We start from the raw sequence: 113,955 nt of genomic DNA, 5'->3' as shown, positions 1-113,955 counted from the left end.
CCACCGAGGCCATGGAGCTGTTCCTGCGCACCGGCGTGTCCCGCATGCCGGTGACCGACGACGACGCCGACGACGTGGTCGGGGTGCTGTACCTGAAGGATCTCGTGCAGTTCGCCTACCGCGACGAGAGCGCATGGCGCGGAGCGCCCGTACGCCCCATCGCCAGGCCCGCGGCGTTCGTGCCCGAGTCCATGCGCGCCGAGACGCTGCTGCAGCAGATGAAGCGGGATGCCGTGCACGTGTGCATCGTGATCGACGAGCACGGCGGCATCTCGGGTCTGGTGACGCTGGAGGATCTGATCGAGGAGCTGGTCGGAGAGATCGTCGACGAATACGACCGCGGCCCCGCCGAGGTCGTCGAACTCGGCGACGGGCGGTACCGGGTCAGCTCGCGGCTCTCGCTGGAGGATGTCGGCGACCTGTTCGGCCTGGAGCTGGACGACGAGGACGTCGATTCGATCGGCGGACTGCTGGGCAAGGCGCTCGGCCGGATCCCGCAGCCCGGCGCCGCGGCATCCGTCGACGGACTGGTGCTCACCGGCGGCGCCTCGCGCGGGCGGGGGAGAGGCATCGCGACGGTGTTCGTGGAGCGGGCGCCGGAGCAGAATGACGACGTGGATGGAGAGCATCGGGATGACTGAGACGCGAAGCGGGTTCGTGACGTTCGTGGGACGGCCGAACGTCGGCAAGTCCACGCTGACCAACGCGCTGGTGGGCGAGAAGATCGCCATCACCAGCGAGAAGCCGCAGACCACCAGGCGGGCCATCCGCGGCATCCTGAACCGCCCGGACGGGCAGCTCGTGATCGTCGACACCCCCGGCATCCACAAGCCCCGCACGCTGCTGGGCGTGCGCCTGAACGACCTCGTCGAGCAGGTGCTGGGCGATGTGGACGTGATCGGCTTCTGCGTCCCGGCCACCGAGAAGGTCGGCCCCGGCGACCGGCGGATCGCCGCGTCGCTGGACGGCTATCCGCGCGCGAAGAAGGTCGCCATCGTCACCAAGACGGATGCCGCCGACAAGGACGACATCGTCGAGCGGCTCATGGAGGTGGACTCGTTGCGCGAGGACTGGGCGGCGGTCATCCCGCTGTCCGCCCTGGGCCGCGAGCAGCTGGACGTGCTGGCCGATGAGATGCTGCAACTGATGCCCGTCGGCCCGCGACTGTACGAGGAGGGCGTCGTCACCGACGAGTCCGACGAGGACCGCATCGCCGAGATCATCCGCGAGGCGGCTCTGGAGGGCGTGCGCGACGAGCTGCCGCACTCCATCGCCGTCGTCGTCGACGACGTGGAGCCGCGCGAGGACAGCGACCTCACCGATGTGTATGCGTCGATCGTCGTCGAGCGCGACAGCCAGAAGGCCATCATCATCGGTCGGAAGGGCTCCCGCCTGCGGGACGTCGGAGCCCATGCCCGCAAGGGCATCGAGGAGCTGCTGGGCACCAGGGTGTTCCTGAAGCTGCACGTGCGCGTGGCCAAGGAGTGGCAGCGCGACCCCAAGCAGCTCGGCCGGCTGGGGTTCTGAGATGGCCGAGCACTGGATCGCGCCCGCGTGGGGATCGCCCGAGACCTGGCGGTTCGTCGAGTACGAGCCCGCAGCCCCCGCGCAGGGCGAGCTGACGATCCGCGTGCACGCCGCCGGTGTGAACCCCGCCGATGCCAAGCATGTCGCGGCCGCCCGTCCGGGCGTCGAGCTGCCCGAGCCGATCGGGTACGAGGTCTCCGGCGTCATCACCGCGATCGGCCCCGACACCGGGATCGTGACGGGACCGGCATCCGTGGGTGACGAGGTCATCGCGTTCCGCGTGCGCGGCGGATACGCCACGGAGATCACCGTCCCTGCACAGAAGGTGCTGCGCAAGCCTGCGACGCTCACGCATGCGCAGGCCGCGAACCTGCTGCTGGTCGGCACCACGGCATCCGCCATGCTGCACGCGGTCGACGCGAAGCCGGGGGAGACCGTGCTGCTGCACGCGGCCTCCGGCGCGGTCGGGGTGAGCGTGCTGCAGCAGGCGGCCGTGCTCGGCATCCGCGTCATCGGCACGGCGAGCCGTGCCCGCTTCGACGAGGTGCGCCGCTTCGGAGGCATCCCGGTGGAGTACGGCGACGGACTGGCGTCGCGCATCCGCGCGGCACTGGCGGATACCGGTGTCGAGAGGATCGGCGCGGCGCTGGATGCCGCTGGCACCGACGAGGCCGTGCAGTCCTCGCTGGAGTTCGTCAGGGACCGGCAGCGCATCGTGACGATCGTCGCGCCGACGGCGGCCACTGAGCACGGATTCCAGGCGAGCTCCGGTTCCCAGCCTGAGACGGCGCGGTACCGCGACGAGGTGCGCGAGCATCTGGTGGAGCTCGCCGAGCAGGGGCGGCTGACCGTGCCGATGGCCCGCGAATTCGCCCTGAGCGACGCTCCGGCGGCGCTCGAGCTGGTCGCATCCGGGCATCCGGGCGGAAAGATCGCGTTGATCCCCTGACCGGCATCCTCGTCATCGTGGTGAGCAGAGTGCCAAGTCGGGTGTTAGCATCGAGGCATGCGTCTGGGCGGTCTGCTTCTTCTTAGCTGCCGCGACGAGTCCTGATCTTCGGGCCTTCTCGTCGCGGCGCTCGTGTTTGGCCTGAGCACAATTCCCACGAAGAAGAAGCCCCATCATGAAGAATTCCCAGAAGCCCTCCTCGATGCCGGTCCACAAGTACCGGCCCTTCCACGAGCAGATCGTCGTCGACCTGCCCGACCGCACCTGGCCCTCCAAGCGCATCACGCAGGCGCCGCGCTGGTGCGCCGTCGACCTGCGCGACGGCAACCAGGCCCTCATCGACCCGATGTCGCCCGAGCGCAAGCGCGTGATGTTCGACCTGCTGGTGAGCATGGGCTACAAGGAGATCGAGGTGGGCTTCCCGTCCGCCAGCCAGACGGACTTCGACTTCGTGCGCCAGCTCATCGAAGAGGACCTCATCCCCGACGACGTGACCATCCAGGTGCTGACGCAGTGCCGCGAGCACCTGATCAAGCGCACGTACGAGGCCATCAGCGGCGCCAAGCAGGCAATCGTGCACTTCTACAACTCCACCAGCGTGCTGCAGCGCGAGGTCGTGTTCCGCTCCGACCGCGAGGGCGTCAAGCAGATCGCGCTGGAGGGCGCGCGGCTGTGCCGTCAGCTGGAGAAGGACGTCGCCGGTACCGAGATCTACTACGAGTACTCGCCCGAGAGCTACACGGGCACCGAACTGGACTATGCGGTCGAGGTCTGCAACGCCGTGCTCGAGGTGCTGGAGCCCACGCCCGACCGCAAGGTGATCATCAACCTGCCCGCCACGGTCGAGATGGCGACACCCAACGTGTACGCCGACTCGATCGAGTGGATGAACCGTCACCTGGCGCACCGCGAGAACGTCATCCTGTCGCTGCACCCGCACAACGACCGCGGCACGGCGGTCGCTGCGGCCGAGCTGGGCTACATGGCCGGTGCCGATCGCATCGAGGGATGCCTGTTCGGCAACGGCGAGCGCACCGGCAACGTCGACCTGGTGGCGCTGGGCATCAACATGTTCACGCAGGGCATCGATCCGCAGATCGACTTCAGTGACATCGACCACGTCAAGCGCACAGTCGAGTACTGCAACCAGCTACCGGTGCCCGAGCGCCACCCGTGGGTGGGCGATCTGGTGTTCACCGCGTTCAGCGGATCGCACCAGGACGCCATCAAGAAGGGCTTCGAGTCCATGGCCGAGACGGCCGCGGAGAAGGGCGTCACGGTCGACGAGATCGAGTGGGCCGTGCCGTACCTGCCTGTCGATCCGAAGGATCTGGGGCGTTCGTACGAGGCCGTCATCCGCGTGAACTCGCAGTCCGGCAAGGGCGGCGTCGCCTACCTGCTGAAGACCGACCACGCCCTCGACCTGCCCCGCAAGCTGCAGATCGAGTTCTCGGGTGTCGTGCAGGCGAAGACGGATGCCGAGGGCGGCGAGGTCACCAGCGACCAGATCTGGGAGATCTTCAACGACGAGTACCTGCCGGCCGACGACGACGTGGACAAGTGGGGCCGGTTCGAGCTGCTGGGCACGCAGACCCGCAGTGACATGTCCGGCGAGGTCTCGCTGGAGGTCGTGCTGCGCGACGGCGAGGAGCGCGAGGCGACCACTGCGCACGGCAACGGGCCGATCGCGGCGTTCATCGAGATCCTTCGCGGGCGCGGGTTCGACATCTCGCTGTACGACTACGTCGAGCACACCATGTCCAGCGGCGGCGACGCGCAGGCCGCGGCCTACATCGAGCTGCAGGTCGACGACCACCGGCTGTGGGGCGTCGGCATCGACGGCGACATCTCCACGGCATCGCTGAAGGCCATCGTCTCGTGCGTGAACCGCTCCATCCGCAGTCGCCAGGGGGAGCTCGTCACGGCTTGATGATCGGGATCATCCCCGTCTCGGTCGCCACCTTGCGGCGGTACAGGCGGCGCTGCTCGGGCAGTGAGACGTCGTAGAGCACGGCCAGGATGCGGATCACCGCCGTCACCACGATCCCGGTGACGGCGGCGACCGTGATGTTCAGGTCGAACAGGTGCATGACCACGGTGGCCGTGCAGCCGACTCCGGCGGCGACGGCGTACAGCGAGCCGACATGCATGATGGCGACCGGCAGGCCCATCAGCACGTCGCGCAGCACGCCGCCGCCGACGGCCGCGCAGACGCCGATGAACACGGCGGGCACCGGCGGGATGCCGAAGGCGATGGCCTTGCTGACGCCGAAGGACCCGAACATGCCGATCACGACGGCATCCAGCACCACGATGAACGTGTTGATGCGGTTGAAGACGCCTGCCAGCAGCATCCCGAACAGGGCGGCGCCGGCGGCCGTGATCAGGTACCAGTTGCTCTGCAGCGTGGCCGGCGGCTGGCCGATCATCAGGTCGCGGATGAGACCGCCGCCCATGCCGATCATGATGCCGATGATGGCGACCCCCAGCCAGTCCAGCCGGCGCTGGCCCTGGAAGCCCGAGGCGAACATGGCACCCTGGATGCCACCGAGTCCGACGCCCAGCAGGTCGGCCCACAGCGGGATGTTGAACAGCGGTTCGGTCACCCGTCCATTCTCTCGTGCGCAGGGGATAATCATTGAGTGCCCACCTACCGAGATGAAGCGGTGATCCTGCGCACCCACAAGCTGGGTGAGGCGGACCGCATCGTAACGATGCTCTCGCGGCGCAACGGCAAGATCCGCGCCGTGGCGAAGGGCGTGCGGCGCACCTCGTCGAAGTTCGGCTCGAGGCTCGAACCGTTCATGGTCGCCGACGTGCAGCTGTACCAGGGCCGCTCGCTGGACATCGTGCAGCAGGCCGAGTCGCTGGGAGCGTACGGTGCGGACATCGCCGTCGACTACGAGCGCTTCACCGCGGCCAGCGCCATGGTGGAGACCGCCGACCGGCTGAATGAGTCCGAGGCCACTGCCGACCAGTACCTGCTGCTGGTGGGCGGGCTGCGCTCGCTCTCGCGCGGGGAGCATGCCGCGCGCAGCATCATGGACTCGTACCTGCTGCGGGTGATGGCGCTGTCTGGCTGGGCACCGGCGCTGCAGGACTGCGCGCGCTGCGGCGCGCCGGGTCCGCACACGCATTTCGGCCCGCAGCTGGGCGGTGTGGTGTGCGACGACTGCGCTCCGGCGGGCAGCCCGCGGGTCTCGGCATCCACCCTCGCGCTGCTGCAGGCGCTGATGGGCGGTGACTGGGAGACGGTGGATGCTGCATCTCCTGGCGATCTGTCGTCGGCATCCGGTGCCGTGGCGGCCTACACGCAGTGGCATCTGGAGCGCGGCATCCGCTCTCTGGAGCATGTGACCAGCACCCCGAGAATTGGAGTCCGGTGACCCCGAAGCCGTACACGCACAAGGATGCGGTGCCGTTCCGTCCGCTGGACTGGACGGGCATCCAGCCGCCGGCTTTCCCCGCCGTGCCGAACCATGTCGCGATCGTGATGGACGGCAACGGCCGCTGGGCGAACCGACGAGGGCTCAGCCGCATCGAGGGGCACAAGGCCGGCGAGGAGGTGCTGCTGGATGTCGTCGCCGGCGCCATCCAAGCGGGAGTCAAGCACCTGTCGGTGTACGCGTTCTCGACGGAGAACTGGGCCCGCTCGCCCGAAGAGGTGCGGTTCCTGATGGGCTACAACCGCGACGTGCTGCACCGCCGACGCGACCAGCTCAACGAATGGGGCGTGCGGGTGCGGTGGGCTGGGCGCAAGCCGCGGCTGTGGGGATCGGTGATCAAGGAGCTGCAGTTCGCCGAGCAGCTGACCCGAGGCAACGACGTGCTGACGCTGACGATGTGCGTCAACTACGGCGGGCGCGTCGAGCTGGTGGACGCCATGCGGGAGCTGGCCGCCGAGGTGAAGGCCGGCCGGCTGAAGCCGAGCGCGATCACCGAGAAGCAGATCCGCAAGCATCTTTACGTGCAGGACATGCCGGATGTGGATCTGTTCCTGCGCAGCTCGGGGGAGCAGCGCACCTCGAATTTCCTGCTGTGGCAGTCGGCCTATGCCGAGATGGTGTTCCTGGACACACTGTGGCCGGACTTCTCGCGCGAGGAGCTGTGGCGGGCGATCGGCATCTATCTGTCGCGGGACCGTCGCTTCGGCGGGGCGGTGGACTCTCCCGACACATCCGCCGTCTAAGCGGGAGCGCCTGTCGCGCAGGCACCCGTCGGCCGTGTCCGAGAGGCTCGTGACGGTGCTCAGCAGCCGGCGGCGGTGGGGTCTTCGTTGCAGGTGTGGGCGACGAGGGCGGTGTGGGCTTCGTAGATGCGGATGTCCTGGCCGGGTCCGGGAATGGTGAGGGTTCCGGTGATGGGGTACCAGCCGGTGCCGAGGTCGATCTCGGCGGTGTAGACGGTGTCGGCGGATGCCGTGTAGGTGCCGCGGTCACGGTAGACGTGGCTGGTGTCGGTGGGGGTGAACTGGGGCAGGTGGAGCTGGTTCCAGGTGGTGCCGGGAGTGGTGGTGGCCTTGGTGGTGTCGTCGCCGTAGTGGAAGGTGAAGGATGCCGGGGTGAAGCGGACGGTGATGGGGTAGCCGAACAGTTCCCCGGTCCTGGTGTGCGCGGTGGCGTCGGTGGTGAAGTTGGTGGGCAGGCCCGCGACGCCGAGGTTGTCGGGCTCCCCGGTGATGGTCGCCGGGGCGGGGGCGAAGCTGGCGAGGTCGGTGATGGTGATCGGCTGGGTGGCGCGGGGGTCTTCGGGTGCGGGGTCGGCTGTGTCGGCGGGCTTCTCCGGTGCGGGGACGCAGCGTTGCATGAGGTTCCAGATCGTGTTGCAGTCCGTGAACTTCTCGGTGCGGGTGCGCGTGTCACGCGCGGGCGCATGCACGTCGACGACCGGGGCGGTGCCGGTGCCAGGATTCTTGGGCTTCTCCGCGGAATGTCGGGGTTGCTTTTCGGTACGGTCGCCGTGCTTCTGGGCGCCAGAAACATCAACAGCTGGACCGTTGACGTTGCTCGCGCAAGACATCGTGAGCACTGGGCATTCGGGTGCGGGCGGAGGTGTCCCGCCGCTCAGAAGGAAGACCATGATCAGTGAGAGCATTGCAACGTGCTCTCTGCAGTCGTGCTAGCAAGACGCAGGCCCGTCTCAGAGTCTGCCTCGACAAATTCTGCGCGAACGGACTGTACAGGAGATCGGTCGCTGGGTACCAATGAGTTGCCAGTCGAATCAATGACGTCGGTCTGGGAGACATCAGCACATATATGCACGGAGACCTTGCCCGTCTCCAGATCGGCTTTAATGGGCGCCGCGGTGATGATCACTGTGTTTCCTGTGAGCTGAACCTCCTCGGCCTGTAGTTCACTGAGCGACTTCTTCAGCGCTGAGGATGCTCTTCCTACCGTCCACCGGGTTGCCGGCTCCCATGTCTTCGGGTCGCTCGTGTCGACGTTGTTCAGTGCATCCGTGTACGCCCGATATGTCTCCTCCGCAGCCTTGAATGCCTCAGCGTCCGAGGAGAACAGCGCCGTCTTCGTCGGCGTGGGAGCCGGCTTCGGCTCTGGCGTGCACGCGGCCAGCATCCCGAGGGCGAGCAGTCCGGCGGACAGCGCGCCGAGCGCACGGACGGAGATGGCAGCGGAAGTCACCCGGCCACGCTAACCCGACTTCCGGACTCTCCGCAGAAGTTATCCACAAGCACGATTTCGGACGCACTGATCCCGCGAGCCTCAGAAGGGGCTGTCGTTCCTGCCGGTGGGTGTGTCCCAGATCGACAGTGCGGGATCGGCGCCGGATGGTGTGAACATGACGCGCGCGGGTGGTCGGTCGACATGCTCGTCTCCGTGAGGGCTGGTCCAGGTGATGGTCCAGTCGGGGTTCTGGCGTGCGGTCCACCGGTATTCGTCGGGGATGTCGGGGTGCTTGAGCGCATGGTGCGTCAGGCACAGATGCGCGAGGTTGTCGAGCGACGTCGTGCCGCCTTTGGCCCAGTCGTGGGTGTGGTCGGTCTGCGTGCGGTGGACGGGCATCCGGCATCCAGGGAAGCGGCAGTGCTGATCGCGGGCTTGGAGGTAGCGGGTCATGCCGGCTGTGGGCCGGTAGGTGTCGGTGCGGGTGACGAACCCGTCGGGGTCGACCCACAGGCGGTTCCAGACGGTCGCGATGCCCGCGAGGGCACGGGCGGTGTCTGGATGGAGGGTGCCTTCCCGGTCGAGCTGTGCGGGCCTATCGTTCAGGCCGGCGAGGGTGGTCGCGTCGATGGTGACGTTGATGTGCGCGGCGACCTGGTCGAGCCCGTCGCCGAAGACCGAGGAAGGATCGGTGGTCAGGAGCAGGTCGGTGAGCAGCTCGGCGCGAATCTGGTCGGTGCCGCGGGCGTCGTCGGGGATCTGGATGACCTCAGGTCCTGCCGCGAGGGCTCGGGCGACGAGATCGTCCCATGCATCCAGCGCCTGGGGCGTCTCGGCGGGGTCAGGCTGATCGCCGGCGACAGGTTCGGTGAAGGGGTCGACGGTGAAGACGTCACCATCGGCGGTGATGATCTCCACGGACCGGTCCACCTCCGCCAGGAAGTCCTCGTCCACCGGGAGTGTGGGGTGCCGGTCCTCGCCGTGCTGCTTCTGATGCCGTGCCATGGTCGTGAGACGGTCCATGATGGCCTCGGCCCGATGCGTGGGCAGCAGGGCCTGCAGCAGCGACAGCTCGTCGGTGACCACGTGGATCTTGACATACTGCTCCGCCACGGCATCCTGATGCCGCTCGGTCACCGTTCTGGGTGCGAGGACTGCGGCGAGTTCCCGCACGTGCGCGCGGGTGCGGGCCGGCGCTTCGGATTCGGCGAACTCGAGAGCCGCCGCCTCGTAGAGCCCCAGCAGGTGCGGTTCGATCTCTCCGGCGTCGATCGCTTCCTGAACGGGGGACGCTGCATCGATGATGTGCCGCGCATGCGCGGGCGTGATGCGGCCCGCCTCGAACGATTCCTGAACGGCCCGGAAGCAGTGCCGCAGCGCCTGCGCGTCGGCGAACGCGTGCTCCACCGAGCCTTTCGCCATCCGCCCCGCCGCCGTGAACTCCGCCACCATGGACCGCTCGATCGCGTTGCGGTGCATCGGCGACTCCGACACCGACGCGTCCATCAGCTCGAGCCGGTCGGCAAGAAGCGACGACGCTCGCGCCTCCAACCGGGCGATCTCACGCCGCGTCTGCACCCACTCCGCAAGCACCTCGGCCTCTCGAACGAGGCGGTGCTGCGCGGTAGTGGACATGAATCCAGTATAGAACAAATCTTCGAGAAATGGAAGAGTCTCGGCAAAAGATCCGGATGTCGTGCATTGACTCTTCGACAGGGGGGGGCAGGGATCCCGAATGCAGACTCCCTGGATTCAGCGCGTGCCCCACTGCCGCAGCCACCCCGCGGCCTCGCGGTACACGCCCGCCACCAGCACTCGCGACGGCGCGAAGGGCAGCGGATCGTCGGCGGAGAGCACGAGAGAACATTACCGGGACGGAATACTCCGGCCGTCGCGCCTGTTGCGTCAAGCGTGAGCGAACCCATCTCCATCGACATCTGGTCCGACATCGCGTGCCCGTGGTGCTACATCGGCAAGCGCAACCTCGAGACCGGGCTGGCAGCCACGGCGGACGACGAGGACGCCCCGCAGGTGAACATCACGTTCCACTCCTTCGAGCTCTCTCCCGATACGCCCGTCGATTTCGACGGCGACGAGCTGGACTTCCTCGCCGGCCACAAGGGCATGGCCCGTGAGCAGGTCGAGCAGATGCTCTCGCACGTCACCAATGTGGCCGCGGGAGCCGGACTGCAGTACCGCTTCGACCTGCTGCAGCACACCAACACCGTCAAGGCGCACGAGCTGCTGCACTTCGCCAAGGCCAAGGGCCTGCAGCACGAGATGGAGGAGCGGCTGATGGCCGCGTACTTCACCGAGGGCAAGCACGTGGGTCGCGTCGACGACCTCGTCGCCCTCGCTGAAGAAGTGGGGCTGGATGCCGGCGAGGCCCGCTCCGCGCTGGAGTCGGCCGAGTACCTGCCCGCCGTCCGCGCCGATCAGGAGCAGGCCCGCGCCTACGGCATCAACGGCGTGCCGTTCTTCGTGATCGACGGTCAGTACGGCGTGAGCGGCGCCCAGCCGCCCGCGGCGTTCGAGAACGTCATCCGCGACGTCTGGTCGCAGAAGAACGCCGTCACGGCAGAGTGATCCTGGTCGGCTGAGTGATCCCGACCCGCTGGCGCTCAGCGGGCGAGGGCATCCTCGATCGCCGCGACGACCTCAGGGGAGTCCGGCTTCTGCTTCGGGCGGAACCGCTGCACGGAGCCGTCCGCGCGCACCAGGAACTTCTCGAAGTTCCACTCCACCCGGCCGGCCTTGCCATCGGCATCCGTGGTCTCCTTGAGTGCTTTGTACAGGTCATGCGCATTGCGGCCGTTGACCTTGATCTTCTCGTTGATGGGGAAGGTGACGCCGTAGGTGGTGGAGCAGAACTCCAGGATCTGCTCCATCGATCCCGGTTCCTGGCCCATGAACTGATTGCACGGGAAGCCGATCACCGAGAACCCGCGGTCGCCGTACTCCCTCTGCAGCTGCTCGAGCTGCTCGTACTGAGGGGTGTTGCCGCAACGCGATGCCACATTCACGACGAGCATCACGTCGGAGCCGTAGTCGTCGAGCGTCTTCTGCGCGCCCGTCGCGTCGGTGAAGGGGATCTTCCTGAGCGCCTGATCAGTCATATCCACAGCCTAATTCCACTGAGCCCGGGAGGGGCCGCAGTCTGGGAGAATGGACGGGTCATGACTCTCGCCACTCCCACCAGCCCGCCCGCCCAGACCGCGCCCGCCCTGCGCATCGGTCCCATCGATCTCGACATCCCCGTCGTCCTCGCGCCCATGGCGGGCATCACCAACACGGCGTTCCGCCGACTGTGCCGGGAGTACGGCGCGGGGCTGTACGTCAGCGAGATGATCACGTCCCGCGCCCTCGTGGAGCGCAACGCCATCACCATGCGGCTCATCCAGCACCACCCCAGCGAGGACATCCGCTCCATCCAGCTCTACGGCGTCGACCCCGTGACCATCTCCGAGGCCGTGCGCATCATCGTCGCCGAGGACAAGGCCGATCACATCGATCTGAACTTCGGATGCCCGGTGCCCAAGGTGACCCGCAAGGGCGGCGGCGCCGCGCTGCCGTGGAAGACCTCGCTGTTCGCCGACATCGTCTCCCGAGCAGTGAAGGCCGCGGGAGACGTGCCGCTGACGGTCAAGATGCGCAAGGGCATCAACAAGGACCACCTCACCTTCCTCGACGCGGGCAGGGCGGCGGAGGATGCCGGGGCCGCGGCCGTCGCGCTGCATGCGCGCACGGCATCCGAGTACTACTCCGGGCACTCCGACTGGAGCGCCATCGGCGAGCTCAAGCAGGCGGTCACCAGCATCCCCGTGCTCGGCAACGGCGACATCTGGTCGGCCGACGATGCCGTGCGGATGATGGCCGAGACCGGCTGCGACGGCGTCGTGGTGGGTCGCGGATGCCTGGGCCGGCCGTGGCTGTTCGGCGAGCTCTCCGACGCACTCGCCCCTGGACTGGCGCCCCGACCCGAGGTCGACGCCACGCTGCAGTTCGTGGCGAACGCGTTCCGGCGCCACGCCGAGCTGCTGGTGGAGTTCTTCGAGGACGAGGACCGCGGATGCAAGGACGTGCGCAAGCACGTGGCCTGGTACTTCAAGGGATACCCCGTCGGGGGCGAGCTGCGCGGCGCCCTGGCTCGGGCTTCCTCGCTGGCCGAGATCGACGACCTGCTCGGCACGCTCGGCGACGCGCCGTACCCCGGTGCGGGGGCGGAGGGCCAGCGCGGGCGGGCGGGCACGCCCAAGCGCACGGTGCTGCCGGAGGGCTGGCTGGACTCCCGTGAGATCGGTGTCGGCGACGGCGACATGATGCGCGAGGCGGAGGTGGAGAACAGTGGCGGCTGATCCGGGCTACGACGCTCGCGATTCCGAGCGCTTCATCTCCGAGACCCACCGCTCCGAGCGCAACGACTTCTCCCGCGACCGCGCGCGCGTGCTGCACTCCGCCGCCCTGCGGCGGCTGGCGGCCAAGACGCAGGTGCTGAGCCCGGCATCCACCGCCGACTTCGCCCGCAACCGCCTCACGCACTCGCTCGAGGTCGCGCAGGTCGGACGCGAGCTGGCCACGGCCCTCGGCGTCTCGGAGGACGTGGTGGACACGGCCTGCCTGAGCCACGACCTCGGGCATCCGCCGTTCGGCCACAACGGCGAGCGCGCGCTCAACGACTGGGCATCCGACATCGGCGGCTTCGAGGGCAATGCGCAGTCGCTGCGCATCCTCACCCGCCTCGAGGCGAAGGTGCTCGACGAAGACGGCCATTCCGTGGGCCTGAACCTCACCCGTGCGAGCCTGGATGCGACCTGCAAGTACCCGTGGACAGTCGACAACCCGTTGCCCGACCCGGGCGGCCGACTGAAGTTCGGCGTGTACCCCGAGGACGAGCCGGTGTTCCGTTGGATGCGCGAGGGCGCACCCGGGCGGCTGCGGTGCATCGAGGCGGAGATCATGGATCTCTCCGACGACATCGGCTACTCCGTGCACGATTTCGAGGACGCCATCGTCAACGGCTACCTCGACGTGGCCCAGCTCTCCGACCCGATCGAGCACTACCCGCTGGTGGGGCGCATCCAGCAGTGGGTCGGCTACGACTACACCCGCGAGGAGCTCGCCGACGCGCTGTACCGGCTGACCCGTCAGCCGATGTGGCTGAAGACGTTCGACCGTTCCCGCCGCGACCTGGCGCGCCTGAAGAACCTCACCAGCGACCTGATCGGTCGCTTCGCCCGGGCATCCGTCGCCGCCACGCGCGAGGCCCACCCCGGTCCGCAGCTCGCCCGCTACGCCGGCCATGTGGTCGTGCCGCGAGTCGTGGAGACCGAGATCGCGGTGCTCAAGGGCATCATGGGCCAGGCCATCGTCACCATCGACGCCCGCAAGGGCGTGTACAAGGAGCAGCGCAAGGTGCTGACGCGCCTGGCTGACGCGCTGTGGTCGACGGATGCGCTGTGGTCGGCCGGTGCCGACGTGCTGGAGCCCGCATTCACTGCCGACTTCCTCGACGCCGGCACCGACGCCGAGCGCGCTCGCGTGGTCGTCGACCAGGTCGCGAGCCTCACCGATCAGACCGCCGTCGACTGGCACAACCGGCTGGTGGGCGAGATCGACCCCGCCGAGGTGGGCATCTGGAGCCCGCGCAGCGCCCGCACCGGAGTGCGCCACCGCCCCGCACCGCGGGTGGTCGTCGAAGGCGCCGTCTGATGCCCCGCATCCTGCAGGCCGACGTCGAAGAGGTGAAGTCGCGCACCAACATCGCCGACATCGTCGGCGAGCGCGTGGCGCTGAAGTCGGCCGGCGTCGGGTCGATGAAGGGGCTCTGCCCGTTCCACGACGAGAAGAGCCCCAGCTTCCACGTGCGCCCGCAGGTGGGCTTCTACCACTGCTTCGGATGCGGCGCGTCCGGCGACGTGTACTCGTTCCTGCGCGAGATGGATCACGTCAGCTTCACCGAGGCCGTCGAACGGCTCGCAGGACGGATCGGCTTCGCGCTGCACTACGAGGACGGTGGTGCCGCGCCGGAGACCAGCGGCCGCAGCCGGCTGTACGCGGCCAACACCGCCGCGGCGGAGTACTTCCGCGGCCAACTGCTGAGTCCCGAGGCAGAGAGCGCCCGCAAGTTCCTCGGCGAGCGCGGTTTCGATGCGGGTGCCGCTGCGCACTTCGGTGTCGGGTACGCGCCCAAGGGCTGGGAGAACCTGACGAAGGCGCTCACCGCGCAGGGCTTCACTCGCGAGGAGCTGACCAACGCCGGGCTCGTCTCGGCAGGCCAGCGCGGGGTGTACGACCGCTTCCGCGGCCGGGTCATCTGGCCCATCCGCGACGTCACGGGGCAGACCATCGGCTTCGGCGCCCGGCGGCTGTACGACGACGACAAGGGTCCGAAGTACCTCAACACCCCCGAGACGCCGCTGTACAAGAAGACGCAGGTGCTCTACGGGCTCGACCTCGCCAAACGCGACATCGCCCGCGGAGATCCGCGACGGGTGGTCGTGGTCGAGGGCTACACCGACGTGATGGCCTGCCATCTGGCGGGCGTCACCACCGCCATCGCCACCTGCGGCACGGCGTTCGGCGCCGAGCACATCAAGGTGCTGCGCCGCGTGATGGGCGATGACTCCGCGGCGGGCGAGGTGGTGTTCACCTTCGACGGCGACGAGCCGGGCCAGAAGGCCGCACTGCGCGCGTTCTCGGAGGACTCGCGCTTCACCGCGCAGACCTTCGTCGCCGTCGCGCCCGACAACCTCGACCCCTGCGACCTGCGCCTGCAGCGGGGGGATGCCGCCGTGCGCGGCCTCATGGACGCCAAGGTGCCCATGTTCGAGTTCGTCATCGATCGCAAGCTCGCAGGCTACGACCTGGCGACGGTCGAGGGGCAGGTCGGCGCGCTGCGCGCCGCCGCGCCGATCGTGGCCGTCATCCGCGACGAGCTGCTGCGTCCCGGCTACGAGCGCGTGCTCGCGCGCCGCCTGGGCATGGACCCGACGGCCGTGCACCACGAGGTGATGCGCGCGGCCCGGGGTGCGGCATCCGCTCCCGAGCATCATCGCGAGACCCGTCCGACGGCGGATGCCGGGGGAGGCGCGCCCGTGACCCGGGTGCGGCTCGCCGATCTGCCCCGCACGGCGGATGTCGCCCTCGAGCGCGACGCGCTGATGGGCGCGCTGCAGTACGGGCACCGCATCGACCAGCCGCTGCTGGATCGGGCCGTGTCGCAGCAGTTCCGGCATCCGGGGCTGGATGCGGTGCGCGAGTCCATTGCGGCGGTCGTCGACCGCACGAAGGTCGGCTGGGCGGCAGCCGCCGCGGATGCCGTGCGCGAGCCGTACCGGAGCCTGGCCGGCGAATTGCTGATGATGCCGTTCCCGGCGAAGGACGAGGAGCGCGCGGTGGTCTCCGCGACCGACCTCTGCCGTGGCCTGATCCTGCGCTCGATCGATCACGAGAAGAACGAGCTGCTGGGTGCCGTGCAGCGCGTGCCGGCGGACTCCGACGGCGGGCGCGCGCTGCGCATGCGCCTGCGGGATCTCGACCTGGAACGGCAGCGATTCCTCGAGTCGTGACGCGCTGACGTGCAGGGCAGGGCAGGATGGAAGCATGCCTGCCGCCAGCGATGTCGCCATCGAATGCTCCGACCTCGTCATCGACAGGATCGGGCACGGCGGTGTGACCAGGGCCGTGGACGGCGTCACGTTCACGCTGCGCCCCGGCGAGCTGATGTGCGTGGGCGGCGCCACGGGCTCGGGCAAATCCAGCCTCGTCACGGCGCTGGCCGGCTTCGCGGACTCGTCTCTGAAGGTCGCCGGCGGGCGCGCCCAGATCTGCGGCGTCGACGTGCGCCGACCGGGCCGGCGCAGGAGGATCCTGACCGCGCTCAGCGGCTACATCCCGCAGGCGGCGGGGGCGAACCTCCCTCCGCGCCTCACCGTCGGCGAGGTGATCGCCGAACCCGTCGTCGCGCGGTCGAAGAAGGTCAATGCCAAGAACCTGGCCGTGCGGGTCGCCTCACTGCTGGACGAACTCCACCTGCCGATCGGCGCGGCAGACAGATTCCCCTACGAATTGAGCGCGGGCATGCGCCAGCGTGTGGCCATCGCGCGGGCGTTCATGCTGGAGCCGCGGGTGCTCATCGCCGACGAGCCTCTCGCCAATCTCGACCTCGAGGTGCGTCCGGTGGTCTTCGACGCGATCACCCGCCGCCGGTCGGAGCAGTCCATGGCCGCGCTGCTGGTCACCAATGATGCGGCATTCATCCGCGAGCTCGACGCCGACACCCTGATCCTGCGCGGCGGTCACGTGGTCGCGCGCGGCGTCGGCCGCGACCTGCTGTGGTCGCCCAATTCCGAGGCGGATGCCGCACGCTGAGCGCGCCACGCCCGGGCGGTGGGCCGTGTTCGGGAGCGCCCGTCGAGTTTGCTAAGCTTGAGGAGTTGCCCGCGGAGCGGGGGACATGATCCTCGGTAGCTCAATTGGCAGAGCAGCCGGCTGTTAACCGGCAGGTTCTTGGTTCGAGTCCAAGCCGGGGAGCCACACAAGGCGCCTCCTCCCTAGAAAACACAGGGAGGGGGCGCCTTTTCACATGTCGGGCAGCACTCGGGATTCGGGGTTCACCCCCTATAAACCCCCAACTCACCCCTCTGAGGGGCCAAAATCGCACATCAGTGTGCAAAGGAGTACGCGTTGGTAAGGAGCAGCGCGTCAAGCCTCGTGGTGGCACTGCGCATAGAGTCACCATGGGAAAGAAGAAGGACAGCAAGAAGAAGGTCGCGTCCGTCGCTGACGTGATCGAACTCCCCACGCTGCTGACCAAGGAGCAGATCGCCGACTACTTCGGCGTGAGCCCGCGCACGGTCGAAGCATGGCGATTCAACAGGGTCGGGCCGCCGGCAGTGAAGGTCGGCAAGCACCTGCGCTGGACAGCCGGCACCATCCGCAAGTACGTCTTCGACCAGCTGGCTGACAGTGCCCAGGCCTCGTAAGCGTCCGGGGAGCTCGGCAGCGTCAACGTCCGACTCGTCGGCGGGGCCTACCGCGCTCGCGTCCGCGTCCGCGTCCGCGACGGCAAGGGCGATCCCCACGACCTCGAAGCGTGGGGCCCGACCGCCGAGGCTGCCGAAGAGCAGATACGCACGATGGCCAGCGAGGTATGGGCCGGCATCTTCGTCGCACTCACCAAGGTCTCCACCGTCGAGCAGCTCGCCGCCATCTGGTTGGCAGACGTCGACGCGCGGTTCAGCACGAAACCGCAGGATGAGGTGGCGGGGCGCCAATTTCACGGGTGCGCAGATCCGGGGACTGGCGGGGCTGTGCCCGCGTCCATCACTACCATCCATGATTGTGGCGGACCGATGAACCATGGCTGGCAGACAATGCCCGCACTCCGGGTCATCCCCGTGGGCGGTGAACAACGCGTTCCGCGAAACGCCGTCATCATCGCCTGGAGCAGGCATTGGAAGACGTGCCCTAGCTCACAAAAACACTCGAGGGTGCAGCTGCGGTTGGCTGCACCCTCGAGTCACTCATTCCGTGGTTACGCGACCTTAGAGGTCTTGAAATGCCATTCCTTCGCAGGCGCGTCATACGCGGCGGATGTTCCGGACTGAACCCACACGCAGTTGCTGTTCTCCACGTAGTGCGTCACCGTTCCGGCATATTTATTGCTGCCGATCTCGAGCCGTCCAATCTGGTAGGTGGATGGCACCGTCCAAGCCCCTGAACTGGATGACGTTCCCGAGTAGCTTGCGCCGATGGTTGCACCGACTTGTGCCTGCACTGTGGCCACGACTACTGAGGCGCTAACGCTAGAGGAGCCTGTGATACTCCCCGACACGGAGAATGTTGTCGACTTGCTGATCGTCAGCGTCACACCTGGCCCTCCGGTGACCGAGGAATTAGCCCCCGACGCGCGGGTGAACGTGATCGACTTGTTGTTCGCCGTGTTCTTCTGATTGCTCCCCGAACACAGGCTCAATGGACCTGCCTCGCTCGCGCTCGCGGGCGCGACGCCAAGCCCGAGTGCGAAGATCGCCACGAGCGCCACTGTTGCAGCCTTGACACTGTTCTTCATCTCAATCATTCCTTCCAATCCCCCCCCTAGTTGTTAGGGAAAGCCACCACAAAGTACTCAACGCCGTCTGGCAAGCCAAGGCGGACGCTCGCACGTGACGTGCCCTGAGGCACAGGAATCTCACCGACGCTTCGGAAACGCGGGCCGCAGGTGCCGGCGTAGAAGTTGTCAAGCGCATCCACGCGGAAGTCCGCTTCGGGCGCACAGGACACGTAGAAGGAAATCGACCGCGTACCAGCCGAGAGGGCAATATCAAAGTTGGCGGGCCCCGATCCGGTCTCGTGAATCAGCGGCTCACCATGATCGGCCAGATAGTCCACCGACTTCGGATCGTCGAGTGCTTCGAGAGGGTCCTGAAGAACTGACGGCGACGGGTCGTCTGTAGACGGCGTTGGCGCAGTCTGCGTGGGTGTTGCACTCGATGGGCTCGGGCTGGAATCCATGGTGGGCGAACATCCGCTGAGGATTCCGATACTGAGAACTACAGTTGCCGCAAGTCCAATCGCGTGCACGGTACGTGCCATTCCAACTCCCTCTCACCGATGCTCCGCGTCGGCTCTTCAACGAATTTCATTTGCACACTAGCCGGTCACCGACCCGTTTCGCTGTCCCCTTTTCTACCTACAGACACCGCCACTGTGATCACATATACTCAATATTTTGCGAAGACGCACGACCGTCGTGGACTCACCCTGCGGAGACTTGCAGGACGGATACTGAACCGTCCCAGGTTTGGTGCCGCATCCTTTTGAGTTGATTGGATGTCATCATGCCGAAGAAGATTGATTCCCAGGTTCGGGAGCGTGCCGTGCGGCTCGTGCTCAAGCACCGGGCCGAGTATCCCTCGAACGCGAAGGCCATCGCGGCCGTCGCCCGTCAGGAAGGCGTGGGTGCGGAGTCGCTGCGCCGGTGGGTGATCCAAGCCGAGATTGATGCCGGGGAGCGTGTCGGGCAGACCAGTGAAGAGCATGCGGAGATCCGCCGGCTCAAGGCCGAGAATCGGGAGTTGCGTGAGAACGTCGCGATCCTGAAAGCGGCGACGGCTTTCTTCGTGGGGGAGTTCGACCCCCGCAACCGTTGATCATGGGCTTCATCGATCAGCTGCGCGCTCGGCGGGCTTCGCCGTCGCGTCGATCGTGCGGGTCCTGCGTGAGCAGGGCGTGAAGATCGCGGCACGCACCTACCGGGCCTGGCGGGCGGGCCGCGTGTCCGCCCGAACCGTGACTGACGCACTCGTCGAAGGCGCCGTCCGTGACGCCGCCTGGTGGTCGAGGTCCTCCCCGATGGGACCACGCGCCGCAGGATGAGCCCGGAGGGTCTGTACGGGCGCAAGAAGATGACCGCGCTGATCCGCCGCACCGCCATCACCGACGCCTCGCGCGGGGCCGTGGACCGGGCGATGCGGGCCCTCGGCCTCGCCGGGATCACGCGGGCCAAGGCGATTCGCACCACGATCCCCGCCAAGGACGGGGTCCGTGCCGGGGACCTGCTGAACCGGGACTTCACCGCCCCACGCCCGGATCACACCTGGGTCACCGATTTCACCTACGTGCGGACGTGGGCGGGGTGGGTGTATGTCGCGTTCATCCTCGACGTGTTCTCCCAGAGGATCGTGGCCTGGCACGCGCAGACCAGCAAGCACGTCGACCTGGTCATGATCCCGCTGCGTATGGCGCTCTGGGAACGCGACCGGCAAGGCCACGCCGTCGGCCCGCGCCAGCTCATCCATCACTCGGATGCGGGAAGCCAGTACACGTCCATCGTGCTGACCGAGCACCTCGCGCTCGAGCAGATCGCGCCCTCGATCGGCTCCGTCGGCGACGCATACGATAACGCCCTGATGGAGACGATCAACGGCGTCTACAAGGCAGAGTGCGTCCGCACCACCGTGTTCCACGACGGCCCGTACAAGACGATCGCGGACGTCGAGTTCGCGACCGCCGGATGGGTCAACTGGTACAACCACCGCCGCCTCCACGGTAGCCTCGGAATGGTCAGCCCCGACGAATACGAGGCTGCCTACTACGCGGCACTCACACCAGAGCCGCTCCCCGCATAGAAGCGGCACAGAACCTGGGACGATTCACCGGATCAGAGGAATTTTCGAAGAGTCATCAGACGCCTAACCTAGGTTCGGCAGGTTCTTGGTTCGAGTCCAAGCCGGGGAGCCAACCCCCTCGAAGCCCCGTCCATGTGACGGGGCTTCGTCGTCGTGGGACTCGCGCCCCGACTCAGAGGAGCTCGGCGCGCAGCTGCTCGCCGGACTTGGGGGAGAGCAGCGCCGGGACGATGTCGAACGGCGTCTTCGCGCCGTGATCGCCGGCTGCCGCCAGGCGTGCCGCGGCGCGGGCGTAGGCCACCAGCACGCTGGCGGTGAACTCGGGGTTCGAGTCCAGCGCCAGACGGAACTCCACGGTCTGGTCGGTGCCGGCCGAAGTCGTGCCGCTGCGGATCACGAACCCGCCGTGCGGGGCGCCGGCGTGGTCGCGGGCCAGCTCCTCGGCCGTGATGAAGTGCACGGTCGTGTCGTAGGGCTCGAAGTAGTCCGGCATCGTCACGATGGCTGCGCGCACGGCATCCGCGTCGGCACCATCCTCGAGCACGACGAAGCACTCCCTGGTGTGCTTGTCGCGAGTGGTCAGCTCCGGCCGCTCGCCGGCGCGCACGCGCGCGATCGCATCCTCGGAGGGGATCGTGTACTGCACACCGCCGGCGACGCCGGGAACCCGCCGAATGGCATCCGAGTGCCCCTGGCTGAGCCCGCGGCCCCAGAAGGTGTACGTGGCGCCCTGCGGCAGGATCGCCTCGTCGTAGAGGCGCTGCAGCGAGAACAGGCCCGGGTCCCATCCGGTGGAGATGATGGCGGTCGTCCCCGCGGTCCTGGCTGCAGCATCCACCGCGGCGAAGTGCTCGGGGATGCGCGGGTGCGTGTCGAAGCTGTCCACGATGCTGAAGGATGCGGCCAACGCGGGGCTCTGCACGGGCAGGTCGGTCTTGGATCCGCCGCACAGGACCAGCACGTCTATGTCGTCGCGCAGGCCGGTGAGGTCGTCGAGGCGCCGCACCCTCGTCGACGCGGAGAGGGGAGTCACGGATGCCGGGTCGCGGCGCGTGAACACGCCTGCCAGGCTCAGATCGGGGTTCAGCGCGATCGCGCGCTCGACGCCGCGACCGAGGTTCCCGTATCCGACGATTCCGATGCGGATGCTCATCTCAACCCTCCAGATCGTCGACGCCGGGCATCCAGCTCGCGCCGCCCCGGCTCCAGCCGCGCTTGCGCGCGATCTTCTGCACGGTCCTCCCGTCACCGTCGCCCAGCCGGTCGACGTACAGGATGCCGTCGAGATGGTCGAACTCGTGCTGCATGATGCGCGCGCGCCAGCCGTCCACCTCGATGTGCACACGGTCGCCCTGAAGGTCGATGCCGGTGACCATCACTCGGTCGGACCGGCGCAGCGGGAACCGCTCGCCGGGGAAGGACAGGCATCCCTCGGACTCCTCGTCGGGGTCGGGACGCCCGGGCTCAGGGGGCGTCATCCACAGCACCGGGTTGATGATCTCGCCCCGCCACGGCTGATCGTCGTCGTCGACGTAGGTGTACACGTAGATGCGCAGCGGCACGCCCACCTGGGGTGCGGCGAGCCCGACCCCCGGCGCGGCATCCATCGTCTCGTACATGTCGGCGACGAGCGTGCGGATCTCGTCGGTGATCTCATCGACCTCGGACGCGGGGGAGTGCAGCACGGGATCGCCCATGATGCGGATCGGAAGAACAGCCACGTCACAACCCTACTGGGCGCCCTCTGCCGGATAGGGTGGGACGGTGCATCATGGGGCGGAGTTCGCAGCGGGGATGAGCGATCAGCTGATCGGCGTGTTCCAGAACCCGGCCCTGCTGCTGGGCATCCCGCTGGCACTGGCCGGAGCCGTCTTCATGTCGCTGGGCGCGCAGTACCAGCACCGCGGCGTGGAGAAGGTCGAGCGCATCAGCGGCACCGAGGGCAACGAGGGCCTGAGTGCCGCGCAGATCAAGGGCCTGCTGACGCGGCCGTCCTGGCTCATCGGCACGCTCATGCTGGGCATGGCCGTGATCTGCCAGCTCAGCGCCATGTCCATCGCACCGCTCATCGTCGTGCAGCCGCTCGGGGCGGTGGCGCTCGTGGTGACCACGCTGCTGAACGCGCGGGTCTCCGGGCACACGCCCACCCGGCGATCCCTCATCGCCATCGCCAGCTGCCTGGGCGGCATCTTCCTGTTCGTGGGCCTGGCGGCGTTCTACGCCGTGGAGCGTCCGATCGGCGACACCGACCTGTTCACGATCCTCGCGATCCTGCTGGTCGTGATCATCGTGCTGGGCGCCTGCTGGCTGATCCTGCGCCACCGCATGCGCGCGCTGTTCTACGTCACCGGCGCCGGCATCCTGTACGGCTTCGTGGCCACACTCGCGAAGGCCGTCATCAGCCGCATCCAGGCCGGCGACTTCGACTGGCTCACCGTCGTGTGCGTGATCGCCCTCATCGCCGCTGCCGCCGTCGGCGCCTACTTCGTGCAGACCGCGTACAGCTCCGGGCCGCCGGACCTCGTGATCGCCGGCCTCACCGTCATCGATCCGATCGTCGCCGTCATCATCGGCGCGCTGATCCTCGGCGAGGCGTCCGAGGCTCCGCTTGCCGTCGTCATCCTGTTCGTCGTGGCCGGGGCGGTCGCCGTGTTCGGCGTCTTCGGCCTCGCGAAGTACCATCCGCAGGTGCTCAGCGAGAGCCAGGAGCTCGGCATCGTGCGGGGAAGTCGTGGCGCGGATGCCGGTGAACCCGGACGAGCGGATGCCGGAGGGTCGGATGTCGGGGGGCCGGACGACGCTTCGACAGGCTCAGCGACCCAGGATTGAGTTCGACCGGCTCAGTAGTCGCGGTCGATGAGTTCGGGCGCCACTTCGGCGGCCGCGGCCTCGTCGACGAAGAACACCGTGCGACGGCGACCCTTCGCCCCGGCTGCGGGCACGCTCGCATAGCTGGCGCCGGCCAGTGCCAGGCCCAGCGCGGACGCCTTCTCCGCACCTGTCAGGACGAGCCAGACACGCTTGGCGGAGTTCAGCACGGGCCGGGTGAGCGTGATGCGCTCCGGCGGCGGCTTGGGCGAGTTGCGCACGGGCAGCGCCGCGGCATCCGTCACCGTCACCTCGGGACGATCGGGGAACAGCGACGCGATGTGCCCGTCCGGACCGACACCCAGGAAGCACACGGCGAACGACGGCCAGGCGCCGTGCGACGAGCTGAAGCGCGCCAGCTCCGCGGCGTAGGCCGCGGCGGCCTCGTCCAGCGACAGGCCGTCGGACGGTGCGGCGGCCTCGTGGATGTTCTCGGGCGGGATCGGGAGCGCGTCCAGCAGCGCCTTCCGGGACTGCAGGGAATTGCGATCGGGGTCGTCGCGCTCGACGAAGCGCTCGTCGCCCCACCAGAAGTGCACCAGCGACCAGTCGATCGTGCTGATGCGCTCGTCGGACGCGGCAGCGGCCAGCACGGCGCCGCCCATCGATCCGCCGGTCAGGCAGATGTGGGCGAGGCGTCCGTTGCGGGTGCGCGCGATGACGCGGGTGAGGAATCGATCGGCGACATGCGCGGCCAGCGCCGCGGGTGTCGGCTCGACGACGACCGTCTTGATCGATCCCTGCACCGTCGCCATGTCATGCTCCCTTGTCTGCCGGTCCGAGCCGTTCCCAACCCTCGGTGATGACCCGACCGTACAGCAGATCGGCGTCGAGGCGCCGCAGCTCCTCCGCGAGGCACTCGCGCAGGGTGCGCCGCGGCAGGTGCAGCTCGTGGTCGGGCTGGCCGGGCTGCGTCAGCACGGCGACGCTCGGTGTCGGACGCTCCAGCAGGATGTCGCCGCTCGGGCGGGTGAGGCGCACCGACTTGATGCCCTCCTGCCAGTGCTCGGGATCCTCGTACGACCAGCTCACAGGCACGTCCAAGGCCATGCGCAGCCACGCGGCCAGCAGCGCGGTGGATGGAGACGCGGCGGCGCCGCGCACCTCCACGGCCGTGACGTTCTCGTACGGCGGCTGGTCCAGCACGGCGGCCAGCTGCTCGCGCCAGTGCGTGAGGCGGGTCCAGGCCAGGTCCGTGTCGCCGGGGGCGTGCGTCTTGCCCAGGAGCGCCAGGCGGTCGCGCACGTCGGGCGAGGTGGCGGCGTCGGTGATGCGACGCTGCGCGATGCGGCCGAGCGGCGAGTGCGCGGCATCCGTCGGCGCCTCTTCGGGCCACCAGGCGACGACGGGCGCGTCCGGCAGCAGTAGCCCCGTGACCAGGCTCTCCGCGTTGCTGGCGGCGTCGCCGAAGGCGCGCAGCACGACCACCTCGCTGGCGCCCGCGTCACCGCCCACGCGGATCTGCGCGTCCAGGTGCGAGGAGCCCTCGCCGGTGATCAGCACGATCACGCGCATCGGGTGCTCGCGAGAGGCGTCGTTGGCGGCGTCGATGGCCTGCTCGGCCACGCCGTTGTGCGCGACGATCAGCAGTGTGAGCACGCGGCCGAGGGCCACGGCGCCGCCGTCCTCGCGCACCTTCACGAGCTGCTTGGCGACCTGACTGGTCGTGGTGTCGGGAAGATCGATGATCATGGGCGTCTCCAGACTCGTCCGTCGCGGGCCAGCAGGGCATCAGCTGATGCCGGGCCCCAGGATCCGGGTGCGTACTGCTCGAGGGGCGTGTGCAGCGACGCCCAGTACTTCTCCACCGGGTCGAGGATCTTCCAGGACTGCTCCACCTCCTCGTGCCGTGGGAACAGCGGCGGGTCGCCCAGCAGCACGTCCAGGATCAGTCGTTCATATGCCTCGGGGCTGGCCTCCGTGAAGGCGTGGCCGTAGCCGAAGTCCATCGTCACATCGCGCACGTTGGCTCCGCTGCCCGGCACCTTGGAGCCGAAGCGGATCGTCACGCCCTCATCGGGCTGCACGCGGATGACCAGAGCGTTCTGGCCGAGCTCGGTCTGCGCTCCGCCGAACAGGTGCTCGGGGGCCCGCTTGAACACGACCGCGATCTCGGTCACGCGGCGTCCCAGCCGCTTGCCGGTGCGCAGGTAGAACGGCACGCCCGCCCAGCGGCGCGTGGCGATCTCGAGCTTGATCGCGGCGTAGGTCTCGGTGGTGGAATCCGGCGCCATGCCGTCCTCCTCGAGGAACCCGTTGACCCGCTCGCCGCCCTGCCAGCCGCCCGCGTACTGCCCGCGCGCGGTGGCCTGGGAGAGGTCGGCGGGGAGGCGCACGGCCTCCAGCACCTTCTCCTTCTCAGCGCGCAGGTGGTCCGCCGACATGCTGATCGGCTCCTCCATCGCCGTCAGGGCCAGCAGCTGCAGCAGGTGGTTCTGGATGACGTCGCGCGCTGCGCCGATGCCGTCGTAGTAGCCGGCGCGGCCGCCCACGCCGATGTCCTCGGCCATGGTGATCTGCACGTGGTCGACGTAGTTGCGGTTCCACAGCGGCTCGTACAGCTCGTTGGCGAAGCGCAGCGCCAGGATGTTCTGCACCGTCTCCTTGCCGAGGTAGTGATCGATGCGGAAGATCGCGTCGGCGGGGAACGCGGCCTCCAGGGCCTTGTTCAGAGCGCGGGCGGTGTCGAGGTCGGAGCCGAACGGCTTCTCGATCACCACGCGGCGCCAGTGCGTGTGGTCCTCGTTCTGCTCGCCGACCAGGCCCGACTCGCGCAGCTGACGCGCCACGACCGGGAACATCTTCGGCGGGATCGACAGGTAATAGGCGTGGTTGCCCATGGTGCCGCGTTCGACGTCGAGCTTCTCGACGGTCTCGCGCAGGCGAGCGAAGGCCTCGGGGTCGTCGAAGGCGCCCTGCACGAACCGGATGCCCTGCAGCAGCTGCTGCCAGGTCTCCTCGCGGAACTCCGTGCGTGCGTGCTGCTTGACGGCGTCGTACACGACCTGCGCGAAGTCCTGGTCCTCCCAGTCGCGCCGGGCGAAGCCCACCAGCGCGAAGCCGGGCGGCAGCAGACCGCGATTGGCCAGGTCGTAGACGGCGGGCATGAGCTTCTTGCGCGACAGGTCGCCGGTCACGCCGAAGATCACCAGCGCGCTGGGGCCTGCGATGCGATTGAGGCGGCGATCATCGGGATCGCGGAGCGGGTTGTGTCCGCGAGAGATGGATGCGGTCATCGGTGGTGGATATCTCCAGATCTGGGAATCACTGTTGTGTGAAGAATCACTGTGTTGCGGTGAAGAGGGTGAGCACGTCGTCCACGGCATCCGTGACGGTGAACGAGACGACGGGGCGGCCGTGAGCGGCCAGGACAGCGGCGTCACCGGCGGCCTGCGCCTGGATCAGCTGGCCGAACGTGAAGGGGCGACCGGGGATCTCCAGATCCACGTCGGTGCGCTCGAGGATCTGCAGGAAGACGCCCTGCGCGGGACCGCCCTTGTGGTACTGGCCGGTCGAGTGCAGGAATCGCGGACCCCAGCCGAACGTGGTGGGCCGGCCGGAGTCGGCGGCGGCCAGCTCGCGCAGGCCGGGCAGCTGCTCGAGGTCCAGACGGTTCGCGTAGGCCTGGATGGACACGTACCCGTCGTCGGCCAGCGTCGCCCAGAGGGCGTCGAGGACGCCCGCGAGAGTCCCGGATGCCGCCAGCGCGGGGTCGCTGACGCGCACCTCGACGCCGTCCTGCACGAAGGTCGGTGCGGAGGGCTGCGGCGGGGTGTCCAGCAGCGCGCGCGAGGCGGCCTTCGCGGACTCGACGTCGGGCTGATCGAAGGGATTGATCCCCAGCAGACGGCCCGCGATGGCGGTGGCGTGCTCCCACAGCAGGAACAGCGACCCCAGGTCGCCGCTGACCAGGATGTCTCCGGGGTACCGGTCGCGCAGGTGGAAGGCGTCGGCGTAGTCGTCCACGAGTCGTACGACCTGCAGATCGGCAGGGCGCGACTCGAGTTCTGGCGAGACCGGCAGCATCACGACGGGCAGGATGCCGGTGCCGTTCTTCCCGGTGGACTCCGCCAGCAGCTGCTCGATCCAGCCGCCGAGACCCTCGACGCGGGTGCCGTCGGCCACGATCGCGAGCTTGTCGCGACGGGGCTCGGTCCCGGCGATCGCGGCGGCGAGCCGCAGCGCCGGGTTGTCGGGGTCGTCGATGGCGAACTCCAGCAGAGACGCTTCGGCCTCGCTGAGCAGCTGGGCGATATCGGCGCCGGCCAGCCCGGCAGGCACGAGGCCGAAGGCGGTGAGTGCCGAATAGCGCCCGCCCACGTTCGGATCAGCGCGGAACACGCGGTACCCGGCTGCGGTCGCGGAGGCGTCCAACGGGGAGTCCGGGTCGGTGACGACCACGATGTGTGCGGCGGGGTCGAGGCCGAGATCGGCGAACGCGGCCTCGAAGGCTCGGCGATGCGAGTCGGTCTCGACGGTCGTGCCCGACTTCGAGGAGACCACGAGCACGGTGCGCGCGAGATCCGCATCCAGGGCCGCCAGCACCTGCGCGGGTGCTGTCGAGTCCAGCACGGTCAGCTCGACGCCGGCGGTGGCGGTGATGACCTCCGGAGCCAGCGACGACCCGCCCATCCCGGACAGGACGACGCGGTCGATGCCACCCGCCCGCAGCTCGTCCCGCAGTGCGAGGATCTCGGCGACCAGCGGGTCCGAGGGGGAGACCGGAGTGACCCAGCCGAGCCGCACGGCGGCATCCGCTTCGGCCTCCGGTCCCCACAGCGTGGTGTCGCCTGCGGTGACACGTGACGCGACGAGGTCGGCGACGAGAGCGGGCATGACCCGCTCCACCGCGTCCCTCGCGGACTGCGTCACGTGCACCGAGACGGTCATCGCGCGGCTTCCAGCCCCTTGGTCACCATGTCCAGCAGGCCGTGCCAGGAGTCGATGAACTTGGCGACGCCCTCGTCCTCGAGCACCTGGGTGACATCGTCGAAGTCGATGCCGACGGCCTTCAGGTCGTCGAACACCTGGTGCGACTCGGCGTAGGTCGACGTGACGGTGTCGCCTGTGACCACACCGTGGTCGAAGGTGGCCTCCATGGTCTTCTCGGGCATGGTGTTCACCACGCCCGGGGCGACCAGACCGGTCACGTACAGCGTGTCGGGCAGCGCCGGGTCCTTGACGCCGGTGGACGCCCACAGCGGGCGCTGCAGGGTGGCGCCGGCGTCGAGGAGGGCCTTGGCGCGGTCGCCCGCGAAGGTCTTCTCGTACAGCTCGTACGCCAGGCGCGCGTTGGCCAGGCCCGCCTTGCTCTTCAGTGCCGCAGCCGCATCGGTGCCGATGGCGGCCAGACGCTTGTCGGTCTCGGTGTCGACGCGGGAGACGAAGAACGACGCCACCGAGTGGATCGTGGACAGGTCGATGCCGGCGGCCTTGGCCTTCTCCAGGCCGGACAGGTACGCGTCGATGACCTCGGCGTAGCGCTGCAGGCTGAAGATCAGCGTGACGTTGATGCTGATGCCTGCAGCGATGCCGGCCTCGATGGCGGCAAGGCCCGCCTTGGTCGCGGGGATCTTGACGAGCAGGTTGGGACGGTCGACGCGCTCCCACAGCTCCTTGGTCTGCGCGATGGTGCCCTCGGTGTCGTGGGCGAGATCGGGGGAGACCTCGATCGAGACGCGGCCGTCCACGTGGTCCGTCGCGTCGTAGACGGGGCGGAACACGTCCAGCGCGTCGCGGACGTCCTGCGTGGTGGCGGCGAAGACGGCATCCACGGCGGATGCCCCGGACTGCGCCAGCTCGTGCACCTGGGCGTCGTACGAGGTGTCGTCGGGGTTGGTCATCGAGTTGGCGAAGATCGTCGGGTTGGTGGTCACGCCGACGACATTGCGGGTCTCGATCAGCTCCTTCAGGTTGCCCGAGTGGATGCGGGTGCGGGACAGGTCGTCCAGCCAGATGCTGACGCCTGCGGCGGAGAGATCTTCGGTGGGGGTGCTCATGCGTTCTCCTTGATTGACTCGCGTGCCGCCTCGACAACGGCCTCGGCGGTGATGCCGAACTTCTGGAACAGAGTCTTGTAGTCGGCGGATGCGCCGAAGTGGTCGATGCCGACGGAGCGGCCGCGGTCGCCCACGATGCCGCGCCAGCTGAGCACCGAGCCCGCCTCGACGGAGACGCGGGCGGTGACGGATGCCGGCAGCACCGACTCGCGGTATGCCTCGTCCTGCTCGGCGAACCACTCCAGCGAAGGGGCGGACACCACGCGGGCGTTCACGCCCTCGGCGGCCAGCGTCTCGCGGGCGGCGACAGCCAGCTGCACCTCGGAGCCGGTGCCGATCAGGATGACGTCGGGCGTGCCGTTCGGGGCCTCCGCCAGCACGTACGCGCCCTTGGCGGTGTTCGTCGCAGAGGCGAACACGTCACCGGATGCCGCACCCTCGCCGCGGGCGAAGGTGGGGACGTTCTGGCGGGTGAGCGCCAGGCCGGTCGGGCCGCCGTGGCGGCGCAGGATCTCCAGCCATGCGGCGGCGGTCTCGTTGCCGTCGGCCGGGCGCACGATGGTGAAGTTCGGGATGGCGCGCAGCGTGGCGATCTGCTCGATCGGCTGGTGCGTGGGGCCGTCCTCGCCGAGGGCGATGGAATCGTGCGTCCACACGAAGATGCTGGGGATGTTCATCAGGGCGGCCAGGCGCACGGCGGGGCGCATGTAGTCGCTGAAGATGAGGAACGTGCCCCCGAACGCGCGGGTCCTGCCGTGCAGCGTGATGCCGTTGAGGATCGAGCCCATGGCGTGCTCGCGGATGCCGAAGTGCAGGACGCGGCCGTAGGGGCTGCCCTTCCACTCGTGCGTGGACCAGGTCTCCGGGATGAACGAGGGCGCCCCGGAGATGGTGGTGTTGTTCGAGCCGGCCAGGTCGGCGGAGCCGCCCCACAGTTCGGGCAGTTCGGCGGCGAGGGCGTTGATGACCTTGCCGGAGGCTGCACGGGTCGACGTCTCGGTGCCGCCCTCGAAGACGGGCAGCACCTTCTCGATGCCCTCCGGCAGGGCGCCGGCCTCCAGGCGGTCCAGCAGCGCCTTGCGCTCGGGGTTCGCCGCGGCCCAGGCGTCGTACGACTCCTGCCAGGCGGCGCGCGCCTCGGCGGCGCGAGCGCCCAGTTCGCGGGTGTGCTCGATGACGGCATCCTCCACGACGAAGGAGCGCTCGGGGTCGAAGCCGAGCACCTTCTTGGTGGCGGCCACCTCGTCGGCGCCCAGCGCACTGCCGTGCACGGACTCGGTGCCGGACTTGTTGGGGGCCGGCCAGCCGATGATGGTCTTCAGGATGATCAGCGTGGGCTTGGAGGTCTCGGCCTGGCCCTGCGAGATCGCGTCGTTCAGCTCGGCGACATCCTCGACGTAGTGGCCGGTGCGACGCCAGTCGACCTCGAGCACCTGCCAGCCGTATGCCTCGTAGCGGGCGCGGACGTCCTCCGTGAACGCCACATCGGTGTCGCCCTCGATGGAGATCTGGTTGGAGTCGTAGATCGCGATCAGGTTGCCCAGCTGCTGGTGGCCCGCCAGCGAGGACGCCTCGCTGGTGACACCCTCCTGCAGGTCGCCGTCACCGGCGATCACGTAGACGAAGTGGTCGAAGGGGCTGGTGCCGGCGGCGGCATCCGGGTCGAAGAGACCGCGCTCGTAACGCGCGGCGTAGGCGAAGCCGACGGCCGAGGCGAGGCCCTGGCCCAGTGGGCCGGTGGTGATCTCGATGCCCTTGGTGTGGTGGTACTCGGGGTGACCGGGCGTGAGCGAGCCCCAGGTGCGCAGCGCCTCGAGATCCTTCAGCTCCAGACCGAAGCCGCCCAGGTACAGCTCGATGTACTGGGTGAGGGAGGAGTGCCCGACCGAGAGGATGAAGCGGTCGCGGCCGAGCCAGTCGACGTCGGCGGGATCGTGGCGCATCACGCGCTGGTACAGCAGGTAGGCCACGGGTGCCAGGCTCATCGCCGTACCCGGGTGGCCGTTGCCGACCTTCTGCACGGCGTCAGCCGCGAGGACACGTGCCGTGTCCACCGCCCGACGGTCGATCTCATCCCATACAAGCTCTGCCACGGTCATACTCCTTCTGACACATTCGGAGGCGCCCGTATTCCTGCGCGTCCGCGTCGTCACGGAAGATGTATGCACAGCGCAATGGGCACGCGAGTGGTTTCAGCATACTCGTCACGATTCCCGCGCCGAGGGCGCATTTCGTCATGATCCGGCGCCTCGGCCGCGCGTCCTCCCGACACGCCGGACGCCATAAGATGGAAGGAGTGTCCCTGAACGCCCAGAAGGAGGGGATCGCGATCTCTTCGACATCGCAGACCGCCCGCGCAGACCACTCGCTCGGTCAGAAGATCCGCGGGTACTTCGTACTCACGAAGCCCCGCGTCATGGAGCTGCTGCTGGTCTCCACCGTGCCGGTCATGTTCCTCGCGGCGGAGGGCGTGCCCAACCTGTGGCTGGTGTTCGCCACGGTGCTCGGCGGTGCCATGAGCGCCGGCTCCGCGGCATCCTTCAACATGTATCTGGACCGTGACATCGACGTGCACATGAAGCGCACCTCGAACCGTCCGCTGGTCACCGGCGAGGTCTCGCCGCGCGGCGCGCTCGTGTTCTCGTGGGTGCTGGCCGTGGTGTCCACGGTCTGGCTGCTGGTGTTCACGAACTGGCTGGCGGCCACGCTGTCGGTCATCGCCATCTTCTTCTACGTGGTCATCTACACGATGATCCTCAAGCGCCGCACCGAGCAGAACATCATCTGGGGCGGCATCGCCGGCTGCTTCCCCGTGCTGATCGGCTGGACGGCCGTCACCGGCTCGCTGGCCCTGCCGCCGTTCGTGCTGTTCGTGCTGATCTTCCTGTGGACGCCGCCGCACTACTGGCCGCTGTCCATGCGGTACAAGCACGACTACGACGACGTGCACGTGCCCATGCTGGGCGTCACCCGTCCGGCATACCAGGTGGGCCTGCAGGTGATCCTCTACGCCTGGGCGACCGTCGCCTGCTCGCTGCTGCTCGTGCCGATCGGGCACATGGGCATCGTGTACACGGCATCCGCTCTGGTCTTCGGCGGCTGGTTCATCTACGAGTCGCACCGCCTGTACAACCGCGCGCTGCGCGGCTCGGAGCCGGCGCCCATGCGCGTGTTCCACGCCTCGATCACGTACCTGACGCTGATCTTCGTGGCCGTCGCGATCGACCCGCTGCTGCCGTTCTGATCGTCCGGCGCCTCAGCCCTCGACTGGCTGCTTGAGCCTCGTCACCAGCACGGTGTAGGCCGCGGCCGACAGCGAGGCCAGGATCATGTGGATGCCCACCGCGATGGCGGGCAGCCCGGTGCGCGCCTGGAGCACGCCCACGCCCACCTGCACGAGGATCGCGACGATCAGCACCAGCGTCCAGTTCCGCGGCGCGAGCTTGAGGATCCACGCCGACACCGCGAGCGTCAGCACGAGCACCGCGAGGATGTAGCCGGGCCAGGAGTGCACGTGCGCGAGGAACGTGGCGTCGAACCCGTGCCGCTTGATGTTCGCGTCGCCCGAGTGCGGGCCGGAGCCCGTGGTCAGCACGCCGAACAGGATCGTCAGGGCCAGGAAGAAGCCGGTGGCGTGCGTGAGACCGGTGAACCAGCCGGGCACGACGCTCGCGCGCGGCCCCGGCGCCGTGTTCAGCCGCACGATGTACAGCGCCGTGACGCACACCAGCAGCAGCGACACCGCGTAGTGGAAGCCCACGATGAACGGGTTCAGGTCGCTGATCACGGCGAACCCGCCGACCACGGCCTGCGCCATCACACCCACCAGCACCAGCCAGGCCAGCACGGCCAGGTCCCTGCGCTGCTCGGTCTGCCGGAGCGAGTCCACCATGCCCACGATCACGGCCAGCAGCAGCGCCGCCGACATCAGGGCCGCGGAGGCGACGATGCCCAGAGCGGATGCGGCGGCGTACACGCCGATGGCCAGCACGACGCCGCCCAGCGCGAACCACACCGCACGGATCACCAGGCGCCGTCCGCTGAGGGCGTGCAGCGTGAGCATCACCACGGCCAGGGCCATCAGGCCCACGACGCCGGTCATGGTGCGGTTGCCGAACTCGATCGCACCGTGGATGCCCTGGATCTCCAGGATCGGGACCAGCGACTCCGGCGTGCACAGCGGCCAGTCCGAGCATCCGAGTCCCGAGCCGGTCAGCCGCACGGCGCCGCCGGTGCCGATGATGAGGATCTCCGCGATGAACGACAGCCACGCGAACACCCGCAGCGGGCGTCCGATGACCACGTCGCGAAGCGCGTAGGGGTTGGCGGAATCGGTCAGGGCGGTGCTACCGGGCATGGGTCCTCCGGCACCGCTCTGCGGACGGTTGCGGCCCGTCCGCGAGGCGGAACCTGTAGAATCGGGATTGCTGTGATGGACGCGCGGATTCATGCGCCCACCACACACAGTTTAGGCGCGATGCGAGCGCCGAATGATGGGGCCCACCAGCGGCATCCGATCTCCGCAGACTCGACGGGGATCAGGTGTGTCGGGGCGGATGACACCGTTGCGGCCCGTTTGAGGAGAGTGTGTGATGTCGGATGTTCTGATCGACCGCCCGGAGCTGGATGGACTGGGGGTGTACGAATTCGGCTGGCACGATCCCGACGCCGCCGGAGCGAGCGCGAAACGCGGTCTCAACGAGAAGGTCGTCCGCGACATCTCGGCGCTGAAGGCCGAACCGGAGTGGATGCTGAAGAACAGGCTCAAGGGCCTGGCGCTGTTCGAGCGCAAGCCGATGCCGACCTGGGGCGCCGACCTCAGCGAGATCGACTTCGAGAACATCAAGTACTTCGTGCGCTCCACCGAGCAGCAGGTCACGTCGTGGGAGGACCTCCCCGATGAGATCAAGGAGACCTACGAGCGCATCGGCATCCCCGAGGCCGAGCGTCAGCGCCTGGTCGCCGGCGTCACCGCGCAGTACGAGTCCGAGGTCGTGTACCGGCAGATCCGCGCCGACCTCGAGGAGCAGGGTGTCATCTTCATGGACACCGACACCGCGCTGCGCGAGCACCCCGAGTTCTTCGAGGAGTACTACGGCACCGTGATCCCCGCCGGTGACAACAAGTTCGCTGCGCTGAACACGGCCGTGTGGTCGGGCGGCTCGTTCGTGTACGTCCCCAAGGGCGTGCACGTGGAGATCCCGCTGCAGGCGTACTTCCGCATCAACACCGAGAACATGGGCCAGTTCGAGCGGACCCTGATCATCGCCGACGAGGACAGCTACGTGCACTACATCGAGGGCTGCACGGCCCCCGTGTACAAGTCCGACTCGCTGCACTCGGCCGTCGTCGAGATCATCGTGAAGAAGAACGCCCGCGTTCGCTACACGACGATCCAGAACTGGTCGAACAACGTCTACAACCTCGTCACCAAGCGCGCCATCGCGCACGAGGGCGCGACGATGGAGTGGGTCGACGGCAACATCGGCTCCAAGGTCACCATGAAGTACCCGTCGATCTACCTGATGGGCGAGCACGCCAAGGGTGAGACCCTGTCGGTCGCCTTCGCGGGCCCCGGCCAGCACCAGGACGCGGGTGCCAAGATGGTGCACTTCGCGCCTCACACGCAGTCGTCGATCGTCTCCAAGTCGATCGCCCGCGGCGGTGGACGCTCCGGCTACCGCGGCGAGGTCCGCGTCGAGCCGACCGCGCACCACTCATCCAACTCCGTGGTCTGCGACGCCCTGCTGGTGGACACGCAGTCCCGATCCGACACGTACCCGTCGATCGACATCCGCGTCGACGACGTCAAGCTCGGCCATGAGGCGACGGTCTCGAAGGTCAGCGCGGAGCAGCTCTTCTACCTGCAGTCGCGCGGCATCGAGGAGACCGAGGCCATGGCCATGATCGTGCGCGGCTTCATCGAGCCGATCGCGCGCGAGCTGCCCATGGAGTACGCGATGGAATTGAACAAGCTCATCGAGATGGGCATGGAAGGCAGTGTCGGCTGAGATGACGGCCCCTACACAGGCGCCCGCTGAGGCGGCGCCGCGCACAAGCGCGCACATCGACCCCGCAGCTCAGGTGACCAAGGCCGGCTCCGTGCCGGTGCAGGTCCGCAACGAGCGGCCCCGTTCCTACGACCCCGCCGACTTCGGCGTGCCGACCGGGCGCGAGGTCAACTGGATGCACACCCCGATCGCTCAGCTGAAGCCGCTCTTCGAGCCGGCCGCGGCGAACGACGGCGTGTCGTACAGGATCAGCCACGAGCAGTACGTGCAGCCCGCCCTGGCGCGAGGCGCGGCTCCCCGCGGCGAGTTCTTCGTCCCCGAGGATCTCATCGCCGCCGTGGCGTGGCAGAACTCGACGGATGCCCTGCACCTGGTGATCCCGACCGAGGAGGTCGTCAGCGACCCGATCTTCGTCGAGATCACCGGCAACGGCGGCCGTGCCGACGCCCACATCGTGATCGAGGCGCTGCCGCACAGCTCCGCCACGATCGTGATGCGTCACTCCGGCACCGCGCAGTATGCGCAGAACGTCGAGACCATCGTCCGCGACGGCGCCAAGCTCACGCTGATCACCGTGCAGCAGTGGGCCGAGGACGCCATCCACGCCGCGTCCCACCAGGCGCGCGTGGACCGCGATGCCGAGCTCACGCACTTCATCGTCAGCTTCGGCGGAGCCGTCGTGCGGGTGAACCCGCACGTCGAGCTCGCGGGTACGGGTGCCACCGGCAAGCTGTACGGCCTGACCTTCGCCGACTCCGGTCAGCACCTGGAGAGCCAGGTGTTCCTGCACCACAAGGGCGAGCACACCGTCGGCGACGTGCTGTACAAGGGCGCCCTGCACGGCGCCAGTGCGCACAGCGTGTGGGTGGGCGACGTGCTCATCGGCCGCCACGCCACCGGCACCGACTCGTACGAGGCCAACCGCAACCTGGTCCTCACCGAGGGCGCGCGCGCCGATTCGACCCCGAACCTGGAGATCGAGACCGGCGACATCGTCGGCGCCGGTCACGCCAGCGCCACGGGCCGCTTCGACGACGAGCAGCTGTTCTACCTGCAGGCCCGCGGCATCACGGAGGCCGAGGCGCGCCGCCTGGTCGTGCTGGGCTTCCTCACCGAGATCGCACAGCGCATCCGCATCCCGGAGCTGCAGACCGAGCTGCTGGACGCCATCGACGCCGAGCTCGCCGGAGTGCAGGCATGACCGCGCATCGCGCCTGCGGCGCGAGCGAACTCGAGCAGGACACGCCGCTGCGCGTCGAGCTCGACGGCGTCGCGATCGCGATCGTCAAGGACTCCGCAGGCGACATCCACGCGATCGGCGACCGCTGCACGCATGGCGATGTCTCGCTGTCCGAGGGCTTCGTCGAGGGTGACACGCTGGAGTGCTGGGCTCACGGCTCGCGCTTCTCGCTCATCACCGGCCAGCCCCTCAACCTCCCCGCTTACGAGCCCGTCCCCGTCTACGTCGTGAACATCGACGGCGATGACGTGCTCATCGACCCCACTGTTCTTAAGGAAGTCTGAATGTCTGTTCTCGAGATCCGCGACCTGCACGTAACGGTCGAGACCGATCAGGGCACGACGCCGATCCTCAACGGCATCGACCTGACGATCAAGACCGGTGAGACGCACGCCATCATGGGCCCCAACGGCTCCGGCAAGTCCACCCTGGCCTACACGATCGCCGGCCACCCGAAGTACACCGTCACCGGCGGCACCATCACCCTCGACGGTGAGGACGTCCTGGCGATGACCGTCGACGAGCGCGCCCGCGCCGGCCTCTTCCTCGCCATGCAGTACCCGGTGGAGATCCCCGGCGTCACGGTGACGAACTTCCTGCGCACCGCGAAGACCGCGCTCGACGGCACCGCCCCCTCGATCCGTCAGTGGACCAAGGAGGTCAAGACCTCCATGACCAACCTGCGCATGGACCCGAAGTTCGCGCAGCGCAACGTCAACGAGGGCTTCTCCGGCGGCGAGAAGAAGCGCCACGAGATCCTCCAGCTCGAGGTGCTCAAGCCGAAGTTCGCCGTGCTCGACGAGACCGACTCCGGCCTCGATGTCGACGCACTGAAGATCGTCTCCGAGGGCGTCAACCGCGCCAAGGACGCCACCGGCCTGGGCCTGCTGCTCATCACCCACTACACCCGCATCCTGCGCTACATCCGTCCGCAGTTCGTGCACGTGGTGGTCAAGGGCCGCATCGCCGAGGAGGGCGGCGCCGAACTCGCCGACCGTCTCGAGGAAGAGGGCTACGACCGCTTCCTCGACCCCGCTGCACCTATCGAAGCGTAGGCTTGGACCATGGCTGCAACGCTGACCGACGAGAAGTACGACGAGGTCACCGAGGCTCTGAAGGACGTCATGGACCCGGAGCTCGGGATCAACGTCGTCGACCTCGGGCTGATCTACGATCTCGCCTGGGATGACGAGAACGACGCCCTGGTGATCCACATGACTCTCACCAGTGCCGGCTGCCCGCTGACCGACGTGCTCGAGGAGCAGACGGCGCAGGCGCTGGACTCCGTGGTGGACCGCTTCCGCATCAACTGGGTGTGGATGCCGCCGTGGGGTCCCGAGCGGATCACCGACGACGGGCGCGACATGATGCGCGCGCTCGGCTTCGCGATTTGATATGTCGCGGGTCACGGCCGCGAAGCGGACGTGACGCGTGGGCATATCAAGATTGAGCGAACACGCCGAAGGCGAGTGAGTCGAAATCCAGACAATGCTCCGAGGGGGTGCGGCCATGGGCCGCGCCCCTTCGACGTCCCCGCGATCGATAGGCTCGAACCCATGACCGTCACCCCGCTCCGCGCCCTCTCCCTCGATGAGCTCCGACAGCGCAGCAGCGAGAAGTGGCGGGAGTACCCGGAGGACGTGCTGCCGCTGTTCGTAGCGGAGACGGACTTCCCGCTGGCCCCGGCCATCACCACTGCTCTCGAGCGCGCGGTGCGGCTGGGGGATACGGGCTACGTGGCCTCCCGCACGCCGCTGCCCGAGGCGTACGCGAGCTTCGCGCAGCGCCGCTTCGGCTGGAGCGTCGATCCCGCGCGCATCCGCACCACCGCCGATGTCAGCATGGGCATCGTCGAGATCCTGCGCCGCGTCATCGCGCCGGGGGAGCGGGTGATCGTCAACCCGCCCATCTACCCGCCGTTCTTCGAGCTGGTCACCGAGGCCGGCGGCGTCGTCGAGCGCGTGCCGCTGCGAGACGATGGCTCGACCTGGCAGCTCGACCTCGACGGCATCGAGCAGGCTCTGGCCGGGGGCGCGCGTGCCGTGCTGCTGTGCAACCCGCACAATCCGACCGGCTCCGTGCACTCTGCAGACAGCCTGGACGCCTTGGCCCGCCTGGCCGGGCAGTACGGCGCCGCCGTCGTCTCCGACGAGATCCACGCACCGCTGGTGCAGCCGGATGCCGGATACACCCCGTTCCTGGCCAGTGGTGAGGCTGCGACGCGCATCGGCTACGCGGTCACCAGCGCCAGCAAGGCCTTCAACCTCGCGGGCCTGAAGTGCGCGCTGATGATCGCGGCATCCGACGCCACGACCGCGGTGCTGCGCTCCCTGCCCATCGAGGTGGTGTGGCGCACCGGCCAGTTCGGGATGCTGGCCTCGGTCGCCGCGTTCGCGGAGGAGAGTGACGAGTGGCTGGACTCCCTGCTGGCAGCGCTGGATGAGAACCGTCGCCTGCTGGCCGACCTGCTGGCGGAGCACCTGCCCGAGGCGCGCTACCGGATGCCGGATGCCGGCTACCTGGCCTGGGTCGACCTGACGGATCTCGGCTGGGGGCCGAACCCCGCCAAGCAGATCCTGCGCCAAGGGCGGGTCGCGCTGCACTTCGGTCCTGCATTCGGCGCCGAGGGTGCCGGATACGTCCGGATCAACATCGGCACGAGTCCCGAGATACTCACCGAGGCCGTCGAGCGCATCGCCCGCGCGCGCGTCGCTGTCGACGCGGCACAGGGGTGAGCGCCTCCGCAGCGCCGACGATCTGGGACCGCGAACGCCTGGGCATCACGATCGGCACCGTGGTGCTGATCTTCCTCGCCGCCATCGAGGCGCTGGCGGTGACGACGGTGATGCCGGTGGTGGCCGACGATCTGCACGGACAGGCGCTGTTCGCGGTCGCGTTCTCGGCGACGCTCGCGACCGGTGTGATCGGCATGGTGGCGGTCGGCGCATGGAGCGACCGCGCAGGCCCCCGAGCGCCGCTGTATACGGCCGTCGCCCTGTTCGCGATCGGCCTGATCGTCTCCGGGCTGGCGCCGGACATGCTCACCTTCATCGCCGGCCGCCTCATCCAGGGCCTCGGCGCCGGCGGGCAGACCGTCGCGCTGTACGTCGTGGTGGCTCGGATCTATCCTCCGCAGCTGCACGGTCGGATCTTCGCCGCGTACGCCGCCGCCTGGGTGGTGCCGTCGATGATCGGGCCGTTCCTGGCCGGCGCGGTCACCGAGTTCCTGCACTGGCGCTGGGCCTTCCTCGGCGTCGCGATCCTCACCGCCGCGGCCTTCGCCCTGGTCGCCGCACGACTGCGCGGCGTCTCCCTGCAGGCGGATGCCGCAGACGCGGCACCCGTCGAAAACACCGCCGCCGACTCGACTGCGGCACCGCGTCGTCGGATCGGCATCGTGACCCGGATGCTGCTGGCTGTCGTCGTGGCGGTGTGCGCGGTCGCCGTCGGCTTCGCCGCCGATCTGCCGGAGGGTCTCGGCGGGCGTGCGCTGGGCGGACCGCTGGCAGCGGTCGCCGTCGTGGTGATCGGGATCGCGCTGCTGCCGCTGCTGCCCACAGGCACGCTGCGCGCGGCCGCCGGGCTGCCCAGCGTCGTGCTGATGCGCGGCCTCGCGGCCGGTGCGTTCTTCGCCGCCGAGGCGTACATCCCCAAGCTGCTCATCGACAGGTTCGACTTCTCGCCGACCGTCGCCGGCCTGGCGCTCACGCTCTCCGCACTGGGGTGGTCGGGGGCATCCGCCGTGCAGGGACGCTACGGCGACGTACTGGGCTCAAGGCGCATCGTCTGGATCACCGCGGTGCTCATGGCCGTGGGGTTCAGCGCCGCACTGCTCGTGAGCATCATCGACGCCGACCCGTGGGTGGTGGTGATCGGCTGGGGTTTCGCGGGCGGGGGAATGGGACTGCTGTACCCGCGACTGACGGTGCTCACCCTGGCGTACTCGACCACGGCCGACGAGGGCTTCAACTCCTCGGCGCTGTCCATCGCCGACTCCACCGGGTCCGCCGTGCTCATCGCGCTGGCGGGACTCGGATTCGTGCTGCTGCCCATCGCGGGAGTGGGCTACATCACGGTGTACGTGCTGGCCCTCGGCATCCTGGCCCTGGCGCTGCTGCCCGGCCTCAGGATGGGCGACGGCGGGCGCTGAACTCGGCGAACCTTGTGAGTCGGGCGGGGTCATGACACGATGGAGCACATACCGGGCCGGCACTGGTTCGGGTGGGGGCAATGAAATGAATAAGAGATCACGCTGGTCTCTGTTTGTGTTGTGGCCGCAGTTCTGTCCATCACGTCACCGACCGTGGCGTCAGCTAATGACGAATTGGATGCTGCGGTCAGGTAACAGACGATCGCGGGGTACACAGAAGACGCCTTTGTTGCAGCGGCCGTCGCCCAAGGAGTCGACCAAGACAGGGCCCGGTCGGCTTGGGGAGATCTTCGGGCTATGTCCGCTATCCCAGTGGAATCCGGAGGTTATTCGGGCAGGTCCGACGGGCAGATTCGGTCTGCACTCGTGTACGATACCACGCTGAATACTGCACAAACTGCAGCGACGTACAGCGGGACATGCTACAAGTGGTGGAAGAACCCACTGGGCGCGGAGATCATGCGAGTTACTCTCAAGAAGTCCTGGAGCTACAACGGGACCACTCAGGTGAATCCGTCTGCACGATTTTACGGGACGGCTGGGTTTCCATACGTATTTGACGGCATCGTGAACTCGCAGGATTATTACTCGACTGCATACGAGAACGCTCATGGTAAACACACCAGCTACCGCCAGGGGAAATTCACGGATAACTTGACCGGAATCCAGGTCAACGCCTCAGTGACGTTTGTCTCGAAACTTGGTGGGAACTACGCCTGCTCTTTCGGCGGTGGAATCTAACGCGGACTCTCCCCGAGAGGCCCTAATCGAAGCGAGGTGGGAATCGTGCGTCATTTGCTCGGCGCGGTGATTTTGGTTGTGCTGGTATCGGTTGGCATCTATTATGCAGTCCTCGTTCCCCTGCTGGCCGCACATTTTCTGACCGTTCCCCTGGGAGTGGTGTTGCTGGTTGCGGCAGCGGTTCTGGCATGGGGACTGTTTCGAAAGAAGCCGCGCGTGCAGACGAACGACGAATCTTAGATGTGTCCGGTCCTGTGACCATGGCCCTCGGCATCCTGGCCCTGGCGCTGCTGCCCGGCCTCAGGATGGGCGACGGCGGGCGCTGAGCTCCGCGAACCCGTCGACACCCGCGGTGAACACCGCTTCGGCATCCGGAGTGGGATCGGCATCGTCGGGGGCGACCGCGCCGATGCTCTGCGCGTGCATGCGCTGCTGCAGCAGCATCGTGTGGCCGAGGATGAACTCGAACAGCGCATCCGCGGCGGGCTGATCCCCGCCGCCCAGCGCTGCCAGCAGGGCATCCTGCGCCCGCCGCGCGCCGAGGCGCAGCGCATAGGTGCTCAGCACGACCTCCGCACCGTCGCGGCAGGCCAGCAGGGCATCGCGGATGGACCGCGCGACCTCGGGCAGGGCAATCCGGGCATCCGGCTCCGGCACGGTGCGGAGGATGCTGTCGGCCACCGCCGCGAGCAGCTCCTGCTTGCTGGCGAAATGCCAGTACAGGGCGCTGGGCTGCACGTCGAGCTCAGTCGCCAGGCGGCGCATGGACAGGTCGGGCAGGCCGACCTCGTCGAGCAGGCGCAGAGCCGTGGTGACCACGCTGTGCCGATCGTGTCGAGCAGGAGGCATGGGACCAGTATAGTGAACATCGTTCAGGTGAACAGTGTTCAGGAAGCGTGACCCGTGTGCTTCCGGAAGGAGCTCTCATGACAGCATCCGCTCGCCCCCTCGGCGCGGATCTCGCCCGCATCGCCGTGTTCGCGGCGCTGATCGTCGTGCTCGGCACCGTCGTGGTGCCGGTGCCCGGCGGAGTGCCCATCACGGCGCAGACGCTTGGCGTCATGCTGGCCGGCCTCGTGCTGGGTGCGCGGCGGGCGCCGCTGGCGATCCTCGTGGTGCTGGCGCTGGCCGCCGCGGGCCTGCCGGTGCTGGCAGGCGGGCGCGGAGGGCTGGGGGTCTTCGTCGGCCCCTCGGTCGGGTACATGATCGGCTGGATCGCAGGGGTCGTCGTGATCGGCCTCATCGCGCACGGCGCGCGCTTCACCTGGTGGCGCGCCGGCATCGCCGCGCTGGTCGGCGGCATCCTCGTCGTCTACCTGTTCGGCATCCCGATCCAGGCACTGATCACCGGCGTGCCGCTGGGCCCGACGATCCTCTCCAGCCTGGTGTTCCTGCCCGGCGACCTGATCAAGGCGGTGGTCGCGGTGCTGCTGGCCGTCGCCCTGCGCCGGGCCTACCCGCGGGCGTTCCCCGCCGCGCGGCGCGTCGTCCATGCGGGCTGACCCCGACATCACCGATGCGGAGATCCGCTGCACCGGTGTCGGGTACGCGGTCGATGACGCCGTGCTGCTGCACGACGTCTCGCTCCGCCTGACGGCGGCGCGCACCGCGATCATCGGCGCCAACGGCTCGGGCAAGTCCACGTTCGCGCGGCTGCTCAACGGACTGCGGACATCCACGAACGGCAGTCTGCGCGTGCACGGTCTGGACCCGGTGCGGGACGCGGCGGCGCTGCGTCGGCATGTGGGCTTCGTGTTCACGAACCCCGAGGCGCAGATCCTGATGCCGACACCGGCCGAGGACCTCGCGCTGTCGCTGCCGCACGTGCCGCGCGCGGAGCGTGCCGCACGCGTGGCGGAGATCCTGGGGCGCTACGGCCTGGCCGAGCACGCCGACGTGCCGGCATCCGATCTGTCGGGTGGGCAGCGTCAGCTGCTGGCGATCGCCGCCGTGCTCGCAACGGAACCCGGCCTGGTCGTCGCCGACGAGCCCACCACGCTGCTGGACCTGCGCAACGCGCAGCGCGTCGGCGAACTGCTGCTGGGACTCGACGTGCCGGTGGTGCTGGTCACGCACGACCTGGAGCTCGCCGCGCGCTGCGACCAGGCGGTGTGGTTCGACGACGGCACCGTCCGCGCCGTGGGCGAGCCCGGTGAGATCATCGCGGACTACCGACGGAGCTGCGCATGATCTCGCTTTACCGGCCGGGGAACGGCATCCTGCATCGGATGCCGGCGGGATGGAAGCTGGCGCTGCTGGCGGTCGCCGCGCTGCTGCTGTCGCTGCTGCGGCTGGGCATCCCCGGCACGGTGGCGGTCCTGGTCGCGGTCTCGGTGCTGTATCCGGTCGCAACGCTGCCGCTGCGCGCCCTCGGCGAGGCGTGGTGGCGGCTGCGCTGGCTGATCCTCGTGCTGGGCGGGGCGCTGTGGCTGTTGACGTCGGCGACGGATGCCGTCGTCAGCACCGGGCGGGTGGTGGCGCTGCTGCTGCTCGCCGAGCTGGTCACCCGCACCACGCGGATGGGTGACCTGCTGGAGGTCTTCCGGCGCATCGTGCGGCCGCTGAGGCGGCTGGGGGCGGATCCGGATGCGGTGGCGCTCACGCTCTCGCTGACCATCGCCATGATCCCCGTGATCGCGGGCTTCGCCACTCAGGTGCGCGACGCGCAGCGGGCCCGCGGGGTGCGGCTGGGGCCCCGCGCGGTGCTGCCGCTGCTCGTGCTCACGATGAAGCACGCCGACGATGTGGGCGATGCACTGGCCGCGCGGGGACTGGCACGATGATCTCGATCGGCGGGATCGACGTGCGGGGAGCCGCGGTGGATGCGCAGGGCCGCTGCGTGCACTACCGCAGCGCCGTCGACCTCGTCGCGCTGCGCTTCCATTGCTGCGGAGACTGGTATCCCTGCTTCCGCTGCCACGACGAGGCCGTGGCGCACGAGCGCACGGTCTGGCCCGCCGAGGATGCGGACGCCGTCGTGGCGCTGTGCGGGGTGTGCGGGAGCGTCATGAGCAGGGCCGCGTATCAGGCGGTGTCGGCGTGCCCGTCGTGCGGCGCGGCCTTCAACCCGCGTTGCGAGCTGCATCACGATCTGTACTTCGGGTGACACCGCCCTGACAGTGACACCGAACTGACAGTGACACCGCCCTGACAGTGACTCCGCTCGGCGGACGGGACCCCGGTGCGGCCACGTATACTGGTCAGCTGGCCATTCGGCCGCTTTTCTCACCTTCGAAGAACGGATGCTGCTGTGCTCGCCGTGCACGACCTCGAGATCCGCGTGGGCGCCCGCGTGCTCATGTCGGATGTGTCCTTCCGCGTCGCCGACGGCGACAAGATCGGACTCGTCGGTCGCAACGGAGCCGGGAAGACCACCCTCACCAAGGTGCTGGCAGGGGATCTGCTGCCCTCCGAGGGCAAGGTCACCACCTCGGGCGAGCTGGGCTACCTGCCGCAGGACCCCCGCTCCGGCGATCCGGAGATGCTGGCACGCACGCGCATCCTCGACGCCCGCGGCCTCGGCTCCCTGCAGCTGGGCATGTCCCAGGCGTCGATGAACATGGCATCCGACGATCCGAAGATCGCCGAGCGCGCCATGCGCAAGTTCGCCAGCTTCACCGAGCGGTTCGAGAGCGCCGGCGGCTACGCGGCCGAGGCCGAAGCGGCATCCATCGCCAACAACCTCTCGCTGCCGGACCGCATCCTCGACCAGCCGCTGAAGACCCTCTCCGGTGGTCAGCGCCGGCGCATCGAGCTGGCGCGCATCCTGTTCTCGGATGCCGGGACCATGATCCTCGACGAGCCCACCAACCACCTCGACGCCGACAGCGTCGTGTGGCTGCGCGAGTTCCTGAAGGGCTACAAGGGCGGGCTGATCGTGATCAGCCACGATGTCGAGCTGGTCGGCGAGACCGTCAACCGGGTGTTCTACCTGGACGCCAACCGCCAGGTGATCGACATCTACAACATGAACTGGCGCAATTACCAGCGTCAGCGCGTGGCCGACGAGGAGCGCCGCAAGAAGGAGCGCGCCAACGCAGAGAAGAAGGCCACCCAGCTGCAGCTGCAGGCCGCGAAGTTCGGGGCGAAGGCCACCAAGGCCGCCGCCGCGCACCAGATGATCGCCCGCGCCGAGAAGCTGCTCAGCGGCCTGGAGGAGGTGCGCCAGGTCGACCGCGTCGCCAAGCTGCGCTTCCCGAAGCCCGCGCCCTGCGGGAAGACCCCGCTGATGGCATCCGGGCTGTCGAAGTCGTACGGCTCGCTGGAGATCTTCACCGACGTGGATCTGGCGATCGACCGCGGTTCGAAGGTGGTCGTGCTGGGGCTGAACGGCGCAGGCAAGACCACGCTGCTGCGCATCCTCGCCGGTGTCGACAGACCCGACACAGGCACGCTCGAGCCCGGCCACGGGCTGAAGATCGGCTACTACGCGCAGGAGCACGAGAACCTCGACGTCAAGCGGTCGGTGCTGCAGAACATGATGTCCGCAGCACCTGACATCACCGAGACCGAGGCCCGCAAGGTGCTGGGATCGTTCCTGTTCACCGGTGACGACGTGCTCAAGCCCGCAGGAGTCCTCTCCGGCGGTGAGAAGACGCGCCTGTCGCTGGCGACGCTGGTGGTCTCCTCGGCCAACATGCTGCTGCTGGACGAGCCCACCAACAACCTCGACCCGGCCTCCCGCGAGGAGATCCTCGGTGCGCTCGCGCACTACGAGGGCGCCGTGGTGCTGGTCTCGCACGACCCCGGAGCCGTGGAGTCGCTGAACCCCGAGCGAGTGCTGATCCTGCCCGACGGTGTCGAGGACATCTGGAACCACGAGTACCAGGAGCTCATCGAGCTGGCCTGATTCCCGTGCGGGAATCGCTATCGTGAGGGAGGGGCCTCGCGAAGGGCGGGGTGATGCGGCGAGAGAGGGCGCGCATGATTCCTTACGGTGAGCGCACACGTGTGCTCGTGGTGATCGGGACCAGACCCGAGGCCATCAAGATGATCCCGGTGATCCGGGCGCTGCAGGACTCGGGCACGTTCCGGCCCGTCGTGATCTCCACGGGTCAGCACACCGACCTCGTGGACGATCTCATCCGCCGGGTGGGCATGCGTGTGGACGCGAATCTGCACGCATCGGAGCCCGTCGACGGCGTGCGTCCGACGCTGAACGCGATGTTCGCGCGGGTGATGGTCGGTATCGACCGGGTGTGGTCGAGCGAGACGGTGCCCGCCGAGTACGTCGCAGACGGGCGCCGGGGCGTGGACGGTGCGGTCGCCTGTCTCGTGCACGGCGACACGAGCTCCGCGGCCGCGGCCGCCCTGGCATCCTTCAACCTGCAGATCCCCGTGGTGCATGTCGAGGCGGGGCTGCGCACCTCGAACCTGCTGTCCCCGTTCCCCGAGGAGGGGAACCGCCAGCTGATCTCCCGCATCGCCGCGCTGCATCTCGCCCCGACGACCGACAACAAGATGAACCTCGTGCGCGAGGGAGTCGACTACGACCGGATCGTCGTGACCGGCAACACCTCGATCGACATGCTGCACTGGGCCGCGGGCCAGGAGGGCGGGTTCGGCGCAGGGCTGGAGGGGCTCGAGGTCGATGCGGCCCACCCCCTGGTGCTCGTGACCGCGCACCGCCGGGAGAACTGGGGCGAGGGACTCGTCCGGATCGCCGCCGCCGTGCGAACGCTCTCGGAGCAGCACGCCGATGCGCGGTTCGTCGTGCCGATGCATCCGAACCCCGTCGCGCGGCAGCCCATGCTCGACGCTCTGGCGGATCGCGACAACGCCTTCCTCGTCGAGCCGCGCGAGTACGCCGACTTCGCCAGGCTGATGGCCGCGGCCAGGCTCATCATCACGGACTCCGGCGGCGTGCAGGAGGAGGCTCCCTCGCTCGGCACACCCGTGCTGGTGGCGAGGGACACCACGGAGCGAGGGGAGGGCGTGCAAGCGGGGACCCTCGTGCTCGTCGGCGCCGACACCGACCGCATCGTCGGCGAGGCGACGGTGCTCCTCGAGAACGATGCCGAGCACACCCGCAGGGCGTCCAGGGCGAATCCGTACGGCGACGGAAGAGCGTCCGAACGCATCGTGCAGGCGCTCGAGCACGTGCTGCGCGATGGTCCGCCGCCGCAGGAGCTGGACGGCACGGGCCTGCGCTCGGCCGTGCGCCGCAGGCTCGGACTGGTGGAGGACGTGATCGATGCCGGCGCCTGAGGAGGTCTTGTCAGCGGTGGGGCGGTGGCTCGGCGAGCTCGTCGACTTCATCGTGCACATCTACGACGGGCTTCCGCTCTGGGCGCTGCCGATCTTCATCATCGCCGCTGCACTGGTGATCTTCTCGACGGTCTCGCTCGTCATCCTCGGCATCCGTGCCGGCTCGCAGCTTCGGAAGGCCGCCCGCGCAGAATCCAGCGGCGGGGACCTCGCAGACGAGGACGACTACCTGTGGGTCTTCATGGTGCCCGCGCTCAACGAGGAGACGGTGATCGCCGACTCGGTGGGCCGGCTCTCCGAGGTGCGCGTCACGCACAAGCGCATCCTCGTGATCAACGACGGATCGGATGATCGCACGGGGGAGGTGCTTGCCGGCATCCGCGAACCCGATCTCACCGTGCTCACGCGCGTCGCACCGAACGCGAGGCAGGGCAAGTCCGAGGCGCTGAACGACGCGTGGCGGTACCTGCACCGGGTCGTGCTCGGAGAGGGGACGTACCGGGGATGGGACCCGCAGCGGGTCATCGTGACCATCGTCGACGCCGACGGGCGGCTGGATCCGATGGCGGGCCGGGCGGCGCGGTTCTTCGCCGACGGGCGCACGGGCGGGGTGCAGTCGCAGGTGCGCATCTACAACAGGGGCGGTCTGCTGACCATCGCGCAGGATCTCGAGTTCGGCGTCTTCGGCACGGTGTTCCAGCTGGGGCGCACGGGCTGGGGGACGGCGAACATGGGCGGCAACGGCCAGTTCAACCGTCTGGCGGCTCTCGACGAGATCGCCGTCGAGGATTCCGAGGGCAGGGTCGGCCCCTGGCGCGCGGGGCGTCTCACCGAGGACCAGGACATCGGGCTCCGGCTCATCCACGCCGGCTGGCGGGGCGCGCAGTCGTCGAACGTGATCATCGAGCAGCAGGGCCTGCACTCGCTGCGGGCGCTGTACCGTCAGCGCACGCGCTGGGCGCAGGGCGGCTGGCAGGTGCTCGACCTGCTCGGGCCGACGATGCGCAACCCGCACATCGGTGCGGTGGCGAAGTGCGATGAGCTCTGGTACCTGCTCACTCCGGTGGTGCAGGCGTGGGTCGGCCTGTCGGTCGTGCTGAGCCTCGTGTTCCTCGCGACGGGGATCTCCCGCCCGCCGATCACGGTGTTCATCGTCGTGCTCGCGTACGTGTTCTCCGCCCTGCCCGGCGTCATCGGCGTGCTGCTGGCGCGCAGGGGCACTGGGCTGTGGGGCTTCGTCGTCAGCATCGTGCTCGCGCATCTGTATCTTGTGTACTCGTGGCTCATCTACCCGGTCGTGTACCGTGCACTGCTCCGCCAGCTCACCGGCGCGAAGGGCTGGGCCAAGACGAAACGCGAGGCCATCGAGCCCGCGGACACTGAGGCGGCCGGCGGCTGATACGGGGTCAGTCCGCCTCGAACTTCGCGATCTCGACGAGCTTCTGCGCGTAGGCGCTGTCCGGGTCGTGTCGCAGGTCGAGCCAGACGTCCAGGAGCGCGACGGCGGCGGCCGGGGCGATCACGTTCTGGCCCATGCACAGGATCTGCGCGTCGTAGTTCTGCACCGAGCCTCGAACGGTCACCAGATCGTGCGCGGTCGCCGCGCGGATGCCGCGCACCTTGCTCGCTGCGATCGCGGTTCCGATGCCGGTGCCGCAGACCAGGATGCCGCGGTCGGCGCGCCCGTCGACGATCGCCTGCGCTGCGTTGAAGGACACCGCCGGATAGGTGGCATCCGGCGTGGACAGATCGATCACCTCGTCCACCCGCGCATCCGATTGCAGGTACGCCTTCATCGCGTCCTTGAGCTGTGCGCCGTTGCCCGGTGCTCCGATCACGATGCGCATGGCATCACCACCCGTCCTCGCCCTGATCTTAGCCCCGGGCTCGACGGCAAGTCCTCGCAGAGCTGCGTGATCATGACCCGTCGCCGCGGCGAGCGGTGATGAAGTCCGCCTTGCCGTCGATGTAGGCAAGGCGGTCCTCGGGATGCCGGGCGGCGAGGCCGCGCTTGAGCGCGCCGTAGGCGTCGCGATCGTCGGGATGCGCGCGCAGGTGGTCGCGGAATGCGCGGTAGCGGCGGATGCCCTCGGAGCCCTCCTCGACGACGTGCACGTTGACCAGGCGGATGCACGGCTCCAGCTCATAGCCGTACATCCGGTCAGGGCGGATCTCGTTGCCGTCGCCGCGCACCAGCATCCCGAGTCCGGTCAGCCAGCCGTCCAGCGAGGCGAGCTCCGTCCCAGGGCGCACGGTGATCCCGACATCGAGGATGGCCTTGGCATCCAGCCCAGCGACAGCGGTCGAGCCGATGTGCTCGACCGCGATGACGGTCGCCGGCGCGGTCGTCATCAGCACGTCGTGCACATCGGCGAACACCCTGGCCCAGGCATCCGACGCCGGCGCGAGCTCGACGATTCCGCGCCGCAGCCCCAGATCCGAGTCCGTGAACGCCTCGCGCAGGGCATCCGAGGGTGAAGGGGACGTCATCCCCCCACGCTACCGGGCTGTTCGCCCGTCGCTCAGCGGGAGGCGTCCTCGAGCAGGGCGTCCTCGATGTCGGCATCCCTGTCACGGCGACGGCGAGGGGGACGCGGCGCACGCTCGCCGGACTCCTCCTTGGCCTTGATGATCTCGGTGCGGATCACGTAGAAGATGAAGATGAAGCCCATCACGGCGAACAGGATCCACTGGATCGCGTACGACAGGTGCGGGCCCGGATCCTCGGTGGGCACGTCGAAGCCGCCCAGGGAGGTGTCGGGCGCCGGCGTCTCGGATGCCAGCAGCCCGTACGCGCCGGTGATCAGGTCGGGGTTCACCTGCGAGGCGATCAGCGGCAGGTTGATGGTCGGCACCTGACCCTGCGGTGCGCTGCGCCCCGATGCCGGCAGCGGCTCGCCAGGCTGGATCCGCGCCACCACGGTCACTTCGCCGGACGGGGGAGCGGCGACGGTCGAGGGGGAGCTGTCCTCGGCCGGCGGCACCCAGCCGCGGTCGATGAGGAGGACCCTGCCGTCGGTCGTCCGGAACGGGACGAGCACCTCGAAAGCGCTGGTCCCGCCGTGCGGTCGGTTGCGCGCCAGCACCTGCTGGTCGGCGAGGTACTGACCGCGCAGCTGGACCGGATGCCACTCGCGGGAGGCGTCCATCGTGCCGTCGGGCTTCACGGCCTCGTCGAGGGGGATGGGCTTCGCGTGGTAGTTGCGCTGCACCAGCGCGATCTCGGTGGCCTTCTGCTCGTTGCGGCTGAACTGCCAGTTCGACAGGAACGCGCAGGCGATCGCGAACACGATCGCGACCGCCAGATAGCCGGTCCAGCGCAGCAGGCGCTGCCTCACTTCGGGAGTCCTTCGTGCACCTCGACGGGGAACTCCCGATTGCGCAGATAGTCGCTGAGGAATCCGACGTGCTCGTCGCAGGCCAGCCAGATCTTGCGGCGGTCGGCGGTGTGGATGCGCGGATTGCGCCAGACGATGTAGTGGGTCGCGGCCTCTCGACATTCGGCGCGGGCGCACTCGAACGGCACGCTCATGATGCGCTCCCCTCGCCGGAGGCCGGATGTCCGGTCTCGTGGATCGTGATCACCTTCGGCTGCGCGGGCTTCTGCACCGGCTCGGCCGGTGCCGCTTCGATCTCGAATTCCGGCGACTCGACGTTCACCGGCGTGCTGTCGGCACCCGCGTTGGCGTCGACGACGGCGATGTACGGCAGGAGGATCGCCCCGGCTGCGAACACGAAGGTCCACCAGTGGATGGGATCGACCACAGCCATGAGGACGAAGCACACCGTGCGGATGCCCATCGTGATCGCGTAATGGCGCACTCGACGCTTCGCCTCGTCCGTCGGCGACTCCGGAAGCGAGGTGACTGAGGGCGCGTTTCGGGTGTGTCTCACGATGCTTCCAGCCTACGCCGTGCCGGGGATCGAGGATGCCTCGGCGCGGCCCGCCCGGCGTCGCGGACGCGCTGCTCCGAGCGTCGCAGTCGATAGGATGGCGTGCGTTCATCCCCACAGGCAGGAGCCCCTCATGAGCACCGACCGCGTCGTCCTCATCACCGGCGGAAACCGCGGCATCGGCCGCGCCATCGCCGAGCGGTTCGTCCGCGACGGCTATCGCGTCGCGGTCACCGCGCGCAGCGGCGAGGGCCCGGAGGGCACGCTCACGGTGCGCGCGGACGTGACCGATGCCGCCTCCGTCGACGCCGCGTTCACCGAGGTCGAGCAGAAGCTCGGCCCCGTCGAGGTCGTGGTCGCCAACGCCGGGATCACGAAGGACACGCTGCTCATGCGCATGAGCGAGGACGACTTCGACAGCGTCGTCTCCACCAACCTCGGCGGTTCGTTCCGCGTCGTCAAGCGCGCCTCGAAGGGCATGCTGCGCGCGCGCTTCGGGCGCGTGATCCTCATCTCCAGCGTGGTGGGCCTGTACGGCTCGGCGGGGCAGACCAACTACGCCGCCTCGAAGAGCGCGCTCGTGGGCTTCGCGCGTTCGCTCACGCGCGAACTGGGCGCCCGCAACATCACCGCGAACGTCGTGGCCCCGGGGTTCATCGAGACCGACATGACCGCGGAGCTGCCGGAGGAGACGCAGAAGCAGTACAAGGCCAGCATCCCCGCCGGCCGCTTCGCCACGCCCGACGAGGTCGCCGGAGCCGTCGTCTGGCTCGCCGGCGACGACGCCGCCTACATCTCGGGCGCGGTCATCCCCGTCGACGGCGGTCTGGGCATGGGGCACTGAGCCCCGTTCACCGTTTCAGCGCGGCGACGAGAGGGTGAGGATCAGGGCAGCAGCGGGATGACCGCCGACAGGTCCTGCGGGCCGATCACCAGCGATGCGGCTGCCCGCACGGCCGGCTTCGCGTTGAAGGCCAGTCCCAGGCCCGCCACCGCCATCATCTTCAGATCGTTGGCGCCGTCGCCGATCGCGATGGTCGAGGCGGGGCGGAGGCCGAGCTCCGCAGCCCATGCCCGCAGCGAGTCCGCCTTCGCCTGTGCGTCGACGATCTCGCCGTCCACCCGGCCGGTCAGCACGCCGTCGGCCACGTCAAGACGATTCGCGCGCCAGCGGTCGACGCCCAGCTGAGGCGCGACGTGGTCGAGGATCTCGTGGAAGCCGCCGGAGACGACCCCCACCACTCCACCCCGATCGTGCACCGCCGAGGTCAGCTCGCGCACGCCCGGAGTCGGCTCGATGCGCGTCAGGACGCGCGCGAAGGCATCCGTGCTCACCCCCGCGAGCTCCGCGACGCGCGAGCGCAGGCTGGTGGCGAAGTCCACCTCGCCGCGCATCGCGGCCTCGGTGGCGGCCTGCACCTCGGCACGGCGACCGGCCTCGTCGGCCAGGAGCTCGATCACCTCATTGCGGATGAGCGTGGAATCGGCATCGAGGACGACGAGGAAGCGCGCGGTGGTCACGAGATGAGCGTATCCGCCCTCGTGACGGTCGGATGACCGGGTGTCACCGGGCGATGCGGATGCCCTTCCCTACCACCGTGATGCCGGAATCGGTGACCGTGAAGCCGCGCTCCAGGTCACGCTCCCGGTCGACGCCGACCGTGGCGCCGTCCTCGAGGATGACGTTCTTGTCGAGCACGGTGCGATGCACCCTGGCGCCGAGACCGAGCTGCACGCCGTCCAGCAGCACGGAGTCCGTGATCGTGGATCCCCCCGAGGCGAGGGTGCCCACGCCCACCACACTGCGCTCCAGGTGCGTGCCGGAGAGCACGGAGCCGGCCGACACGATCGAGTCGATCGTATTGCCGATGCGGCCCACGGCATCGCGGACGAACTTCGCCGGCGGCGTGTTCACCGTCTGCGTGCGGATCGGCCACGCCGTGTTGTAGAGATTGAAGATCGGCAGGGTGGAGATCAGGTCCATGTGCGCGTCGAAGTACGAGTCGATCGTTCCCACGTCCCGCCAGTACGAGCGGTCGCGCGGCGACGAGCCGGGCACGTCGTTCTGCTTCATGTCGTAGTAGCCGGCCTCGCCCCGACCGACGAAGTACGGCACGATGTCGCCGCCCATGTCGTGGCCTGAGCTGGCGGACTCGCCATCGGCCTCGACGGCGGCGATCAGGGCATCCGTGTCGAAGACGTAGTTCCCCATCGACACCAGCACCTCACCCGGGGAGTCCGCCAGGCCGGCCGGGTCGCTGGGCTTCTCGAGGAACTCGCGGATGCGGCCGGTCTCGGGGTCGGCATCGATCACGCCGAACTGCGAGGCCAGCGCCAGCGGCTGACGGATGCCGGCGACCGTCGCCGACGCGCCGGAGGCGATGTGCGCATCCACCATCTGCTGGAAGTCCATCCGGTACACGTGGTCGGCACCGATCACGACGACGATGTCCGGCTTCTCGTCGTTGATGAGGTTCAGACTCTGCAGGATGGCGTCCGCCGAGCCCGAGAACCAGCGCTTGCCGAGCCGCTGCTGCGCCGGGACCGACGCCACGTAGGAGTCGAGCAGGCCGGACATCCGCCAGTTCTGCGATACATGCCGGTCGAGGCTGTGGGACTTGTACTGGGTGAGCACCACGACCTGGCGCAGGCCGGAGTTGATGAGGTTCGATATCGCGAAGTCGATGAGCCGGTACTGCCCGCCGAACGGCACGGCCGGTTTCGCCCTGTCCATCGTCAGGGGCATCAGTCGCTTGCCCTCGCCGCCGGCGAGGATGATCCCGAAAACCTTCTTAGGTGCCGACATGGCTCCACAATAGAGCGCGCGACGACGGATGTACTACCGTGCAGTCATGCGAGTCGACATCATCACCAAGGAGTACCCGCCGGAGATCTACGGGGGAGCCGGAGTGCACGTCGCGGAGCTGGTCTCGGCGCTGCGGCGGAGCATCGACGTGCAGGTCCGGGCCTTCGGCGCCGACCGCAGCGAGCCGGGCACGAGGGCCTATCGGGTGCCGGCCGAGCTCGCCTCCGCGAACGCCGCCGTGCAGACGATGGGCACGGATCTCGCCATGGTCGGCGATGTCGCGGGCGCCGACGTCGTGCACAGTCACACCTGGTACGCGAACTTCGCCGGGCACATCGCCTCGCAGCTGCACGGCATCCCGCATGTGCTCACCGCCCACAGCCTGGAGCCGCTGCGGCCGTGGAAGGCCGAGCAGCTCGGCGGCGGGTACGCCGTCTCCAGCGGGATCGAGAAGCTGGCGTACGAGAACGCCGCCGCCATCGTCGCGGTCAGTGCGGGGATGCGCGCGGACATCCTGCGCAGCTATCCGCAGGTGGACCCTGCCCGCGTGCGTGTGATCCACAACGGCATCGACGTCGACAGCTGGCATCCCACGTCGAACCCCGGGTTCCTGGCGAGCATCGGCATGGATCCGTCGCGCCCCTCGGTGGTGTTCGTGGGGAGGATCACGCGGCAGAAGGGCCTGCCGTACCTGCTGCGCGCCGCGCAGCTGCTGCCGCCCGAGGTGCAGCTGGTGCTGTGCGCGGGCGCACCGGACACCCCCGAGATCATGGCCGAGGTGCAGGGCCTGGTGAAGGTGCTGCAGCAGAGCAGGCAGGGCGTGATCTGGATCGAGCGGATGCTGCCGCGCGACGAGCTGTCGGCGATCCTCACCGCGGCGACGACGTTCGTCTGCCCGTCGGTCTACGAGCCCCTCGGAATCGTGAACCTCGAGGCCATGGCGTGCGGAGCCGCGGTCGTGGGAACCCGCACCGGCGGCATCCCGGAGGTGGTCGCCGACGGAGTGACCGGGCGGATCGTCCCGATCGACCAGCTGCAGGACGGCACGGGCACGCCCGTGGATCCGGAGCGATTCGTCTCCGACCTGGCCGCGACGCTGACCGAGGTCACCGGGGATCCCGCTCGTGCCGCGGAGTACGGTGCTGCCGGACGCGAGCGCGCCAGGACGAACTTCAGCTGGGGCGCGATCGCCGACACCACCCGCGCGCTCTACGAGGAGCTGACCGCCTGAGCCGATAGGCTGGACGTCATGTCGAGCGCCCTGGAATTCACCGATGTCGTCGTGCGCCGTGACGGCCGTGACATCGTCGATCACGTGACGTGGAACGTCTCAGAGGATCAGCGCTGGGTGGTGCTGGGGCCGAATGGCGCGGGCAAGACCACGCTGCTGCAGCTGGCCGACACGCTGCTGCACCCGACATCGGGCACCGTGACGATCCTCGGCGAGACCCTCGGGCGCACCGATGTCTTCGAGATCCGCCCGCGCATCGGCTTCGCCTCCACGGCGCTGGCCCGTCGCATCCCTCAGGACGAGACCGTGCTGAACACGGTCATGACCGCGGCGTACTCCGTGATGGGGCGCTGGAACGAGCAGTACGAGGGCGTCGACGAGCGTCGTGCACGCGAGGTTCTGGCGGAGTGGAGGCTCGACCACCTCTCCGACCGGCTGTTCGGCACCCTCAGCGACGGCGAGCAGAAGCGCGTCCAGATCGCGCGCGCGGTGATGACCGACCCTGAGCTGCTGCTGCTGGACGAGCCCACGGCGAGCCTGGACCTGGGATCGCGCGAGGAGCTGCTGCAGCTGCTCAGCGCCTATGCGGCGTCGCCCTACACCCCGGCCATGATCATGGTGACGCACCACGTCGAGGAGATCCCCGTCGGCTTCACGCACGTGATGCTGCTGCGCGCCGGCGGCATCGTCGCGGCCGGACCCATCGCCGAGACCCTCACCGCCGAGACGCTGTCCGAGGCGTTCGGCATGCCGATCGCGCTGACCTCCGAGGGCGGACGGTACGCGGCGCGCGCGGCGTGATCTGCTAGGATAGACCCTCGGTGCGCTCGCACCGCAGACTTCCCTCGCTCCTGGCAGAATCCAGGGCATCACGTAAGGAATCCCATGAAGACTGACATCCACCCCGACTACCAGGCCGTCGTGTTCCGCGACCTCGGCTCGGGAGAGACCTTCCTCACCCGCTCGACCGTCACCAGCGACAAGACGATCGAGCTGGACGGCGTGGAGTACCCCGTCATCGACGTCGAGATCTCCTCGGCCTCGCACCCGTTCTACACGGGCAAGCAGCGCATCATGGACTCGGCCGGTCGTGTCGAGAAGTTCAACCAGCGCTTCAAGAACTTCGGCGGCTCCTCCAAGTAAGCAGCCACAGCGAAGGCCCCGCTCCGGCGGGGCCTTCGTCGTGTCTCGGACGTGATCACACGTCGATGCGGATGCTGTCGCCGTCGATGGCCCACGGCGGATCGCCGGGCGCCGGGGCCGGCGCCGTTCGCCTGGTCGCCCGATCGCGCTCGAGGTGCGCCTCGTAGGCCTCGGGGGAGAAGACGGCGTCGAAGCCGTCGACCAGACCGGCCGCGGAGCTGTCGTACTTCGTCTCCACCTGACCGCTCGACATGCTCCAGCGGATGACGAGGATCACGGCCACGACGGGCAGCAGGAGCCATGCTCCCACCAGTGCCCAGCCGAGAATCTCGCCCATGAGCCCAGAGTAGGCCCCTCTCCGCGTTCCGGAGCGGAGGAGAGTTCGGGCATCACCCGCGGATGGGCCAGCTGCCGTCCAGAGTCTCCTGCGGATCCAGGCGGCCGACCTTGATGAAGTACTCGGTCAGGCTGGCGGCCTGATCGCGGGCCCAGCCGATCTGCTGTGTGTGCAGCTCGGCCGCGGTGCCGGGCAGCGCGAACTCCTTCGCCAGCGCCAGCGCGACGCGGCCGGCGGCGATGGCATCCGCCGACGCCTCGTGGGCATCGTCCAGCGGGACGGCATAGTGCTCGGCGACGACGCTCAGCGTCCGCTTGCCCCGGCGATACCGGTCGTAGGCCTTGTCGATCACCAGCGGGTCGATGACCGGCTGCGGATCGCTCAGCGCGGGGATGCCGTGACGCACAGCCTCGTGCGCCAGCAGCGAGAAGTCGTAGGAGGCGTTGTATGCCACGACCGGCATGCCCTGCGAGAACAGCATCCGCAATGCGCTGCTGACCTCGGCCACGACCTCGGCGGCGGGCCGTCCGTGCGCGCGGGCGTGCTCGGTGCTGATGCCGTGCACGGCGGCTGCGCCGTCGGGGATGGGGATGCCGGGATCCGCCAGCCAGTCGCGCGCCGCGATCTCGCGCCCGTGGCGGTCCAGCACGCCCACGTGCGCGGTCACGATGCGGTCGGTCGTGACGTCGACCCCCGTGGTCTCCAGATCGAACACGCCCACGCGGGTGAGCCAGGTCGGGAGCTGCGCTGCGGTGGTCATGCCCTCACCGTAGAGCAGGCATCGGACATCGGCCGGGACGGCCCGCCGGATGCCCCTACACTGTGCTGGTGACGTGGACGGTATGGCTCTCGCTGCTGGTGGCGTGCGTGGTGATCAGCTTCACGCCAGGAGCCGGTGCGATCAACACCATGACCAACGCGCTCGCACAGGGCTGGCGCCGTTCGCTGTGGGGCGTGCTCGGCCAGCAGGCGGCCCTCATCGTGCACGTGATCATCGTGGCGGCGGGCGTGGGCCTGATCGTCTCGCGGTCGCAGCTGCTGTTCGACAGCATCCGCTACGCCGGAGCGGCATACCTGGTGTACCTCGGCATCCGGCTGATCCTGGCGAAGCCCGAACCCGACACCACCGCCGCGGCGTCGCGCTCGCGAGAGGGAGCGTGGTCGATGCTCCGCCGCGGATTCTGGGTGAACATCCTGAACCCGAAGGCCATCGTGTTCTTCCTCGCCTTCGTGCCGCAGTTCATCCGCCTCGACCAGGAGCAGCTGCCGCAGTACCTGATGCTGATCTCGACCTCGGTGGCTGTGGACGTGCTGGTGATGTGGTTCTTCTTCGCGGCGGCGGCCAAGCAGTTCCGCCGGTTCACGCGAAGCACGCGCGGACAGCGCATCCTCAACGGCGTGTTCGGATCGCTGTTCATCGCCGTCGCCGGACTGCTGCTGCTCGTGCACTGACAGTCCGTCTGCACATCTCCGGAATCCGCCGACTTGTGCACAATCAGTGGGATTCCGCCCCTCGGCGTCGGTGGCCGGCGTGCACGCTGTACTCACCCGGGCTCGTCCCGGCTGACAAGGAGCACGACATGACCATCAGGAACGACACCGTCGTCATCGCCGGGAACATCGGCAACGATCCGAGCAGGGGAGTGACCCGCACGGGCAAGCCCGTCATCAACTTCCGCGTGGCATCCACGCCCGGCTACTTCGATCAGCGCACCGGCGCATGGGTCGAGGGGGACACCAGCTGGTACGCGATCTCGGCCTTCGGCAACATCGCCGACCACGCGAAGGCATCGCTGCGCTGCGGCGATCCCGTCATCGTGGTCGGACGGATGAAGGTGCGCGAGTGGGAGGCCAACGGCAGGAAGGGAGTCGACGTCGAGATCGACGCGGACGCCATCGGGCACGACCTCAACAAGGGCACCAGCGCGTTCGCCCGCCGGGCCAAGGCTGGCAGCGGGGAGCGCTCCGCTCCGGCTGCCGGGGCACCGGAGTCGACCGGGTCGGGGATGCCCGAAGGCGGCGGGATGCCCGACGAGGGCGGGATGCCCGACGAGCCCAGCGCTGCGGAGCGCGAGGCCTGGGACGCCGAGGGGATGACCGATCCCGACGCCGATCCGGCGTCGGCCGAGGCGGATCACGAGGACGAGCTCGCGTACACGTGAGCACCGGCCGCTGCCGCGGTGACGGATGCCCCTCGGGCGTGCGCCTAGACTTCTGAGCGTGCGTCGAAGGCCATCCGTCTCCGCCGGTCCGATCCGGTCGTCGAGCGTCCTCATCCTCGGCGCTGCGGTCGCGGCAGGCCTGATCTCCTGTTCCGCACCGTTGCCGGAGGACTCCCCGTCGGCGGCCCCATCCCCGTCGGCATCCGCCTCTGCGACTCCGACGGCCGCACCCGGCCCGATCCTCGTCCCGGAGGGGACGGCGTCCGACAACCTGCCGCTGTTCGCCGCGGTCACCGCGAAGGTGTGGGCGGGCCCCGACCGGGTGAGCGGACGCGCGTACGTGGACGCGCTGGTCGCAGCGGGCTTCGCCAAGGAACGTATGCAGGTGACCGCGGATCGCACCACGGTGGGGAATCCGGTCGAGAGTCTGCTGTTCTCCGTGGCCTGGGGCGACAAGGAGTGCTTGATCGGCCAGGTCGGTCCGTCGACGGGGAACCCCGTGACCGAGGTGATGCCGCAGCTCGCGGAAGGCCGCTGCCTGATCGGAGAGACCCGTCCCATCGACTGGTGAGCGCCCGTCCCGCTGAGCGCACGCGCGAAGACGGGTAGGCTGGTGTGTCGGCTCTCCGGAGCCGCACCCCTGCCCGCTGACTGAAGGAGACCCTCGTCGTGGCCGAATACATCTACTCCATGGTGCGAGCACGCAAGGCGGTGGGCGACAAGCTCATCCTCGATGACGTCACCATGGCGTTCCTGCCTGGCGCGAAGATCGGCATGGTGGGCCCCAACGGCGCCGGAAAGTCCACGATCCTGAAGATCATGGCGGGCCTGGACACGCCGTCCAACGGCGAGGCCAAGCTGACGCCGGGCTTCTCCGTCGGCATCCTCATGCAGGAGCCCGAACTGGACGAGTCCAAGACCGTGCTGGAGAACATCCAGGACGGCATCGCCGTGAAGGCGAAGGTCGATCGCTTCAACGAGATCTCCGCGCTGATGGCCGATCCGGATGCCGACTTCGACTCGCTGCTGGCCGAGATGGGCGTGCTGCAGGAGGAGATCGACGCCGCCGACGGCTGGGACCTGGACTCGCAGCTCGAGCAGGCCATGGACGCGTTGCGCACCCCGCCGGGGGATGCCGAGATCGCACCGCTGTCCGGTGGTGAGAAGCGCCGCGTGGCACTGGCCAAGCTGCTGCTGCAGAAGCCTGACCTGCTGCTGCTGGACGAGCCCACCAACCACCTGGACGCCGAGAGCGTGCTGTGGCTGGAGCAGCATCTGAAGGACTACAAGGGCGCCGTCATCGCCGTCACCCACGACCGCTACTTCCTCGACCATGTCGCCGAGTGGATCGCGGAGGTCGACCGCGGTCGCCTGCTGGGCTACGAGGGCAACTACTCCACCTACCTGCAGCAGAAGGCCGAGCGCCTGGACATCCAGGGCAAGAAGGACGCCAAGCTCGCCAAGCGGCTGAAGGACGAACTGGAGTGGGTGCGCTCCAGCGCCAAGGGCCGTCAGACGAAGTCCAAGGCGCGCCTGGCGCGCTACGAGGAGATGGCGGCGGAGGCCGAGCGCACCAGGAAGCTCGACTTCGAGGAGATCCAGATCCCCGCAGGCCCGCGCCTGGGCAACATCGTCATCGAGGCGAAGAAGCTGCAGAAGGGCTTCGGCGACCGCATGCTCATCGACGGGCTGAGCTTCAGCCTGCCGCCCAACGGGATCGTCGGCGTGATCGGCCCCAACGGCGTCGGAAAGACCACGCTGTTCAAGACCATCGTGGGCCTGGAGCCCCTGGACGGCGGGGATCTGAAGATCGGCGAGACCGTGAAGATCAGCTACGTCGACCAGACCCGCTCCAACATCGACCCGGACAAGACGCTGTGGGAGGTCGTCTCCGACGGCCTCGATTTCATCACCGTCGGGAAGATCGAGATCCCGTCGCGCGCCTACGTGTCGAAGTTCGGCTTCAAGGGGCCGGACCAGCAGAAGAAGGCCGGCGTGCTCTCCGGCGGTGAGCGCAACCGCCTGAACCTGGCTCTGACGCTCAAGGAGGGCGGCAACCTGCTGCTGCTCGACGAGCCGACCAACGACCTGGACGTCGAGACCCTCAGCTCGCTGGAGAACGCCCTGCTGGAGTTCCCCGGCTGCGCCGTGGTCATCACACACGACCGCTGGTTCCTCGACCGCATCGCCACGCACATCCTCGCCTACGAGGGCACCGACGAGAACCCGTCGCAGTGGCACTGGTTCGAGGGCAACTTCGAGTCGTACGAGAAGAACAAGATCGAGCGTCTGGGCCTCGAGGCGGCGCGCCCGCACCGCACCACCCACCGCAAGCTGACCCGCGACTAGGGCTTCAGACGATGACCCCCCGCGAACGCGTGCTGGATGACGGACGCCTGCACGTCCCCATCCAGCTGCGCTGGGGCGACCTCGACGCGTTCAACCACGTCAACAACACCTCGATGCTCAAGCTCCTCGAGGAGGCGCGCGTGCGCGCCTTCTGGAAGCCGGGGCCCGGCGAGGTCGCGCCTCCCACGGCCATCCTCGACTCGGGACTCGCGCACGGTCTGCTCACGCTGATCGCCCGGCAGGAGATCGAGTACCTCGCGCCCGTGCCGTACCAGCGGCATCCGCTGGACATCCAGATGTGGTTCGGCAAGCTCGGCGGCTCCAGCCTCGAGGTCTGCTACGAGGTGCGGGCGGATGCCGCGGCAGAGCAGCAGACGCTGTATGCGCGGGCGACCACGGTCATGGTGCTCGTGGATGCCGCATCCGGCCGCCCTGTCCGGCTCGCACCGGAGATGCGCGCGGCGTGGGAGCCCCTGCTCGGCGAGCCGCTGACCTACCGCAGGCACTGAGTCGCGCTGCTCACAGCTGCGGGACGCGGATCATGATCTCCTGCGCGACGGTCGCCATCAGGGACCCGTCCTGGCTGTAGATGCGGCCCTGGGAGAGCCCTCGCCCGCCGCGGGCGTTGGGGGACTGCTGCACGTACAGCATCCACTGGTCCACTCGGCCGAACCGGTGCCACCACATGGCGTGGTCCAGGCTGGCGACCTTCAGGCCGGGCGTCTGCCAGGTGATGCCGTGCCGGCGCAGGATCGACTCCTGGATGGTCATGTCGCTGAGGTAGGCCAGCGCGGCGCGATGCAGCCGCGGGTCGTCCGGCAGCGGGGCGCGCATGCGCATCCACACGGCCTGCTGTGGAACGCGTTCGCCCGCGACCTCGAGGAACAACGGGCCCGTCACGTGCCGGATGTCCGCGGGGCGGTCCGACAGCAGACGGCCTGTGATCGGATGCACGCGACCGATGAGCTCGTCGTCGGAGGGCAGCGACTCCGGATCCGGGATGCCGTCCGGGATCGGCTCCGCATGATCCAGACCGGGATCCTCGTCCTGGAACGAGGAGATCATCGAGAAGATGGGCACGCCGCCCTGGTAGGCCTGCACTCGGCGCGTGGAGAACGAGCGGCCGTCGTGGATGCGATCCACGGCGAAGGTGATGCCCTGCGTCGCGTCCCCGGGGCGCAGGAAGTAGCCGTGCATGGAGTGCACGATGCGCTCCTCGGGAAGCGTCCGCTCTGCGGCCACCAGCGACTGCGAGAGCACCTGGCCGCCGTACACGCGGCCGGTGGGCATCGAGTGCGACACTCCCGTGAAGATGTCCTCGGTGGTGCGCGCCTCGGACGCATCGAGATCGAGGACCTTCAGCAGGTTCGCGATGGTGCGGGCGGCATCGGTCGTGGCGGTCACGGCTCCAGTCTAGGAGCACGGATCCGGCAGCCCGAGCAAGCCAGGGGCGGTTGTACGGGGATAGCGTAGAAGTCGTGACCCGACCCCTCGTCCTCGCCGATGCCGAAACCGCCCGTGATGTGCTCACGTTCTCCGGGCGTGCGGGCCAAGCCGGCGCCGACGGCGTGCGGCTGCAGGCGGCGGAGGGGGTGCTGGTGCTCACCTCCGCGGCCCTCGCGCCGCAGGGCCTGTTCGACCAGACGCCGACCATCCTGGCGATGCGCATCGTGCGCGCCGATCCCGAGCTCAGCTGCGACGTGGTCGTCGACTCCCTGACGGAGAGTCTCAGCCCGGACTCGCTGGAGCTGCCCGACACCGGCCGCGCACCGGCCTGGGCCGGTGTCGCACCGCCTCGTGGCGGCTGGCAGCAGGTCGCGGAGCTGCCTGCGACGATCCTGTCCGAGCGCGCGCAGTGGGGGATCTCCGCTGTCGCGCACGGGAGCCCCGAGGGCTCGCGTGAGGAGGCCGTGCGGGCCCTGCGTGCGCGCATCTGGGGCGAGCCTGACGAGGACCTGCTGGGCCTGCCGCGCGGAGTGGCGTTCGCCGCGCAGGCGTTCGGCTTCATCGGGGGCCCCGAGCAGGTGCGCATCACCGAGGCCGGTCGGTGGACCAGACTCGCATTCCGTCGTGGGCATGTGCTGAGCCGGGGGCCGGCGGTGCGCGGGCTCACCGCGGTGCGGGAGACCGGGCACGCATCCGCCCATTAGCGGCTCAGCGGCCGGCCGCCCGCCCGGCCTGGCGGCCCGAGAACAGGCATCCGCCGAGGAACGTGCCCTCGAGTGCGCGGTAGCCGTGCACGCCGCCACCGCCGAATCCGCTGGCCTCGCCGGCCGCGTACAGCCCCGGGATCGGCTCGCCTGCGGCATCCAGCGCTCGTCCGTCGAGATCGGTCTGGATGCCGCCCAGCGACTTGCGCGTGAGCACGTGCAGCTTCACGGCGATCATGGGCCCCGCGGCCGGATCCTGCAGGCGGTGCGGGGGAGCGGTTCGGATGAGCTTGTCGCCGCGATAGGAGCGCATCGATCGCAGCATGGCGATCTGGGCGTCCTTGGTGAAGTCGTTGCCGATCTCGCGGTCACGGGCGATGACCTCGTCGCGGGCCCGATCGGCGTCCAGCGCCTCGCCGCCCGGCATCCGCTTCATCTGAACCAGCAGTGATTCCAGATCGTTCTCGACGATGAAGTCCGCGCCCTCGTCGAGGAACGACTGCACGGGGCCGGTGGGGCCCTTCGCGAGGCGCGACTTCAGCAGCAGTCTCACGTCCTTGCCGGTGAGGTCGGGGTTCTGCTCGCTGCCGGAGAGCGCGAACTCCTTCTCCACGATCTTCAGCGAGGTGATGAACCAGGAGTGGTCGTGGCCGGTCGTGCGCAGGTGCTCGAGCGTGCCCAGCGTGTCGAATCCGGGATACAGGGGCACGGGCAGCCTCTTGCCGGTGGCGTCCAGCCACAGCGACGACGGGCCGGGCAGGATGCGGATGCCGTGGTTCGGCCAGACCGGATCCCAGCCGGCGATCCCCTCGACGTAGTGCCACATGCGGTCGCCGTTGATCAGATGCGCTCCGGCGGCCGTGGAGACGGCCTGCATGGAGCCGTCGACGTAGGCGGGGACGCCGGTGAGCATCTCCGCGGGCGGGGTGCCCAGTCGTGCCGGCCACGCCGCACGCACCAGGTCGTGGTTGCCGCCGATGCCTCCGGAGGCGACGATCACGGCATCCGCCCTGATCTCGAAGTCACCGACGACGTCACGGGACGACGGCATTCCGCGGGGGGTGATCGAGTCCGCCAGCACGTCGCCGCGAGCACCGACCACGGCGCCGCCCTCGACGAGCAGTTCGGCGACGCGGTGCCGCGGCAGGATCGTCGCACGCCCCTCGGCCTCTGCCCGCTCCACGGCCTCGGCGAACGGTGCGACGATGCCCGGGCCGGTGCCCCACGTGATGTGGAACCGCGGCACGGAGTTGCCGGGGCCGATGGCGCCGTAGCCGCCGCGCTCGGCCCAGCCCACCACGGGGAAGAAGCCCACGCCGCGCTCGCGCAGCCAGCTGCGCTTCTCGCCTGCGGCGAACTCGAGGTACGCGCTCGCCCAGCGGCGCGGCCACTCGTCCTCTTCTCGGTCGAAGCCCGCGCTGCCGAACCAGTCCTGGGTGGCCAGCTCCAGCGAGTCGCGGATGCCCATCCGGCGCTGCTCGGGGGAGTCGATGAGGAACAGTCCGCCGAACGACCACCAGGCCTGCCCGCCCAGGTTCGTGCGTGGCTCCTGGTCGATGATCGTCACGCGCCTTCCGGCGTGCAGTGCCTCTCCGGCGGCGACGAGGCCGGACAGGCCCCATCCGATCACGAGCACATCTGTCTCGGTGGCGGGCATGGCGACTCCTTCGTCGGCGAGCGGTGGGGGATCAGGGTTCGGGCGTGGGCTCGAACGTGTTCACGAGCATGTGCGCGGCGCGCTCCAGGTAGTCCCAGAACGCCGCGTCGTGCATGGGGGAGAGCTGCACCTCGTCCAGCGCGGTGCGCATGTGCATGAGCCAGCGGTCGCGGGCATCCGGGTTCACGTGGAACGCCTTGTGCCGCAGCATGAGCCGCGGGTGGCCGCGCTTCTCCATGTACGTCGTCGGGCCGCCCCAGTACTGCTCGAGGAACATGGTCAGGCGGTTCGCCGCGGGACCGAGGTCGTCCTCGGGGTACATCGGCTTGAGCACCGGGTCGAGGGCGACCTCCTGGTAGAACACGTCCACCATGCGCTTGATGGTGTCGTGCCCGCCGATCTCCTCGTAGAAGCTCACTTCGCGCCGCCTTCCTGATCGCCGGACTTCTTGCGCCGCCAGATGCCGCGCTCCGCCACCGGCGGCACGCCCGCGACCGGGTTGGGGCGGGTCTTCGGTGGGTTGGCGCCGCGCACGCGGCGTGCGCCGTCGAGGCCGGAGAGGGTGACGGATGCCAGCTTCGGAACGGCCACGTCCTTCTCCGCCAGCGCGGCGCGCAACCGCGCCCGCAGCTCCTGGGCCACGTCGTCCATGGCGTTCGCGCGCGTCTTGATGACCACGCGCACCACGAGCGCGTCGCCGTCGATGGTCTCCAGACCCCACACCTCTGGGCGCTCGATGATGCGGGTGCGCCACTTCGGATCCTTGGTGAGGCCCTGGGCGGTCTCCAGCATGGTCTGCTCGACGAGCTCCAGGTCGGCATCCGGCGCGATGCCCAGATCGATGATGGCGCGCGCCCAGCCCTGCGACATGTTGCCGATGCGGGTGACCTCGCCGTTGCGCACGTACCAGAGGGTGCCGTTGACGTCGCGCACCTGCGTGATGCGCACACTGACGTACTCGACGACGCCGGATGCCAGGCCGAGGTCCACCACGTCGCCGATGCCGATCTGGTCCTCGGCGACGAGGAACAGTCCGTTCAGCACGTCCTTGACGATGTTCTGCGCGCCGAAGCCGAGCCCGGCACCGACAGCAGCGGTGAGCAGGGTCAGGGAGCCCAGAAGCGAGGGGCTCAACTGGTTCACCGTCAGCACGATCGCCACCACCACGAGGATGACGTTGACGATGTTCTGCAGGATCGTGCCCAGCGTCCGGGTGCGCTGCACGAGCCGCATGTCCGCCAGCGGTGAGCGCTCCAGGGCCTGGGTGTCATCGACCTTCGCCTTGGTCTTCGCGCTGTCGACGATGCGCTTGACGATGCGGCGGATGACCAGGCGCAGCACGAACGCGGCCACCACGCACGAGACGATGATCACCGCGACCCAGATCGCATTCATGCCGACTTCGCCCAGCACGCCGAGCACCTTGTCCCAGGTGGTGGGTGTCGGCGGATCCGTGGGCGCGGGAGTTGCGGCGAGAAGGACGTTCATCACCTCGATGTTACCGAGAAGGCCTCTCCGCACGCTGTGCGGAGAGGCCTTCTCGGGGAACGGTCTCAGTCCTCGGCGTCGCGGGACTGCGCGGCCAGCGCACGCTCGACATCGGCGAGGTTCTCGTACACGAGGCGGCGCAGCGCGGGTGCGGCATCCTGGTGCGAGGACAGCCACGTGCGGGTCGCGTCGCGCAGCGCGACGCTGGCGAGCGAGCGCGGGTACAGGCCCACGATCAGGTAGTCCGCGATCTGGTAGGTGCGGCCCTCCCAGATCGGCACGAGCATCTCGAAGTACTTCGAGATGAAGCCCTCCAGCACCGCCACACCCGAGGGGTGCACGAAGCCGGCCGCCGCGGAGCGGACGATGGTGTTCGGCAGGTCGGCGTTGTCGATCAGCGATGACCAGGCGGTCTGCTTGGCCTCGACGGTGGGCAGCGCAGCGCGGGCCTGGGCGGCGAACTCGGCGCCCTTGGACGTGTTGTCCGCCGTGAGCGCCGCGTCGATGGCGGCAGCATCCGTGGCGCCGGCCGCGGCGAGGCCGACCAGCAGCGACCAGGACAGGTCGGCGTCGATCTCCAGACCCGGCAGGGTCTCCTCGCCCGAGCGCAGCCTGCCGACGATTCCGGCCTGCTCGTCGGTGACCAGCGTGTTGGCGAAGGCGGTCACCAGCTGCAGCTGGCTGTCGCTGCCGGCCTCGGCCTGCTGGGCGAGCGTCCACAGCCCGTCGGCGACCTTCTCGCGGGCGGCGTCGCGCTTCTCGGGCGCGACATAGCTGGATGCCGCCAGCAGCAGCTGTGCGAGCGTGGTGCGCACGGTGGTGGACTCGGTCTCGCGGCCGATGTTGCCGAGGACCAGGTCGATGTAGTCGGATGCCGCGGTCTCGGCGTCGCGGGTCTGATCCCACGCGGCGCCCCAGACCAGCGAACGGGCCAGCGGGTCGCTGATGTCGGAGAGGTGCTCGATGGCGGTGGCCAGCGACTGCTCGTCCAGGCGGATCTTCGCGTAGGCGAGGTCCTTGTCATTCAGCAGCACCATGGCGGGACGCTTCAAGCCCTGCAGCTCGGGGATCTCGGTGCGGTCGCCGTCGATGTCGACCTCGACGTAGTGCGAGCGCACCAGCGCGCCGCCCTCGAGGTCGTAGAAGCCGATGCCCAGGCGATGCGGCCTGATGGTGGGGTAGTCGGCCGGCGCGGTCTGCGTCACCGCGAAGCGGGTGATGACGCCCGACGCGTCCTCGACGATGACCGGCGCCAGCGTGTTCACGCCTGCGGTCTCCAACCACTTCTTCGCCCAGCTGCTGAGCTCGCGGCCGCTGGTGGCCTCCAGCTCGGCCAGCAGGTCGGACAGCTCGGTGTTGCCCCAGGAGTGCTTCTGGAAGTACTGGCCCACACCGGCGAAGAACGCGTCGATTCCGACCCACGCGGCCAGCTGCTTGAGCACCGATCCGCCCTTGGCATAGGTGATGCCGTCGAAGTTGACCAGCACGTCCTGCAGGTCGTTGATCTCCGCGACGATGGGGTGCGTGGAGGGGAGCTGATCCTGGCGGTACGCCCAGGTCTTCTCCATGGCGTTGAACGTGGTCCAGGCCTCGGTCCACTCGGTGGCCTCGGCGGTGGCGATGGTGGACGCCCACTCGGCGAACGACTCGTTCAGCCACAGGTCGTTCCACCACTTCATGGTGACCAGGTCGCCGAACCACATGTGCGCGAGCTCGTGCAGGATCGTGACGACGCGACGCTCCTTGACGGCATCCGTCACCTTGCTGCGGAAGACGTACGTCTCGGTGAAGGTGACCGCGCCCGCGTTCTCCATGGCGCCGGCGTTGAACTCCGGCACGAACAGCTGGTCGTACTTCGCGAACGGGTAGGGCACCCCGAACTTCGACTCGTAGTACGCGAAGCCCTGGCGGGTCTTCTCGAAGATGTAGTCGGCGTCCAGGTGCTGCCACAGGCTCTTGCGGCCGTACACCCCCAGCGGGATCACACGGCCGGAGGCGCTGGTGAGCTCCGAGAAGGTGGACTCGTACGGGCCGGCGATGAGCGCGGTGATGTACGACGAGATGCGCGGGGTGGCCTCGAAGCCCCAGGTCGCGGTCTGCTGCGCGCCCGAGTCGGTGGACGCGTCGTGCACGATCGGCTCGGGCGTGGGGGAGTTCGAGACGACCTTCCATGCGGCGGGCGCGGTGACCGTGAACTGGAAGGTGGCCTTCAGGTCGGGCTGCTCGAACACGGCGAACATGCGCCGCGAGTCGGGCACCTCGAACTGGGAGTACAGGTACACCTCGCCGTCGACCGGGTCGACGAAGCGGTGCAGACCCTCTCCGGTGTTGGTGTACAGGCAGTCGGCGTCCACGATGAGCACGTTCTCGGCCTGCAGGCCGGTCAGCGCGATCCGCGAGTCCGCGAACACCTCGTCGGGGTCGATCTGCTCGCCATTGAGCGAGATCTCGCGCACGCTGCGGGCGATGAGATCGATGAAGGTGGAGCTGTCGGGCGTGGCGGTGAAGCGCACGACGCTGCGTGAACCGAACACCTCCGCGCCCTTGGTCAGATCGAGTGAGACCTGATACGACTGCGTGTCGATGACGGCACGGCGCTCCTGCGCTTCGCTACGAGTGAGGTTTTCTCCAGGCACAGCTTGTTTCTCCCAGTGGTGAGGGGATGTCGTCCTGCGGACGGCGCGTCTGGCGTCGTCGGCAACCATGACAGCCTACGCCAGACGCACGATTGCGCGAGGGGTCCCGCACCAGCGTCTCCGTGCTGGCTCATAGCCTGCGATGACAGGATGGAGTCGTGACAAGCAACGCACCGGATGCCGTCCTGCACGCCTCTCCCGCAGCATCCGGGGGTGATCCGTTCATCGAGCAGCCCGTCGCGTACGACGCGATCCTGCTCGCCGGATTCGGCGGGCCCGAGGGCCAGGACGAGGTCATCCCCTTCCTGCGCAACGTCACCCGCGGTCGTGGCATCCCCGATGAGCGGCTCGAGCTGGTCGCACACCACTACCGCGCGTTCGGGGGAGTGAGTCCCATCAACGGGCAGAACCGTGCGCTGAAGGCGGCGCTCGAGGCCGAGCTCGCCGCGCGCTCCATCGACCTGCCGGTGTACTGGGGCAACCGCAACTGGGCGCCCTACCTCGAGGACGCCGTCGCCGAGGCCGCCGCCAACGACGACACGACGCTGCTGGCGTTCGCCACCAGCGCCTACAGCTCCTTCTCCAGCTGCCGGCAGTACCGCGAGGACTTCTCCCGGGTGCTGGACGGCACGCCGTACGACGGCGTCGTGACCATCGACAAGATCCGCCCGTTCTACGACCACCCCGGCTTCGTGCAGGCGTTCATCGACGGCGTGCACGACGCCGTCGCGGGCTTCCTGGCCGATGGCGTGCAGGCGGAGTCCATCCAGGTGCTCTTCTCCACTCACTCGATTCCCGAGGCGGATGCTCTGCGCTCGGGCTCGCGCGATGTGGAGTGGGGCCCAGGCGGCGCGTACGCCGCGCAGCACGAGGCCGTCGCGGCATGGGTGATGGACCGCGTCGCGCAGCTGGAGCCCGCAGCGGCGTCCGTGCCGTGGGAGCTCGTCTTCCAGTCGCGCTCGGGCCCGGCATCTCAGCCGTGGCTGGAGCCGGACGTGTGCGACGTCATCGGCGAGCTGCCCTCCCGTGGCAGCCAGGCCGTGATCGTCGTGCCCGTCGGGTTCATGAGCGACCACATGGAGGTGCTCTGGGACCTGGACACCGAGGCGAAGGAGGCCGCGGAGCAGAACGGCCTGCGGTTCGTCCGCACGCCCACGCCCGGGGTGTCGCCCGCGTTCGTCGCGGGCATCGTCGACCTCATCCAGGAGCGTCTGGAGGGCCGGCCGAACGCGGACCGCACCCGGGTCGCCTCGGTCGGCGGATCCTTCGACGTGTGCCGTCCCGGATGCTGCGAGAACGTGCGCGCCGGGTTCAAGCGCGCCGCCGCCGGCGTCGCGCCCTGACCCGCTGAGTCGCTGAGCCCGTCGAACCGTCGTCGCCTGAATAAGATGGCCGGTATGCGCATCCACATCGCCACCGATCACGCCGGTCTCGACTTCTCCACCCGCCTGCAGGACCACCTGCGCGGCGCAGGGCACGAGGTGATCGACCACGGGCCGGTGGAGTACGACGCGCTGGACGACTACCCGGCGTTCTGCATCCGCGCCGCGCAGGGCGTGGTCGCCGATCAGCGCGCCGGCGTCGAGGCGCTCGGGATCGTCTTCGGCGGTTCGGGCAACGGCGAGCAGATCGCGGCGAACAAGGTCGCGGGCATCCGCGCGGCCCTGGTGTGGAACACGTCGACGGCCGAGCTCGCTCGTCAGCACAACGACGCCAACGTCATCTCGATCGGCGCGCGCCAGCATCCGTTCGAGGAGGTCGTGTCGCTCATCGACACGTTCATCGCCACACCGTTCTCGGACGAGGAGCGCCACGTGCGCCGGATCGGCCAGATCGCGGACTTCGAACGCGACGGCTCGCTGCTCCCGGACCCGCGGCAGGACGGTGTCGGCTCCGCCGACGGGCGCGCCTGACATGCCCGAGGGCCACTCCGTCCATCGCATCGCCCGGCAGTTCGATCGCAACTTCGTCGGACGCGCCGTGCACGCCTCCAGCCCGCAGGGCCGCTTCGCCGAGGGCGCATCAGTGCTGGAGGGCCGCGAGATGCTGCGGGCCATGGCGGTCGGCAAGCAGATGTTCCTGGAGTTCGAGGGCGACACGTGGCTGCGCGTGCACCTGGGGCTGTACGGCGCGTGGGACTTCGCCGGGGAGATCCTGGTCGACCCCACCATCGCCTCCGCCAACGGCCGGATGGGCCAGACCAACCAGCGCGGCACAGACCTGGATGCCGTGCCGGGGGAGGAGATCCTGGATGCCGCAGGCGAGAACTCGCTGACCTCCATCGGCGCCCCGCGCAGAGCGCGCGTGCACGTGCGCATGTCGGAGCAGACCAAGGGCCTCGCCGACGAGGGTGAGGAGTGGCCGCCCCCGGTCGTCGGACAGGTGCGCCTGCGGCTGCTGACGGACTCCACCTGCGCAGACCTGCGCGGTCCCACGGCGTGCGCGCTGCAGACGCCCGACGAGATGCTGGCCACCGTGGCGAAGCTCGGGCCCGATCCGCTGGTGGGCGATGTCGCCGAGGGCGAGGAGCGGTTCGTGCGCATCGTGCGCCGCAAGCCCACCGCCATCGCGCTGCTGCTGATGGATCAGGCCGTCGTCAGCGGCATCGGCAACGTGTACCGCGCCGAGATGCTGTTCCGAGCCCGCCTGAACCCGCACACGCCGGGCCGTGACGTGCCCGAGGATGTGGTGCGCGCGCTGTGGCGCGATTGGGTGACACTGCTGGACATCGGAGTCCAGACCGGGCAGATGATGACCATGGACGGGCTGAACGCCGAGCAGTACCGTGCGGCCATGGCGAGCCGCGACGACCGGCACTGGGTGTACCACCGCGCCGGCCTGCCATGCCGGGTGTGCGGCACCGAGATCGCGCTCGAGGAGCTGGGCTCGCGCAAGCTGTACTGGTGCCCGTTCTGCCAGCGATGAACGGCTGACACGCCGGGATCTTGGATTCTGTGAGCGCGCTGTGAATAGGATGGGCGAATCCGTCTGCAACGACGCGCGACAGGAGAAATCATGGATCTATCCGGCCTGCAGGCCGTTCTGGAGAACATCAGCTCGTGGATCTGGGGGCCGTGGGTCCTCATCCCGCTGCTGCTGGGAACCGGTCTCTACCTCACCATCCGGCTCGGCGGCATCCAGTTCCTCCGGCTCGGCGCCGCACTCCGGCTGGGACTGTTCACCCGCCGGGATCCCGGCTCCGACGGCGACATCTCGCAGTTCCAGGCGCTGACCACCGCGCTGGCCGCGACGGTCGGCACCGGCAACATCGTCGGCGTGGCAACGGCCATCGGCATCGGCGGACCCGGTGCGCTGTTCTGGATGTGGGTCACGGGTCTGCTGGGCATGGCATCCAAGTACTCCGAGGCGTTCCTGGGCGTGCGGTTCCGCACCACGGATGCCGCCGGTGAGAAATCCGGTGGTCCGCAGTACTACCTGGAGCGGGGCATCAAGAACCGTTTCGGCAAGTTCCTGGCCATCTTCTTCGCGATCTCCGCCGTCATCGCCTGCTTCGGCATCGGCAACATGACGCAGGGCAACTCGATCTCCGCCAACCTGGAGAACAGCTTCAACATCCCCACCTGGGTCACCGGCATCGCGCTGACGATCTTCGCGCTGCTGGTGCTGGTCGGCGGCATCAAGTCGATCGGCCGCGTGACCGCCGGGCTCGTGCCCGTGATGATCATCTTCTACGTGCTGGGCGCGATCTACATCCTCATCGCGAACATCGCCGGCGTCCCGGCCGCGTTCGCGCAGATCTTCACGGAGGCGTTCACCGGCACCAGCGCCGTCGGCGGTTTCGCCGGTTCGCTGATCATCGTGGCCGTGCAGATGGGTGTCGCCCGCGGCATCTTCTCCAACGAGTCCGGCATGGGGTCGGCTGCCATCGCCGCAGCGGCCGCGAAGACCAGCCACCCCGTGCGTCAGGGCCTGGTGTCGATGACGCAGACCTTCATCGACACGATCATCGTCGTCACCTGCACGGGCCTGGTGATCATCACCACCGGCACATGGAACAAGGTCGATCCGGAGACCGGCGAGCAGATCAGCGCCGCACTGATGACCGGCGAGGCGTTCTCGCACGGCCTGCCTGGTGAGTGGGGGCACTACATCGTCACCATCGGCCTGGTGCTGTTCGCCGGGTCCACGATTCTGGGCTGGTCGTACTACGGTGAGCGCAGTCTGGAGCGGCTGGTCGGCATCAAGGCGATCATGCCGTACCGCATCATCTTCTCGCTGGTGGTGTTCGTCGGCTGCACCACGCAGCTGGGCGTCGTGTGGGCGTTCTCCGACGTGATGAATGGACTCATGGCGCTGCCGAACCTCATCGGCCTGCTGGTGCTCTCGGGCCTGGTCGCACGAGAGACGAAGAAGTACCTCGACAACGACCCCAAGCTCACCTCGACCACCGACGAGGTCAATGCGTTCATGGCCGGGGACAAGGGCTTCGAGGACTGGAAGACGCAGGCCATTCCCGTCGTCGGTCTGAAGTAGGCCTGGATGCGCCGGGGGCCGGCCTCCGGCTGCCGCCGCAATACGATGAATCCATGCGCCAGAACCCCAGTTTCGCCATGACCGATCTCGCCGAGCTGCGCAGGGTGATCGCGCAGAACCCGTGGGCGACGCTGATCGCGACCGGCGATGACGGCTTGGTGGCGTCGCACTACCCGGTGCTGCTGGATCCCGACCGCGACGATCTCACCGTCGTGGGGCACGTCGGCAAGCCCGACGACGCGGTGCTGCACCTGGGCGAGCGCGAGCTGCTGATGATCTTCCAGGGGCCCAACGGGTACATCTCGCCCAGCTGGTACGGCGATGTGCGCGCAGTGCCCACCTGGAACTACACCGCCGTGCACCTCGCCGGCGTGCCGGAGATCGTCGACACGCAGGCCAACCTGACGATCCTCGACGACCTGGTCACGCACTTCGAGCGGCAGCTGCCGCAGCCGCGGATGATGTGGCAGGCGCCCAACACCGAGGAGTTCGTCCGAGCGCTGGAGATGGGCACGGTGGGCTTCCGGATGACGCCGACGCGGGTCTCCGCCAAGCGCAAGCTCAGCCAGAACAAGCCCGACTCGATCGTGGAGAGCGTGATCGCCGAGCTGGACGGCGACGGCGAGTACGCGCACCCCGCGCTGGCAGCGGAGATGCGGCGAGCGCACGAGACGCGTCTGGCGCACCGCGGATGACGTCCGACCTGCTGCTGCGGGCGGTGCGCGTCGCCGGTCCCGGCCGTGAGCTGCTGCCGACGGACGAGCCGGTGGACGTGCTCATCCGCGGCGGACTGATCGCCGACATCGCCCCCACCGGCAACCTGCGGGTGCCCGTCGAGGTCGTCGACGGCGACGGATGCCGGCTCGTGCCGGGGCTGTGGGACCACCACGTGCACACCGTGCAGTGGGCGCTGGACGTCCAGCGCGTGCAGCTCGGCGGCGCGGGCAGTGCCGCCGAGGCAGTGCGGATGCTGGCGGATGCCGTGCCCCTGCCGGATGGCCGCCTCGTCGGCGCGGGCTTCCGCGACGCGTTCTGGGCGGACCGGCCGACGCGCGCGCTGCTGGACGCGGCCACCGGTGAGGTGCCCACGTACCTGATCAACGCCGACGTGCACAGCACTTGGCTCAACTCCGCAGCGCTGCGCCGCGAAGGCTTCGACGGGGTGGACGACGACGGCGTGCTGCGCGAGGGGGACGCCTTCGAGATCTCCCGTCGGCTGAACGCCACCGACGACGCGACGGTCGACGCGGCCATCCGCTCCGCCGGTGCCCGTGCGGCCGCGCGCGGCATCACCGGACTCGTCGACTTCGACATGGCCTGGAACGCGCAGTCGTGGCGACGGCGGACGGATGCCGGCTTCGACAGCCACCGCGTGGAGTTCGCGTTCTACCCCGATCAGCTCGACCGCGCCATCGCCGAGGGGCTGCGCAGTGGCGACGAACTGCCCGGCACCGGGGGACTGGTGCACGTCGGACCGCTCAAGCTCATCAGCGACGGGTCGCTCGGCACCCGCACCGCCGCGTGCTCTCAGCCCTACCCGGATGGCACGGACGGCGTGCTCACCATCGCGCCCGACGAGCTTCGCGAACTGCTGACGCGGGCGACGGGCTCCGGTATCGACGTGGCCGTGCACGCCATCGGCGATCGGGCCGTGTCCTCCGCCCTGGACGCCTTCACGTACACGCAGGCGCGCGGCACCATCGAGCACGCGCAGCTGGTGCGGCACGCCGACCTGGCCCGCTTCGCGCGGCTGGGGATAGCCGCCAGCGTGCAGCCGCGGCACGCCGTGGACGACCGCGACCTGGTCGACGACCTGTGGCGGAACCAGCAGGCCATCGCCTACCCGCTGGAGTCACTGCTGGCATCCGGCGTTCCCGTGCGCTTCGGATCCGATGCGCCGGTGGCGCCGCTGGATCCGTGGATCACCATCTCGGCAGCGGTGTTCCGCACCGGCGACGACCGCGAGCCGTGGCGCCCTGAGGAGCGCGTGGCGATGGATGCCGCGCTGCGCGCCAGCAGCAGGCACGGTGACGGGGTGATCGCCCCCGGCGCCCCGGCCGACCTCGTGCTGTGCGGTGTCGACCCGCACTCCGCCGACCGTCATACCCTGGAGCGGATGCCCGTGGCGATGACGATCCTGGGCGGACGGATCACGCACCGCGCGTGACCGCCGTACAGCCGAGAGGCCCAGCAACCCGGTTCACCGGGGCGCTGAGCCTCTCGAGGAATCGTGCGCCGTCAGGCGGCGATGTGCGAGACGAGGAACCAGCGGTCCTTCTCGAGGCCGCGCTGGATCTCGATGGCCACGTCCTGGCTGGTGAGGTCGACGGCATCCAGTCCATCGACGGCGGCCTTGACATCGGCGATGATGGCGTCCAGATCGGAGATCACCGCGCGCACCAGCTCGTCGGACTGCGCGAAACCGGCGGGGACGGCCGTCGCTGCGATCTTCTCGGCGACGGTGCCGACGCGCGAGTCGATCGGCAGGCCCAGGGCGACGATGCGCTCCGCGGCGCTGTCGGCGAAGTCCGCCGCGTGCGCGACGATGGTGTCCAGCAGCTCGTGGACGCCCACGAAGTTGGCGCCGCGCACGTGCCAGTGCGCCTGCTTCCCATTGACGGTGAGCGCCTCAAGACCCAGGACGACGGGGGACAGGAACTGGGCGGCTGCCGCGGCGACGGTGGGGTCGACGGCGGTGGTGGTGACGGTCTGTGCCTTGCTCATGGAATCCTCCGGAAGCGTGTGAAACGGTCTTACTGTCCTCAACGCTACCCAGCGCTCAGCATTCCGCAACCAAGCCAAGGCAACGCTCACCTGGCCGATCCGACCGCGGTTTCCGCGGTAGTCTCGCCGTCATGAGCATCGCTGCGACAGCATCCGTGATCGTCCTGAAAGGGCGGGAGCCCGCGATCGACGATGACGCGTTCGTCGCCGACGGTGCGCGCATCGTCGGCGCCGTCGCGCTGGGACCGCGCTCGAGCGTCTGGTACAACGCGGTGCTCCGCGGCGACTCCGTGCCGATCGTCGTGGGCGCCGACTCCAACGTGCAGGACAACGCGTCGGTGCACGTCGACGCCGAGCACGGCGTGCAGATCGGCGAGCGCGTGTCCATCGGCCACAACGCCGTCGTGCACGGCTGCACCATCGGCGACGGCTCGCTGATCGGCATGGGAGCCGTGGTGCTCTCCGGCGCGGTCATCGGAAGCGGATGCCTGGTGGCCGGCGGCGCCGTGGTGCTGGGCGGCACCGTGGTGCCCGACGGTTCGCTGGTGGCCGGCGTCCCCGCGAAGGTGCGCCGCGCGCTCAGCGACGAGGAGAGAGCGGGACTCGTCCACAACGCCGAGATCTACCTCGGCCACATCGTCACGCACCGTGGCGGCCGGCCGGGAGCCGGTGCACGCGGATGACCTGGGCAGCCGTGGCGCTGGACCTGCTCGGCACGTTCTTCTTCGCGATCTCGGGCAGCATGCTCGCCGTGCAGCGCGGTTACGACATCGTGGGCTCGCTGCTGCTGGGTTCGCTCACGGGCCTCGGCGGCGGAGTGATCCGAGACCTGGTCATCGGCGTGCGTCCGGTGGCCTTCGAGGACCCGCTCAAGATCGTGCCCCCGATCGCGGCGGCGGCCCTGGTGTTCTTCCTCAGAAGCACCGTGCAGCGGCATTCGCGCCCGCTGCTCATGTTCGACGCGGCCGGCCTCGCCGTCTTCTGCACCACGGGCACGGTGACGGCGCTGCGGGCGGGGATGAACCCGATCGCGGCGATCCTGCTGGGAGTGACCACGGGCGTGGGCGGCGGCCTGCTGCGCGACGTCGTGGCCAATCGGGACCCCCAGCTGTTCACGCCGACCGACCTGTACGCGGTGCCGGCCTTCCTCGGTGCGATCCTCATCGCGGTGCTGTGGCTGCTGGGCTGGTACAACGCGGTCACGCTGTATGCGGCGGCGGCCGTCGTGTTCGTGTTCCGGATGCTGTCGCTGCGATTCCACTGGCACATCCCGCACGCCCAGGGTCGGTGGTCGCAGCCGACGCCATAGGCGTATCGTGGCGACCGTGCGCCCCTCCGGACGCAGAAGAGGGGGTCGCTCATGTCGGACTTCGCACGTCTTCTGTCGCAGTACGGCGCCATCCGCGCCGAGCAGGAGGAGCTCTACCGGGATCTGCATCAGCATCCCGAGCTGTCGCACCAGGAGACCCGCACGGCGGCGAAGGCCGCGGACCTGCTGGAGTCGTGGGGCTTCCGCGTGGAGCGCGGGGTCGGAGGCACGGGCGTCGTGGGCGTGCTCACCAGCGGCGAAGGGCCGACGGTGCTGATGCGGGCGGACATGGACGCGCTGCCGGTGCGGGAGGCGACCGGCGCACCGTACGCGAGCACGGCGGAGGCGACGGATGCCGACGGGGTGACGGTTCCCGTCACCCATGCGTGCGGCCATGATGTGCACGTCGCATGCCTGCTGGGCGCCGCCCAGCTGCTGGCATCCGATCTCGACGCGTGGCACGGTACGGCGATCGTGCTGTTCCAGCCGGCCGAGGAGACCGGCGATGGCGCCAGGGCGATGATGGAGGATGGACTGCTCGCACGCATCCCGAAGCCGGACGTGGCGCTGGCGCAGCATGTCCTTCCCGGGCTGGCAGGTCACGTGGGGACCCGGATCGGTGCGGTGCTCTCGGCGGCCGACAGCATCCGTGTCAGGGTCTTCGGTCGCGGCGGGCACGGATCGATGCCGCAGAACACCGTCGATCCCGTCGTGCTGGCGGCGATGATCGTCGTGCGCCTGCAGACGGTGATCGCGCGGGAGATCGCGCCGACCGAGCCCGCCGTCCTGACCGTCGGGTCGATCCGGGCCGGCTCGAAGAGCAACATCATCCCCGATGACGCCGTGCTCGAACTCAACATCCGCACGTACAGCGATGCCACACGGCAGCACACCCTGGACGCCGTGGACCGCATCGTGCGTGCGGAGTGCGCCGCTGGCGCGTCGCCCCGCGAACCCGAGATCGAGCTGTACGACAGCTTCCCGCTGACCTCCAACGACGAGGCGGTGACCTCGCGCGTCGCCGACGCGTTCGCGGCGCATTTCGGGGAGCGCGCGGGGCAGCTGGAGCTGCAGACGGCGAGCGAGGACTTCAGCGACATCCCGCGCAGCGCGGGGGTGCCGTACACGTACTGGCGGATCGCGGGTACGGATCCGGACTCGTGGGAGGCGGCTGTGAAGTCGGGGACCGTGACGTCCGACATCCCCGCGAATCACTCGCCGCTGTTCCTTCCGGTGATCCAGCCGACGCTGCAGACCGGGACGGAGGCGCTGCTCGTCGCGGCAGGGGCGTGGCTCGCCGCCTGATCGCACCGCTAGGCTGGTGCTCTACGGGGCGGTGGCCAAGCTGGTGAAGGCAGTGGGCTCATAACCCAACGATCGCGGGTTCAAGTCCCGCCCGCCCCACTTCGGATTCCGTGACCGACGTACCATCGAGTGTGATCGATCTCGTTCCCGGCATGCGCGTGGTGGTGCGCTATCTGATCCACTCCGGCCAGGCGACGGATGCCCTGGGCATGCTGCTGTCTGCCGACGAGCACACGCTGACCGTCGACGGCAAGCACGGTGTGGTCACCATCGATCGCACCGCGATCGTCGCCGCGAAGCAGGTGCCGCCGGCGCCCGTCCGCCGGGCGCCGCGGCAACAGCCGTGATCAGCGCACGCGCCGCCCGTGTGCGAGGTCGACGAGGTGCTCCAGCACGTCTCCCGCGCGCAGGCCGTTGTGCTCGTGCTCGCTGGTCACGTAGGGGCTGACGCCCGGCAGGAGAGCGGCGGTCTCGAGCGAGAACTCCAGCGGCACGTACACGTCGTTCACGTACACGGCGGCAGCGCCGCGAGCATCGGATGCCCGCAGCGCGTCGGCGTCGTAGATCCTCGGCCACTCGTGCTCGGCCAGCTTCAGCGTCACGTCGCGCCACGGCCGGAACGCCGGCACGGTCTCGGTCCACTCGCTGTGCACGTGCTCGCCGGTGAACAGCGAGGTGTCCTCGGCGAAGTCGGCCGGCTGCACCCGCTGGGCGGACCAGCGCGTGGCATGCCCGGAGGCGTAGCTGGACTCGTGGAACACGAAGTACAGCGGGTTGCGGCCGTCGAACGGCATGGCCGCGGCCAGGTCGTAGCGGAAGGCGTTGGAGCCAGGGTCCTGCTCCAGCAGCGACCACACGGTCGTCCAGCCGTCGTCGGTGCCCAGCGCCGAGCCGATGGAGCGCATGCGCGAGGGGGAGACGACCTCGCCGTCGGGCAGCACGATCGAGCCGGCGGCTGCCAGATCCACCAGGCGCCGCATGCGGTCGCGATGCTCGGGGAAGCGGCGGTAATAGCGCTCCGAGGCGCTGCGCATCTTGTCGTAGCACAGCGCGTACACCTCGTCGGGGGAGCGATCCACGGTGCTCAGCCCGCCGGTGAAGTACACGCGGTCCAGCGAGGCGGCATCCGTCGTCAGATAGGCCAGCGTCGTGAAGCCGCCGAACGACTGGCCCAGCACGTTCCAGGACTCGGCGCCCAGGTGCTGCCGCAGCGCCTCGGCATCCCGCACGATCGAGTCGGCTCGCAGGTGCATGAGGTGCTCGGCGACGGCATCCGCACCCTGCTCGAGGATCGCGTCGTTCACGGCTGTGGAGCGGCCCGTGCCGCGCTGGTCGAGCATGACCACGCGGTGCTCCTTGAGCGCCGCCTCCAGCCACCACGCCGGCGATGCCGGGCGCTGGAACGCCCGCGGTGCCTCATGCCCGGGGCCGCCCTGCAGGAACAGCAGGTACGGCAGATCCTCGCCTCCTTCGCGGCTCACCACGGCGGCGAACACGTCGATGGTGCGGGTGTCGGCGTCGTCGCCCCACACGAGGGGGAGCGTCAGCGTGTGCTCCTCGACGGTCAGGCCCTGCATGCGTCGGATCGTGGTCGTCGTGGTCATCACATCACATTCCCGATGTAGGAGTACTTGACGAACACCTCCGAGGCGATGCCGGACTCCTCCAGCACCCCCTGCAGCGCGGTCATCATGTAGTTGGAATCCCACCCCATGTAGAGGTGGACGCCCTCGGCGAGGGTGTCCCAGTGGCCCTTCCAGGCCATGGAGGTGTAGAGCGGCCCGCCGTGGCGCGCGCTGTAGGCGAGCGCGGCGGACCTGTCATCGGTCCAGGCGCGGCGGAAGACGCGGTTGAACAGCGCCTTGACGTCCTTGACCTCCCAGTGCTCGCCGCGGTACTCGCAGTAGTCGAACTCGCGATCCCAGCCCGCCGGCCAGCCGCGGCGGCGCACGGCGTCCAGCACCGGCGTCAGTCCGTCGTCGTCGATCTCGCCGACCTCGGGACGCGCCCAGATGCGCACCAGCTCTGCGGACAGCCGCACGGTGCGCGCGGAGATGGCCGCGGTGCCCCAGGATGCGGCCTCCGCGAGCTCCCGCGTGGCCGCGACCGCGCTGCGGGCGTACGCCTGGTCGCGCTTCTCGGGGAAGGACGCCCCGAACACGCGCAGCGTCAGCGACTCCTCCAGCAGCGTGAGGTTGCCCAGCGTCGGCGACAGGGCTCGGTGACTGTTCTGCTCGTCCTCGCTGTACTCGTTCCACGGCCGGACGCCGTCGCCGCTCCAGGTCGTCGCCGGCACCGGAGGCACGATGCTCTCCACATCGAAGTCGGTGGTGTCGTCCACGCCCTCGATGCGCCCCAGCACGTACGCGGGGTGGGGGAGCTCGCCGTACTTCAGCACGGCGCTCACCCGTTCATCGGACGGGGTGATCCGGGCGATGGCGCGCATCAGCCTGTCGCGCCCCTGCGCGCGGGCGCGGCACAGCCGTGCGATGAGCCGATCGGTGGGAAGTCCCACGATGGCGCGGCGCAGGAACAGCGCCTGCACCCACTCCAGCACCTCGCCGAGCTCCTCGCGGCTGATCACTCCACGACGATGGTCGCCGTACGCGCCCATCACGAGCGGGTAGCTCGCGCGTCCGAAGGTGTTCACCTGCTCCAGCTGAAGCCGGATGCCGGGATCGGGCTCCCGCGAGGGGTCGAGCAGGATGCCGTAGAGCTCGGCGTACTCGCGCCAGGTCCCGGCGTCGGAGTGGAGGGCTTCGACGTCCAGTCGCGGGAACGAGCCGCGGAAGGCCGCGTACACCCCGTGCTCGCCGGAGGCGTCGATCTCGCGTCCGGTGAGCATGACCAGGTAGTGCCGCCAGAACGCGCCGATGGTCTCGCCGGTGTGCTGCTCGATGGGCAGCCAGTAGTCCTCCTCGACGTCGAGCTGCTCGGCGTGCGAGAGACCCATCAGGATGTAGTTGTGGATGAGCTCGTGATCGCGCAGCGGCTGCCCGGTGGAGTTCAGGCTCTCGAAGATCTGCTGCGCGTTGGCGGCCGAGCCCAGGGTGATGGAGACGTGCTCGAGCCGCTGCAGGCCCTCCCAGATCAGGTGCACCTCGTCAGGGTGCACCTGACTGCGGAAGAATGCGTAGTTGTCGTCGAAGCGCGACTCCCGTTCGGCGTCCTCACGCCGGTCCAGCACGACCGACTCATACAGGTCGGCCCAGGCGTGGTGCGGGCGCAGCTTGGTGCGCGACGCGTCGTCGGCGCGCACCAGCACGCTCTCCAGCTCGGCGGCCAGCTGCGCGTCACTCTCGCGGATCATGTGGTGCAGGGCCGCGATGAGCAGCATCACGGTGGTGATGCGCTGCTGCCCGTCGATGAGCACGAGGTCGCCGCCGTCGGCATCCGCGGCCGACAGAATGGAGCCGATGAAGTGCCGATGCTGGCCGGTCCCGCCGGCCACGGTGCGGACATCTGCGAGCAGCTTCTCGCAGGCACCGATGTCCCAGCGGTACTGCCGCTGATACACCGGGACGACGATGTTCGTGCTCGGCGCCGCCAGCCATTCGATGGTTCCCGTCGCCGTCGCCTCGACGTTCGTCGCCCTTGCCATCACTGCGTGAATCCTCCGATCGGCGGGGCAGCCGACCGCTGCCGGATCGAGTCTAGTCTTCGCCGATTTTCTCCGGCCGGCCTCTGGGAATCGCCCAGGACGCCGGGATAGGCTTGCCTAAGTAGGGCCTGTTAAAACGTGCTGGCCCGCTACGAAAGGACATGACTCGATCATGGGATACATCAAGTCCGCAGCCCTCGAGGAGAAGGGGTTCGTCGTGCTCGACAGCTACGACCAGTCCCAGGACCCCAAGGAATGGCTCGACATCGAGTACAACGACTGGAAGTCCTCCGGTGACACCCGGTTCGCCCCGCTGGCGAGCGCCAAGGGCGACATCGAGTGCAACGGCTTCTGGAACCACAAGCCGCCGCGCACCGACAAGGACGGCGTCTGGATCGACTCGCAGGTGGCCAAGGCCCCGAACCTGACGCGCCGCGCCCAGGAGCCCGGTGCCAACGTCGGCCGCTGCCGTGTGATCGAGCTGCAGCCCACCCCGTACGGCGACTGCCTGTACAACCTGCACCAGGACGACAACAACCGGCTGAACCCGGACGGCACCGGCTGGGTCGTGCGCGGGTTCTTCAACCTCACCGACGACAAGGACAGCTTCTTCGTCCTGCGCGAGAACCGCACCGATCCCGCGGGTGAGGTGCGCATCGCACTGCCGGCCGGCGCGCAGCTGATCATCGACACCCAGCGCCTCTGGCACGCCACCACGCACAACGGCACCGAGCCGCGCTACAACCTCATCACCTCGTGGACGTCGGGCCCCGAGCTGGACGCCTACATCGAGAAGTACCACGGCACCGACCAGCACACCCAGTTCGAGGTGCCGCAGGACGTGCTCGAGCACGGCTACGCCGAGCAGGCGCGAAAGGATGCCGCTCGCGCGGCGTACTACGCGGCCAAGGGCCAGCAGGCCAAGCTCGCCATGAGCGAGGCCTGACCAGCCCTTCGACAGGCACAGGGACCCCGTCCCGCAGCGGTGGCCCCGGTCCTCGGACCGGGGCCACCGCTGCATCCGGAATCACATGCTTGTGATTCCGCGGGATCTGGGCGATAATCGCCGTACAACCGCATAGTTCGCCACATTCTTCGGATCAGGTCGTTGGGGAAGACGCACCTGAAGAAACGGAGAGATCATGGCGACGGGATACGCACGCGGGGTGGTGTTCATCCACTCCGCACCACGCGCGCTCTGCCCGCACCTCGAATGGGCGGTAGGACGCGCTATCGGTCGCGCCGTGAACTTCGACTGGAGCGATCAGCCGGTGCAGCCCGGCACGCGACGTGCGGAGTTCTACTGGGACGGGCCGGTGGGCACCGGCTCGGCTCTGGCGACGGCCATCCGCGGCTGGGAGCACCTGCGCTTCGAGGTCTCCGAGGACCCGACGGCAGGCAACGACGGCGGGCGCTGGATGCACACACCGGACCTCGGCATCCATTACGCCCAGACCGACAGCGCGGGGAACGTCGTCATCGGCGAGGATCGCATCCGGTATGCGATGGAGATCGCCGAGGGCAGCATGACCGAGCTGCGGCGTGAGCTCGACGTGGCTCTGGGAGTCGCGTGGGACGAGGAGCTGGAGCCGTTCCGCCACGCCGGCGATGACGCGCGCGTGGTCTGGCTGCACAAGGTCGGGTAGCCCTTTCGACAGGCTCCCGGCCCACAAGTTTGCGGGAGAGGCGCGAGTAACGGCATCCGGTGACCAGCTCCCGGAACCCGAGAAAGCGAATCTCCCGCAGAAGGACAGAAGCCCCCTGCGGGGAAGCAGGGGGCTTCGTCGTGCCTGTGGTCAGGCGTTCCGGAACGCGACGACGGCGTTGTGACCGCCGAAGCCGAACGAGTTGCTGATGCCCAGCAGGTCGCCTTCGCCCAGAGGCTGGGCCTCGACCGAGAGCTTGAACGGGACGGCCGGGTCGGGCTCGGTCATGTTGATCGTCGGGGGAGCGACGCGGTCGCGCAGCGCCAGCACCGTGTACACGGCCTCCAGCGCGCCGGTGCCGCCCAGCAGGTGGCCGGTGGACGCCTTGGTGGCCGAGACGGGGATGTCGTCGATCCGGCTGCCGAACACGCGCTTGAGCGCCTCGTACTCGTTGGGGTCGCCGACCGGTGTGGAGGTGGCGTGCGCATTGATGTGCGACACCTCGTCGGGGCTCGCGCCGGCCTGTGCGAGCGCGGCCTCGACGGCGCGCGCCGCACCGGCGCCGGTGGGGTCGTTGCCGGTGATGTGGTACGAATCGGCGGTCACGCCGCCGCCCACCAGGTAGGCGTAGATCTTGGCGCCGCGGGCCTTGGCGTGCTCCTCGGTCTCGAGGACCAGCGCCGCGCCGCCCTCGCCCATGACGAAGCCGTCGCGATCGATCGCGCCGGGGCGGGATGCCGTGGCCGGGTCGTCGTTGCGGCGGGAGAGCGCCTGTGCCGAGGCGAAGGACGCCATGGTGATCGGGTGGATAGCGGACTCCGCGCCACCGGCGATGACCACGTCGGCCAGGCCGTCCTGCAGGTGCTCGTAGGCGTTGGCGATGGACTCCGTGCTGGAGGCGCACGCGCTCACGACCGTGCGCGCGAAGGCGCGGGCGTTGAAGTGCAGCGACAGGTTGCCCGCACCGGCGTTCGGCATGAGCATGGGCACCGTCAGCGGCATGACGCGACGCGGGCCCTTCTCGCGCAGGGTGTCCCAGGCATCCAGCAGGGTCCACACCCCGCCGATGCCGGTGGCCCAGTCGATGCCGAGGCGCTCGGGCTCGACCTCGGGGGATCCGGCATCCGCCCACGCCTCGCGAGCGGCGATCAGCGCGAACTGGGTGGAGGGGTCGAGGCGCTTGGCCTCGTGACGCGCCAGCACCTCCTCGGGGCGGACGATGGCCTCGGCGGCGAAGTGCACGGGGATCTGGTACTTCTCGACCCATTCGTGCGTCAGCGTGCGTGTGCCGGACATTCCGGCGAGCAGGTTCGTCCAGTTCTCGGGGGCCGTGCCGCCCAGAGCCGACGTGGCACCGATGCCGGTGACGACGATGCGCTTGGTCATTGAGGGTCCTTCGTGGGGAGGTGGTTCAGGGAAGGAGGATGCCACGCCCCGCGGTCCGCAGGGGTGGCATCCGCGGGGTCACTCCTGGCCGGCGACGATGAAGTTGACGGCATCCGCGACGGTCTTGAGGTTCTTGACCTCGTCGTCGGGGATGGTGACGCCGAACTTCTCCTCGGCGTTGACGACGATCGTCATCATCGAGATCGAGTCGATGTCGAGGTCGTCGGTGAACGACTTCTCCATCAGGACCTCGGATGCGTCGATGCCGGTCTCGTCGGTGACCAGTTCTGCAAGGCCTGCGAGGACCTCGTCGGTGCTGAGAGCCATGGTTATTCCTCTTTCTGGAGTGGTTTCTGAACCGGTGAACAGTCTAGGGATGCGGCGCTCCGATCAGGGGAGCACGACCACCTGCGCGCCGAAGACGAGCCCCGCGCCGAAGCCGATCTGCAGTGCGAGCCCGCCGCTGAGCTCGGGGTGCTCCTCGAGCAGGCGGTGGGTGGCCAGCGGGATCGACGCCGCCGACGTGTTACCGGTGGTCTCGATGTCGCGGGCGATCACGGTGCTCTCGGGCAGCCCCAGCTGCTTGGCGAACTCGTCGATGATGCGCATGTTGGCCTGGTGGGGGATGAAGGCGTTCAGATCGGATGCCTGGATGCCGGCGCGGTCGAGCGCTTCACGCGCGACCTTCGCCATGTCCCAGACAGCCCAGCGGAACACCCGCGGACCCTCCTGGCGCAGCGTGGGCCACGGGGACTTGCCGTCGCGGAACTCGGTGAGGGTGTGGTTCATGCCCACCAGGTCGGCCTTGGAGCCGTCCGAGCCCCACACGGTTGCCGAGATGCCCGGAGCGTCGCTCGGGCCGATGACCACGGCGCCCGCGCCGTCGCCCAGCAGGAACGAGATGGAGCGGTCGGCGGGGTCGACGATGTCGGACAGCTTCTCGGCGCCGACGACCACCGCGTAGTGCGCGGCGCCCGCGCGGATGAGCGCGTCGGCCTGCGCGACCGCGTACGCGTAGCCCGCGCAGGCGGCGTTGATGTCGTAGGCGGCTGCGGGATTCGCGCCGATCCTGTCCGCGACGATGGCGGACACCGAAGGGGTCTGCTTGGGGTTGCTGATGGTGGCGACGATGACCAGGTCGATCTCGGCCGGGTCGACACCCGAGCGCTGCACGGCCTCGGCTGCGGCTGCGGAGGACAGGTCGATGGCGTCCGTCTCCGGCACGGCGCGCGCCCGGGTGACGATGCCGGTGCGCTGGCGGATCCACTCGTCGCTGGAGTCGATCGGACCGATCAGGTCGTCGTTCGGCACCGCGTTCTCGCCGCGCGACGCGCCGACGGAGTAGATGCGCGTGTACTGCGCGCCGGTGGCCTGCTTGAGCGTGGTCATGCTGCTGCTCCGTTCAGCAGCTCCACCGCTGCGTCGAGATCATCGGGGGTCTTCACCGCGACATTCGGGATGCCGCGCATGCCGCGCTTGGCCAGGCCCACCAGGGCGCCCGCGGGGGCGACCTCGATGAACCCGGTGATGCCGGCGGCCAGGAACGAGTCCATGCACAGGTCCCAGCGGACCGGCGAGGACACCTGCGTGACGATGCGGTCCAGGGCGTCCTGCCCGGATGTCACGACGGCGCCGTCGCGATTCGACCACAGTGTGATGGCGGGGTCGTGATGCTCGACCTCTGCGATCGCCGTGCGCAGCGTCTCGACGGCAGGTGCCATGTACGAGGTGTGGAAGGCGCCGGCGACCTGCAGGGGGACGATGCGGACTCCGCGGGGGGCGCTCTCGGCCAGCTTCGCGAGGTTCTCCAGGGTGCCGGCGGCGACGATCTGGCCGGCCACGTTGTAGTTGGCCGGAGTCAGGTCCAGCTCGGCCAGCAGCGCGAGCACGGCATCCGCGTCTCCGCCCAGCACGGCGCTCATGCCGGTGGGGGTCTGCGCCGCGGCATCCGCCATCGCGCGACCGCGGATGCCGACCAGCCGCATGGCGTCCTCGGCGCTGATGACGCCCGCGGTGCCGAGGGCTGCCAACTCGCCCACGGAGTGCCCGGCCAGCCCGTCGGCGGTGCGCCCTGCCCGCGCGGTGAGCTGCTGGGCGGCGATCATCGACGCCGCGACGATCAGTGGCTGCGCGACACGCGTGTCGCGGATGGTGTCGGCGTCGGATTCGGTGCCGTGCGCGATCAGGTCGACCTCAGCGGCCTCGGAGTAGGAGGCCAGTCGGTCGGCGACGCCGTCCAGCTCCAGCCAGGGTGCGAGGAATCCGGGAGTCTGGGAGCCCTGTCCTGGGCAGGCGACGACGATCACCCATCCATTCTGCCAACGTTCTCCCGATCGCGGTGGATGGTTCATCACAAGAATCCCGGATTCACTTGTGCGTGGCGCACAGAACGAACCGGAGAAGGGCAGCAGCAGCTCAGCGGCGACGGGGGAGCGGGCGACGTCGGGCGGGTTCGACGGTGCCGATCGAGCCCAGGATGAGGGCGGTCTGCAGGATCAGGGCCTCCCGCGGGCCGGTGGCGTCCCAGCCGATGACCTCGCTGACCCGCTTGAGGCGGTACCGCACCGTGTTGGGGTGCACGAACAGCTCGCGTGCCGTGGCCTCCAGCGACCGCCCGTTGTCGAGGTAGCTCCACAGCGTGGTCACGAGGTCGGGGGAGTGCGCCTGCAGCGGACGGTAGATCCGCTCGATGAGCGTCTGCTTGGCCAGCGAATCCCCGGCCAGTGCGCGCTCGGGAAGAAGGTCATCGGCCTCGACGGGGCGCGGGGCGCCGCGCCAGGCGCGAGCCACCGCGAAGCCCGCGAGGGCGGCACGGGCGCTCTGGCCGGCATCCACCAGTGCGGCGACGGGCGGTCCGACCACGACGTACCCGGGACCGAACGACGGCTCCAGGCGCTGCGCGATCTCGGCGAACGGCAGCTCCTCGCCCTCGGCCGGCTCCTTGCCTGCGGTGTGCGACCGGCCGACCACGAGCACCAGCCGTGAGCCCTGCACGCCGATGAGCACATCCACCGACAGTCGACGGGCGGTGCGGCGCACGAGGTCGACGTCGAACTGCGGGGGCGTGGTGCCGACCACCACGCACACCTCGCCATGTCCATGCCAGCCCAGGGCCGCGATGCGGCTGGGAAGCTCCTCGTCGGCCTCGCCGGTGAGGATGGAGTCCACCACGAGGGCCTCGAGGCGGGCATCCCACAGTCCACGGGCCTCCGCCGCGCGCGCGTAGACGTCAGCCGAGGCGAACGCGACATCGCGCGAGTACAGCAGGATGGCCTCGCGCAGGTCATCGCCGCGGCCGGCGACGCGCTCCTCGGTCACCGCGACCGTCACGCGGATCAGCTGCAGCGTCTGCTGCAGGCTCACGCTGCGCAGCAGCTCGCGCGGAGCGGCGGCGAAGATGTCCGCCGCGATCCACGGTGTCGACGACGGATCGTCGTACCACTGGATGAACGAGGTGATGCCGGCCTGCGCCACCAGCCCGACGGCGGACCGTCGGGCCGGTGGCATGTCGGCGTACCACGGGAGGGTGTCCTCGAGCCGCTTGATCGTCACCGTGGCGATGTCGCCGGAGATCCGGCGCAGCCAGGCGAGGGTCGCGGCCTTGTCCATGGCCGGCTTGGAGGAACCGGTCACAGGCTCAGCTCTCGCCGCCTGCGTTCCCGCTCGCACCCGCGTTCACGTCGTGCAGCGAGTACTTGCGGATGGCCTCGCCGACCACCGAGCGCTCGACCTTGCCCTCGTCGGCCAACGCCTGCAGGGCGCGGACCGCGATGGACGGGCCGTCGATCTTGAAGAAGCGACGGGCCGCGGCACGGGTGTCCGAGAATCCGAAGCCGTCGGTGCCGAGCGTGTAGTACGGGTTCGGCACCCACTGGCGGATCTGGTCCTGCACGGCGTGCATGAAGTCGCTGACGGCGACCACGGGGCCCTCGACGCCCTGCAGCTTCTGGGTGAGGTACGCGGTCTGCGGCTCCTCGTCGGGGTGCAGGAAGTTGTGCTCATCGGCGGCCAGGCCGTCGGTGCGCAGCTCGCCCCACGAGGTGACCGACCACACGTCGGCGCTCACGTTCCAGTCCTTGCGCAGCAGCTCCTGAGCCTCGAGCGCCCATGGCATGCCGACGCCCGATGCGAACAGCTGGGTCTTGTGACCCTCGCCCTCATCGACCGAGACGCGGTGGATGCCCTTGATGATGCCCTCCACATCGACGTTCTCCGGCTCGGCCGGCTGAACCATCGGCTCGTTGTAGACCGTGATGTAGTACATGACGTCGGGGTGCGGGTGGTTGCCGCCGTACATGCGCTCCAGGCCGGACTGCATGATGTGCGCGATCTCGTAGCCGTAGGCGGGGTCGTACGAGACGGTGCCCGGGTTGGTCGACGCCAGCAGCGGCGAGTGGCCGTCGGCGTGCTGCAGGCCCTCACCGGTCAGCGTGGTGCGACCGGCTGTGGCGCCGATCACGAAGCCGCGCGCCATCTGGTCGCCGGCAGCCCACAGGGCGTCACCCGTGCGCTGGTAGCCGAACATCGAGTAGAAGATGTAGATCGGGATCAGCGGCTCGCCCTGCGTGGAGTACGAGGTCGCTGCGGCGGTGAACGCCGCCACGGCGCCGGCCTCGTTGATGCCCACGTGCACGATCTGCCCCTGCGGGCTCTCCTTGTACGCCAGCAGCAGCTCGCGGTCGACGGAGGTGTAGTGCTGCCCGTTCGGGTTGTAGATCTTCGCCGTCGGGAAGTAGGCGTCGATGCCGAACGTGCGGGCCTCGTCGGGGATGATCGGGACGATGCGCTCACCGAAGTTCTTCGAGCGCAGCAGGTCGCGCATCATGCGGACCAGCACCTGGGTCGTGGCGACCTCCTGCGTGCCGGATCCCTTCTTGGGCAGCGCGTAGGTCTTGTCCTCGGGAAGCGTGATCTCGGTGTGCTTGGTGCGGCGCTCCGGGATGAACCCGCCCAGGGCGCGGCGGCGCTCCAGCATGTACTGGATCGTCTCGTCGTTCTCACCCGGGTGGTAGTACGGCGGCAGGTACGGGTTTGCCTCGAGCTGCGCATCCGTGATCGGGATCTGCATGGTGTCGCGGAAGGTCTTCAGGTTCTCCAGCGTCATCTTCTTCATCTGGTGGGTCGCGTTGCGGCCCTCGAAGTGCGGACCCAGGCCGTAGCCCTTGACGGTCTTGGCGAGGATCACGGTGGGCTGGCCCTTGTGCTCCAGCGCCGCCTTGTAGGCCGCATACACCTTGCGGTAGTCGTGGCCGCCGCGGCGCAGCTGCCAGATCTGCTCGTCGGTGTAGTCCTTGACCAGGGCCGCGGCGCGCTCGTCCTTGCCGAAGAAGTGCTCGCGGATGTACGCACCGGACTCGGCCTTGTACGTCTGGTAGTCGCCGTCGGGCGTGGTGTTCATGATGTTCAGCAGCGCGCCCTCGGTGTCGCGGGCGAGCAGATCGTCCCACTCGCGACCCCAGATGACCTTGATGACGTTCCAGCCCGCACCGCGGAAGAACGACTCCAGCTCCTGGATGATCTTGCCGTTGCCGCGGACGGGACCGTCCAGGCGCTGCAGGTTGCAGTTGATCACGAAGGTGAGGTTGTCCAGACCCTCGTTCGCGGCGACCTGCAGCTGGCCGCGGCTCTCGACCTCGTCCATCTCGCCGTCGCCGAGAAACGCCCAGACGTGCTGGTCGCTGGTGTCCTTGATGCCGCGGTTGGCGAGGTACTTGTTGGACTGCGCCTGGTATATCGCGTTGATCGGGCCGATGCCCATCGACACGGTCGGGAACTGCCAGTAGTCCGGCATCGAGTGCGGATGCGGATACGAGGGCAGCGCGTGGCCGAGGTGGGACTTCTCCTGGCGGAAGCCGTCCATGTCGGCCTCGGTCAGGCGTCCCTCGAGGAACGAGCGGGCGTAGATGCCGGGGGAGGCGTGGCCCTGGATGAAGATCTGGTCCCCGCCGCCGGGTGCGTCCTGACCGCGGAAGAAGTGGTTGAAGCCGACCTCGTACAGCGAGGCCGCGCCCGCGTAGGTGGAGATGTGACCGCCGACGCCGATGCCGGGGCGCTGGGCGCGGTGCACGGTGATCGCGGCGTTCCAGCGGATCCAGTGCCGGTAGCGGCGCTCGATCTCCTCGTCGCCGCCGAAGGCCGGCTCGTTCTCCGGCGCGATGGTGTTGATGTAGTCCGTGGTGGGGACCATCGGCACGCCGAGGTGCAGATCCTTCGAGCGCTTCAGCAGGCTGAGCATGATCTCGCGACCACGGCCGTGGCCCTTCGCGTCGACCAGCTCGTCGAGCGACTGCTGCCACTCGCCGGTCTCCTCCGGATCGCTGTCGAGGGGGCCCTGGGAGTACGGATCCTGATCGTGAACAGTCACGTGGAGCCTTTCGTCTTACTGGCAGGTCTTGCCAAGGAAACGGGATGCGACGCGGGGGAGCCTTGTCGGCTCGGCACAACACGCGCTGTGCTCAGCCTATATCCGTTCGGGAGTCGGATGCCGCATTCGGAGCGGTCGGCGGCCGCCCGGTAGACTTGCGCGGCCAGGGCCTTTAGCTCAGCTGGTAGAGCGCCACGTTTACACCGTGGATGTCGTCGGTTCGATCCCGGCAGGGCCCACCATGCACCTGGCCGTGCGCCTATCCGATGAAGAGGATCACCGCCGCGGTGAGTGCCACGATGACGAGGATCGCACGCAGCACGGGCGCCGGAAGGCGGCGGCCGATCCGCGCGCCGATCAGCCCGCCGATCGCGGAGCCGATGCCGACGAGCACGGCGATGCGCCAATCGACGGTGCCGCTCGAGATGAAGATGATCGCGGAGACGACGTTGGCGGTGCCTGCCAGCACGTTCTTGGCGCCGTTCGCACGGTTCATGTCCGTCGACCACAGGATGCCGAGCAGCGCGAGCAGCACGACGCCCTGGGCGGCGCCGAAGTATCCTCCGTACACGCCGGTGGCCAGCACACCGAGGATCAGACCGAAGGCGACTGCCCTCGTGCTGTCGTCGGCCTGCTCGTGAGCGGCGGCATTGCGGCGGACGTACCTGGCCACGCGCGGCTGGACGGCGGCCATCACGGCGGCGATGACGAGCAGGAACGGGACGATGAACGAGAAGCTCGTCGCCGGCAGCGCGAGCAGCAGGATGCCGCCGATGATGCCGCCGACAGCCGAGAACGCCGCCATGACCGCGACGGCGCGCCACTGCCCGCGCAGTTCACGCCGGTAGCCGAAGGCTCCGGTGACCGAGGCCGGGACCAGGCCCACGGTGTTCGAGACGTTCCCGACGACGGGTGGGACGCCCAGCGCGAGCAGGGTCGGAAAGGTGATCAGCGTGCCCGCGCCCGCCACGACGTTGATGATCCCTGCCAGGATTCCCGCGCCCAGGATCGCGGCGTATTCGACGAGGCTCATTCAGGCCAGCGCGGCGTTCCTGGCCGGCCACATGCGCCGCGGCAGCTCGAAGAGCAGGCTCACCGGCATCCGCCTGCCCAGCAGGGCGAACACGGTGGCGACTCCCATCGTCACGATGAACACCACCACGAGCGCCGCGCTGGAGTTCGTGATGCCTGCCTTCAGCGCGAGCCATCCCAGCGCCGCGAAGACGGGGTAGTGGGACACGTAGTAGATCAGCGAGTACTGGCCCACGAAGCGCACCGGCGCCAGCCAGCGCACGTTGGGCGCGACGGCCGTCAGTCGCACCAGGATCATGATGCCCAGCAGCGCCGGCACCACCGACAGTGGCACGTACCACAGCGGATCCACCAGGCCCGAGAACAGCCCGAGGCCCAGCGGGATGACGGAGAGCACCGCGGCCCAGCGCACGCTGAGCAGCCGGGCGAACTGGTCCCAGTGCTTCTCTATGAACGCGCCCAGGAAGAAGAACGGCATCAGGTAGAAGAAGCGCTGCAGCAGCACGAGGTCGGGGGACACGATGAACATCAGCACGAACGGAACCCCGAACAGCACCCAGATCGGCACCCACTTCATCAGCAGCGCCAGGATGTAGTACGCGAAGATGAACTGCATGAACCACAGGTAGGTGTTCCAGAAGCCCCACTCCCAGGGCATGAACTCGCCCTTGCCCACCACGTACTGACCGGCGGCGTAGATGAAGGTCCACACCACGATCGGCCAGACGATGCGGCGCACCTTGCCCCACACGTACTTGCCCGTCGGCGCATGCAGGGAGCCGGCGACCAGCAGCCCGGACAGGAACATCAGCATCGGCATCCGGAACGGCGCGAAGAAGTTGCTGAGGAACTCGAAGAACGCGGGCACGTCGCCGACGCGAGCCGTCACGATCTCGGTGCTGTGCAGCAGGATCACGAGGATGATGGACGATCCGCGCAGCAGGTCCATCCATCCGATGCGCCGGTCGTGACGATCCAGAGCTCGGCTGATATCGGCGCCGTTCCCCGCCTTGCGGCGGGCGTCGGCGCGAGTGGCCGGCGCAGGGGACGCCGCGGGATCAGTGTGCTCAGACATCCGGGTCAGTATACGAGAGGCTCCCGAGCGGATCCGGCATTCCGGCGGCGCGGGCGGTGCGGCTCACATCTCCTCGTGCGTGGCGGGATCCGCGTCGAAGAGCCGGCCGTCGGGGCGTCCGAGCGCCGTGATGGCGTCGACCTCGGCGGCCTCCAGTGCGATGGATGCCGCCGCGAGGTTCGCGCTCTGGTGCTCCGCGGACGACGCCTTGGGAATCGACACCGTGCCGCGCGCGACATGCCAGGCGATCACCGTCTGCGCGGGGGTGATCCCGTGGGCGGCGGCGATCTCCACGATGACCGGCTCCTGCATGATATCCCTGGCACGGCCCAGCGGGCTCCACGCGATGGTGAGGATGCCCCGCTCGGCGTGCAGGCGCACCGCGTCGGTCTGCGGGAAGTACGGGTGCACTTCGATCTGGTTCGCGACGGGCCGGATGCCGGTCTCGCGCTCGATGCGGTCCAGGTGCTCGGGCAGGAAGTTCGACACGCCGATCTGCCGCACCGTGCCGCGCTCCTGCGCCTCGACGAGTGCCCGCCAGGCCTCGCCGTAGAGATCGACGCTCGGGTTCGGCCAGTGGATCAGGTGCAGGTCGGTGGCATCCAGCCCGAGACGGAACCGGCTCTCCTCGATGCTGGAGCGCGCCTTCTGCGCGGCGTGGTGCCGGCCGGGCAGCTTGGTGGTGACGATGATCTCCGAGCGGTCGACGCCGGAGGCTGCCACGCCCGCGCCGACTGAACCCTCGTTCTCATAATTGAACGCCGTGTCCACCAGCCGGTATCCACGGCGGATGCCCTCGGCGACGGCATCCGCCCCCGCCTGCCCGTACAGGCGGTAGGTGCCCAGCCCGACGGCAGGAAGGGCGAATCCGTTGTGCGCGGTGAACAGGGGCGTGGATGCCATGGGATCTCCTCGGATGCGACGTGCCGCCAGCCTACGCGCCGCCCGTCGCCGAAGTCGGTCGTTGCCAGTGGGTCCGCCGTCGTGCGGTGGGCCGCCACCCTCACGCCGCAACGGCCTCGCCCGTCGCCGAAGTCGGTGGTTGCCAGTAGATTTGAACGCGTGAAAGCCTCTCCCGAGAATCAGCGCTCCCTGATCGAGATCGCCGAGCTGGACCGTCGTCTCCAGCAGGCCGAGCGGGCCCGCACGCAGCCGGCCCAGGGCGCCCGCATCAACGAGCTCGCCGGATTGCGCAAGGAGCAGCTCGCCGAGCTGACCTCGCTGACCGGAGTGCTGGAGGGCGCGCAGGCGGAGCTGGGTCGACTGGAGTCCGACGTGACCCTGGCCGTGCAGCGGCGCGACCGCGACGGCGAGCGCCTCACGGCGACCGCCGACCCCAAGCAGGCGCAGGCGCTCGAGAACGAGATCTCCAGCCTCGGCCGGCGCATCTCGACGCTGGAGGACACCCAGCTCGAGGTCATGGGACGCGTGGAGGAGGCGCAGGCCGCCGTCGACGCGCAGCAGGCTCTCATCGACCTGACGCAGGCGGAGGGCGCCGACCTCACTCGCGCAGCCAAGGCCGCGATGGCCGACGCCGCCACCGAGAGCGAGCAGCTCACTCGTGACCGCGCGGCACTGGCGGGCACCGTGGCAGCCGATCTGCTGGCCGAGTTCGAGCGGCGCTCCGCACGGGGCGGGATCGGCGTGGGGCTGCTGCGTCGCGGCGTGTGCGAGGGCTGCCGGATGGTGCTCTCCGGAATCGACCTGACCGAGATCCGCAGAGCCGCACCCGACGATGTCGTCTCCTGCCCGGAGTGCGGGGCGATCCTGGTGCGCACGGAGGAATCCGGACTGTGACGCCGTGGGGCAGGATGCCGTGACGCAGCCCGCGACGTCGGCATCCTCGCCTCCGCACGCCGTCGTCGGCCGTGCGACGGACGGGCACGGCTGGATGCTGGCGGTGCTGGACGACGCGACGGCGCAGGCAGCGCCTGAGCGCGTCAGCGACGAGGAGCTCCCGCACCGCGTCCGCGAGCTGGAGGAGCGGCTGTCGCCACGCTGGACCCTGCGTACGCTGCGCACGTTCTACCCGCCGCTGCTGGCCGCCGGCGTCCGCCTGCGCCGCGCACACGACCTGGTGCTGTGCCATGCGATCCTGCGCGACACGGCATCGCTGGCTCGCCCCCTGCCTGCATCCGGACTGTGGCTGCGCACGGACGTCGTCGAGAGCGAGCCCGCCCAACCCGGGCTGTTCGAGGTGTCCGCATCGGTCGCGCTGCGCGGCGACACCTACGACGAGGTGCTGGCGCAGTGGCGCGCGCAGCGCGCGGCGCTGGAGAGGGCGCCGGATGCCCGTCTGGAGCTGCTGTGCGCGGCGGAGTCCACGGGGGCCCTGATCGCCGAGGAGATGACCGCCGCGGGGCTGCCATGGAGCACCGCCATCCACGAGCGCATCCTCGGGGAGACGCTCGGACCCAAGCCGCTGCGCGGGGCGCGCCCGGCGCGGATGGCGGCTCTGGCCGCACAGATCGCGCAGCATCTCGATGACCCCGACCTCAACCCCGACAGCCCGCCGCGGCTGCTGCGTGCGCTGCATCGCGTGGGCGTGTTCGTGCCCTCGACCTCGAAGTGGGAGCTCTCCGAGGTCGATCACCCGGTCGTGGAGCCGCTGCTGGAGTACAAGAAGCTGGCCCGGCTGTTCGCGGCCAACGGCTGGGCCTGGCTGGACGAGTGGGTGCACGGCGACAGGTTCCGCCCGATCTACCTCACCGGCGGCGTCGTGACGGGGCGCTGGGCGTCGTCAGGAGGCGGCGCACTGCAGATCCCGCGGCAGTTGCGCGCGGCCGTGCACGCCGACCCGGGCTGGCGCTTCGTCGACGCGGATGTGGCGCAGCTGGAGCCGCGCGTGCTGGCGGCGATGTCACAGGACCGGGCGATGGCCGCCGCGGCACAGGGCGCCGACCTGTACGAGGGAGTCGTGCGCTCCGGCGCGGTGGCCACCAGGCAGGAGGCCAAGTACGCGGTGCTCGGAGCCATGTACGGCGCGACGACGGGGGAGAGCGGACGACTGGCACCCCGGCTTCGCTCGGTGTTCCCGCGTGCGATGAGGGCCGTCGACGCCGCGGCGCGCACCGGTGAGGAGGGCGGCGTGGTCAGCACTCTGCTGGGCCGCAGCTCGCCTCGGCCGTCGGACGCCTGGCGCAGCGTGCAGTCCGATGCCGGCGGGCCGGATGCGGGAGGCGCCGACGAGTCCAGGGCGCGCAGCAGGGCCAGGGACCGCGGCAGGTTCACCCGCAACTTCGTGGTGCAGGGGACGGCTGCGGAGTGGGCGCTGCTGTGGATGGCGGAGATCCGGCATCGCCTGATGGGGCTGCCTCCGGCATCCGCTCCTGCTCCGGCATCCGGACCCGTCTTCGCGACGCGGGCGCACCTGGCGTTCTTCCTGCACGACGAGGTGATCGTGCACTGCCCGGCCGAGCAGGCGGAGGAGGTCGCGGCGATCGTGCGGGGCGCCGCGCGCGCCGCCACGGCGCGGCTGTTCCCCGGATTCGAGATCGACGTGCCACTGGATCTGCACATCAGCGACGACGCGGGCAAGTGAGCCGACCCCGTAGAATCGTAGGGCGAGCGGGTCGGCCGGACGGTCGCGTGGCGCGAGAGCGCACCGAGGAACGTCCGGGCTCCGCAGGGCAGGGCGGTGGGTAACACCCACCCGGAGAGATCCGCGAGACAGTGCCACAGAGAGCAGACCGCCCCTTCGGGGGTAAGGGTGAAAGGGTGGTGTAAGAGACCACCGGGGGACATGGTGACATGTCCCGCCAGGTAAACCTCGCCCGGAGCAAGACCAGACAGAGGATGATGACGCGGCCCGCCGAGTCCTCGGGTAGGTTGCTGGAACGGCACGGCAACGTGTCGTCGAGAGAGATGGCCGTCAAGGGAGCGCGAGCTCCTGAACAGAACCCGGCGTACAGGCCGGCCCGCTCGCCTCGAACACGAAGAAGGCCCCGATCGCCGATCGGGGCCTTCTGTCGTCTGCGTCGAACGCAGGGCTCAGTCGGATGCCAGGGATGCGGCGCCGATGATGCCGGAGTTGTTGCGGTGCACCGCGTTGATGATCGGGGTCTTCAGCTCCAGCAGCGGGATGAACTTCTCGGGGTTCTTGGAGACCCCGCCGCCGACCACGAACAGGTCGGGGCTGAACAGGAACTCCACCTGGCTGTAGAACTCCTGCAGGCGCGCCGCCCAGTCCTCCCATGAGAGGTTCTCGCGCTCCATCGCCGAGGACGCCGCCCACCGTTCGATGGACTCGCCCTTGCGGTCCAGGTGCCCGAGTTCGGTGTTCGGCACGAGCACGCCGTCGTACAGGAACGCGGAGCCGATGCCGGTGCCCAGCGTGGTGAGGATCGTGAGGCCCTCGACGTCCCGCGCCGCGCCGTGCCGAGCCTCGGCGACGCCGGCCGCATCCGCGTCGTTGACGAAGGTGATGTGCCGGCCCAGGCCGTCCTCGAAGAACTTCTCGGCCTCGAAGTCGACCCAATCCTTGGAGACGTTGGCGGCCGACAGCGTCCTGCCGCGCTTCACGATCGCGGGGAAGGCGACACCCAGGGGCAGATCCGAATCCGCGACGCCCAGCTTGTCCAGCACCTCGCGCACGGTCTCCAGCACGTCAGCGGGGTGCGCGCCCTTCGGCGTCGGGATGCGCACGCGATCCGAGTCGAGCGTGCCGTGCTCGAGGTTGACGATTCCTGCTTTGATGCCGGTGCCGCCGATGTCGACGCCGATTGCCTGCTGTGCCATGCCGAACAGCCTATCCAAACGCGGGTTCGCGATTAGGATCGTGACAGATCCCGACGAAGGAGCTGACATGGCCGACGGCGACGAGAAGTACTGGTACAACCTCAGCACGCACGAGGTGGAATTCGGCATGCTGTCGGCCGCGGTCGACCGGGTGGGCCCGTTCGACACCGCCGAAGAGGCGAAGAACGCCCCGGAGAAGCTGCGCGAGCGCTCGCGCGCCTGGGCGGAGGACGATGCCGCCGACGACGCCTGGGGGTCCTCGAGTCTGTCGGATGCCGGAGACGACGAATGAGCATGGACAAGCAGCGCGACTTCGTGCTGCGCACCATCGAGGAGCGCGGCGTGAAGTTCGTGCGCCTGTGGTTCACGGACGTCATCGGGACGCTCAAGTCGGTCGCCATCGCGCCGGCCGAGGTCGAGGGCGCGTTCGCCGAGGGGATCGGCTTCGACGGCTCCGCCATCGAGGGCCTCACCCGCACCTTCGAGTCCGACCTGCTCGCGCAGCCGGACCCCACCACCTTCCAGATCCTGCCGTGGCGCGGCGAGGTCGACCCCACCGCGCGCATGTTCTGCGACCTGACCACCCCTGACGGCCGTCCGGCGGTCTCCGACCCGCGGCACGTGCTGCGCCGGTCCCTCGCGAAGGCCGCGGACGCCGGGTTCACGTTCTACACGCATCCCGAGATCGAGTTCTACCTGCTCAAGTCGGCCGAGGTCGGACCGGACGGCCCGGTACCGGTGGACTCCGCGGGCTATTTCGACAACGTGCCCGGCGGCACCGCGCACGACTTCCGCCGCAGTGCCGTGCGGATGCTGGAGGACCTGGGCATCTCGGTGGAGTACAGCCACCACGAGGGCGGTCCCGGTCAGAACGAGATCGACCTGCGCTACGCCGACGCCCTGACCACGGCCGACAACATCATGACCTTCCGCACCGTGGTGAAGGAGGTGGCCATCGAGCAGGGCGTGTACGCCACGTTCATGCCGAAGCCCCTGAACAACCACCCCGGCAGCGGCATGCACACGCATCTGTCGCTGTTCGAGGGCGACGTGAACGCCTTCCATGAGGCCGGGGCGGAGTATCAGCTCTCGCTCACCGGGCGGCGCTTCATCGCGGGCCTGCTGCGGCACGCCAACGAGATCGCCGCGGTCACCAACCAGTTCGTCAACTCGTACAAGCGGCTGTGGGGCGGCGACGAGGCGCCGAGCTTCGTCACCTGGGGGCACGCCAACCGCTCGGCCCTGATCCGCGTGCCGATGTACAAGCCCAACAAGATGCAGTCCACCCGCATCGAGTACCGCGGTCTGGACTCGGCGGCCAACCCCTACCTGTCGTACGCGCTCATGCTGGCCGCGGGGCTGAAGGGCATCGAGGAGGAGTACGAGCTGCCTCCGGAGGCCGAGGACAACGTCTGGTCGCTCAGCGATTCCGAGCGCCGCGCGCTGGGCTATGCGCCCCTGCCGGCCAGCCTGGACCACGCGCTGGAGTACATGCAGGACTCCGAGCTGGTGGCCGAGACGCTCGGCGAGGAGGTCTTCAACTACGTGCTGCTGAACAAGCGCAAGGACTGGGAGGCCTACCGCGGGCAGGTCACCCCGTTCGAGCTGCAGAACAACCTCGGGCTGCTCTGAGTCGTCCTGATGGCTCGACCTGATGCGTCCGTCTCGCTGTCGGCGCTGGCCAGGCTCGGCTTCGTCGAGCTCACCGCAGCATCGGCCGGGCTGACCGAGCTCGCCGAGCTGACCGGCCTGGAGCGCACGGAGCTGGCGGAGGACCTGGTGGCCGCGGACCCGGATGCCGCCGTCGCCGGCATCCTGCAGGTCGCCCGCCGCGATCCGGCGCGAGCCGCCGCCGTGCTGCGGGATCCGCAGGCCCGTGCAGCGATGTGGCGGGTGCTGGGCGTCTCCTCCGGCATCGCCGACTTCTTCGCGCGGCGCCCCGAGCAGCTGGATGCCGAGGTGCTGCGGCGCACCGTCCTCCCCACTGCCGATGAACTGCGGGAGGGCCTGCTGGCGGCGGTCGACGCGCAGGACGGCTTCGCTCGTGCGAAGGATGCGACGCTGGCGCTGCGTGTCGCCTACCGGCGCTGCCTGGTCGGCATCGTGGCGGCGGACACGGCATCCGAGAACCCCGTCGAGATCATCTCCGACGTCTCCGCGGCGCTTGCGGATGCCGCGTCGGCCGCGCTGGAGGCGGCTCTCGCCGTCGCCCGCACCGAGGTGGCGGATGCCGGCATCCCGCGCACCGAGGTCGCCGCGACCCGCCTCGCGATCATCGGGATGGGCAAGACCGGCGCGCGCGAACTGAACTACCTCAGCGACGTGGACGTGATCTTCGTCGGAGGCACGGCCGACGAGACGATCGTCGGCGAGTCGCGGGCCATCGACATCGCCACGCGGCTCGCGCGGGAGACCATGCGCGCGCTGGACGGCATCGACACCGAGCCGCCGCTGTGGGAGGTGGATGCCGCCCTGCGACCCGAAGGCAAGCAGGGAGCCCTGGTGCGCTCCCTGCCCTCGCACGTGGCGTACTACGACCGGTGGGCGAAGAGCTGGGAGTTCCAGGCGCTGCTGAAGGCGCGCCCGCTGGCGGGGGACGCCGCCCTGGGCGCCGACTACATCGCGGCGCTTCAGCCGCGGGTGTGGACCAGCTCGGAGAGGTCGGACTTCGTCGACAGCGTCCAGCGCATGCGCGAGCGCGTGACGGCCAACATCCCGCCCGAGGATGTGCCGTACCAGCTCAAGCTCGGCCCTGGCGGACTGCGCGACATCGAGTTCACCGTGCAGCTGCTGCAGCTCGTGCACGGCGTGAGCGACGAGACCCTGCGCACCCGCGGCACGCTGGAGTCGCTGCAGGCGCTGGCCGACGGCGGATACATCGGCCGGGTCGAGGCCGCGTCGTTCGCCGAGCAGTATCGGCTGCTGCGCCTGCTGGAGCACCGCCTGCAGCTGCACGAGCTCAGCCGCACTCACCTCATGCCGCGCGATGACGAGGGCATGCGGCGTCTGGCCCGCGCCACGGGGCTGGCGGACTCGGCATCCGCTCTGCGCGCGCTGTGGGACGGCGTGCGGCGTGAGGTGCGCGAGCAGCACGTGCGGCTGTTCTACCGGCCGCTGCTGGCCGCCGTCGCGTCGCTGCCGGCCGAGGAGCGCCAGCTGACCACGGGCCAGGCCGCGGACCGCCTGGCCGCCATCGGCTTCCGCGATCCCGAGGGGGCGCTGCGGCACATCGCCGCACTCACCTCGGGGATCAGTCGCAAGGCCGCGATCCAGCGCTACCTGATGCCGGTCATGCTGCGCTGGTTCGCCGACGGCACCGATCCGGACTACGGCCTGATCGCGTTCCGTCGGATCAGCGAACGGCTGGGCGACACGCACTGGTTCCTGCGGATGCTGCGCGACTCGTCGGGCGCCGCCGAGCGTCTCACTCGGGTGCTGTCGAGCTCGCGGTACATCGGCGAGCTCATGGAGTGGATCCCCGAGTCGGTGGCGTGGCTGGACAGCCCTGGCGCCCTGCGTCCGCGTGGCGGCGCAGCGCTCGACGAAGAGGCCCGCGCGATCCAGACGCGGCACACCACCATCACCGGCGCGCTGAAGGCCGTGCGGGCGCTGCGCCGCCGCGAGCTGCTGCGCACGGCCATGGGCGCGGTGCTGGACCACATCGGCGTCGACGAGATGGCCCGCGCCATCAGCGAGATCACCGAGGCCACGATCCAGGCGGCGCTGCGCGCGGTGTACCGCGAGGTCGTTCCGGAGGAGGACGACGCGCTGGACTTCTCCATCATCGCGATGGGGCGCTTCGGCGGGGCCGAGTTGGGCTTCGGATCGGATGCCGACGTGCTGTTCGTCTACGACCCCAACGGGGTCGAGCCGCAGCGCGCGCAGCAGCTGGCGTCCAAGATCGTCGCAGGGCTGCGCGAGCACCTGACGGATCATCGGCTGCCGCTGGACCTGGACGCCGACCTGCGGCCGGAGGGCCGCAACGGAGCCATCGTGCGCACGCTGGAGGCGTACACGCAGTACTACCGGCGCTGGTCGCTGTCGTGGGAGGCGCAGGCGCTGCTGCGAGCTCGGGGGATCGCCGGCAGCCAGAAGCTCATCGCGAAGTTCATGGCGCTGGCTGACAGCATCCGCTTCCCGGAGCAGATCTCCGCGCAGGACGTGCGCGAGATCAAGCGCATCAAGGCACGCGTGGAGGGGGAGCGGCTGCCGCAGGGAGTCGATCCGCGCCGGCACCTCAAGCTCGGCCCTGGCACGCTGAGCGACGTGGAGTGGATGGTGCAGGTGCTGCAGCTGCAGTACGGCCACCGTGTGCCGGATCTGCGCACCACGTCCACGCTGCAGGCGCTGGACGCCGCTGTGCTGGCCGACCTGCTCCCCGCCGACGGCGCCGAGCAGCTGCGCAGCGCCTGGCTGCTGGCCAGCAGACTGCGCTCGGCGATGACGCTGCTGACCGGGCGGACCAGTGACGTGCTCCCCATGGAGCATCGAGAGCTGGACGGCGTGGGTCGCCTGCTGGGCTACCCGGATCGCGGCGCCATGCTGCTCGAGGAGGAGTACCTGCGGGTGACGCGCCGGGCCAGGAGAGTGTTCGAGAAGCAGTTCTACGGCTGAGGGCTCGGGCTCCGCAGTGCGGATCCCGAGCCCTCAGTGGCGGATGCTGTGATCAGCAGCCGTAGTACAGCTCGGCTTGAGGATCTGAGAACCGGAGGGGGTTCCGCAGGCTCACACTTCCCTGCAAACACAGGGAAGTGCAATGGTGAGCATGAGTGGGGTCGCTGCTGCGGCTGTCCGAGAACCCGTCCGTTTACTCGATTCTTGGCCGTCCTACGGGGGTCGCTGGAGGTCTGCGGGTGGTGCCGCCTACCTCATTGGTATGAGCGACAACCGCCCCCGCCTCTGGACTCCGCAGGAGCTTGCAGAGTACACGGGCATCCCGATCAGGACGCTCGCTGACTGGCGGACGGAGCGTGCGCGCAGCCGAGGTCTCGGGTTGCCGTTCGTCGCACTCTCGTCGCACAACGTCCGCTACCGCGATGAGGATGTCGAGGCGTTCATCGCGCGGCGGATCGTGGCCCCGACGGATAGGGCGGGCGACTGATGGCGCGGCCGAAGCGCGCGCTCGGCGAACTCGGCAAAGTAACCTACACCGTCGAGCCGAACGGCCTGGTCATCGCGCGAGCGCGAGTCTATGACGGCAACGGGCAAGAGCGTCGTCCCAGCGGCAGCGGAGCGACAGAGGCTGAGGCTCTGACCGCGTTGCAGGAAGCGGCTGATGTCGCCGTCGGTCGAGTCCTGGCGCGACGAACACAGCTCATGACGGTCGCTGAGCTGGCGACGACGTGGCTGAAGACGGCGTACCACGACGACGATCCGCGGGTGCTGCGCCAGCGCCGTGAGCAGACCGTCGATGGCTACGCCTCGGTGGTGCGCGCGCATGTCATCCCGCGCGCCGGGGCCATCCCCATCGCCGACGTCACCGCCGACCGTGCTGATGGGCTGCTCATGGACATCGCACGGGAGAAGTCGGTGACGACCGCGAACAAGGTTCGGAACGTGATGTCGCTCATGTTCGACTGGGCGATCCAGCAGGGGCACTTCTCGGCTGCCGGGTCGATACAGAACACGCGGTACGGAGCGGTCGTCGTGGCGAACCCGATCCGCGCGACCAGGCGAGCGGACGAGCCGGACACGGTGTACTTCGAACTCGACGCGGTGCAGGTCAAGTACATCCTCCACCTCATCCGCGAGGTGTGGCCCGAGCGGCACCGGAAGCGGTATCCGGTGGGCCGACGGCCCAACTACAAGCTGCTCGCTGACTACATCCTCATCACGCTCGGCACCTCCGAGAGGACAGCGGAACCGATTGCGATCCGGTTCCAGGACGTGCGGTTCGAGGCGGTGGAACAACCGGATGGAAGCCTCACGATGGAGGCGCTCGTCTGGGTCGGCGGGACGATGGTGCGCACCAAGTCCCGCGGCCTGTTCCGTCAGGACTCACCCAAGGCGGAGCGGCAGAAGCGTTGGGTTCGCGTGCCGAAGTTCGCGGCGAAGGTACTGAGCGAACTCGTGGTGAGCCACGTTCCCGACCCCGAACGGAATCCAGACGACGTGCTGTTCACGACCGAGCGCGGCCGTCCGCGCGACCCCAGCGCCGTCGGCGAGTTGCTCAGGATGTTCCGCCGCGAGTTCGAGCCGGAACTGCTGGCTATCGGGGTCGACGCCGAGCACCTCACCTTCCGCAGTCTCCGCAAGGCCGTCGCTGCCGCGGTATCGGACACGGCTGGCGTCGAGGTCGCACGCGACCTGCTCGGGCACAGCAGTACCGACATCACGGAAGGGCACTACGCGAAGCGTCCCGACCTCATCGTCGAGATTGCGGCTGACGCGCTCGACGAGGCGTTCGCGGGCATCGACGCATGAACTGTAGGGCTCAAGAAGGGGATGCCGTATGAACACTTGTATTGTCCAGAGTGTGCAGGTGGAGATAGGATTAGGTCATGACTATGACGAGCTTGACGATCAACCCGGAGGATGTGCGCTCCAGCGCCGGGGCGCGCCCGGCTTGGCTGGAGCAGGTCGCCGCGTATGTGCAGCAGGCGGCAGCCGATGGGGAGACGGTGACGCTGACGGCGAAGCGCCGCATGATGACCCCCGAGCAGGTCGCCGACGCGATGGGCGTGTCTCGTCCCACCATCTCGCGGAAGATCAAGGCGGGGGAGATTCGCGCGGTCAAGGTCGGCAATCGCAATCGCATCCCCTACGAGGAGTTCGAGCGGTACTGGCGCAAGACGATGGGCGACCTCGTGGAGCTGACGCGCGATGAACTCCGTGACGACCTCTTCGGCGATCAGTGAGCTGACGCGCGTTCTCCTGGACGCGAACATCATCGCTAAGCCCGTCACTCGGACTCTGCTGGTCGTCGGCGGGGTGCCGAGCGGCTTCCGTGCCTTCTGGAGCCGGGCTGCCGAGCGGGAAGCCCAGGTGCACATGCGTCCGAGGGTGTTGCCGCCGTCGAGTGTCCGGGAGCGATTCGACGTCTTGCTCGGGCCGACCGGCACGGGTGCGGAACGCTTCGGAGGCACGAAGGGCGCGGATCGGCAGATCCTTGCCGATGCTGCGGCCGCGGGCGCGCGCTTCCTGGTCACCGAGGATGTGGACGATTACGGGCTGGACGATCTTGCTAGCGTCGGCATCTCGGCGGCGAACCCCGATCTGTTCCTCGCCGCGCGGCTCACCCGCGATGCCTACTCGACGGTGATCGACCTGTTCGTCGAGCGTCAGCTCAACCCGCCGACCACGCCCGCGCAATTCCACGCCGCCATCGCCAAGAACCACCCGCGCCTGTTCGCCGCACACGCGGACCTCTATGAGGTCGGGCCCGAGCAAGGCATCCACCGCGAACCGGAGGTGATCTTCCGCGGCGCGCGCTGCCTGCGTTGCGAGCAAATCATCGCCGACCCCGCCGCGATCATCGACGGGCTCGGCCCGGAGTGCCGCTGACCTAAAGCCGCGGGGCGTTGCCCGGCGGCGCAGCAGGGGGCGGCGCGGGGACGAACGGGGCCGCGGGCTCACGACCCGCACCCTCCCGCGACCCGAGGTTCGGCTCGTAGGCGCGCACGGCCTCGACTGTCAGCTCGACGCGCTCAGAGTCTGGCGCGGCAGGCTCGGGTGCCGGTTCGTCCTGCATCGCGGCGAGCTGGGACTCGACGCGGGCGAGGTCTTCCTCGGCGTCGGCGAGGGTCTGAGCGTGGCGGAAGGGCTGGCCGAGGCGCTGCTGGGTGTCGGCGACGGTCTGCTCTGCTTCTTCCAGGTCTTCGCGGGCCTGGTCGAGGAGGGAGGGGATGCCGCTGACGCGGTTCTCGATGCGCTGCACGAGTCCGAGCCCGGCCTCCAGGAACGACTCCTTCGGCATCGTGAATCCCGAGCGGGGCACCTCGGGCAGGGATACGGTCACATCGAGGGCGGCGAGCCCGGAGCGGGCCTCGACGTGGATGTCGAAGCCGGAGATGCGGCCGATGATCCCGAAGTCCTTGTGCCCGTACCGCGGCAGCCACTTCAGCCCGGAGTCGCCCATCCACGCGGCGAGGGCGTGGGCGGCTTCGGAGCGGGAGTCGTAGTCGCGCGCGCCGAGCGTGATGCGGAACCTGTCGCCGCTCGTGTCGGTCATCCGCGCGGCGGCGGCTTCCAGCGCACGAATGTCTGATGCTGCGCGTTCGGCGGATGACCGGGCGCGGTTGCCGGTGTGGACGAGCATGTCCTCGTTGCGCTCATGCGCGCGCTGCAAGCGGCGCAGCCGGTTCACCTCGTTGAGGATGACGGAGTGCTCCAGCAGGAGCGGGTTGCCGGAGGCGATGGCCTTGGCCTCGGCTGCGGACAGCGCGGAGGTGTCGATCTCCTCGATCTCGCCGGCGTTGATCTTTCCGCGCAGGAGCTGCGCGAACGACGCGGCCTTCCGCTCGACGGTCTGCCACATGTAGGAGTCGAAGGAACGCTCGGTGACGTAGCGGATGATCGCCACTTCCTCGTTCTGGTTGCCCTGCCGCATGATGCGCCCGTCGCGCTGCGCGATGTCGGAGGGCCGCCACGGGCAGTCCAGATGGTGCAGCGCGATGGCGCGGGCCTGGACGTTCGTGCCGACGCCCATCTTCTCCGTCGATCCGATGAGCACGGCGACGTGGCCGGCACGGGCCGCGGCGAACAGGCGGGCCTTCTCCACGTCGGTCTTCGCCTCGTGCATGTACCTGACCTGTTCGGCGGAGATGCCGCGCTGCACGAGCTGCTGCCGCAACTCGTCGTAGGCGTTCCACCTGTCCTGGTTCGGAGTGCCGATATCGGAGAACACGAGCTGGAGCGACCCGCGCACCGCGGAGGGCTGCCCGGTCAGCGTGTCGAGGTATTCGTTGTCGCGGGTGCGCTCCCAGATGCGGTGGATCGCGTCGGCGGCGACGTCGACCTTGCTCGGCCCGGACGAGTCGCGGGGGATGACCATGCGGATGTCGAGCGCGGCCTTGCGCCCGTCGGTGGCGATCAGGAGCATGTTGTCCTCGTCGGGCCGCACCTGGCGAGTGGCGACCTTCTCGGCGCGCTCGGCGAGGGAGGCGACGTACTGCTCCAGCTCGACGGTCGGCTGCACCGGGACGGTGGAGGGCGCACGGCTGCCGTCGTCGCGCTGCACGAGCGCGGGCACGGGCAGGTCGAGGTCGTCGGCGGTCTTCACGTCGGCGAACACCGACCACATCCGAAGCAGCTCCTGCCCGTTCTGGAACCGGGCGAAGCGGGTCTTCATTCGGAAGGTGCTGCCGGTCGGCGAGATCTCCATTTGCGTGACCAGCTCGCCGAACGTCGCCGCCCACGCATCGAACGCGCCGACGCCCGCCGACTCCAGCACGTCGGGCCGCAGGTATCGCTGCATGACATAGGTTTCGGTGATCGAGTTCGAGATGGGCGTCGCGGTCGCCGCGGTCACGACCCGCTCGCGTCCTGCCGAGCGAAGGTATTCGAGCTTCATGTGCAGGTCGCTCGCGCGATCCGAACCCTCGATGGCGGCGTCGCGGATGTTCGACTCCGTGGCGAGGTTCTTGTACATGTGCATCTCATCGACGATGACGTAGTCGATGCCGGTGTCCTCGAAGCAGACGCCGTGGTCGCGGTCGGTATCGGTGCGCTCCTTGAGCTTGTTCTCCATCGCCAGGAGCTTGCGCTGGATGCGCTTGACGCTCATCCGCTGCTCGCCGGTAGCCTCGCCCAGCACTTGCCGCACGTCCTCGACCTGCCCGCGGATGTACTGTGCCTGCGTCTCGGCGCGCAGCGGAATCTTGGCGAACGCGCCCTGGGTGACGATGATCGCGTCCCACTCGTTCGCGGCGGCGCGGGCGACGAACAGCCGCCGCTTGTCTGCCGTGAGGTCGAGGCTCGACGCCGCGAGCACACGGGCGCGCGGGTAGATCTGGAGCCACTCGCGCCCGAACTGCTCCAGCATGTGATTCGGCACGACCACGACGGGCTTGCTGATGAGCCCCATCCGGCGCATCTCCATCGCGCCCATGATCATTTCCGCGGTCTTGCCCGCGCCGACCTCGTGGAACAGGCCCGCGGCAGGCTCGGACACCATGCGCGCGACAGCGGCTCGCTGGTGCGTGCGCGGCTCGAAGTTCGACGCCAGGCCGGGCAACGACAGATACGCCCCGGCATCCGTGTAGTCGCGAAGCACGATGGAGTTGAAGCGCCGGTTGTACTCGTCCACGAGTGCTTGTGCGCGGGCCGGGTGTTCCCACACCCACTCGCTGAACCGCTCTTGGAGGGCGTCGGCCTTCTCCTGCGCTGCGGCGGTCTCGACGGGGTTGAGCACGCGACGCACCTTGCCGTCGATGTCCTTCTCCTCGTCGTATACGAGCATCGTCCGCTGCTCCATGACGGCCTGGGCGATGTCCGGCGCGGGGCGGCGGGGCGTGCCCCATTCCGAGGTGGAGGGCAGCCCCTGCCGACCGCCGCGAACCTCCCACATGCCTGGCAGCGGGTTCTCCACGCGAACGTCGGGCGCGCGCAGCGTGCTCCGCAGGAACTGCTCGTGCACGTCGGCGCTGATCCAGACCGCGCCGAGCTTCGCGTGGATGTCCTGGATGCCCAGCGGCGCGGGCAACACCTCAGCGAGCGCATTGACGTTGATCTGGAACTCCGGGTCGTCCTCGGCGCGGAGCCGTGCCGCTTCGAGCTTGACCCGCACGTCGCCCGACAGATACTCCGGCGCGTGGATGAGCTCGTTCGTGACCGGATCGGCGAACACGAGCGTTCCCAGCGCCTCGCGCGCCTCGCGGTCGTTCATGCCGAGCAGGTCGGCGACGAGGGTGATGTCGATGCGGCCGGTGCGGTCGAGGCTGACCGCGATGGCGTCGGCCGGGCTGTCGACACCCTGTACCTCGGCGCGCGGCACCACCACGCGGTGACTCATGATCGCGGCGGGCGACGCGGACTGATCCTCGTCGTCGAACTGTTCCAGCGCGAGTACCAGGGGGCCGAACGGGTCGGAGCGCAGCAGCCGGATCGGGGTCGGCACGATGCGCGCGAAGGTCTCCTCGCCGTCCTCGTTCGTGCGCCCGGTGGGGCGCAGCGTGTAGCGGTTCAGCGCCCCATAGGTGCCGACGTACTTCAGGTAGTCACGGCGCAGCGTCGTGCGGGTGAGCACGATGTCAGGCGTATCGTCCACGCTCGCAGCTTCCGCGGTCAGCAGGCGGGATGCCCCGTCCCGCAGACGCAGCAGGGCGCGTAGCTCGCGCTCGGCGGACTTCGGCACCGCAAGCGGCTCCAGCGAGCCGGAGACAACGGTGCGGAAGCCGCCGCTATCGCTCGCCACGATGCTGCCGTCCCACAGCTCCGGCGCCGACGGGGTGAACGCCGCCCGGCGCGCCTGCTGCTCGGCGGTGCGCTCGGTCATCGTCAGCCCGGCCCGGCGCGCGGAGAACACGATCTGGTCGACGGCGACCCCGAGTTCCGCCTCCAAGTCGGCCAGACCGGTCGTGATGGTGAGCGTGGCCGCGTCATACATCCCGTGGCCGACGCCGACCTCCCCGAGCATCTGCTCCGGATGCTCATCGAAGTAGCGGTTGATCCTCATCGGCTCGCCGTCGATGGGCACCTGCGCAACCGTCTCCCAGGCGTCGTCGCGCATCTGCTCGCCGTCCGGTCGCCGCCGGAACACGAGCAGGTCGGTCACCACCTCCGTCCCCGCGGCGCGGCGGTGCGCCCCGGTGGGCAGGCGGATTGCGCCCACGAGGTCGGCCAGCTCGTTCATCTCCCGCCGCGCGCCGGGGTTCTGCGCGTCCATCGTGAAGTGCGAGGTCAACACCGCGACGAGTCCGCCGGGCCGCGTCAGGCGCAGCGACTTGATGATGAAGTGGTTGTGCATCGACTGCCGGGTCGCGTTGTGCAGCGGGTCGTGCAGGGTGACGCTGCTGAACGGCACGTTGCCGATGGCGGCGTCGAAGTGTCCTTCAGGCAGTCGGGTGTCGGCGAAGGACTCGGCGCGGACGGTCGCGTGCGGGTACAGCTCGGCGCAGATCGCCGCCGTCAGCGGATCGAGTTCCACCCCGGTCATCTGTGCCGACTCCGGCGCGAGGCCGATGAACGTGCCCGCCCCGGAGCCGGGCTCCAGGACCGCGCCTCCGCTGAACCCCAGCCCGTCCAGCAGTCGCCACACCTGCCGGGCGATCATCGGGTCGGTGTAATGCGCGTTGATGGTCGTCCGCTCCGCGGCCTCCCACTCGTCGTCGCTCAGCAGCTCGCGCAGTTCGGTGCGCTCGGCATCCCACTCCGGCTTGAGGTCATCGAACACCTCGGGGATCGCACCCCAGCTCGACCAGCGGGCGAGCACGCGCTGACCATCCGGGGACGCGGGGCGACCCGTCGAGTTCAGATCGTGGATGAGCTGGATCGCCTCCACGTTCGCCCGATACCGGGCCTTCGCCCCCGAGGGGCCGAGGTCGTCCTGGGAGGCGGGGACGAAGCGAGGCGCTACCGCAGTTCGCGGAAGAAGCGGATCGTCGCCGCCTCGGCGAGCGCCGCCTGATTCGCCCGCATGTACTCCCGCGGGGGCTCCGTCGCCACGAGCTCCAGCAGGAACTCGACGCTGAGCGCCCACTTCTTCGCCAGTTCCTCCAGCTCCACGGAGGAGGGCATCGAATCCGGGCAGTCCTGCATCCGCTCCGCCCAGAGGATCAGGTTCTCGTCGGATGGCCGGGTCTGCTCCCATTCCTCCCGCGCCTGATCCAGCGGCAGGCTCGGGTCGGTGATCCACGCCAGTTGCGACATCACGACCTCCTCCGCCTGCCTCCGGGCCGCTGTCAGCCGGGCGACCTTCTGCAAGAAAGTCTCCCCCTGCCGGTCGCTCCCCGCCAGCATTGACGCGAGGTTCGTCACCTGCGCCTGCATCTCCAGGCCCATCGCCTCGAAGAACGCCGCGGGATCGTTCAGTTCCGCCACCCGGCTCAGGGCCGTCGCCTGCCAATGCGACAGCGCCATCTGCCCGTACTTGTTCATCAGCTGCCCCAGCCTCCCGAGCGGCGGTGAGCGCGGCGTCGGCCGCAGGCTCGTCGAGCCCCCACAGATCGAACTCCAGTTGCCCCGGCCAGGGCTTCCGGGATCGCTGCCGCGCCATTCGCCGTCACCGCCCGCGCCCTACTGCTCCGCCGCGAGGTGGGCGTAGAACTCGTCCTCGATCGCCTGCCTGCGCGCCACGTCCTCCTTGACGAACTGCGTGAAGTCGGCGTCCCGGTTGGGGATCACCGTCTCCACGGGAGCGGGGCGCTCGTCCTCGCCCGGCCACACCGCCTGCCGCGTCGGGCGATCCGTGTTGAGCTTCGTGCCGCACGCGGTCACCGCGTCCCGAAGCTGCGGCATGAAGGCCCAGAAATCTCGCCACCAGCCGAACGGTGCCGAGCCGTGCTGCTTCTTGTCGTAGGCATTCAGGTAGTGCTGGCGCAGCGCCGACAGCGGCCACACCAGCTCCGGATGCCGGTGCCAATACGGCGGCACGACGTTCACGCTCAGCCCGAACTCGTGGCGCAGCCAGTTCACGAAGGCGTTCAGCTCCAGCCACTCCACCTGCGCCTCGGCCGCGGTCAGGATGTTCCAGTTCACCGGGCGCGGCGGCTCCGGTGTGTCCTTCGCCTCGGGCTCCTGCTCCTTGGCCGGCCTCGGCGAAGTCGTTACCGGGTCGGGCTCCGGTTCTTCGAGCGGAGGCACGTCGAAGTCGGGGTCATCGGGCGGGAACAACGTTTCCTCGATGGTCATGACTCGGCCTCACAGCGTCATCGGACGGGGCGACGTCTGCTGCGGGAGGGTCGGGTCGGGCGCTTCGATGGGGACGCTCTCGACTTGCTGCGAGCGCGAGCGGCCACGGTCGACGGCGTAGCTCGTCCGGGCAGCATCGGGGCCGATGTGCGTGGCGATGAACTCCTCGCCGCTGACCGTCTCACCATTCTTCTCGTAGCTGAACTTCTGGACGTGGCCGCTGGCGACGAAGTTGTCGCCGCGCGCGAACTTCTCGTAGGCGTGCTCCGCGCTGCGCCGGAACATCTTGAACGGGTAGAACTTCGTCTCGCCCTGGGTGAACGAGCCGTCCGGGTTGCGCTCGAACTGCTCCTGACCGATCCAGGCGAACAACCGCGCCTCACCGTCCTCGTTGAAGGACAACTGCGGGTCGCTGGCGAAGAAGCCCCACAGGGATTCTTTGGTTCGCATCGGGATGCTCCTGTCTCATCAGAAGGGTTTCCTAATGGACAGGTGCGCATTGCGTCCCGCTGCACGGCTGACGCGGCCGCATGGAAGCAGGCCGACGTCGACCAAGCCCGTCACGCGGGCGAGGCGATCCGGGGCACCCGGCCTAAGTCGCCGCGCGCCGAGACGAAGGGCAAGCCCGACCGAACGATCGATCGCGACCGCTAAGCAGATTGGGGCCGGAACGGGCATCAAATCTCCGTCCGGCCCCTGCACCAGACGGGTGGCGGATCAGGGATGCGACCCGCTGGATGGATTGCAGGCTACCGGAAGCCTCGTCGAGCTCACGACCCATCACCGTCACCACCACCGCCGGTACGTACTTCGCTCCTTCCAGGATGGATGTTGTTGGAGCTGGTTCCCCACCAGAAATGCGATCGAATGCTCCGCCGGTCAAGGCAGCGATGGCAAGAATCGCGACAATGCCAGTACAGGCAAGGGATCGCTTGTTTACCCTCGATCCACCGATCAGCTGAGGTTGAGGCCTTCCGTTACAGCGTGTCGCTGAAGCGAAACTCGTGACTTGACCTTGCCCTAAGGGGGAAGGTCAAAGATGGACTTGGTACCGGTTTTATCCGGCTGTGGCCTGTTGCTGATCATGCCGCTGATCGACATGGAGAGGAGCGCTCATTGTCTACTGATTCCAGCCGTCGAAGGGGACTGCTGCACGGATAGGTGACAGGTTGTAGTCACGCCGCCAGGGCGACGGTC

Annotated in this window: 108 protein-coding genes, 3 tRNA genes, 1 other RNA gene and 1 pseudogene (1 of these 113 only partly in view); 65 read left to right on the top strand and 48 right to left on the bottom strand. The window is 68.9% G+C overall.

Annotated features, from left to right (window positions below; genetic code table 11):
• The 4 genes from Q0568_RS12730 to leuA form a co-directional block, all read left to right on the top strand.
• On the top strand, positions 1-641 hold the 3' portion of the coding sequence (locus Q0568_RS12730) for a hemolysin family protein (protein ID WP_298867083.1). Its footprint begins 646 nt before the window's first position; 641 of the gene's 1,287 nt are visible here — the last part of the coding sequence; its start codon lies beyond the left edge, outside the window; the stop codon is at positions 639-641.
• Complete coding sequence (era, locus tag Q0568_RS12725; RefSeq protein WP_298867080.1) at positions 634-1,527, top strand: GTPase Era; 894 nt, start codon at positions 634-636, stop codon at positions 1,525-1,527. Before Q0568_RS12730 ends, era begins: the two co-directional genes overlap by 8 nt.
• A gap of 1 nt (position 1,528) precedes the next feature.
• Entirely contained in the window at positions 1,529-2,476 is a 948-nt protein-coding gene (locus Q0568_RS12720; protein WP_298867078.1) for an NADP-dependent oxidoreductase, read from the top strand.
• A 175-nt stretch (positions 2,477-2,651) separates the two neighbouring features.
• Positions 2,652-4,406, top strand: coding sequence for a 2-isopropylmalate synthase (leuA, locus tag Q0568_RS12715; RefSeq protein WP_298867076.1), 1,755 nt, complete (start codon positions 2,652-2,654; stop codon positions 4,404-4,406).
• On the opposite strand, the gene Q0568_RS12710 is transcribed toward leuA, so the two are convergent.
• Positions 4,396-5,082, bottom strand: a complete 687-nt coding sequence (locus Q0568_RS12710; protein WP_298867074.1) for a TRIC cation channel family protein — start codon at positions 5,080-5,082, stop codon at positions 4,396-4,398. The two genes, leuA and Q0568_RS12710, sit on opposite strands and share 11 nt — an antisense overlap.
• A gap of 36 nt (positions 5,083-5,118) precedes the next feature.
• Here Q0568_RS12710 and recO point away from each other — a divergent pair, with 36 nt between their 5' ends.
• Positions 5,119-5,862, top strand: coding sequence for a DNA repair protein RecO (gene recO / locus Q0568_RS12705; RefSeq protein WP_298867072.1), 744 nt, complete (start codon positions 5,119-5,121; stop codon positions 5,860-5,862).
• The gene (locus tag Q0568_RS12700; protein ID WP_298867070.1) at positions 5,859-6,665 is read left to right on the top strand and encodes an isoprenyl transferase; all 807 of its coding nucleotides are present in this window, start codon (positions 5,859-5,861) and stop codon (positions 6,663-6,665) included. Before recO ends, Q0568_RS12700 begins: the two co-directional genes overlap by 4 nt.
• 59 nt (positions 6,666-6,724) lie before the next feature.
• Here the strand turns inward: Q0568_RS12700 and Q0568_RS12695 are convergent, their stop codons facing one another.
• From Q0568_RS12695 to Q0568_RS12685, 3 genes are all read right to left on the bottom strand, one after another.
• Entirely contained in the window at positions 6,725-7,354 is a 630-nt protein-coding gene (locus Q0568_RS12695) for a hypothetical protein (RefSeq protein ID WP_298867068.1), read from the bottom strand.
• Positions 7,355-7,557: 203 nt separating this feature from the next.
• On the bottom strand, positions 7,558-8,115 hold the full coding sequence (locus Q0568_RS12690; protein WP_298867066.1) for a hypothetical protein: 558 nt from the start codon (positions 8,113-8,115) through the stop codon (positions 7,558-7,560).
• Positions 8,116-8,196: 81 nt separating this feature from the next.
• Positions 8,197-9,732, bottom strand: a complete 1,536-nt coding sequence (locus tag Q0568_RS12685; RefSeq protein ID WP_298867064.1) for an HNH endonuclease signature motif containing protein — start codon at positions 9,730-9,732, stop codon at positions 8,197-8,199.
• Between the two features lie 276 nt (positions 9,733-10,008).
• Between Q0568_RS12685 and Q0568_RS12680 the strand changes: the two genes are divergently transcribed.
• Positions 10,009-10,683: a DsbA family oxidoreductase gene (locus Q0568_RS12680; protein ID WP_298867063.1), complete on the top strand. Its 675-nt coding sequence runs from the start codon at positions 10,009-10,011 to the stop codon at positions 10,681-10,683.
• Between the two features lie 35 nt (positions 10,684-10,718).
• Here the strand turns inward: Q0568_RS12680 and Q0568_RS12675 are convergent, their stop codons facing one another.
• Complete coding sequence (locus Q0568_RS12675) at positions 10,719-11,213, bottom strand: glutathione peroxidase (RefSeq protein WP_298867061.1); 495 nt, start codon at positions 11,211-11,213, stop codon at positions 10,719-10,721.
• A 60-nt stretch (positions 11,214-11,273) separates the two neighbouring features.
• Here Q0568_RS12675 and dusB point away from each other — a divergent pair, with 60 nt between their 5' ends.
• The 6 genes from dusB (at position 11,274) to Q0568_RS12645 (ending at position 17,081) form a co-directional block, all read left to right on the top strand.
• Complete coding sequence (gene dusB, locus Q0568_RS12670) at positions 11,274-12,452, top strand: tRNA dihydrouridine synthase DusB (protein ID WP_298867059.1); 1,179 nt, start codon at positions 11,274-11,276, stop codon at positions 12,450-12,452.
• Complete coding sequence (locus Q0568_RS12665) at positions 12,442-13,806, top strand: deoxyguanosinetriphosphate triphosphohydrolase (protein WP_298867057.1); 1,365 nt, start codon at positions 12,442-12,444, stop codon at positions 13,804-13,806. Before dusB ends, Q0568_RS12665 begins: the two co-directional genes overlap by 11 nt.
• The gene (gene dnaG / locus Q0568_RS12660) at positions 13,806-15,665 is read left to right on the top strand and encodes a DNA primase (RefSeq protein WP_298867055.1); all 1,860 of its coding nucleotides are present in this window, start codon (positions 13,806-13,808) and stop codon (positions 15,663-15,665) included. The genes Q0568_RS12665 and dnaG overlap by 1 nt, the downstream gene beginning before the upstream one ends.
• 34 nt (positions 15,666-15,699) lie before the next feature.
• The gene (locus Q0568_RS12655) at positions 15,700-16,467 is read left to right on the top strand and encodes an ATP-binding cassette domain-containing protein (protein ID WP_298867053.1); all 768 of its coding nucleotides are present in this window, start codon (positions 15,700-15,702) and stop codon (positions 16,465-16,467) included.
• 89 nt (positions 16,468-16,556) lie between these two features.
• Positions 16,557-16,632 (top strand) — tRNA-Asn (locus Q0568_RS12650).
• 203 nt (positions 16,633-16,835) lie between these two features.
• Positions 16,836-17,081, top strand: coding sequence for a helix-turn-helix domain-containing protein (locus tag Q0568_RS12645; RefSeq protein WP_298867051.1), 246 nt, complete (start codon positions 16,836-16,838; stop codon positions 17,079-17,081).
• A 551-nt stretch (positions 17,082-17,632) separates the two neighbouring features.
• On the opposite strand, the gene Q0568_RS12640 is transcribed toward Q0568_RS12645, so the two are convergent.
• Both Q0568_RS12640 and Q0568_RS12635 read right to left on the bottom strand, forming a co-directional pair.
• Positions 17,633-18,178 carry a hypothetical protein gene (locus tag Q0568_RS12640; protein ID WP_298867049.1) on the bottom strand — a complete coding sequence of 182 codons (546 nt, stop codon included), beginning with the start codon at positions 18,176-18,178 and terminating at the stop codon, positions 17,633-17,635.
• A gap of 17 nt (positions 18,179-18,195) precedes the next feature.
• Positions 18,196-18,693 carry a hypothetical protein gene (locus Q0568_RS12635; protein WP_298867047.1) on the bottom strand — a complete coding sequence of 166 codons (498 nt, stop codon included), beginning with the start codon at positions 18,691-18,693 and terminating at the stop codon, positions 18,196-18,198.
• Between the two features lie 245 nt (positions 18,694-18,938).
• Here Q0568_RS12635 and Q0568_RS12630 point away from each other — a divergent pair.
• Positions 18,939-20,228: pseudogene (locus Q0568_RS12630) on the top strand (IS3 family transposase).
• 172 nt (positions 20,229-20,400) lie between these two features.
• Here Q0568_RS12630 and Q0568_RS12625 read toward each other — a convergent pair.
• Positions 20,401-21,381 carry a diaminopimelate dehydrogenase gene (locus Q0568_RS12625; protein WP_298867045.1) on the bottom strand — a complete coding sequence of 327 codons (981 nt, stop codon included), beginning with the start codon at positions 21,379-21,381 and terminating at the stop codon, positions 20,401-20,403.
• A gap of 1 nt (position 21,382) precedes the next feature.
• Positions 21,383-21,949 (bottom strand): peptide deformylase, encoded by a 567-nt coding sequence (gene def, locus Q0568_RS12620; protein ID WP_298867043.1) that lies wholly within the window; start codon positions 21,947-21,949, stop codon positions 21,383-21,385.
• A gap of 73 nt (positions 21,950-22,022) precedes the next feature.
• Here def and Q0568_RS12615 point away from each other — a divergent pair, with 73 nt between their 5' ends.
• The gene (locus tag Q0568_RS12615; RefSeq protein ID WP_298867041.1) at positions 22,023-23,057 is read left to right on the top strand and encodes a DMT family transporter; all 1,035 of its coding nucleotides are present in this window, start codon (positions 22,023-22,025) and stop codon (positions 23,055-23,057) included.
• A gap of 11 nt (positions 23,058-23,068) precedes the next feature.
• On the opposite strand, the gene pgl is transcribed toward Q0568_RS12615, so the two are convergent.
• The 6 genes from pgl to tkt are packed head-to-tail and all read right to left on the bottom strand — an operon-like array spanning position 23,069 to position 31,188.
• Positions 23,069-23,851, bottom strand: a complete 783-nt coding sequence (gene pgl / locus Q0568_RS12610; RefSeq protein ID WP_298867039.1) for a 6-phosphogluconolactonase — start codon at positions 23,849-23,851, stop codon at positions 23,069-23,071.
• Position 23,852: 1 nt separating this feature from the next.
• Positions 23,853-24,788 carry a glucose-6-phosphate dehydrogenase assembly protein OpcA gene (locus Q0568_RS12605; protein ID WP_298867037.1) on the bottom strand — a complete coding sequence of 312 codons (936 nt, stop codon included), beginning with the start codon at positions 24,786-24,788 and terminating at the stop codon, positions 23,853-23,855.
• A complete protein-coding gene (zwf, locus tag Q0568_RS12600) occupies positions 24,785-26,332 on the bottom strand; it encodes a glucose-6-phosphate dehydrogenase (protein ID WP_298867035.1) in 1,548 nt (515 codons plus the stop codon). The genes Q0568_RS12605 and zwf overlap by 4 nt, the downstream gene beginning before the upstream one ends.
• A 46-nt stretch (positions 26,333-26,378) precedes the next feature.
• A complete protein-coding gene (locus Q0568_RS12595; RefSeq protein WP_298867033.1) occupies positions 26,379-27,986 on the bottom strand; it encodes a glucose-6-phosphate isomerase in 1,608 nt (535 codons plus the stop codon).
• The gene (tal, locus tag Q0568_RS12590; protein WP_298867031.1) at positions 27,983-29,095 is read right to left on the bottom strand and encodes a transaldolase; all 1,113 of its coding nucleotides are present in this window, start codon (positions 29,093-29,095) and stop codon (positions 27,983-27,985) included. Before tal ends, Q0568_RS12595 begins: the two co-directional genes overlap by 4 nt.
• Positions 29,092-31,188 carry a transketolase gene (tkt, locus tag Q0568_RS12585; protein WP_298867029.1) on the bottom strand — a complete coding sequence of 699 codons (2,097 nt, stop codon included), beginning with the start codon at positions 31,186-31,188 and terminating at the stop codon, positions 29,092-29,094. Before tkt ends, tal begins: the two co-directional genes overlap by 4 nt.
• Positions 31,189-31,418: 230 nt before the next feature.
• Here tkt and Q0568_RS12580 point away from each other — a divergent pair, with 230 nt between their 5' ends.
• Positions 31,419-32,339, top strand: a complete 921-nt coding sequence (locus Q0568_RS12580; RefSeq protein ID WP_298867290.1) for a heme o synthase — start codon at positions 31,419-31,421, stop codon at positions 32,337-32,339.
• A 12-nt stretch (positions 32,340-32,351) separates the two neighbouring features.
• Here Q0568_RS12580 and Q0568_RS12575 read toward each other — a convergent pair whose 3' ends face one another.
• Complete coding sequence (locus tag Q0568_RS12575) at positions 32,352-33,452, bottom strand: heme A synthase (RefSeq protein ID WP_298867028.1); 1,101 nt, start codon at positions 33,450-33,452, stop codon at positions 32,352-32,354.
• 235 nt (positions 33,453-33,687) lie between these two features.
• Here Q0568_RS12575 and sufB point away from each other — a divergent pair, with 235 nt between their 5' ends.
• The 8 genes from sufB to Q0568_RS12535 all read left to right on the top strand — a co-directional run bounded on the left by sufB (position 33,688) and on the right by Q0568_RS12535 (position 41,477).
• Complete coding sequence (gene sufB / locus Q0568_RS12570; protein WP_298867026.1) at positions 33,688-35,106, top strand: Fe-S cluster assembly protein SufB; 1,419 nt, start codon at positions 33,688-33,690, stop codon at positions 35,104-35,106.
• Position 35,107: 1 nt separating this feature from the next.
• Positions 35,108-36,307, top strand: coding sequence for a Fe-S cluster assembly protein SufD (gene sufD, locus Q0568_RS12565; protein ID WP_298867024.1), 1,200 nt, complete (start codon positions 35,108-35,110; stop codon positions 36,305-36,307).
• The gene (locus tag Q0568_RS12560) at positions 36,304-36,630 is read left to right on the top strand and encodes a non-heme iron oxygenase ferredoxin subunit (RefSeq protein ID WP_298867022.1); all 327 of its coding nucleotides are present in this window, start codon (positions 36,304-36,306) and stop codon (positions 36,628-36,630) included. Before sufD ends, Q0568_RS12560 begins: the two co-directional genes overlap by 4 nt.
• Positions 36,631-37,401, top strand: coding sequence for a Fe-S cluster assembly ATPase SufC (gene sufC / locus Q0568_RS12555; RefSeq protein WP_298867020.1), 771 nt, complete (start codon positions 36,631-36,633; stop codon positions 37,399-37,401). It abuts the gene before it with no gap.
• Between the two features lie 9 nt (positions 37,402-37,410).
• Positions 37,411-37,740, top strand: a complete 330-nt coding sequence (locus Q0568_RS12550; protein ID WP_298867018.1) for a metal-sulfur cluster assembly factor — start codon at positions 37,411-37,413, stop codon at positions 37,738-37,740.
• 162 nt (positions 37,741-37,902) lie between these two features.
• Complete coding sequence (locus Q0568_RS12545) at positions 37,903-39,081, top strand: aminotransferase class I/II-fold pyridoxal phosphate-dependent enzyme (RefSeq protein WP_298867016.1); 1,179 nt, start codon at positions 37,903-37,905, stop codon at positions 39,079-39,081.
• Positions 39,078-40,496, top strand: a complete 1,419-nt coding sequence (locus tag Q0568_RS12540; protein ID WP_298867015.1) for an MFS transporter — start codon at positions 39,078-39,080, stop codon at positions 40,494-40,496. The genes Q0568_RS12545 and Q0568_RS12540 overlap by 4 nt, the downstream gene beginning before the upstream one ends.
• A 786-nt stretch (positions 40,497-41,282) precedes the next feature.
• Positions 41,283-41,477 carry a hypothetical protein gene (locus Q0568_RS12535; protein WP_298867013.1) on the top strand — a complete coding sequence of 65 codons (195 nt, stop codon included), beginning with the start codon at positions 41,283-41,285 and terminating at the stop codon, positions 41,475-41,477.
• 60 nt (positions 41,478-41,537) lie between these two features.
• Here Q0568_RS12535 and Q0568_RS12530 read toward each other — a convergent pair whose 3' ends face one another.
• On the bottom strand, positions 41,538-42,086 hold the full coding sequence (locus tag Q0568_RS12530; protein WP_298867011.1) for a TetR family transcriptional regulator: 549 nt from the start codon (positions 42,084-42,086) through the stop codon (positions 41,538-41,540).
• Between the two features lie 77 nt (positions 42,087-42,163).
• Between Q0568_RS12530 and Q0568_RS12525 the strand changes: the two genes are divergently transcribed.
• The 7 genes from Q0568_RS12525 to Q0568_RS12495 all read left to right on the top strand — a co-directional run bounded on the left by Q0568_RS12525 (position 42,164) and on the right by Q0568_RS12495 (position 48,843).
• Positions 42,164-42,739, top strand: coding sequence for a biotin transporter BioY (locus tag Q0568_RS12525; RefSeq protein WP_298867009.1), 576 nt, complete (start codon positions 42,164-42,166; stop codon positions 42,737-42,739).
• Complete coding sequence (locus tag Q0568_RS12520; RefSeq protein ID WP_298867007.1) at positions 42,729-43,427, top strand: ABC transporter ATP-binding protein; 699 nt, start codon at positions 42,729-42,731, stop codon at positions 43,425-43,427. The genes Q0568_RS12525 and Q0568_RS12520 overlap by 11 nt, the downstream gene beginning before the upstream one ends.
• Positions 43,424-44,020: an energy-coupling factor transporter transmembrane component T gene (locus Q0568_RS12515; protein ID WP_298867005.1), complete on the top strand. Its 597-nt coding sequence runs from the start codon at positions 43,424-43,426 to the stop codon at positions 44,018-44,020. Before Q0568_RS12520 ends, Q0568_RS12515 begins: the two co-directional genes overlap by 4 nt.
• Positions 44,017-44,343, top strand: a complete 327-nt coding sequence (locus tag Q0568_RS12510) for a CHY zinc finger protein (protein ID WP_298867003.1) — start codon at positions 44,017-44,019, stop codon at positions 44,341-44,343. The genes Q0568_RS12515 and Q0568_RS12510 overlap by 4 nt, the downstream gene beginning before the upstream one ends.
• Positions 44,344-44,487: 144 nt before the next feature.
• Positions 44,488-46,086 carry a ribosomal protection-like ABC-F family protein gene (gene abc-f / locus Q0568_RS12505; protein WP_298866998.1) on the top strand — a complete coding sequence of 533 codons (1,599 nt, stop codon included), beginning with the start codon at positions 44,488-44,490 and terminating at the stop codon, positions 46,084-46,086.
• A 74-nt stretch (positions 46,087-46,160) separates the two neighbouring features.
• Entirely contained in the window at positions 46,161-47,444 is a 1,284-nt protein-coding gene (wecB, locus tag Q0568_RS12500; protein ID WP_298866996.1) for a non-hydrolyzing UDP-N-acetylglucosamine 2-epimerase, read from the top strand.
• Positions 47,431-48,843 carry a glycosyltransferase family 2 protein gene (locus tag Q0568_RS12495; protein WP_298866994.1) on the top strand — a complete coding sequence of 471 codons (1,413 nt, stop codon included), beginning with the start codon at positions 47,431-47,433 and terminating at the stop codon, positions 48,841-48,843. Before wecB ends, Q0568_RS12495 begins: the two co-directional genes overlap by 14 nt.
• 7 nt (positions 48,844-48,850) lie before the next feature.
• Here Q0568_RS12495 and Q0568_RS12490 read toward each other — a convergent pair whose 3' ends face one another.
• The 5 genes from Q0568_RS12490 to Q0568_RS12470 all read right to left on the bottom strand — a co-directional run bounded on the left by Q0568_RS12490 (position 48,851) and on the right by Q0568_RS12470 (position 51,338).
• Positions 48,851-49,291, bottom strand: a complete 441-nt coding sequence (locus Q0568_RS12490; protein WP_298866992.1) for an RpiB/LacA/LacB family sugar-phosphate isomerase — start codon at positions 49,289-49,291, stop codon at positions 48,851-48,853.
• 70 nt (positions 49,292-49,361) lie between these two features.
• Entirely contained in the window at positions 49,362-49,934 is a 573-nt protein-coding gene (locus Q0568_RS12485; RefSeq protein WP_298866990.1) for a GrpB family protein, read from the bottom strand.
• 32 nt (positions 49,935-49,966) lie between these two features.
• Positions 49,967-50,782: an SURF1 family protein gene (locus Q0568_RS12480; protein WP_298866988.1), complete on the bottom strand. Its 816-nt coding sequence runs from the start codon at positions 50,780-50,782 to the stop codon at positions 49,967-49,969.
• Positions 50,779-50,976, bottom strand: coding sequence for a hypothetical protein (locus tag Q0568_RS12475; protein ID WP_298866986.1), 198 nt, complete (start codon positions 50,974-50,976; stop codon positions 50,779-50,781). Before Q0568_RS12475 ends, Q0568_RS12480 begins: the two co-directional genes overlap by 4 nt.
• The gene (locus Q0568_RS12470) at positions 50,973-51,338 is read right to left on the bottom strand and encodes a DUF3099 domain-containing protein (protein WP_298866984.1); all 366 of its coding nucleotides are present in this window, start codon (positions 51,336-51,338) and stop codon (positions 50,973-50,975) included. The genes Q0568_RS12475 and Q0568_RS12470 overlap by 4 nt, the downstream gene beginning before the upstream one ends.
• Before the next feature lie 133 nt (positions 51,339-51,471).
• Here Q0568_RS12470 and Q0568_RS12465 point away from each other — a divergent pair, with 133 nt between their 5' ends.
• A complete protein-coding gene (locus Q0568_RS12465; protein WP_298866982.1) occupies positions 51,472-52,182 on the top strand; it encodes a beta-ketoacyl-ACP reductase in 711 nt (236 codons plus the stop codon).
• Between the two features lie 41 nt (positions 52,183-52,223).
• Here Q0568_RS12465 and serB read toward each other — a convergent pair whose 3' ends face one another.
• Positions 52,224-52,859, bottom strand: coding sequence for a phosphoserine phosphatase SerB (gene serB, locus Q0568_RS12460; RefSeq protein WP_298866980.1), 636 nt, complete (start codon positions 52,857-52,859; stop codon positions 52,224-52,226).
• 43 nt (positions 52,860-52,902) lie between these two features.
• Positions 52,903-54,144, bottom strand: coding sequence for a glucose-1-phosphate adenylyltransferase (locus Q0568_RS12455; RefSeq protein WP_298866978.1), 1,242 nt, complete (start codon positions 54,142-54,144; stop codon positions 52,903-52,905).
• A gap of 46 nt (positions 54,145-54,190) precedes the next feature.
• On the opposite strand from Q0568_RS12455, the gene glgA reads away from it, so the two are divergent.
• The 3 genes from glgA to Q0568_RS12440 all read left to right on the top strand — a co-directional run bounded on the left by glgA (position 54,191) and on the right by Q0568_RS12440 (position 56,518).
• Complete coding sequence (gene glgA, locus Q0568_RS12450) at positions 54,191-55,375, top strand: glycogen synthase (RefSeq protein ID WP_298866976.1); 1,185 nt, start codon at positions 54,191-54,193, stop codon at positions 55,373-55,375.
• Positions 55,376-55,393: 18 nt separating this feature from the next.
• On the top strand, positions 55,394-56,176 hold the full coding sequence (locus tag Q0568_RS12445) for an ABC transporter ATP-binding protein (RefSeq protein WP_298866974.1): 783 nt from the start codon (positions 55,394-55,396) through the stop codon (positions 56,174-56,176).
• Between the two features lie 84 nt (positions 56,177-56,260).
• Positions 56,261-56,518: a type B 50S ribosomal protein L31 gene (locus Q0568_RS12440; RefSeq protein ID WP_067246295.1), complete on the top strand. Its 258-nt coding sequence runs from the start codon at positions 56,261-56,263 to the stop codon at positions 56,516-56,518.
• 55 nt (positions 56,519-56,573) lie between these two features.
• Here the strand turns inward: Q0568_RS12440 and Q0568_RS12435 are convergent, their stop codons facing one another.
• Together Q0568_RS12435 and Q0568_RS12430 are read right to left on the bottom strand one after the other, a co-directional pair.
• A complete protein-coding gene (locus Q0568_RS12435; RefSeq protein WP_298866965.1) occupies positions 56,574-56,855 on the bottom strand; it encodes a hypothetical protein in 282 nt (93 codons plus the stop codon).
• A gap of 52 nt (positions 56,856-56,907) precedes the next feature.
• Entirely contained in the window at positions 56,908-57,615 is a 708-nt protein-coding gene (locus tag Q0568_RS12430) for a 3'-5' exonuclease (protein WP_298866963.1), read from the bottom strand.
• A 68-nt stretch (positions 57,616-57,683) separates the two neighbouring features.
• On the opposite strand from Q0568_RS12430, the gene Q0568_RS12425 reads away from it, so the two are divergent.
• The 5 genes from Q0568_RS12425 to Q0568_RS12405 all read left to right on the top strand — a co-directional run bounded on the left by Q0568_RS12425 (position 57,684) and on the right by Q0568_RS12405 (position 61,875).
• Positions 57,684-58,307 carry a LysE family transporter gene (locus Q0568_RS12425; RefSeq protein WP_298866961.1) on the top strand — a complete coding sequence of 208 codons (624 nt, stop codon included), beginning with the start codon at positions 57,684-57,686 and terminating at the stop codon, positions 58,305-58,307.
• Positions 58,308-58,435: 128 nt separating this feature from the next.
• Positions 58,436-59,017 (top strand): single-stranded DNA-binding protein, encoded by a 582-nt coding sequence (locus Q0568_RS12420; RefSeq protein ID WP_298866959.1) that lies wholly within the window; start codon positions 58,436-58,438, stop codon positions 59,015-59,017.
• 58 nt (positions 59,018-59,075) lie between these two features.
• Positions 59,076-59,588, top strand: coding sequence for a hypothetical protein (locus tag Q0568_RS12415; RefSeq protein ID WP_298866957.1), 513 nt, complete (start codon positions 59,076-59,078; stop codon positions 59,586-59,588).
• 98 nt (positions 59,589-59,686) lie between these two features.
• Positions 59,687-61,366 (top strand): energy-dependent translational throttle protein EttA, encoded by a 1,680-nt coding sequence (ettA, locus tag Q0568_RS12410; protein WP_298866955.1) that lies wholly within the window; start codon positions 59,687-59,689, stop codon positions 61,364-61,366.
• A gap of 11 nt (positions 61,367-61,377) precedes the next feature.
• Positions 61,378-61,875 carry a thioesterase family protein gene (locus tag Q0568_RS12405; RefSeq protein WP_298866953.1) on the top strand — a complete coding sequence of 166 codons (498 nt, stop codon included), beginning with the start codon at positions 61,378-61,380 and terminating at the stop codon, positions 61,873-61,875.
• Between the two features lie 10 nt (positions 61,876-61,885).
• Here Q0568_RS12405 and Q0568_RS12400 read toward each other — a convergent pair whose 3' ends face one another.
• Positions 61,886-62,770: an acyl-CoA thioesterase II gene (locus Q0568_RS12400; RefSeq protein ID WP_298866951.1), complete on the bottom strand. Its 885-nt coding sequence runs from the start codon at positions 62,768-62,770 to the stop codon at positions 61,886-61,888.
• A 74-nt stretch (positions 62,771-62,844) separates the two neighbouring features.
• On the opposite strand from Q0568_RS12400, the gene Q0568_RS12395 reads away from it, so the two are divergent.
• The gene (locus tag Q0568_RS12395; RefSeq protein ID WP_298866949.1) at positions 62,845-63,516 is read left to right on the top strand and encodes a hypothetical protein; all 672 of its coding nucleotides are present in this window, start codon (positions 62,845-62,847) and stop codon (positions 63,514-63,516) included.
• A gap of 4 nt (positions 63,517-63,520) precedes the next feature.
• Here Q0568_RS12395 and Q0568_RS12390 read toward each other — a convergent pair whose 3' ends face one another.
• The 4 genes from Q0568_RS12390 to pepN form a co-directional block, all read right to left on the bottom strand.
• The gene (locus Q0568_RS12390) at positions 63,521-65,173 is read right to left on the bottom strand and encodes an FAD-binding dehydrogenase (RefSeq protein ID WP_298866946.1); all 1,653 of its coding nucleotides are present in this window, start codon (positions 65,171-65,173) and stop codon (positions 63,521-63,523) included.
• A 31-nt stretch (positions 65,174-65,204) separates the two neighbouring features.
• On the bottom strand, positions 65,205-65,591 hold the full coding sequence (locus Q0568_RS12385; protein WP_298866944.1) for a globin: 387 nt from the start codon (positions 65,589-65,591) through the stop codon (positions 65,205-65,207).
• A complete protein-coding gene (locus tag Q0568_RS12380) occupies positions 65,588-66,568 on the bottom strand; it encodes a mechanosensitive ion channel domain-containing protein (RefSeq protein WP_298867286.1) in 981 nt (326 codons plus the stop codon). The genes Q0568_RS12385 and Q0568_RS12380 overlap by 4 nt, the downstream gene beginning before the upstream one ends.
• A 158-nt stretch (positions 66,569-66,726) precedes the next feature.
• On the bottom strand, positions 66,727-69,297 hold the full coding sequence (gene pepN, locus Q0568_RS12375; RefSeq protein WP_298866942.1) for an aminopeptidase N: 2,571 nt from the start codon (positions 69,295-69,297) through the stop codon (positions 66,727-66,729).
• 158 nt (positions 69,298-69,455) lie between these two features.
• Here pepN and Q0568_RS12370 point away from each other — a divergent pair, with 158 nt between their 5' ends.
• The 6 genes from Q0568_RS12370 to Q0568_RS12345 all read left to right on the top strand — a co-directional run bounded on the left by Q0568_RS12370 (position 69,456) and on the right by Q0568_RS12345 (position 75,958).
• A complete protein-coding gene (locus Q0568_RS12370) occupies positions 69,456-70,640 on the top strand; it encodes a ferrochelatase (RefSeq protein WP_298866940.1) in 1,185 nt (394 codons plus the stop codon).
• Between the two features lie 54 nt (positions 70,641-70,694).
• Complete coding sequence (locus Q0568_RS12365; RefSeq protein WP_298866938.1) at positions 70,695-71,210, top strand: ribose-5-phosphate isomerase; 516 nt, start codon at positions 70,695-70,697, stop codon at positions 71,208-71,210.
• Between the two features lies 1 nt (position 71,211).
• The gene (locus Q0568_RS12360; protein ID WP_298866936.1) at positions 71,212-72,222 is read left to right on the top strand and encodes a DNA-formamidopyrimidine glycosylase family protein; all 1,011 of its coding nucleotides are present in this window, start codon (positions 71,212-71,214) and stop codon (positions 72,220-72,222) included.
• 90 nt (positions 72,223-72,312) lie between these two features.
• Positions 72,313-73,791 (top strand): sodium:alanine symporter family protein, encoded by a 1,479-nt coding sequence (locus tag Q0568_RS12355; RefSeq protein WP_298866934.1) that lies wholly within the window; start codon positions 72,313-72,315, stop codon positions 73,789-73,791.
• 53 nt (positions 73,792-73,844) lie between these two features.
• Positions 73,845-74,486 carry an FMN-binding negative transcriptional regulator gene (locus tag Q0568_RS12350; protein WP_298866930.1) on the top strand — a complete coding sequence of 214 codons (642 nt, stop codon included), beginning with the start codon at positions 73,845-73,847 and terminating at the stop codon, positions 74,484-74,486.
• Positions 74,483-75,958 carry an amidohydrolase family protein gene (locus Q0568_RS12345; protein WP_298866929.1) on the top strand — a complete coding sequence of 492 codons (1,476 nt, stop codon included), beginning with the start codon at positions 74,483-74,485 and terminating at the stop codon, positions 75,956-75,958. Before Q0568_RS12350 ends, Q0568_RS12345 begins: the two co-directional genes overlap by 4 nt.
• 71 nt (positions 75,959-76,029) lie before the next feature.
• On the opposite strand, the gene Q0568_RS12340 is transcribed toward Q0568_RS12345, so the two are convergent.
• Positions 76,030-76,515, bottom strand: coding sequence for a DNA starvation/stationary phase protection protein (locus Q0568_RS12340; RefSeq protein WP_298866927.1), 486 nt, complete (start codon positions 76,513-76,515; stop codon positions 76,030-76,032).
• Positions 76,516-76,646: 131 nt separating this feature from the next.
• Here Q0568_RS12340 and Q0568_RS12335 point away from each other — a divergent pair, with 131 nt between their 5' ends.
• The 5 genes from Q0568_RS12335 (at position 76,647) to Q0568_RS12315 (ending at position 79,476) form a co-directional block, all read left to right on the top strand.
• A complete protein-coding gene (locus tag Q0568_RS12335) occupies positions 76,647-77,198 on the top strand; it encodes a gamma carbonic anhydrase family protein (RefSeq protein WP_298866924.1) in 552 nt (183 codons plus the stop codon).
• On the top strand, positions 77,195-77,824 hold the full coding sequence (locus Q0568_RS12330) for a TRIC cation channel family protein (RefSeq protein ID WP_298866922.1): 630 nt from the start codon (positions 77,195-77,197) through the stop codon (positions 77,822-77,824). Before Q0568_RS12335 ends, Q0568_RS12330 begins: the two co-directional genes overlap by 4 nt.
• A gap of 51 nt (positions 77,825-77,875) precedes the next feature.
• Complete coding sequence (locus tag Q0568_RS12325) at positions 77,876-79,129, top strand: amidohydrolase (RefSeq protein WP_298866920.1); 1,254 nt, start codon at positions 77,876-77,878, stop codon at positions 79,127-79,129.
• A 25-nt stretch (positions 79,130-79,154) separates the two neighbouring features.
• Positions 79,155-79,228, top strand: a tRNA-Ile gene (locus Q0568_RS12320).
• Positions 79,229-79,260: 32 nt separating this feature from the next.
• On the top strand, positions 79,261-79,476 hold the full coding sequence (locus Q0568_RS12315) for a hypothetical protein (protein ID WP_298866918.1): 216 nt from the start codon (positions 79,261-79,263) through the stop codon (positions 79,474-79,476).
• Here the strand turns inward: Q0568_RS12315 and Q0568_RS12310 are convergent, their stop codons facing one another.
• On the bottom strand, positions 79,477-80,733 hold the full coding sequence (locus Q0568_RS12310; protein WP_298866916.1) for an alpha/beta fold hydrolase: 1,257 nt from the start codon (positions 80,731-80,733) through the stop codon (positions 79,477-79,479).
• Positions 80,733-82,730 carry a DUF262 domain-containing protein gene (locus tag Q0568_RS12305; protein ID WP_298866915.1) on the bottom strand — a complete coding sequence of 666 codons (1,998 nt, stop codon included), beginning with the start codon at positions 82,728-82,730 and terminating at the stop codon, positions 80,733-80,735. Before Q0568_RS12305 ends, Q0568_RS12310 begins: the two co-directional genes overlap by 1 nt.
• A gap of 172 nt (positions 82,731-82,902) precedes the next feature.
• Between Q0568_RS12305 and Q0568_RS12300 the strand changes: the two genes are divergently transcribed.
• On the top strand, positions 82,903-83,676 hold the full coding sequence (locus Q0568_RS12300; RefSeq protein ID WP_298866914.1) for a hypothetical protein: 774 nt from the start codon (positions 82,903-82,905) through the stop codon (positions 83,674-83,676).
• A gap of 196 nt (positions 83,677-83,872) precedes the next feature.
• The gene (locus Q0568_RS12295; protein ID WP_298866912.1) at positions 83,873-84,376 is read left to right on the top strand and encodes a DUF3145 domain-containing protein; all 504 of its coding nucleotides are present in this window, start codon (positions 83,873-83,875) and stop codon (positions 84,374-84,376) included.
• A gap of 150 nt (positions 84,377-84,526) precedes the next feature.
• Here the strand turns inward: Q0568_RS12295 and Q0568_RS12290 are convergent, their stop codons facing one another.
• The 6 genes from Q0568_RS12290 to aceE form a co-directional block, all read right to left on the bottom strand.
• The gene (locus Q0568_RS12290) at positions 84,527-85,762 is read right to left on the bottom strand and encodes a beta-ketoacyl synthase (RefSeq protein WP_298866910.1); all 1,236 of its coding nucleotides are present in this window, start codon (positions 85,760-85,762) and stop codon (positions 84,527-84,529) included.
• Between the two features lie 78 nt (positions 85,763-85,840).
• Positions 85,841-86,089 (bottom strand): acyl carrier protein, encoded by a 249-nt coding sequence (locus Q0568_RS12285; protein WP_298866908.1) that lies wholly within the window; start codon positions 86,087-86,089, stop codon positions 85,841-85,843.
• Positions 86,090-86,152: 63 nt separating this feature from the next.
• Positions 86,153-87,151 carry a beta-ketoacyl-ACP synthase III gene (locus tag Q0568_RS12280; protein WP_298866906.1) on the bottom strand — a complete coding sequence of 333 codons (999 nt, stop codon included), beginning with the start codon at positions 87,149-87,151 and terminating at the stop codon, positions 86,153-86,155.
• Positions 87,148-88,068 (bottom strand): ACP S-malonyltransferase, encoded by a 921-nt coding sequence (locus Q0568_RS12275; RefSeq protein ID WP_298866904.1) that lies wholly within the window; start codon positions 88,066-88,068, stop codon positions 87,148-87,150. The genes Q0568_RS12280 and Q0568_RS12275 overlap by 4 nt, the downstream gene beginning before the upstream one ends.
• A 109-nt stretch (positions 88,069-88,177) precedes the next feature.
• Positions 88,178-89,371, bottom strand: coding sequence for a CdaR family transcriptional regulator (locus Q0568_RS12270; protein ID WP_298867284.1), 1,194 nt, complete (start codon positions 89,369-89,371; stop codon positions 88,178-88,180).
• 28 nt (positions 89,372-89,399) lie between these two features.
• Entirely contained in the window at positions 89,400-92,126 is a 2,727-nt protein-coding gene (gene aceE, locus Q0568_RS12265) for a pyruvate dehydrogenase (acetyl-transferring), homodimeric type (RefSeq protein ID WP_298866902.1), read from the bottom strand.
• Positions 92,127-92,292: 166 nt separating this feature from the next.
• Between aceE and Q0568_RS12260 the strand changes: the two genes are divergently transcribed.
• Positions 92,293-92,368: transfer RNA gene (locus tag Q0568_RS12260), tRNA-Val, on the top strand.
• A 17-nt stretch (positions 92,369-92,385) separates the two neighbouring features.
• Here Q0568_RS12260 and Q0568_RS12255 read toward each other — a convergent pair.
• The 3 genes from Q0568_RS12255 to Q0568_RS12245 form a co-directional block, all read right to left on the bottom strand.
• Positions 92,386-93,159, bottom strand: a complete 774-nt coding sequence (locus tag Q0568_RS12255) for a sulfite exporter TauE/SafE family protein (RefSeq protein WP_298866901.1) — start codon at positions 93,157-93,159, stop codon at positions 92,386-92,388.
• Complete coding sequence (locus tag Q0568_RS12250) at positions 93,160-94,233, bottom strand: acyltransferase (RefSeq protein WP_298866900.1); 1,074 nt, start codon at positions 94,231-94,233, stop codon at positions 93,160-93,162.
• Positions 94,234-94,296: 63 nt separating this feature from the next.
• Positions 94,297-95,136: an aldo/keto reductase gene (locus Q0568_RS12245; protein WP_298866898.1), complete on the bottom strand. Its 840-nt coding sequence runs from the start codon at positions 95,134-95,136 to the stop codon at positions 94,297-94,299.
• Between the two features lie 159 nt (positions 95,137-95,295).
• Here Q0568_RS12245 and Q0568_RS12240 point away from each other — a divergent pair, with 159 nt between their 5' ends.
• The 3 genes from Q0568_RS12240 (at position 95,296) to rnpB (ending at position 98,157) form a co-directional block, all read left to right on the top strand.
• On the top strand, positions 95,296-96,030 hold the full coding sequence (locus Q0568_RS12240) for a C4-type zinc ribbon domain-containing protein (RefSeq protein WP_298866896.1): 735 nt from the start codon (positions 95,296-95,298) through the stop codon (positions 96,028-96,030).
• Positions 96,031-96,049: 19 nt separating this feature from the next.
• A complete protein-coding gene (locus Q0568_RS12235) occupies positions 96,050-97,774 on the top strand; it encodes a bifunctional 3'-5' exonuclease/DNA polymerase (protein WP_298866894.1) in 1,725 nt (574 codons plus the stop codon).
• A gap of 27 nt (positions 97,775-97,801) precedes the next feature.
• Positions 97,802-98,157, top strand: an RNA gene (gene rnpB / locus Q0568_RS12230) — RNase P RNA component class A.
• Between the two features lie 66 nt (positions 98,158-98,223).
• On the opposite strand, the gene ppgK is transcribed toward rnpB, so the two are convergent.
• Positions 98,224-98,970: a polyphosphate--glucose phosphotransferase gene (ppgK, locus tag Q0568_RS12225; RefSeq protein ID WP_298866892.1), complete on the bottom strand. Its 747-nt coding sequence runs from the start codon at positions 98,968-98,970 to the stop codon at positions 98,224-98,226.
• Between the two features lie 40 nt (positions 98,971-99,010).
• On the opposite strand from ppgK, the gene Q0568_RS12220 reads away from it, so the two are divergent.
• The 7 genes from Q0568_RS12220 (at position 99,011) to Q0568_RS12190 (ending at position 106,473) form a co-directional block, all read left to right on the top strand.
• Positions 99,011-99,262 carry an SPOR domain-containing protein gene (locus Q0568_RS12220; protein WP_298866890.1) on the top strand — a complete coding sequence of 84 codons (252 nt, stop codon included), beginning with the start codon at positions 99,011-99,013 and terminating at the stop codon, positions 99,260-99,262.
• Positions 99,263-99,264: 2 nt separating this feature from the next.
• Positions 99,265-100,602, top strand: coding sequence for a glutamine synthetase family protein (locus tag Q0568_RS12215; RefSeq protein ID WP_298867282.1), 1,338 nt, complete (start codon positions 99,265-99,267; stop codon positions 100,600-100,602).
• Positions 100,603-100,611: 9 nt separating this feature from the next.
• Positions 100,612-103,584 (top strand): bifunctional [glutamine synthetase] adenylyltransferase/[glutamine synthetase]-adenylyl-L-tyrosine phosphorylase, encoded by a 2,973-nt coding sequence (locus Q0568_RS12210; RefSeq protein ID WP_298866888.1) that lies wholly within the window; start codon positions 100,612-100,614, stop codon positions 103,582-103,584.
• Positions 103,585-103,846: 262 nt separating this feature from the next.
• Positions 103,847-104,071: a helix-turn-helix domain-containing protein gene (locus Q0568_RS12205; protein ID WP_100810623.1), complete on the top strand. Its 225-nt coding sequence runs from the start codon at positions 103,847-103,849 to the stop codon at positions 104,069-104,071.
• Positions 104,072-104,286: 215 nt separating this feature from the next.
• Entirely contained in the window at positions 104,287-105,393 is a 1,107-nt protein-coding gene (locus Q0568_RS12200) for a tyrosine-type recombinase/integrase (protein ID WP_298866885.1), read from the top strand.
• A gap of 77 nt (positions 105,394-105,470) precedes the next feature.
• Complete coding sequence (locus tag Q0568_RS12195; RefSeq protein ID WP_100810625.1) at positions 105,471-105,827, top strand: helix-turn-helix domain-containing protein; 357 nt, start codon at positions 105,471-105,473, stop codon at positions 105,825-105,827.
• Positions 105,793-106,473: a hypothetical protein gene (locus Q0568_RS12190; RefSeq protein ID WP_298866880.1), complete on the top strand. Its 681-nt coding sequence runs from the start codon at positions 105,793-105,795 to the stop codon at positions 106,471-106,473. Before Q0568_RS12195 ends, Q0568_RS12190 begins: the two co-directional genes overlap by 35 nt.
• Position 106,474: 1 nt before the next feature.
• Here the strand turns inward: Q0568_RS12190 and Q0568_RS12185 are convergent, their stop codons facing one another.
• The 4 genes from Q0568_RS12185 to Q0568_RS12170 all read right to left on the bottom strand — a co-directional run bounded on the left by Q0568_RS12185 (position 106,475) and on the right by Q0568_RS12170 (position 113,208).
• Positions 106,475-111,409: an SNF2-related protein gene (locus Q0568_RS12185; RefSeq protein WP_298866878.1), complete on the bottom strand. Its 4,935-nt coding sequence runs from the start codon at positions 111,407-111,409 to the stop codon at positions 106,475-106,477.
• 71 nt (positions 111,410-111,480) lie between these two features.
• Entirely contained in the window at positions 111,481-112,005 is a 525-nt protein-coding gene (locus Q0568_RS12180; protein ID WP_298866876.1) for a hypothetical protein, read from the bottom strand.
• A gap of 138 nt (positions 112,006-112,143) precedes the next feature.
• The gene (locus Q0568_RS12175) at positions 112,144-112,758 is read right to left on the bottom strand and encodes a hypothetical protein (RefSeq protein ID WP_298866872.1); all 615 of its coding nucleotides are present in this window, start codon (positions 112,756-112,758) and stop codon (positions 112,144-112,146) included.
• Positions 112,759-112,767: 9 nt separating this feature from the next.
• A complete protein-coding gene (locus tag Q0568_RS12170; RefSeq protein WP_298866870.1) occupies positions 112,768-113,208 on the bottom strand; it encodes a single-stranded DNA-binding protein in 441 nt (146 codons plus the stop codon).
• Positions 113,209-113,955: the final 747 nt, after the last annotated feature.

This window comes from uncultured Microbacterium sp. (genome assembly GCF_937927635.1).
Lineage (GTDB): Bacteria > Actinomycetota > Actinomycetes > Actinomycetales > Microbacteriaceae > Microbacterium.
The sequence above is the reverse complement of the archived record's forward strand: the minus strand, read 5'-3'. Positions and strand labels throughout refer to the sequence as shown.

Coding starts and splice junctions, on each gene's coding strand:
- era (WP_298867080.1), top strand. CDS start 634: ATGACTGAGACGCGAAGCGGGTTCGTGACGTTCGTGGGACGGCCGAAC.
- Q0568_RS12720 (WP_298867078.1), top strand. CDS start 1,529: ATGGCCGAGCACTGGATCGCGCCCGCGTGGGGATCGCCCGAGACCTGG.
- leuA (WP_298867076.1), top strand. CDS start 2,652: ATGAAGAATTCCCAGAAGCCCTCCTCGATGCCGGTCCACAAGTACCGG.
- Q0568_RS12685 (WP_298867064.1), bottom strand. CDS start 9,732: ATGTCCACTACCGCGCAGCACCGCCTCGTTCGAGAGGCCGAGGTGCTT.
- Q0568_RS12675 (WP_298867061.1), bottom strand. CDS start 11,213: ATGACTGATCAGGCGCTCAGGAAGATCCCCTTCACCGACGCGACGGGC.
- dusB (WP_298867059.1), top strand. CDS start 11,274: ATGACTCTCGCCACTCCCACCAGCCCGCCCGCCCAGACCGCGCCCGCC.
- dnaG (WP_298867055.1), top strand. CDS start 13,806: ATGCCCCGCATCCTGCAGGCCGACGTCGAAGAGGTGAAGTCGCGCACC.
- Q0568_RS12655 (WP_298867053.1), top strand. CDS start 15,700: ATGCCTGCCGCCAGCGATGTCGCCATCGAATGCTCCGACCTCGTCATC.
- Q0568_RS12645 (WP_298867051.1), top strand. CDS start 16,836: ATGGGAAAGAAGAAGGACAGCAAGAAGAAGGTCGCGTCCGTCGCTGAC.
- Q0568_RS12640 (WP_298867049.1), bottom strand. CDS start 18,178: ATGATTGAGATGAAGAACAGTGTCAAGGCTGCAACAGTGGCGCTCGTG.
- Q0568_RS12635 (WP_298867047.1), bottom strand. CDS start 18,693: ATGGCACGTACCGTGCACGCGATTGGACTTGCGGCAACTGTAGTTCTC.
- Q0568_RS12625 (WP_298867045.1), bottom strand. CDS start 21,381: ATGAGCATCCGCATCGGAATCGTCGGATACGGGAACCTCGGTCGCGGC.
- Q0568_RS12615 (WP_298867041.1), top strand. CDS start 22,023: ATGAGCGATCAGCTGATCGGCGTGTTCCAGAACCCGGCCCTGCTGCTG.
- pgl (WP_298867039.1), bottom strand. CDS start 23,851: ATGGCGACGGTGCAGGGATCGATCAAGACGGTCGTCGTCGAGCCGACA.
- Q0568_RS12605 (WP_298867037.1), bottom strand. CDS start 24,788: ATGATCATCGATCTTCCCGACACCACGACCAGTCAGGTCGCCAAGCAG.
- zwf (WP_298867035.1), bottom strand. CDS start 26,332: ATGACCGCATCCATCTCTCGCGGACACAACCCGCTCCGCGATCCCGAT.
- Q0568_RS12595 (WP_298867033.1), bottom strand. CDS start 27,986: ATGACCGTCTCGGTGCACGTGACGCAGTCCGCGAGGGACGCGGTGGAG.
- tal (WP_298867031.1), bottom strand. CDS start 29,095: ATGAGCACCCCCACCGAAGATCTCTCCGCCGCAGGCGTCAGCATCTGG.
- Q0568_RS12575 (WP_298867028.1), bottom strand. CDS start 33,452: ATGCCCGGTAGCACCGCCCTGACCGATTCCGCCAACCCCTACGCGCTT.
- sufB (WP_298867026.1), top strand. CDS start 33,688: ATGTCGGATGTTCTGATCGACCGCCCGGAGCTGGATGGACTGGGGGTG.
- sufD (WP_298867024.1), top strand. CDS start 35,108: ATGACGGCCCCTACACAGGCGCCCGCTGAGGCGGCGCCGCGCACAAGC.
- Q0568_RS12560 (WP_298867022.1), top strand. CDS start 36,304: ATGACCGCGCATCGCGCCTGCGGCGCGAGCGAACTCGAGCAGGACACG.
- sufC (WP_298867020.1), top strand. CDS start 36,631: ATGTCTGTTCTCGAGATCCGCGACCTGCACGTAACGGTCGAGACCGAT.
- Q0568_RS12550 (WP_298867018.1), top strand. CDS start 37,411: ATGGCTGCAACGCTGACCGACGAGAAGTACGACGAGGTCACCGAGGCT.
- Q0568_RS12545 (WP_298867016.1), top strand. CDS start 37,903: ATGACCGTCACCCCGCTCCGCGCCCTCTCCCTCGATGAGCTCCGACAG.
- Q0568_RS12530 (WP_298867011.1), bottom strand. CDS start 42,086: ATGCCTCCTGCTCGACACGATCGGCACAGCGTGGTCACCACGGCTCTG.
- Q0568_RS12525 (WP_298867009.1), top strand. CDS start 42,164: ATGACAGCATCCGCTCGCCCCCTCGGCGCGGATCTCGCCCGCATCGCC.
- Q0568_RS12520 (WP_298867007.1), top strand. CDS start 42,729: ATGCGGGCTGACCCCGACATCACCGATGCGGAGATCCGCTGCACCGGT.
- Q0568_RS12515 (WP_298867005.1), top strand. CDS start 43,424: ATGATCTCGCTTTACCGGCCGGGGAACGGCATCCTGCATCGGATGCCG.
- Q0568_RS12510 (WP_298867003.1), top strand. CDS start 44,017: ATGATCTCGATCGGCGGGATCGACGTGCGGGGAGCCGCGGTGGATGCG.
- wecB (WP_298866996.1), top strand. CDS start 46,161: ATGATTCCTTACGGTGAGCGCACACGTGTGCTCGTGGTGATCGGGACC.
- Q0568_RS12495 (WP_298866994.1), top strand. CDS start 47,431: ATGCCGGCGCCTGAGGAGGTCTTGTCAGCGGTGGGGCGGTGGCTCGGC.
- Q0568_RS12490 (WP_298866992.1), bottom strand. CDS start 49,291: ATGCGCATCGTGATCGGAGCACCGGGCAACGGCGCACAGCTCAAGGAC.
- Q0568_RS12485 (WP_298866990.1), bottom strand. CDS start 49,934: ATGACGTCCCCTTCACCCTCGGATGCCCTGCGCGAGGCGTTCACGGAC.
- Q0568_RS12475 (WP_298866986.1), bottom strand. CDS start 50,976: ATGAGCGTGCCGTTCGAGTGCGCCCGCGCCGAATGTCGAGAGGCCGCG.
- Q0568_RS12465 (WP_298866982.1), top strand. CDS start 51,472: ATGAGCACCGACCGCGTCGTCCTCATCACCGGCGGAAACCGCGGCATC.
- Q0568_RS12455 (WP_298866978.1), bottom strand. CDS start 54,144: ATGTCGGCACCTAAGAAGGTTTTCGGGATCATCCTCGCCGGCGGCGAG.
- glgA (WP_298866976.1), top strand. CDS start 54,191: ATGCGAGTCGACATCATCACCAAGGAGTACCCGCCGGAGATCTACGGG.
- Q0568_RS12445 (WP_298866974.1), top strand. CDS start 55,394: ATGTCGAGCGCCCTGGAATTCACCGATGTCGTCGTGCGCCGTGACGGC.
- Q0568_RS12440 (WP_067246295.1), top strand. CDS start 56,261: ATGAAGACTGACATCCACCCCGACTACCAGGCCGTCGTGTTCCGCGAC.
- Q0568_RS12435 (WP_298866965.1), bottom strand. CDS start 56,855: ATGGGCGAGATTCTCGGCTGGGCACTGGTGGGAGCATGGCTCCTGCTG.
- Q0568_RS12430 (WP_298866963.1), bottom strand. CDS start 57,615: ATGACCACCGCAGCGCAGCTCCCGACCTGGCTCACCCGCGTGGGCGTG.
- Q0568_RS12420 (WP_298866959.1), top strand. CDS start 58,436: ATGACCATCAGGAACGACACCGTCGTCATCGCCGGGAACATCGGCAAC.
- Q0568_RS12405 (WP_298866953.1), top strand. CDS start 61,378: ATGACCCCCCGCGAACGCGTGCTGGATGACGGACGCCTGCACGTCCCC.
- Q0568_RS12390 (WP_298866946.1), bottom strand. CDS start 65,173: ATGCCCGCCACCGAGACAGATGTGCTCGTGATCGGATGGGGCCTGTCC.
- Q0568_RS12380 (WP_298867286.1), bottom strand. CDS start 66,568: ATGAATGCGATCTGGGTCGCGGTGATCATCGTCTCGTGCGTGGTGGCC.
- Q0568_RS12365 (WP_298866938.1), top strand. CDS start 70,695: ATGCGCATCCACATCGCCACCGATCACGCCGGTCTCGACTTCTCCACC.
- Q0568_RS12360 (WP_298866936.1), top strand. CDS start 71,212: ATGCCCGAGGGCCACTCCGTCCATCGCATCGCCCGGCAGTTCGATCGC.
- Q0568_RS12355 (WP_298866934.1), top strand. CDS start 72,313: ATGGATCTATCCGGCCTGCAGGCCGTTCTGGAGAACATCAGCTCGTGG.
- Q0568_RS12350 (WP_298866930.1), top strand. CDS start 73,845: ATGCGCCAGAACCCCAGTTTCGCCATGACCGATCTCGCCGAGCTGCGC.
- Q0568_RS12345 (WP_298866929.1), top strand. CDS start 74,483: ATGACGTCCGACCTGCTGCTGCGGGCGGTGCGCGTCGCCGGTCCCGGC.
- Q0568_RS12340 (WP_298866927.1), bottom strand. CDS start 76,515: ATGAGCAAGGCACAGACCGTCACCACCACCGCCGTCGACCCCACCGTC.
- Q0568_RS12335 (WP_298866924.1), top strand. CDS start 76,647: ATGAGCATCGCTGCGACAGCATCCGTGATCGTCCTGAAAGGGCGGGAG.
- Q0568_RS12330 (WP_298866922.1), top strand. CDS start 77,195: ATGACCTGGGCAGCCGTGGCGCTGGACCTGCTCGGCACGTTCTTCTTC.
- Q0568_RS12325 (WP_298866920.1), top strand. CDS start 77,876: ATGTCGGACTTCGCACGTCTTCTGTCGCAGTACGGCGCCATCCGCGCC.
- Q0568_RS12310 (WP_298866916.1), bottom strand. CDS start 80,733: ATGACCACGACGACCACGATCCGACGCATGCAGGGCCTGACCGTCGAG.
- Q0568_RS12305 (WP_298866915.1), bottom strand. CDS start 82,730: ATGGCAAGGGCGACGAACGTCGAGGCGACGGCGACGGGAACCATCGAA.
- Q0568_RS12300 (WP_298866914.1), top strand. CDS start 82,903: ATGGGATACATCAAGTCCGCAGCCCTCGAGGAGAAGGGGTTCGTCGTG.
- Q0568_RS12295 (WP_298866912.1), top strand. CDS start 83,873: ATGGCGACGGGATACGCACGCGGGGTGGTGTTCATCCACTCCGCACCA.
- Q0568_RS12290 (WP_298866910.1), bottom strand. CDS start 85,762: ATGACCAAGCGCATCGTCGTCACCGGCATCGGTGCCACGTCGGCTCTG.
- Q0568_RS12285 (WP_298866908.1), bottom strand. CDS start 86,089: ATGGCTCTCAGCACCGACGAGGTCCTCGCAGGCCTTGCAGAACTGGTC.
- Q0568_RS12280 (WP_298866906.1), bottom strand. CDS start 87,151: ATGACCACGCTCAAGCAGGCCACCGGCGCGCAGTACACGCGCATCTAC.
- Q0568_RS12270 (WP_298867284.1), bottom strand. CDS start 89,371: ATGGACAAGGCCGCGACCCTCGCCTGGCTGCGCCGGATCTCCGGCGAC.
- Q0568_RS12255 (WP_298866901.1), bottom strand. CDS start 93,159: ATGAGCCTCGTCGAATACGCCGCGATCCTGGGCGCGGGAATCCTGGCA.
- Q0568_RS12250 (WP_298866900.1), bottom strand. CDS start 94,233: ATGTCTGAGCACACTGATCCCGCGGCGTCCCCTGCGCCGGCCACTCGC.
- Q0568_RS12245 (WP_298866898.1), bottom strand. CDS start 95,136: ATGGCATCCACGCCCCTGTTCACCGCGCACAACGGATTCGCCCTTCCT.
- ppgK (WP_298866892.1), bottom strand. CDS start 98,970: ATGGCACAGCAGGCAATCGGCGTCGACATCGGCGGCACCGGCATCAAA.
- Q0568_RS12215 (WP_298867282.1), top strand. CDS start 99,265: ATGGACAAGCAGCGCGACTTCGTGCTGCGCACCATCGAGGAGCGCGGC.
- Q0568_RS12210 (WP_298866888.1), top strand. CDS start 100,612: ATGGCTCGACCTGATGCGTCCGTCTCGCTGTCGGCGCTGGCCAGGCTC.
- Q0568_RS12205 (WP_100810623.1), top strand. CDS start 103,847: ATGAGCGACAACCGCCCCCGCCTCTGGACTCCGCAGGAGCTTGCAGAG.
- Q0568_RS12200 (WP_298866885.1), top strand. CDS start 104,287: ATGACGGTCGCTGAGCTGGCGACGACGTGGCTGAAGACGGCGTACCAC.
- Q0568_RS12195 (WP_100810625.1), top strand. CDS start 105,471: ATGACTATGACGAGCTTGACGATCAACCCGGAGGATGTGCGCTCCAGC.
- Q0568_RS12190 (WP_298866880.1), top strand. CDS start 105,793: ATGAACTCCGTGACGACCTCTTCGGCGATCAGTGAGCTGACGCGCGTT.
- Q0568_RS12180 (WP_298866876.1), bottom strand. CDS start 112,005: ATGAACAAGTACGGGCAGATGGCGCTGTCGCATTGGCAGGCGACGGCC.
- Q0568_RS12175 (WP_298866872.1), bottom strand. CDS start 112,758: ATGACCATCGAGGAAACGTTGTTCCCGCCCGATGACCCCGACTTCGAC.
- Q0568_RS12170 (WP_298866870.1), bottom strand. CDS start 113,208: ATGCGAACCAAAGAATCCCTGTGGGGCTTCTTCGCCAGCGACCCGCAG.